The organism is Sinorhizobium psoraleae, assembly GCF_013283645.1.
GTDB lineage: Bacteria > Pseudomonadota > Alphaproteobacteria > Rhizobiales > Rhizobiaceae > Sinorhizobium > Sinorhizobium psoraleae.
In genome coordinates this window covers 687135-800863 of sequence record NZ_JABEKV010000002.1, presented here as the reverse complement: position 1 = coordinate 800863, position 113729 = coordinate 687135, and the positions used below count along the sequence as shown (strand labels likewise).

Below are 113729 nucleotides of genomic sequence, written 5' to 3'. Positions count from 1 at the left end.
TCGTGCTCGACCACGCCAAGGCGCCCGGCGAGAAGATCCGCATCTCCGGCGGCGGGCGCTGCAACTTCACCAACATCCATGCCGCTCCGAAGAACTTCCTTTCCGACAATCCGCATTTTTGCAAGTCGGCGCTCGCGCGCTATCGGCCGCAGGACTTCGTCGCACTCGTCGAGCGGCATGGCATTGCTTGGCACGAGAAGACGCTCGGCCAGCTCTTCTGCGATCACTCGGCGAAGGACATCATCCGCATGCTGCTCGCCGAAATGCGGGAGGCAGTCGTGGCGCTCCGGCTTGCAACGGCGGTTTCGACTGTCGAGAAGATTGCATCCGGTTTCCGCGTGATGACCAATGATGGTGCCGTCGAGGCTGCGTCACTGGTGGTGGCGAGCGGCGGCAAGTCGATCCCGAAAATGGGCGCGACGGGCTTTGCCTACAGGATCGCGGAACAGTTCGGTCTGCCGATCGTCGAAACGCGGCCGGCATTGGTTCCCTTGACCCTCGATCCGGTACAGCTCGAAAAGATCGGCGAACTGGCCGGCGTCGCGGCCGATGCCGAGGCGCGCTGCGGCAAGGCCGCTTTTCGCGAAGCGGTGTTGCTCACTCACCGCGGCTTGAGCGGACCCGCCATCCTGCAGATATCCTCCTATTGGCGCGAAGGCGCGGAGATCGTCCTGCGCCTGATGCCGGACATTGACATTGCCTCCATTCTCAAGGGGATGCGTCGAACGAACGGTCGCCAGGCGACGCACACGGCCTTGGCCGACATCCTGCCGCGGCGGCTGGCGCAGTTTTTCACGGAGGAAGCAAAATTGACGGGACGGATGCTTGCCGACCTTTCCGACAAGGCCATCGATACATTGTCGGCATCCATCCAGAGCTGGGCGCTGAAGCCCGCCGGATCGGAGGGCTACAGGACCGCGGAGGTTACGCTCGGCGGCGTCGACACCCGTGCGCTGGACTCCCGGACGATGCAGGCGAGGGAGGTTCCCGGGCTTTATTTCATCGGGGAATGCGTTGACGTCACCGGGTGGCTCGGCGGCTACAATTTCCAATGGGCCTGGGCTTCCGGTTTTGCCGCCGGTCAAGAGGTGTGACCATCCGGAAAAATTGGTGATTTGCCTTTTCAGCCATTGTTAACGGAAATGGTTGAACCTGATTTTTGTGGCTGCACTGCCCGCGGAGGACCGGGGTGGTCCCTAAACGGAAACCACACTGTTTCCATTTCATGGACTTTCCTTGGCCGCAGGATGAAGGCACCATGATCAGCATGGTAGCCGGGTTGGCTGCCGGAAACTCAGACGGTTACAGCGGCCTTTGCAGGTCTGAAAAGATGCGTGGCGCTGTAGGACAAGGACAGGATGCCATGACCCACTTACGCCGCCGTCCCCGCGCTGTTGCGGTTGCCCGCAGGGAGCAGAGCCACTTGCCCCATGAACTGATTGCCTTCGGTGCGGTTATCGCGCTCTTTCTCGTCGTGACCTTCACGGCATTCGCGTCCCTCTGAGTCTGGATTCGAGACAGGGAGGCGGTCAGCGCCCTCCCAAGTGAAGCCGAGTTCGCGTTGCTCAATTCGCGGTGGCTCTGATCGAAGCTAATGGCCGTTCGCAAAATCGTCCTGGCCGCCATCGCCGCTCCAAAACCGCCGGCCGCTTATACAAATTTTAATCGTTCAAATCGACTATGGCGTCCAAGTGAGTTCCGTCAGGGCCTCGCTGCCTTAAGAGGTGGCGCGGGTCCCGCAATGATTGCCGGCGGACTGGCGGCGTGCGCCGCATGATTTCCCAAAAAACATCAGCCTGTTTGCGCATCGGGTGGCTTCCGGGCGTCCTCCGCAAGTGATCACTTGGCGCGGGTACGTCCAGCCATCGGGGGAAGCGAAACGCGAGCTGCGAGCCAAGGTGTTTTCCATGTTCATTGATAGGATTCTCGCCCGCTTCAAGATTCAGACGAAGGTTCTGTTCTTTATCCTGCCGTTTGTCGTCAGCATCTCGGCTGTCGGCATCACCGGCCTCTACGCGTCGGGCCTGCTGCAGGGCCGCATGGAGATTTCAAACAGCGTCCTGCAGACGCTGAGCGGCTTCAAGGACGTCTATGCGGGCATGAACAATTTCCTGTACAAGACGACCGAGGAGAACCGCGACGCGGTTCGCGGCACGATCGCTGCGCAGAAGGATATCCTCACGCAGACCGCCGCACAGGTCACCGGGCAGAACGGACAGGAAGAACTGACCGCCGCGATCGCTGCGACCAGCGACATCGAAGCACGCATCGAGGGCCTTTGGACGCTGCATGTCGGCGAGAAGGAGCTGCGTGCGGCCATGACGGCCAATCTGGAGCGCCTGGTCTCCGAGCAGGCGAAGATCAACGAGGAGACGAACCGCCTGCAATACGCGGTGCGAAAGGACGAGAACGCGGCGAAGACGATGCTGAGAAACGCCGAAAAGCTCTTGCGCGCAAGCCGCTTCTTTGCGGAATTCGGCACCGAGGTCAGCAAGGCGACAACGGTCGAAGAGAAGATGAAACAGGTGCAGGACCGCTTCCCGAAAATCGGCCGCACGCAGCGCGAGATCTTCACTTTGCTGCCGAAGGGCGAAAAGTCTCTCGCCGATACCGTCAATTCCGCGTCAAGCGAGATCGGTGCCTTGATCAAGGCTCCCGTCGGACCTGAAACGCTTGCCGGCATTTCGAAATATGTCGATCGCTTCCGCACCGCGAGCTTCCGTCTGGAAGCCGCCTCCGTCGGGAAGATGCGCGAAGCCACGCAGATCTTCAGTGAGCTCGATGAAAAGATCGCAAGCACCGAATCCGTGCTGACTGCGACACGCAGGCTTTCCACATCGATCACCGACATTCAGATCGCCGCGGCCGCCTTCCTGGGCAGTACGACCGAGGAAAATCGCAAGCGGCTTCTGGACAAGTTCCTTGCCGTTCAGGCCAATTTGACAACGCTGCGCGGCGTCGCCACGGGAATGAGCTTCTTCGACACGACGGCGGATGCACTTCTGCCGATCATCAACGTGATGAAGAAGGATAGCGTGGCGCTGGTCGCGAGCTCCGAGAAGCGAACAGCCGAGTTCAATGCTGCCGGCGAAACGATCAATGAAATCTGGGGAGACCTGACCAAGTTCGCTGAGCAGCAGAAGGTTGCCGCCGGTACCGAGCGGGACGAGGCGAACCAGATCTCTGTCGCCGCGACCATCGCCGGCGTCATCATCGCGCTGCTTGCCGGCATCGCGCTGACGCTGACGCTGAAGAAGCCGATAGGCCAGATCACTGCTGCGATGCGGCGGCTCGCCGACGGCGTGCTCGACACGGCGATCGACGGTGGCGCGCGGCGCGACGAGATCGGCGACATGGCGCGTGCGCTCGGCGTGTTCAAGGAAAACGCCCTTTCCAAGGTGCGCATCGAGGCCGAAAGCGAAGAGCAACGCGCTCGCGCCGAGGCTGAACGCAGGCGCAACGATGCCGAGAAGCGCGAGCTGGACCGGCAAATCGATCTTGCGGTCAGCGAGCTTGCTGCCGGCCTCGGACGCTTGGCACAAGGCGATCTGTCACGCCAGATCGAGGTCCCCTTCCACGGTCGGCTCGAGCAACTGCGCACGGACTTCAACGGATCGCTCATCCGGCTTCAGGATACGCTGGCCCAGATCCGGATGAACGCCCAGGCAATCCAGCAGAGTGGCGCGGACATGCACCATTCCGCCGACTCGCTCTCCAAGCGAACGGAAGCCCAGGCGGCTTCGCTCGAGGAGACTGCGGCCGCTGTCGACCAGATCACGGCCACCGTGCGCTCCTCGGCAGAGCGTGCACACGAGGCAAACCTCGCCGTGTCGCAGACCAAGAAGAGCGCGGACAGCTCGGCTACGGTCGTCACCAATGCGATTGCCGCGATGGGGCGCATCGAGGAGGCTTCGCGCCAGATCGAGCAGATCATCGAGGTCATCGACGACATCGCCTTCCAGACCAACTTGCTGGCCTTGAACGCCGGCATCGAAGCGGCACGCGCCGGAGAGGCCGGTAAGGGCTTTGCCGTGGTCGCCCAGGAGGTCCGGGAGCTGGCGCAACGGTCGGCCGAGGCGGCTCGGGAAATTAAGGGGCTCATCAACAAGTCGACCGACGAGGTCAATTCCGGCTCGCATCTCGTCAAGGAAACGGGTGCGGTGCTCGCCTCGATCAGTGCCCAGATCGTTGCCATCAGCCAGCATGTCGAGATGATCGCGACGGCAAGCCGCGACCAGGCGGCGGCTCTGAACGAGGTCAACGGCTCCGTCAACCAGATGGATCAGATGACCCAGCAGAATGCATCGATGGTCGAGGAAGCCACGGCCACCAGCCGCGCGCTTGCAAGCCAGGCGGATACGCTGATGATGCTCGTCGAGCAATTCCGGCTGGAGCCGGAAGTGGCGACCGGCCAGACCTATCGCGCCGCCTGAGGCAACTACAGGAAACTCCACGCCGCGCGCTCAATGGCGCGCGGCGTCGTCGATTTGGCAGGGGGCGAAAGCTCAGACCGTGCCGCAATCTTCGCGGCATTTCTCCGGCGGCAACTTCCGTGTGATCGCGGAAATCAGGCGGCCCATCAGGGCCTTGCGCCGCGGCCGGCGCGGTTCGAAGGACTCCTCCCAGCGACGGTTCCTGGAAAGCATGTCGAATAGATAGGCCATTGCCATCATGTCCATGGTGATGCTCCTCAGTTCGGGCATCCCCTTTTTTATGCATTCAAAAATGTTTTACATACAGTCTATTTCCCCATATATTTTTCACCCATGAAAAATATGGATTGGGACATCTACCGTTGTTTCATGACGGTGGCCCGCGCCGGTGGCCTGACCGGTGCGGCTCAGGCAACCGGCTTGAGTCCGGCAACCATCGGCCGGCGGATGCTGGAGATCGAGGAACGCACCGGGCGTTCACTTTTCGTGCGCAGCCAGACCGGATATGTCCTCACCGCCGACGGACGCTTTCTCTTCGAGCAGTTGCAGGAGATGGAAGCGGCGGCGCGCAAGGTCGAGAGCTGGCAAAAGGAAGGCGAGGGCATGCCGGTCGTCCGCATTGCGGCCGGAACCTGGAATTCGTGGTTGATTGCCGAGAATTTTCCGGCGATCTGCACCGAGCGCGACGCCTTTGCCATTTCGCTTTCGATCGGTGAGGCGCGGGCGAATCTTGCTTATCGGGAGAGCGATATCGGCATTCGCGCCTTCGAGCCGGAAGAGACCTATCTGGCCTCACGGCTGGTCGGCGAAGTGGCCTATGCCGCCTATCGCCAGAAAAATGCGCCCGGCGGCGGGCCGGAGCGCTGGGTTGCGGTCGCGGAGGAGGAGGCGATCTCGGCCTATCTGCGCTGGCCGCACGATCAGGCGGCCGGGCGCATCGTTGCGACGGTCGGCCGCCCCCGGTCGTTACTCGATCTCGTGCGCGCCGGGGCGGGAAGGGCGGTTTTGCCCTGCTTCGTCGGCGACCTCGATCCGCTGCTGGAGCGGACGGGCGAGGAAATCGAGGCGCTGCGACATCGGCAATGGATCGTCATGAACAACGAGGACCGGCACAGGCGGGAAATCCGTACGGTTGTCGACCGGATGACGCGACTGCTGCGCAGCCACGTGGATCTGTTTGCCGGCAAGCGCCCACGGCGGACCTCCTCTGCATAGGACCGCGAACGGTCACCGGCCGATTTGCGGTCGGCCGGTGACCTTGTTCTCTGGATGGAAGGCTATCTCTTCAGCCCCTGTCGCGAGTGACGGCCACGGGAATCCACCGTCTGCGGGACAGGGCGTCGCGCCAGTACATGCCAGAGAGCGTCAGGACGAGCGCGACAGCCGCCAGCGCGAACATCACGACCGTCCTTGCGTGACGATGACCGGCATGAGGAGATCGCCCCAGTTCCCTTCGCCGCCATGATGGCGCGCCGAGCGCACGAGCTCGACCGATACGCCGGCGTCAACGGCCTTCATGACCGACTGGTTGAGGCGATGCAGGTCGTTTGCGACCATGCGAATTGCTGCCTGCTGGTCCGGGGTCATGGCCGACGACTGTTCCTCGGCCCGTTCCTTGACGCGTGTCTGTACTGTCATTGGCGTTGCTCCTTCGGAGGTTAGAGCCGGATGCGGGGGGCGTTTCGCATTCATCCCGCTCGGTTCGAGGTTCCATTGCTTCCGGGGCGCGCGGCGGGCAGGGATGCCGCGCGCCCGTACCCTTTATTCTGCGGCCGGGCGGAACTGGTCGTGCTCGGTCGATTCCTTCATGGCGGTGGTCGACGATTGGCCGCCGGTGATCGCCAGCGACACGGCATCGAAGTAGCCGGTGCCGACCTCGCGTTGGTGCTTTGTCGCTGTGTAGCCATTCGCTTCGGCGGCAAATTCCGCTTCCTGCAGCTCCGAATAGGCGGCCATCTGCCGGTCCTTGTAGCCGCGCGCCAGTTCGAACATGCCGAAGTTCAGCTGGTGGAAGCCGGCGAGCGTGATGAACTGGAATTTGTAGCCCATCGCACCGAGTTCACGCTGGAACTTGGCGATCGTTGCGTCGTCGAGGTTCTTTTTCCAGTTGAACGACGGCGAGCAATTATAGGCGAGCAGCTTGCCGGGATGCGCCTTGTGCACGCCTTCGGCGAATTTGCGTGCCTGCTCCAGATCCGGCTTCGAGGTCTCGCACCAGATGAGGTCGCAGTGCGGCGCATAGGCGACGGCGCGGGCGATGCAGGGCTCGATCCCGTTCTTCACCTGATAGAAACCTTCGACGGTGCGGCCGGCATCATAGTCGACGAAGGGCCGGTCGCGCTCGTCGATGTCGGAGGTCAGGAGTTTTGCTGCTTCCGCGTCGGTGCGTGCGATGACAAGGGTCGGCGTGCCCATGACGTCGGCGGCAAGCCGCGCGGCGTTCAGGTTGCGGACATGCGCGGCGGTCGGGATCAGCACCTTGCCGCCGAGATGACCGCATTTCTTTTCCGACGCGAGCTGATCCTCATAGTGAACACCAGCCGCACCCGCCTCGATGAAGGCCTTCATGATCTCGAAGGCGTTGAGCGGTCCGCCGAAGCCCGCTTCGGCGTCGGCAACGATCGGCGCGAACCAGGTCTCGACCGAAAGCCCCTTGCCTTCCGCGGTTTCGATCTGATCGGCGCGCTGCAGCGTGCGGTTGATGCGTTTCGCCAGCTCGGGCGCCGCATTGGCCGGATAGAGTGACTGGTCCGGATACATCGCGGAGGCCGTGTTGGCGTCGGCGGCGACTTGCCAGCCGGAAAGATAGATCGCCTTCAGGCCGGCACGAACCATCTGCATCGCCTGGTTTCCGGAAAGCGCCCCGAGCGCATTGACGAAATCCTCCTCGTGGATGAGTTTCCACAGACGGTTGGCGCCCATTTCAGCCAGCGAATACCGGATCTCGACCGAGCCCCTGAGCCGCTTCACGTCTTCGGCGGTATACGGCCGTTCGACGCCATCGAAACGTCCCTGGGGCGCACTCGGAACGAGATTGTAAAAATCAGTCATTCTGTTCTCCTTGCCAAATCTGATAGCTCTTCGACTTTTGGCCTATGCCGATTTCAAGCCGTAAGATCATGTGACAGTTTTTACATTGCACTGCATAAATCTGCCACGGAAATCAAAGTTCCGATCGAATCAAAAGGGTTATCTTGTCTTGTGTTTGACAAGGCGAAGCAGTAAAGTTGTAAATGTTGTTAATACCGTTCCGCGGGCTCCGGTTTGTAAAGGGAGTTACAAATGGCCGAAAACAAGATCTTTGCCGGGCCGCGCGTCAGACGTATCCGCAACGGTCTTCAACTGACGCAGACGGCGATGGCGGAGGCGCTCGGCATCTCTCCGTCCTATCTCAATCTGATCGAGCGCAACCAGCGGCCGCTGACGGTACAGCTTCTTCTCAAGCTCGCCTCCGTCTACAAGGTGGATCTTGACGAGTTGCAGGGCGAAAGCGGTAGCGGCCTGGCGCAGTTGCGCGAGGTTTTCGCCGATCCGCTCCTGGCCGGCGAGCTGCCCGGGGATCAGGAGCTGATCGAAATCACCGAAGCGGCGCCAAACGCCTCCGGAGGCATCGTCAAGCTCTACCGCGCCTATCGCGAGCAGGCATCGCGGCTGAAGGACCTTGCCGATCTCCTGGCGGGGCAGGGGCACATGGCGGCGCTTTCGGACACTCGACTGCCGATCGACGAGGTCCGCGAAGCGTTCGAGGCCCGGCCCAACCATTTCGCTCGGATCGAGGAGGCGATGGAGGCGTTTCACGCCGCGCTCTCGCCCGGTGACGACCTTGCCGGAGCGCTGAAGGCTTGGCTCAAGAAGGAGCATGGCCTCGTCGTCAGGACACTGCCGGTGCATGCCATGCCGAACCTGCGGCGCCGTTTCGACCGACACTCGATGCGGCTCTTTATTTCCGAACGCCTGTCGCCTTTCGACCAGGCGCGGGAAATCGCGATGGAAGTGGCCTCGATTGCCTGCCACGAAGCAATCGACGCCGAGTTGGAGCAATTCCGCTTCGCGACTGCCGAGGCGCGCCGTATCGGTCGCTTCGAACTCGCGCGCTATGCCGCTCATGCCGTCATGATGCCTTATCAAGCGTTCCTGGCCGCTGCGCAGCGCGCGAAATACGACCTCGACGTCTTGAGATCCCGCTTTCAGGTATCATTTGAACAGGCGGCCAATCGACTGACGATGTTGCAGCGTCCCGGCGCCGCGGGCATCCCGTTTTTCCTGATGGAGATCGACAATGCCGGCCACCGCCTGCGTCGAGCGGGCGCGCTCGGCTTTCCAAATGCGCGCTTCGGCGGCGCCTGTCCGAAGCTCAACATCCATGCCGCTTTCGCCGTGCCGGGCCAGATCCTCGTCGATCGCGTCGAAATGCCGGAGGGCAGCGAATTCCTGGTCGTTTCGCGGACGCTCGACGGACCGCAGGCGGGCTTTCAGGAAAGGGTGCGACGCACGGCGCTGCTCATCGGCTGTGACGTCGGCTTCGCGGAGGAGGTCGTCTACGGCGCTTCGAGGATGCCGGCGGTGCCGGTCGGTGCAGCCTGCCGCCTCTGCGAGCGGCAAGGCTGTCTGGCACGCGCCGAACCGCCCGTTACCCGCCCACTTGGCCTGGACGAGATGGCGACGGGCCTCAGCGTTTTCGATTTTCAGTAACTGGCCGGGTGCTGATTGGGCAACAGCGGCGCCTCGGGCGCGAAGCATTCCGCGGCAAGCCCCGTGCTGTAACCGCGGGTGATGTGGGCCTTGTCCGCATAGGCCTTGTTTCGCATCAGAATCGCATGGAGTTCCGGCAAATTGTAATAGGGCACGCCGGGATAGAGATGGTGCTCGAGGTGGTAGTTGATGTTGTGCGGCGCGAAAAAGAGCTTTTCCCACGCATGCGGGTAGACGGTCCGTGAGCTCGTCAGTTCGTCGCTGTAGTCCATGCTGCCGAAATGTTCGGCGACGCTGCGCACGTAGAGAAAGAGGCAGAAGAACGTGAAGAATGGCACGAGCCAGTAGAGCACGAATTCGCGCCAGATACCGAGCATCGTAAAAATGGCAGCGGCCGCCAGATAGAAACCGAGCCGCAGCGCCTTGTAGCCCCGCGTCGAACGGTCGCTTTTCGAGATCCTCCTGGCCATGTGAAGGAGGTCGCGGATCGAATTGACGGCGACGAGATAGCCGAGCAGCTGTGTGATGCCGCGAGCCAGTTTTTGCGGAAAGGTGAACTGTGCCAGATCGCGCTTTGCGATCCAATCCGGGTCGTCATCGGTATTGGCGTGCTGGTGGTGGGCAAGGTGGTTCTGGCGATAGCCGTCAACGGTCGCCAGCACCGGCCAGGCCAGCAGAATGTCGCTCATCCAGTCGCTGAGTTTGCGATTGCGGATGATGCGGTAATGGGCCGCCTCGTGAACCATGCAACCGAAGGCATGCATTCGCCCGGCGATCAGAGCGACGGCGATCAGGTAGATCGGCATATTGTCGGCATATTCGCTGACGGCGATCGCCGCCGCGATGATGGCCCAGTCGGTGGCGATTGCCGTTAGTGATTTTCTCGGCTGCAGAACCGAGAGGCGTTTCAGTTCCCTCGGGTCGATCCTGCGGTTTCGCTCGCTCATGACGTGGTCCGGACGCTGATACACAACCGCCGGCAAAGTCGCACTTCCACTAAGGTTAATCAATCGTAAACAAAGCTGCGAATCGGCATCTTGGCACTATGGTTAACGCGTGTGAGCGTCCCGCATCGGGACGGAGCAACCCGGAGCGCCGCGCCATAAGTGCCCGTTTTTGCTTGCGCTTGCCAAAATGCGTGCAATCCGAGATGGTGCCTTTATCCGGCGCGAAAGCGCTTGAGGTTGGCGAGAAAGATGCCTAACCTCGGCTGCGGACCGATCAAGATTGCGCTGGATCGCACGGATCAGCGGCTCTTGCCGAGAACCGATAATAATGAGGGAACTGATGTCCAAAATCATAATCGCAACACTGGCAGCCGCGACGCTCGCGGGATCGACCATGCTCGCGTCAGCACAGGAGCGGGTCGTCAACGTCTACAACTGGTCGGATTATATCGACAGCAGCATTCTCGAGGACTTCACCAAGGAGACCGGCATCAAGGTGGTCTACGACGTCTTCGACTCCAACGAAATATTGGAAACGAAGCTGCTCGCCGGCGGCTCCGGCTATGACGTCGTCGTGCCGACTGCCACCTTCCTCCAGCGTCAGATCGCCGCGGGCGTCTTCCAGAAGCTCGACAAGTCGAAGCTGCCGAACCTGCCCAACATGTGGGACGTGATCATGGAGCGTACGGCGAAGTACGATCCGGGCAACGAGTATGCCGTCGATTACATGTGGGGCACCACCGGCATCGGCTACAACGTCGACAAGATGAAGGAAATCCTGGGCACGGACGAAAAGCCGAACTGGGATGTCATCTTCAAGCCCGAACTGGCCGCGAAATTCAAGGACTGCGGTATCCACCTTCTCGATTCCCCGACCGATATCGTTCCCTCGGCGCTCGCCTATCTCGGCCTCAATCCCGACAGTCACGAGCAGGCGGACCTCGAAAAAGCCGGCGAACTGCTGACGAGCATCCGCCCCTATGTCCGCAAGTTCCACTCGTCTGAATACATCAATGCACTCGCAAACGGCGACATCTGCCTGGCCGTCGGCTTCTCCGGCGACGTCTTCCAGGCGCGTGACCGTGCGGCAGAGGCGAAAGCCGGCGTGACGGTCGATTATTCGATACCGGCACAAGGCGCGCAGATGTGGTTCGACATGCTGGCAGTCCCGGCTGATGCGCCGCATGCTGCCGAAGCGCATGAGTTCATCAACTACATGATGAAGCCGGAAGTCATTGCCAAGGCGTCGAATTACGTCTTCTACGCCAACGGCAACAAGGCCTCGCAGCAGTTCCTGGACAAGGAAGTCTTGGAAGACACGGCAATCTATCCGTCGGATGAGGTGATGCAGAAGCTGTTCACGGTCACGCCGTTCGAGGCCAAGGAGCAGCGGGTCTTGACCCGGCTCTGGACCAAGGTCGTCACCGGCCAGTAAGAGCGGAAGCGAATTGCCCGGCCTCAAATCCGAGCAATTTTTTTGGAGCGGGACGAGTGAAACGTGTCGTCGTTTTTCGCCCGTCTTCCGCTCGGGGTAAGATTGAATGGGCGCTACTGCATGTTTCCTTAAATCGTAGCCGACTTAAGGATAAAAACATGCAGCCATTCAACGTGCTACAGCGTCCTTTGCGTGTCTGATGAGACGCACGGCGCTGTAGAGTCAGGACGGCGCGCCCATCGGCTGTGTCATTCGGGGATAGATGATGAAGTCTCTCGGCAGTATCCGGCGGTCCTTCGCTCCATGGGCGGACCCGGCCTCCAAACCATTCATTTCCTTCAAGAACGTAACCAAGAAATTCGGGGACTTCACGGCGGTCGACGATCTCTCGCTGAACATCTATACCCGGGAATTCTTCGCTCTCCTGGGCGCCTCGGGCTGCGGGAAATCGACCTTGCTGCGCATGCTTGCCGGCTTCGAGCAGCCGACGTCGGGCGAGATCATTCTCGATGGCCAGAGCTTGGCCGGCATTCCGCCATATCGGCGGCCGGTCAACATGATGTTCCAGTCCTATGCGCTGTTTCCGCACATGACGGTCGAAAACAACATCGCCTTCGGCCTGAAACAGGATGGCATGCCGAAGACCGACATTGCCGAGCGCGTCGCGCAGATGCTGAAGCTCGTCAAGCTCGAGAAATTCGCCAAGCGCAAACCTCACCAGCTTTCCGGCGGCCAGCGCCAGCGCGTCGCGCTCGCCCGCTCGCTTGCCAAGCGCCCGAAGGTGCTGCTGCTCGACGAGCCGCTCGGCGCGCTCGACAAGAAGCTGCGCGAGGAAACCCAGTTCGAACTGATGGATCTGCAGCAGGAACTCGGCCTGACCTTCGTCGTCGTCACGCACGACCAGGAAGAGGCGATGACCATGGCCGACCGCATCGCCGTCATGAGCCACGGCAAGGTCATTCAGGTGGCGACGCCGGCGGAAATCTACGAGGCCCCGAATTCACGCTTTGTCGCGGACTTCATCGGCGATGTGAACATTTTCGATGGCACCGTCGCCGCTGCGGAAGACGGCCGCGTCCGGGTCGAGACGGCGAGTGGCGTGCCGATCCGCATGGCCTCGTCGGAGAAAGTCTCGACGGGAGCCAAGGCTGCGGTCGCCGTTCGGCCGGAAAAGATCCGGGTCAGCCGGCAGGCGCCCGCACATGCGCCGCTCAACGCGGCCGAAGGCGAGATCTGGGACATCGGCTATCTCGGCGACATGACCGTCTTCCATATTCGCCTGAAGGACGGCAAGGTCATCAAGGCGTCGTCGCTGAATGCCGTGCGCGCGGTCGAGGATCCGCTTGGCTATGACCAGCAGGTGTGGGTCTCGTTCGGTGAAGATGCTGGCGTGGTGTTGAAGGATTGAAGCCATGGCAAGAATCGCGTCAGCCTTCGTCAGCCGCCTGGTCATCATCATTCCTTATGCCTGGCTGCTTTTCTTCTTTCTGATCCCCTTCTTCATCGTCTTCCGCATCTCGCTCTCGCAGACCGCGGTTGCCATGCCGCCCTACACGCCGGTCTTCGATCTGGCCGGCGGCCTTTCGGGCATCCTCGAGAAAATGCGCGAGTTCTCCGCCGACAATTATGTCTGGCTGACCGAGGACGTACTCTATTTCAATGCTTATGTTTCGAGTGTCATCATCGCGGCCGTTTCCACTTTCCTGACGCTGTTGATCGGTTATCCGATCGCGTACGGAATGGCACAGGCGCCGCGTTCTCTCCGCCCGACGCTGTTGATGCTGGTGATCCTGCCCTTCTGGACAAGCTTCCTGATCCGTGTCTATGCCTGGATCGCCATCCTGAAACCCGAGGGCTTGCTCAATCAGTTCCTGATGTCGATACGTGTGATCGATCAGCCGCTGATCATCCTCAACACCAACTGGGCGATCTACATCGGCATCGTCTATTCCTATCTCCCTTTCATGGTGTTGCCGATCTATTCGGCGCTCGAGAAGATGGACCACACGCTGACGGAGGCTGCCCAGGACCTCGGCTGCACGCCGATCACGGCGTTCTGGCGGGTAACCTTTCCGCTATCCCTCGCGGGCGTCGTGGCCGGCTGCCTGCTGGTCTTCATTCCGGCGGTCGGCGAGTTCGTCATCCCGGACCTGCTCGGCGGTTCGGAAACGCTCATGATCGGCAAGACGTTGTGGAACGAATTCAATGCCAACCGCGACTGGCCGGTGTCCTCGGCGGTGGCAACGATCCTTTTGCTCATCCTGGTGCTCCCGATCGTCTATTTCCAGAATGTGCAGGCGAAAGCCGATGGTGAGGGGAGATAGACGATGGCAAAATGGTCGCGCTTCAACATTGTCTCCGTCGTCCTCGGCTTCGGCTTCCTCTATCTGCCGATCGTGCTGCTCGTGATCTTCTCGTTCAACGAGTCGAAGCTCGTGACCGTCTGGGCCGGCTTTTCGACGCGGTGGTACGGTCAGCTCTGGCACAATCAGGGGCTGCTTGATGCGGCCTGGGTCACCATTCGCGTCGCGCTGCTGTCGGCGACCTGCGCGACGGTGCTTGGTACGCTGGCGGCGCTTGCGCTCGTACGTTACACGCGCTTTCGCGGCCGCGTGCTCTTCTCCGGAATGGTCTACGCGCCGCTCGTGATGCCGGAGGTGATCACCGGCCTGTCGCTGCTGCTGCTCTTCGTTGCCATCGGGCTCGATCGCGGCTTCTGGACGATCACGCTGGCCCACATCACCTTCACCATGTGTTTCGTCGCCGTCGTGGTGCAGTCGCGTCTTCTGAGCCTCGACCAGTCGATCGAAGAGGCGGCGCTCGATCTCGGCGCGACGCCGGTCAGGACGTTCTTCGCAATTACCCTGCCGGTGATTGCGCCGGCAGTCTTTTCCGGCTGGGTGCTCGCCTTCACGCTGTCGCTCGACGATCTGGTGATTTCGAGCTTCACCACGGGGCCGGGGGCCACGACGCTGCCGATGAAGATCTACAGCCAGGTTCGTCTCGGCGTGACGCCCGAAATCAACGCGATCTGCACGATCCTGATCGGTGTCGTTGCACTCGGCGTGCTCGTCGCGTCAATCGTGACGAAGCGGCGGGAGGTCCAGCGGGAGAGAGACGAGCGCGCCGCATTTGCCGCGGTAGGCTGACTCCGCCGGGGGCAGGGGTCGCTCGCCGTCTATTGCGGCTCCACAAGGACGGAGAGCGGCGAGATAACCGCATTTGGCCAGGTCCCGCCGACAAAGAAGCGCAGCGGCTGGTTGACCGTCGTCGGATTTTCGAGTGTTCCGGCGAGCGCGAGGCTGCCCGTGCGGTAAGGGATGACGCCGGTGATCGCCATGCCGCCCGACGGCCCGGTAAAATTCGCCCGGTTCAGTCGCGCCACGCCGGCGCCGAAGATCGCCTCGATATCGGCTGCCTGGAAGTCGAACGCCCCGGCGCTCGCCTCGGAAAGAGAGAAGAATTCTCCTCGTCGGACGAGGTCGACGAAGGCGTTCGCATCGAATCCGGCGAGGCTGCCATTCGCCAGGGAAAATGTCACGCGACCTGAAAGATCGGACGCGCTGGTCGCCCAGACAGGATGATCGGTCGCAAGATCGAGATTGAGGGTGCCCCTGCCGCTTGGCGTCGGGCCCTTCAGGCCGAAACCGTCGAGTACGGCGGCAAAGTCGGCATCTTTCAGGCTCATCTGCAGCTTGCCGCCATGTTCCGGCCCCTTGTCGGATAGCACCGCTCGGCCGCTGAGAATGCCGTTTGCATAGGTGCTGTCACCGATGTCGAGCGACACCCGGTTGCCATTGATCATCACGCCGGCTGCCACCTCAGTGAGATGCAGCGGACCGACGAGCACTTCCTGCGATGAAAGCCGCACGTCTGCACGCCAGGTGCCGAAGAGGGATTCCGCCATTTGCCATTCGGGGTCGCTGGTGCCCGCAGACTTTGCATTCGGGGGAGTGATGCCGTTGAGATCGATGCGGTCGAAGGCGAGCGTTCCTTCGACACGCGGCGTGTCGCCGGCCGGAAACGCGATGTCCAGGACACCAGTCGCAGTGGCGCCGCCCATCACCAGTTGCAGATCGTCGAGTTTGAGCGTCTTTTCGCCAGTTGCCACCATGGCATCGATGCTGAAAGCACCTGCAGGAAGTGACCCCGACGAAGTGCCCTGATACCAGGCGAGAAGCGCGGACAGCGACGGTGCCGATGCCTGCAGATGGCCGGAGGCAAAGGGATACATCGAAAGATTGCCGATGCCTTCGAAGGAGAAGGTCAACGGGGCCGAGGTCAGCGATGTCCTGAGCGATGCATTGCGACCGGCAAAGAGGGCGAGCGGCTCGTCGCAGATCAATGCCCAGTCAATCGCCTGGCCGCCGATGGTCGTTGAAAGCTGGGCGCTCACGCGCTCAGCAAAGGATGGCCATTTGACGGTTCCGGAGATCGCCGGAACGTCGATGTCCAGGGCGCTGTCGGCCATTCGGTCGAGGATGCGGATCCGGCCGTTTTCGATCGTTATGTCGCCGAAGGGTGTATCCTCCTCGACCGTCGTCTCCTCAGGCAGGCTCAGCCAGTGCGGCCGTTTCCAGTTGACGGTTCCGTCGGCGGCGCGCTCGATGGTGACGACCGGATCGACGAAGCGGATATCGTCCAGCGCCGGTTCGCCGCGAAGCGCCGCAAGCAAGCTGAAGGATGCGGTGATGCGGCCGATATGCGCAAGCGGGCGCGGGGTTGGCTCGTCGGTTTCGATCGTCGCCGAGGACAGCGTCAGCTCAGGCTCCGGCCAGAAGCGGATTTCCGGTTCACCGCCAATCCTGCTCTTGCCGCCCGACCAGCCGTCGAGCATCCGTTCCATCGTCGCGCGCGCATCGGTCGTGGAAATGACCAGCGGCAGCGCGGCGTTGTACGCGATGGCGAGGCCGATGCCGATCCCGGCGGACCAGACGAGGTGACGCCGGCCGATCCGCGACCGAAGGCTGGAACTGCGCCATATATGCAGGATCTGTCTCGTCATTTCGGTCGGATTTTCGCTTGCTCTCGTGTCAAGCCGTCTGGATAGGCCTTCGGTTTTGATAAAGCAAATACGGCTGACAGGGAAATGTCGTCATCGCGATGCCGAACTTGCCGCATGCTGTTTATTTTGCATTGCAGCATGGTATAGAAACACGCAGAGGAGTGGAGGAAAGCATGCAAGCAGATCGACCTTTGTGGGTTCCTGGTGCCGAGATTCTCGAGCGAAGCCCAATGGCTCAATTCATGTCGTGGTGCGGGCAACGGTTCGGCCGGAATTTTGCCGACTATGACGCCTTCCATGCGTGGTCCGTGGCCGAGCGCGGCGACTTTTGGACCGCGGTCTGGGACTTTTGCGGGGTTGTCGGTGATCGCGGGGAGCGCGCGCTCATCAACGGCGATCGCATGCTTGACGCCCGCTTCTTTCCGGACGCCACGCTGAATTTCGCAGAAAATCTGCTGCGCAACAGCGGCGCCGGCGACGCGCTGGTCTTTCGTGGCGAGGACAAGGTTAGCTATCGCCTTTCCTGGGACGAATTGCGCGCCCTGGTATCGCGCCTCCAGCAGGCGATGAAAGCGCAGGGCATCGGTAAAGGCGACCGCGTTGCCGCGATGATGCCGAACATGCCCGAGACGATTGCGCTGATGCTTGCGACCGCGTCGATCGGCGCTATCTGGTCGTCCTGCTCGCCCGACTTCGGCGAACAGGGGGTTCTCGACCGCTTCGGCCAGATCGGCCCCAAACTGTTCATCGCCTGCGACGGCTATTGGTATAACGGCAAGCGGCAGGATGTCGCCGACAAGGTGGGCGCTGTAGCCTCCAGGCTGGCCGTGCCCACCGTCATTGTTCCCTATGCGGGGGACAGCGCCTCGCTGGCCGGCGCGGTCGAGGGCGGCGTGACGCTTGCCGATTTCATCGCGGGCTTCGAAGCCAAGCCGCTCGTTTTCGAGCGGCTGCCGTTCAGCCATCCGCTCTATGTCCTGTTTTCCTCCGGTACCACCGGCGTGCCGAAATGCATCGTGCATTCGGCCGGCGGTACGCTGTTGCAACACCTGAAGGAACAGCGCTTCCATTGTGGTCTGCAGGAGGGCGCGAAGCTCTTCTACTTCACCACCTGCGGCTGGATGATGTGGAATTGGCTGGTCTCCGGGCTAGCCTCGGGAGCGACCCTTTGTCTCTTCGACGGCTCGCCCTTCTATCCGAATGGCAACGTTCTCTTCGACTATGCGGCGGAGGAACGTTTCGCGATCTTCGGAACGTCGGCAAAATATATCGATGCGGTGCGCAAGGGTGGCTTCACGCCGGTAAGCACCCATGACCTGTCCGCCCTGCGGCTGTTGACGTCGACAGGTTCGCCGCTCTCTCCGGAGGGCTTTACGTTCGTCTACGAAGGGATCAAGTCGGACGTGCAACTCGCCTCGATCTCCGGCGGCACCGACATCGTGTCCTGCTTCGTGCTCGGCAATCCCCTGAAGCCGGTATGGCGCGGCGAAATCCAGGGACCCGGCCTGGGGCTCGCCATGGACGTCTGGAACGACGAAGGCCGACCCGTGCGCGGCGAGAAAGGCGAACTCGTTTGCACCAAGGCGTTTCCGTCGATGCCGGTCATGTTCTGGAACGACCCCGAGGGCACCAAGTACCGCGCAGCATATTTCGAGCGCTTCGACAATGTTTGGTGCCACGGTGATTTTGCCGAATGGACACCTCATGGCGGCATCATCATTCATGGCCGTTCCGATGCGACGCTCAACCCGGGCGGCGTGCGGATCGGCACGGCGGAGATCTACAACCAGGTCGAGCAGATGGAAGAGGTCGCCGAGGCCCTCTGCATCGGCCAGGACTGGGAGGATGATGTCCGGGTGATCCTCTTCGTTCGGCTGTCGCCGGGTGTCGAATTGACCGACGAACTGACGAGGGCCATCAAGAACCGCATCCGCACCGGCGCCTCGCCGCGTCACGTGCCGGCGAAGATCATTGCCGTCGCGGATATTCCGCGGACCAAATCGGGCAAGATCGTTGAGCTTGCGGTTCGCGACGTCGTGCATGGCCGACCGGTCAAGAACAAGGAAGCGCTGGCCAATCCCGAGGCGCTCGACCTCTTTGCCGGGCTCGACGCATTGAAAAGCTGATCCTTGGAGCGGGATTGCGGCTCCTGTGCTATCCCGCTGTTTTCCCGGCTGTTCCACCCCATAGATCATGTGCCCGCGCGTTAACCGGTCCACGTCCGGCGAATTAACCAAATCGTCGGAGTTGCGCGCGAATGCTTAAGATTGTTGGAGCAAAAAGTAAGATCCTGTTTACATTTGGCGGTGCATGGTCGAACCAACTTGAGGCCGACCAGTCAAGGGCCGGTGCCGCAGCAGCGATGTTGCCGCAGACATGATGTCACCTTTTCTCGAGCATTTGTTGGTTAGCATCGACTCCAGAGGCGGCTTTCGGCTGCCTCTTTTTTATTTTCGCGCAGCGGATCGGCGGTTACGGTCAGGGACGGCGTTCAAGTGATCTCGACACCAGAATGACCGGGATCATGCCCGCGATGACGATGATCATCGCCGCGACGGAGGCGTCCTCGACCTTTGCGCGCGAGGCATCCTCGTAGACCAGAGTGGCAAGGGTGTTGAAGTTGAAGGGCCTCAGCATGATGGTTGCCGAGAGTTCCTTCATCGTCTCGATGAAGACGAGCAGTGCCGCCGTCAGCACCGCGGGTCGCATCATCGGCAGAAGCACTGTCCGCAGTGTTTGGCTGCTCGTGCGTCCGAGCGCGCGCGCCGCCATGTCGAGATGCGGCGACAATTTCTGGAAGCCGGCCTCGAGCGTGCCTTCTGCCATGGTGAGGAAGCGGACTGTGCAGGCATAGATGATAGCAAAGCCGGTGCCGCTCATCAGGAGCCCGGTCGAAATTCCGAACAAATCTCTCGCCTGCGCATCGATGGCATTATCGAGTGCTGCAAGCGGAAAAAGCACGCCGATCGCGAGAACCGTACCCGGCACACCATAGCCAAAGGAGGCCAGGCGGCCGGCGGCATCCGTGATGCGGGAACGCCCGGTCCGTGCGGCGTAAGCTAGAACAAATCCCAGAAGCACGGCGACAAGCGCGGTCAGGCCGGAAACCAGGATGCTATGCAACAGCGCATTCAGAAGGCGTGGCGCCAGAAACTGATCGAGACGTTTCAGCGCGTAATTCCCCAGCACGAAGAACGGAATGGCAAAGCCCGACAGCATCGGGAGCAGGCAGACGATCGTCGCGGCCCATTTTTTCCAGCCCGACAGCGTAAGCCTGGCAAGATCGTGCACGGCGGCCGTCGTCTTTTGACTGGCGAAGCGCTGCCTGCGGCGGGCAGCACGCTCGACCATCATCAGTGCAACGACGAAGAGCAGCATGATGCACGCGATCTGCGCGGCGCCCGCCAGGCTGCCGCGGTTGAGCCAGGTGTCGAAAATCGAGAAGGTCAATGTCTGAACGCCCAGAAACTCGACCGCTCCGATGTCGTTCAGCGTTTCCATGGCGACAAGCGTCAGGCCGATCATGATGGCCGGCCGCGCCATCGGGATCTGGATCCGGAAAAAGACCTTGAGCGGCCCGGCGCCGAGGGTACGTGCCACGTCTGCGGCCGCGCGCCCCTGCATCAAGAACATCGAGCGGCAGGCGAGATAGATATAAGGATAGAGCACCGAACTCAGAACGAGCACCGCGCCGCCAAGCGAGCGCACATCCGGAAACCAGTAGTCCCGGCTCGTCTGGAAACCGAAGACGACCCGGATCAGCCCCTGGACAGGACCCGTGAAGGTGAGAAGTTCGCCGAAGGCGTAAGCCGCGAGATAGGCGGGTATCGCCAAAGGCAGAACGAGCGCGGCGGAAAGAAAACGGCGTAGCGGAAACTCGCAACTCGCCACCAGCCACGCGGTCAGAATGCCGATAAAGGCCGTCGCCGCACCCGTCAGCACCACGAGCAGCAGTGTTCGTCCCGTGGCGCGGGGGATGACGTTTTCAATGAGATGCGGCCAGTCCGCGCTGCCACCCGAAACAGCAAGCCAGGCAATGGAGATCATCGGCATCAGGACGACTGCCGAGGCGACTATAGCCCAGATCGCGAGCAACGGATGGCCAAGACCCGTTCCCGAGCGGGTATAGCGTTTTCTGAGGCTCCTGGATGTGGACTGCAAGCGATCGGTCCCGAGACGAAGCGGTAAGGTAAAGGCTGCCGGGGACCGGCAAACTGGTTCCCGCGAGTCAACATTTCCTTACAGCATTCGTCCTCAATTCGCCAAGACGCGTTGCGATGGGAAGGAAATTTCGACGAGCGTGCCCTCGTTCGGCGTGGAATTGATCGAGAACTGCGCGCGGTTCGCCTCGGTCATCGCTTTGGTCAGCGGCAGGCCGAGGCCGGTGCCGTCGCCACGCTTGCGGCCGCCTGTCGTTACCTGACGGAAGGGTTTCATGGCTTGATCGAGCTCGCTGCGTGTCATGCCGATCCCGGTATCGCGGATCCGCAGGATCACGCTTCCGTTTGCCTCGTAGGACGTCGACACGACGATCTGGCCGCCGGAGGGGGTGAAACGGATGGCGTTCGCCAGGATATTGAGCGCGATCTGCTTGATGGATCGGCCGTCTGCTACGACCGTCGGAACAGACGCCGAGAGCGAGGTGCGGATGATCACGCGCTGACTGTTTGCCTGCGGCTGCACCAGCGAGACCGCCTCGGAAACCGCGTCGTTGATATCCACGGCGCTGAAATCGAGGTCCATCTCACCGGCCTCGATCTTCGAGATGTCGAGCAGATCGTTGACGATGTCGAGCACGTGCCTGCCGGATCGGCCGATGTCTCCGGCATATTCGATGTAACGGGGATGGCCGACCGGGCCGAAATGCTCGCTCGCCATCATGTCGGAAAAACCGATGATGGCGTTCAGCGGCGTGCGGATCTCGTGGCTCACCCTCGCCAGGAACTCCGTCTTGTGGGCATTGGCCGTTTCGGCGGCGCGCTTCGCATTCCGCAATTCCTCCTCGGTCCGCTTCCACTGCGTGATGTCGCGGATGACGGCACAGTAGCCATTGGACGATGAAAGCCGTCCAATGGTCATGAACAACGGGATGAAGCCTCCGTTTGCCTCGCGGCCGATGACTTCGCGGCCGTCATTGAGCACGCTTGCGACGCCATGGCCGGAGAGACCCTGCAGATAGTCGAGCACCGCCCTCTGGCTCTCATGGGCGAAGAGTGCGGCAAAGGACTTCCCCCGGATCTCGTCTTCGTCGTAGTTGAAGAGCGCGCTCGCCGAGCGGTTCATCGTCCGCACGTCGCCTTCCTGCCCGAGGATAACGACGCCGTCGGTCGCGGTCTCCAGAATGGAACGAAGTTCCTCGATCTCCATCCGCAGGCGGCTTGCTTCGCTTGCCGCCACATCGTCTTCGCCTGTTGTTTGTGTGTCTTCGCTTCCGCTCACCGGCGCCAGCGCGAGCATGAGCGCGCTTTTGCCCTCCCATCGGATCGAATGAAGATGAGCATTGACCGATGCAAGCTGGCCGTTCCGGCGGATCAGCGTCATCGTCCCGTCCGGCTGCTTCTCCGGCTGCCCCTCCGGCTGCTTGTCGACCACGTCGTCGGCGTGGGCGAAGAGCGCGTCGATGCCGCCCTCCTGCGACAGGCTCGCGAGGTCATCGTATCCCGTCAGTTGCAGGAATTCCGGATTGGCATGCAGCAACTCGTCGCCATAGTGGACGAGAAGGCCGAGAGGCAGGCGGTCAAGAATCTCGCTGCTCATGCCGACGGGCGTTCGCGAGGTCGAAGGCGCTTCATCGTCGGCTGATGGCGCAGGCTCGTTCTGCTCGACGGTCGCTTCCGGCTCTTTCGCGTCGCCGGTATCGGATACGACGACGGGAGAGGGCGTTTCCTTGGCCGGTGCGGATGTGGAGGCCGGCTCCTCGATACCCTCGTCCTCGCCGCGCGCGCCGAAATGTTCGCCGAGTTGTCTCGCGATTTCGCGAAAGGCGGCCTGTTCGCCTCGCGTCAGCGTTCCGGCCGTTCCCGACCGGCGCTCATCGAGATCCACGATCTTGTTGGACGAGGGGCGCTCCGGTGCTTCGGCGACATGCAGTGCCGGACGCTCGCCGCGGAAGGGATCCTCCGGGCCTGGCGAAACCGTTGCTGCGGCGTCGGAGTCTGCCCATTTCTCATCGCGGCCGGACGGCTGGTCAGAGGCCGTGACGTCTGAACCGGATTCTGCCCCGGTCGCGATCCCCTCCTCGGCGGCCTCGCCCTCGCTCTCTCGGGGCAGGGTAGCCGTCGCCGGCCGAGGTTCGGCAGTGCGGCCGAGCGCCAACCCGCTGGCCTTGTCGTCGCTGACCGCGTCCGCGACCCTGACGATACCGAACCCGCGAAAGCCGTCGAATTCGCGGGACCGCGAATAGGTGGGGAGGGCGGCGAGGTCGACCGGCACCTTGAGGCTCGTTCCCTCGATCGGCCAGAGGATCGTCTTGCCCGACCAGGTGTCGCGCCGGCGCAGGAGTTCGCTGATCCGGTTGTCGGGGTCGAGACCGTAGCGCGCGGCGAGGTCGGTAAACGTCTCCCCTATGACATCGGCGGCGCTCGGGCCGACGGCCGACGCAAACTCCTCCGAGATCTCGCTGAAACGCCCCTGCGCGTCTATTTTCCACACGAAGCGAACGGCTCGGCCGCCGGGCGTGAATACGAACCCGGGAGCGTCAGCATCGCCGGCATTGTCTTGCTTCGCAGGTGCTGCGGCTGGCTCGCGCGCTGCGGGAGGCTCCTCTTGATCGGCAGGCTCGGCCGACGCCGATGTGGCTTCGTCGGACTCCAGGGCCAATAGGCCTTGTTCATCCGAAACGCTCGCGCCCTCGGGCGCATCTTGCTCTGCATCCGCCGGCGTCGATGCTGTGTCCGGGGCTTCCGGCAGAGATCGTTCCTGCATCGCCGGCAGATCACCGGCGTTCGGCTCGTTGACGCTTTCGATCGACGACGGCATATCGTCGTCCGCTACGTCCGGTGCCGCATCGGAGTCGATATCCTCGAGGACGGCTTCCACGGCAAACAGGAGATGCAGGGCCGGGTGGTCGGATACCTTGCCGATGGCAGCGGGCAGTTCGCCCTTGCTTGTCGTGACCGGGCGCTTGATCAGCCGGTCCCTGTCGCGCGCGACATCGGAAACGAGTGTGCGGCGAACCTCTTCCGACAAACCCAAATCATCGAACCCGGAAGATTGCGCAAGGATCGCGCCGTCACTGTCGAGCACGGCCATGTGCGTGTCAGGCCCGTCGAGCCCCGCAATCATCCGGGCGGCCCGCTCCTCGGTCGTCAGTGCCTTTCCGTTATGCGGTGTCGTGAAGAGGACCGCGTCTTCTCCCGGCCGGATGCGGATCAATTCCACGGACGCATTCAAAGGCAGGCGCCGGAAGCCGCTCGACATTCGGATCAGCAGTTGCCGCCGGTCGCCGATGGCTGAGAGCTGCGTTGCCGCTGCGCGCAACTGGCGAAGCGAGAGATCGTTTTGATCGAGGGCGGCATCGATGAAATCATAGACGGATGCCACGCCAAACAGGCTCGCACCCTGGTCATTGGCCCACAATACGCGGCCGAGATCCTTCGAAAACAAGACGGAGGCATCCCCTTTGGCAAAATGATCCCGCACCCGTGCATGCACGGCAATGTCGATGAAGGGATACTGTCTCTCGGGCATGGGGCAGGCCTATTGACGGATCGCTTGCGCGTTAACACTCTATTAATACCCGGCCCATCTGCGAGGGTCCAGCAAAGGCGCGGGGTCGACAACGCCTTTCGCCGCGCAAGGTTAATAGCAGTCGTATTGTGCGATGCACAATTATGTTGCAATGCACAATGAAATTGATTATATGGGGGGCAGTAACAAACCGGCGCCTCTTAAGAGGGCCACACCAAGGAGCGCTTACCATGGCTACCAAGAAGACCGACGACGCATTTTCCCTTTCCTCCTTCGATCCGGCCAAGCTGACCGACAGCTTCCGCGAGTTCGCCGAAAAGGGCGCCGCGCAGTCGAAGGAAGCTTATGCCAAGATGAAGACCGCTGCCGAAGAAGCGACGAAAACCGTCGAAGCGACGTTTGAAAGCGCTCAGACCGGCACCGTCGAACTCGGTCTCAAGGCCATCGATGCGCTCCGCACCAATGCGGAAAATTCCCTTTCGCACATGGAAGCGCTGCTCGGCGTGAAGTCGCTTTCGGAACTGGTCGAACTCCAGACAACCTTCATCCGCAAGCAGGCCGAACTCGCCGTAGAGCAGGCGAAGACCATGCAGGAAGCGACCAAGAAGGTCGCGGAAAACGTTGCGAAGCCGGGCAAGGACGCGGCCGAAAAGGCAATGTCGAGCTTCAAGAAGGCCTGATCCGGTAGATCTCGGCGCCTACAGCGCCGTGCGTCTCTTCAGGCGCGCAAAGGTCGCTGTCGCACTTTAGGTTGCTGCATGTTTTCATCCTTCAATCGGTTCCGATTTGAGGAAACATGCAGGAGCACCATCGGAAGACCGGATGGCTTGCCATCCGGTCTTTTTGCGGGATAATCACAAGTTAAGGCTTGCAAATCAGCGGGAGTGCCCGTATGTGAGCCGCCAAGCGACACATGTCGCATCCGCGTGCGGTTGTAGCTCAGTTGGTTAGAGCGCAGGTTTGTGGCACCTGAGGTCGGTGGTTCGAGACCACCCAACCGTACCATTCTCGCCCATCTCCATTTGTCACCTTCAGATTGCAAGGCCTCTGGACTGATCGCGAAACCGTCGATCCGCGCGAACGTCCGTTTCAGACGATAAAGAAATCGGCTGCGGTAAGCGCAAGGTTGGTTCCTATCGTCGCAAAATGAACGGATCCACCAGCCGCATTTCCGTTGCTGTCGTAGAGCAGCTTTCCGGTATCGCTCTCGTAGATGATGCGGTCGTTGGCGTCAGCGGCCAAACCCGTCGTGTTCTTGACGAACTGTGCCGCCGTCAGTGTGCCAGTACCGAGGATTGCGGAGAAGATCGCGTTTTCCAGCCGGATCGTGTCGTCCGCGACGATAAAGCTGTTGATCGTGTCGACATTCGTCGTGGCGTTGAGCGCAGTATTGAAGAAAAACGTGTCCAGGCCGGTAGAACCCGTCAGGCTATCGTTGCCGAGACCACCGTTGATGAGGTCGTTGCCGGCGGCGCCATTGAGACCATTGTTGCCTGAGTTCCCGCTCAAGATATTGTTCAAGCTGTTTCCGGTGCCGCTGATGTTGCTGGTGCCGAGCAGGGCGAGATGCTCGACGCTGCCACGGACGGCGGTGGCACTGCTGAGATTGAATGATATGAACGAGCGAACCGTGTCGGCGCCTGCGCCGCCATCGGCGCTTTCGTCAACGATGTCGCCGGTGCTGTTTACGAAGTAGGTGTCATTCCCTTGACCGCCTCGCATTTCATCGGAACCGCCGGCGCCGTTGATCGAGTCATTGCCAGCGCCGCCTCTGAGAAAGTTTGCAGCGGAACTACCGACGATCGTGTCGGCGAAAATGGTGCCGCGCACGTCCTCGATACTTGTCAGCGTGTCCTGGCTACCAAAGCCATCCTTTGCAACGCCAGTGGTGAGATTGACGTTCACGCCGGCATTTCCGCCGCGGTCAACGTCCCTGTCGTATCTCACGGCGTCGATGCCGCCGCCGCCGTTGATCGTGTCTCTTCCTCCAAGGCCCATGAACTCTTCGTCCACGGCCGAGCCCGTCAAAATGTCGGCAAACTGCGTGCCGCGAAACTGTTCGAAACTCGTGAAAGTTTCGGAGAAGCCGTAGGGGTCGCTCACGATCCCGGTGGTGGCGTTGAGATTGACGCCGCGAAACGCTTCTGGAGTGTAGTAAGCGTCCTGGAAGCTGAGCACGTCGAAGCCGGCGCCGCCGTTGTAAGTGTCGTCGCCTTCGCCTCCGGTAATGAAGTCGTCGCCGCCGTTGCCGTTCAGGATGTCATTGCCGCTGCGGCCTTCCATCGAGTCATCGCCGGCGGATCCGTTGAATGTATCTGCTCTGTTGAAAAGCCAATCCTCCAGGCCCCAGTTGTCGAACCCGATGGCCGCATCCTGAAACAGCTCGAGAGACACGCTCAGACCGCTTATTGCCTGGACCAACGTCGTTCCATTGTTTTGAAGAATCTGGATGGAGGAGACCGTCCCGCCAACAGCATGTCCATTGGCGTCGAACGCGAATCCGGTGCCGACCAGCTTCAATTTCAAGCCGTTGCCAAGTCCGAAGACGACCTGCGTCGTGCTCGTGCTCAAGCGCGTGGCCGTACTCATGTCGACCAGTTCGCCGAACGAGGCGTTGTAGTCGATGTCGACGAGCGGCGGGTTGTATTGGTTGGGATATACTCCCCCAGGGAAGCTGTAGGTAACAGTGGCCATGTGTGCCCCCATGCCGGGGGCGCTCCCCGGCTCAACGTTGTGTTTGCGGGTTAAGGACGGAATTTCTCATATGTGGCTTGTCAATTTTAGGTTGTTCTAAATAGCAGATCGGGATTGTTCTGTCACATCGCCCATTTGGGTAACGCACCCGCGTGCACCAGCTGCATCTACACGAAGATCTGATGCTCCGCCGTCACAAGCTCCTGAAGAAAAGAAACAACCGTGCGCACGCGCACGAGATCACGCGCGCTTTCGTGATAAGTCGTCCAATAGGCGCGCCGGATGGTCGTTTCCGGCAGGATGCGTTCGAGCTCGGGCACCTGGCGGGCAATGTAGTTGTGCAGAATGCCGACGCCGGCGCTGGAGCGGACCGCCTCCGTCTGCCCGGTCGCGCTGGAGATTTCGAAAGAAGCGTCCCAGCTACGCATGATTTCGGCTGAGAAATTAAGCGAAGGCGTGAAGATCAGGTCTTCGACATAGCCGATCCGGCGATGGTCCTTGAGATCGTCGATCGTTCGCGGCGTACCATGGCGAGCAAGATAATCTGCCGATGCGTAGAGCCCGAGTGTATAATCGGTCAGCTTGGATGAAACGAGACGCCCCTGTTCCGGTCGCTCGATGGTGATCGCGATGTCGGCCTCGCGCTGTGACAACGAAAAGGAACGCGGGACCGGAACGAGCTGGAGTTTCAGTTCCGGATAGCGCGCGGTCAGTGCCCCGAGCCGCGGCGCAAGAAAGGAGACGCCGAAACCGTCCGGGGCGCCGATGCGAACCGTGCCGGCGATCGCCGTGTCGATCCGGCCGATCTGCGATTGCGCCGCGAGCATTTCGGTTTCCATGCGCTCGGCGGCGGCAAGGAAGACTTCCCCCTCGGCGGTCAGCTCGCAGCCATTGGGGCGCCGGACGAGAAGTCTCGTTTTCAGTGTTTCCTCAAGCGCCGTTACCCGGCGGCTGAGGGTGGCGTGATTGATGCCGAGCCTCTTCGAGGCAGCGAGGATCTGGCCTGTTCGCGCAACCGCGAGAAATACTCTGACATCGTCCCAGTCCATGCTGTAGCTCCATGGGCTTTAATTTTCGCACAACGGTTCCTGAATATCGGAAATTGAATTGTTGAAATCGTAGTGCGATCATGGAGGCACAATCAAGATCAGGAGGAGCACCCAATGTACGAAATCGGACATTTCATCGATGGCAAGCGCGTCGCCGGCAAAAGCGGCCGCACGAGCAACATCTTCAATCCTGCGACAGGTGAGGTTCAGGGGACCGTGGCGCTCGCAAGCGAGGCGGAACTCGCCGCAGCGGTCGAAAGCGCAAAGGCCGCACAGCCGAAGTGGGCGGCCACCAATCCCCAGCGCCGCGCTCGCGTTTTCATGAAATTCGTCCAGCTTCTCAACGAACATATGAACGAGCTGGCGGAGATCCTTTCGCGTGAGCACGGCAAGACGATAGAAGACGCCAAGGGCGACATCGTTCGCGGTCTCGAGGTTTGCGAATTCGTTATCGGCGTTCCGCACCTGCAGAAGAGCGAATTCACCGAAGGCGCCGGCCCGGGCATCGACATGTACTCGATCCGTCAGGCCGTCGGCGTCGGCGCCGGCATCACCCCGTTCAATTTCCCGGCGATGATCCCGATGTGGATGTTCGCCCCGGCGATCGCCTGCGGCAACGCCTTCATCCTGAAGCCGTCGGAGCGTGACCCGTCCGTGCCGATTCGCCTGGCTGAACTGATGATCGAGGCCGGTCTGCCGGCCGGTGTGCTCAATGTCGTCAACGGCGACAAGGGCGCGGTCGACGCAATCCTGACGCACCCGGATATTTCCGCCGTTTCCTTCGTAGGTTCGACGCCGATCGCCCGCTACGTCTATGGCACCGCGGCGATGAACGGTAAGCGCGCCCAGTGCTTCGGCGGCGCCAAGAACCACATGGTCATCATGCCGGACGCCGATCTCGACCAGGCTGCCAATGCGCTGATCGGCGCGGGCTATGGCTCCGCCGGCGAGCGCTGCATGGCGATCTCGGTCGCCGTTCCGGTCGGCGAGGAAACTGCAAACCGGCTGATCGACAAGCTCGTGCCGATGGTCGAAAGCCTGCGCATCGGTCCCTATACCGACGAGAAGGCCGACATGGGCCCGGTCGTCACCAAGGAGGCCGAACAGCGTATCAGGAGTCTGATCGACAGCGGCATCGAGCAGGGCGCGAAGCTCGTCGTCGACGGCCGCGACTTCAAGCTGCAGGGGTATGAGAACGGCCATTTCATCGGCGGTTGCCTGTTCGACCACGTGACGCCGGACATGGACATCTACAAGACGGAAATCTTCGGACCGGTTCTCTCGGTCGTCCGCGCGAAGAACTACGAAGAGGCGCTGTCCCTGCCGATGAAGCATGAATACGGCAACGGTGTCGCGATCTACACCCGCGACGGCGATGCGGCGCGCGACTTCGCCTCCCGCATCAACATCGGCATGGTCGGCGTCAACGTGCCGATCCCGGTTCCGCTCGCCTATCACTCCTTCGGCGGCTGGAAGTCCTCTTCCTTCGGCGATCTCAACCAGCACGGAACGGATTCGTTCAAGTTCTGGACCAAGACCAAGACCATCACCTCTCGTTGGCCGTCCGGCATCAAGGATGGTGCCGAGTTCTCCATCCCGACGATGAAGTGAGGAAACAAGAAAGATCCTCCCGTCTGGGCCTCCTTCGGGAGGCCCTTTTTTGTTGCATCTCCCGCGGTGGTACAACTAACGTGCGATACGCATCGGTCGGAGATTCGCTGCTCGGGAACTATCGGGGGATAGCGGGCCGCTCCCTGACTTATGCATTCTGTTGTGCAGGCGCTGCCAATGTCTCTGCACTGGCGTTTCGAGCTTGATACGGGGGGAAGATCATGGCTTTGAGCGAGCCACCAACGGTGCCGGCATTTCGTGACGGCCGCAACAATTTCGGGCGTTCGGCCGCTGGCGATTTCCAGCGCCTGTCCTTTCGCGGCAGCGCCAGCGAATATTTCGGGATCTGGATCGTCAATATCCTGCTGACGATTGTCACGCTTGGCATTTATTCGGCCTGGGCGAAGGTTCGCCGCAACCGTTATTTCTACGGCAACACCGTCCTGCTCGGCCGTGGCTTCGAGTATCACGCAAAGGGCGGCCAAATCCTCATTGGCCGCTTGATCGTGCTTGCGTATCTCGCTTTTTACAACGTGATGCTGACTGTCATGCCGCTCGTCGGCATCGTGCTCGGCCTGTTGTTCTTCCTTTTCGTGCCGTGGCTTCTTGCCCGCGGTTTGCGTTTCAGCGCCCGGGTCACGAGCTACCGCAACGTGCGCTTCGACTTCGCAGGACGGGCCGGCGGGGCGTTTGTGGCCTTCGTTGTCGGGCCGGTGCTTGCGGCGCTGACGCTCGGCCTCCTTGCGCCACTAGCCAGCCGCTGGTCCTACCGATACATCGGCAACAACCTGCGCTATGGAGGGAAAGCCTTTGCGACCGATCCATCCGTAAGTGCGATCTACAAGACGTGGCTGCTCTCGGCGGCGATGATACTGCTGGGATTGTTGATCATCGGAGTTATCTTCGCCATCAACGTTACCGCAATGGCGCCCTTGATCGACGACCCCGACTCGATTTCGGGTGAGCTTCAGGCCTCGATCGGTATGCTGGCGGTGTTCATCTACGTTTTTATGTTTGCCGTCTTCGGGACAGCGGCGCTCTTCTACCGTGCCGGGGTGCGCAATGTCGCCTGGTCCGCCACGACCTTCGATGGCAAGCATCGCTTGATGAGCGATCTCTCGCGGGTTCGCTATACTTGGATTGCGGTCTCGAATTTCCTCATCACGCTGGTAACTCTCGGATTGATGCGGCCATGGGCCGCGGTTCGTATGGCCACCTACGTCAACGAGCACACGGCTATCCGTTTCGAGGGCGACGTCGGCGAGATTTTCTCGGCCATCCAGCAGGAGGGATCAGCGGTCGGCGCGCAGTTCATGGATATAGAAGGTTTCGACTTTGGCTTCTGACAATCCGGCAATTGCGCTTGGCGAGTGGCACCCGGCCAGTTCGAGCCGTTCGGTGCCTTCGAGCTTCGCCGAGGCTGGGGAGCGCTTGGTCGTGCACGACGAAACAGGCGCGGAACTCAGCAGCGGCAAATCGTCGGCCGTCGAGATTTCGCCGCGGGTCGGCGCTGTCCCGCGTCGGATCATCTTTCCCGATGGATCGCTTTTCGAGACGAGCGACAACGACGCGATCGATCGGTTCCTCGCGCGAAGGGGCCGGGGCAGGGAAGGGATCATCCACCGGATGGAGCGGTTTCATCCGCGGCTGATCGCCTTCGTCGCGGCAGCCATCCTGCTTGGGGCGTTGATCTATCGTTTCGCCTTGCCCGCCCTCGTGGAAGTCGCCGTGGCCGTGACCCCGCCCGTCGTGCCGCGTATCATGTCGGCGAGCACGCTGGAGGCTCTGGATAGGACAGTGCTCGACGACTCGGAGCTGGACGAGGCACGGCGCGGCAAGATTCTCGAGGGCTTCCGGGCTATAGCGGCGCTCTCCGGCGGAGGGGAGGAGGAGTACACGCTCAATTTCCGCAAGGGCGGCGCAATCGGCCCCAACGCCTTTGCGTTGCCGGACGGTACGCTGATCCTCACGGACGAACTGGTCGAACTCGCCGAAAACGACACGGAGATGATCGTCGGTGTGCTCGCCCATGAAATCGGGCATGTCGAACTGAAGCACAGTCTCCGGCAGATCTATCGCGCCGCGGGCGTTGCCGCGCTCATCATGCTGATCGCCGGCGATATTGGCTCCGGCGCCGAGGACGTGCTCGTGCAAGGCGGCGGCCTCCTGTCACTTTCCTACTCGCGCTCAGCGGAGGCTGCGGCCGACCGGCATTCGGTCGAGCTGATGATGAAGGCTGGCCGCGATCCGGCGGCGATCGCTCGTTTCTTCCAATTGCTTGAAACGAAGCTCGAAGATCACTCGGAAACCAGCATGTTTTCAACGCATCCCGGCACGCCGGAGCGGCGCGAGGCGATCCTGGATCTGATAGCCGAATTGCGGACGCAGCCGCGATAGAGCAATTCCAGGAAAAGTGTATAGCGGTTTTCCGTCCGGAATTGCGTAGTTTGAAAGAGTCAGATCATTTCACTGTTTCAAGGAAACCGTGAAATGATCTAGTCGCGCAAACGAAAACAGCGGGCGTTCAGGCCCGCTGTTGTCACCGTCCACTGCATGTTTCCTTAATTCGCAGCCGATTTAAGGAAAAAATGCAGCAATTCAAAGTGCTACAGCGCCGCGCATCTGATAAGACGCGCGGCGCTGTAGAGTTTCCTCCGCTTAATCCTGCGGGCCGTCGTTGTAACCGACCTTGTCGACCAGTTCCGACGCTTTCTTGCGGTTGGCTGCGATGTCGGCGAGCGGCAGTGTATCCGGCTTGATCGTTCCGAAGGACTTGACGATTTCGGATGGCTCGGCGCCGGCGAGCACCGGGTATTCGAACACCTGCTCGGCATAGATCGTCTGCGCTTCGCCTTCGGACAGGAACTCCATCAGCTTGATGGCGTTGTCCTTGTTCGGCGAGTTCTTGGCGAGCGCCATGCCGGAGATGTTGACATGGGTGCCGCGGTCCTTGCTGTTCGGGAACAGGACCTTGATGGCCGCTGCCCATTCCTTCTGCTCCGGCTCCTTTTCGTTGGTCATCATGAGACCGACGTAGTAGCTGTTGCCGAGGGCGAGGTCGCATTCGCCCGCGAGAATGGCCTTCGCCTGGTCACGGTCGCCGCCGTCCGGCTTCTTGGCGAGGTTGTTCCTGAGACCCGTCAGCCATTTCTCCGCCTCGGCTTCGCCGTGATGAGCGACCATCGAGGCGAAGAGGCCGACATTGTAGGAATGCTGGCCGTCTCGCGTGCAGATCTTGCCCTTCCACTTCGGATCGGCGAGCTCTTCGTAAGTGATGTCGTTCTCGGCGACGCGCTCCTTCGAGGCGTAGACGACGCGGCCGCGCGTCGTGAGGCCGAACCAGTTGCCGTCGGGATCGCGGAAATGTGCCGGAATGTCCTTGTTGATCGTCTCGTTGGTGACCGGCTGCGTAACGCCGGCGTCCTTCGCCTCGGTGAGGCGGCTGATATCGACAGTCAGGATGACGTCGGCAGGGGAGTTTGCCCCTTCCGCCTGGATGCGCTCGACGAGACCCTTGTCAAGGAAGAGCACGTTGGTGGTGATGCCGGTTTCCTTGGTGAAGGCATCCAGCAGGGGCTGGATGAGATCCGGCTGGCGATAGGAATAGATGTTGACCTCGCCGTCTGCCCAGACGGGTGCCGTCGAAGCAAATAGTGTCGCCGTTACCGACAGCGCCCCGATCATCAATCTTGACATGCGCATGTTGCCCTCCGCTTTCGCTTTGCATGTAACTTAACAAAATCGCTCATCTTTCTGACGCTGCGCGCGCGGACAGTCAACAGCGAAACGGTGGCCGTCAACCAGAAGTGATTTTTTGCTGTTTTTTGGAATTGTTCCAAACTGTGATCCGTCCTATATGATGAAAAGATGAATTTCTCGATCCCGGAGTGAATTATGCGTCTGACGAAGCAAACGAACTACGCTGTTCGCATGCTGATGTACTGTGCAGCGAACGGCGAGAAGCTCAGCCGCATCCCTGAGATCGCCAAGGCCTATGGCGTCTCCGAGTTGTTCCTGTTCAAGATTTTGCAGCCCTTGACCAAAGCGGGTCTGGTGGAAACGGTCCGCGGCCGCAATGGCGGTGTACGACTGCCGAAGCCGGCATCGGAAATCAGCCTCTTCGACGTCGTAAAGGTCACCGAGGACAGCTTTGCCATGGCGGAATGCTTCGAGGCGGGTGAAATCGACTGCCCGTTGGTGGATAGTTGCGGCCTCAATTCGGCTCTGCGCAAGGCATTGAATGCTTTTTTCGAAGTGCTTCAGGGCTATTCAATCGACGATCTGGTCAAGGCCAGACCGCAGATCAACTTCCTTCTGGGCCTTGACGAAACGGCACAGGTGCGGACCACGGCGGCCTGATTGGCGCGCCGTCATGGCGGCCGTGCCTTGCGGCCGCGATTAGTCCGGCAAGTATTCCCTTAGAATGAACTCGATAGCCGTCGCATCGATTTCCGATTTGTCGATGCGGAAGTCGGCGCCGTATTCTTCCAGGCTCTGGAAGTAAGGGTCGCCCGGCGACGACGATATGACGCCGATCGGGCCAATGAAGCCCTGATGCCTCAGCGCGGGAACGGTCTCGCGGAAGTCGCCCCGAGGATGCACGAGATTGTCGAGCAGCACCATCGAGACCGGTTCGCCGGAGAGAAGAAATGCGATCGCGCTGTCCATCGTCCGGCAGTAGTGCAATTCGATGTCGATGCTGTCCACTTTCCTGATCAGTCCGCTGAGGATCAGGTTCTCCGCCGGGTTGTCGTCGATGAGCAAGATGTGCGCTTTTCGCGTCATGACCGTCCACATCCCTGATTGATCGGCTGCGCATGCGGGAAGCATGCGCGCCTGGCTCTACCGGCGGCGCGCCGGCAACTTCACTGGATAATTTGTTCTCGTATCGCTTTCGCGACCATTTGTGTCCGATTGACCACGTCGAGCTTCTTGAGGATCGTCGCGGTATGGGAATTCACGGTGTGTTCCGAGACCGAGACGATCAAGGCGATCTCACTGGCCGTCTTTCCGTGGGAAATCCACTTGAGGATCTCGGTCTCCCTGGGGGTCAGGCCCATGCCGGCCTTGTTGGCGAGCGTTGCCCGATGGAAATAGTCGAAGGCCGACGCCGCGCTGTAGCACAGCTCGTAGTGCGCGGCCTGCCCGGGGTCCCCGCCATACCCGAGGAAGAGCACGGCGTAGCGCGCTCCGGTCGTTGCGGCGCTGACAGGCACGCAAAGCAAAAGCTCGAAACCGAGTTGGGCTGGCAGATTCTGGCCGGATACCAGGACCGGATCATCCGCCCGCCATACCGACGAGATATTCGAGGCATGCAAGGCCTTGTAGACGATGGAATCGCCGAAACGGTAACGTTTGTCGTATTCCTCTGCGAGGCCGGAGGGAAGGTCGTGGAGGACCAGTCGAGCGGACAGCATGCAGGCATCGTTCTCGTTGCCGAGTTGCAGGACGCCGAAGTGCCCGAAGCCGAAACGCAGCGCCAATGTGTGGAAAATGCGGAAGAAATCCACACGGTTGAGAGCCGTTTCCAGCTCCTCGTAAAGGTCATACCGCCGGTGATTTTCCTGCAAGACCGCCACGCTCCGGCTATCTCCCCATAGCCGCGCGGCAGTTTGCCGGCCAAGCTGACATGGACACTCGCTCCACGTCGCCGGCCAAATCCCCTACATGGACGTCACCCACGCCGAATGTTCCCCGAAATCCGTATGCATTCTATTGCACGACAGAAGCGGCATTTCCACTGCACTATTTTGGGGTGACCGCCCGGCACCGCGAAGCGCTATCGCCAGTGCGAGATTGCCCTAAAAAGGCGGTGCGTCTATCTGGCGCGCCACGCGGAAATTGCTGTCAATTCGCTTATGCAGGCGGTAAACGCGCCGTTAATGGTCGCGGTGCATCGACGTCGTCTTCGAAAATCGTGGATAGGCGCGCAAGCTCTACTTAAGGAAGAATTTTTCGCATAGACAAATTTCTGCAGTGACTTATTGCATTGCGACGCCAAATGTCGTTCCATCCGCCCTTGACCGGGTGTAAAACGCACACCGCGTCAGGCAAATACGAGAACAAAAAACAAATCTGGGAAGCAAGCTCATGAAAAAGCTCACTACTCTCTTCGCAGCGACGGCGCTTGCCACGCTGATGGCCGGCTCCGCCTGGTCGAAGACGTTCGTTTACTGCTCTGAAGGTTCACCGGAAGGCTTTGATCCCGGCCTCTACACGGCCGGTACGACATTCGATGCTGCCGCGCATACCGTTTACAACCGCCTTCTCGAATTCAAGAAGGGCACGACGGAGACCGAGCCGGGGCTTGCTGAGAGCTGGACGATTTCCGACGATGGCCTCGAATACACCTTCAAGCTCCGTCCGGGTGTCAAATTCCAGACGACCGAGTTCTTCACCCCGAGCCGTGAACTGAACGCCGACGACGTGATCTTCTCGCTCGAGCGTCAGTGGAAGTCCGACCATCCGTGGCATGGCTACGTGACCGGTGGTTCCTGGGAATATTTCGCGGGCATGGGTCTGCCGGATGTGCTCGAGTCGATCGAGAAGGTCGACGACATGACCGTGAAGGTCAAGCTGAAGCGCAAGGAAGCACCGTTCCTCGCCAACCTGGCCATGCCCTTCGCTTCGATCATCTCGAAGGAATATGCCGACAAGCTGCAGGCTGAAGGCAAGATGAACCAGCTTAACCAGATGCCGCTCGGCACCGGTCCGTTCGCCTTCGTCGGCTATCAGCAGGATGCGGTCATTCGTTACAAGGCCCATCCGGATTATTGGGGTGGAAAACAGAAGATCGACGATCTGGTATTCGCGATCACCACGGATGCAGCCGTTCGCTTCCAGAAGCTCCAGGCCGGCGAATGCCACCTGATGCCCTATCCGAACGCGGCCGATGTCGAAGCCATGAAGGCCGATCCGAACCTCAAGGTGATGGAGCAGGCCGGCCTCAACGTCGCCTATCTCGCCTACAACACGACGCAGCCCCCCTTCGACAAGGTTGAAGTCCGCAAGGCGCTGAATAAAGCGATCAACAAGCAGGCGATCGTCGACGCCGTCTTCCAGGGTCAGGCTACCCCGGCGACGAACCCGATCCCGCCGACGATGTGGTCCTATGACGACACCGTCGAAGACGATACCTACGAGCCGGAAGTCGCCAAGAAGATGCTTGAGGATGCCGGCGTCAAGGATCTCTCGATGAAGGTCTGGGCGATGCCGGTTGCGCGGCCGTACATGCTGAACGCTCGCCGCGCTGCGGAACTGATGCAGGCCGACTTCGCCAAGGTCGGCGTCAAGGTCGAGATTGTCTCCTATGAGTGGGCCGAATATCTCGAAAAGTCCAAGGCAAAGGATCGCGACGGTGCGGTGATCCTCGGCTGGACGGGTGACAATGGTGATCCGGACAACTTCCTCGACACTCTGCTTGGCTGCGACGCTGTGGGCGGCAACAACCGCGCCCAGTGGTGCAACAAGGAGTTCGATGACCTGGTGACCAAGGCCAAGGAAGCAACTGACGTTGCGGAGCGCACCAAGCTCTACGAACAGGCTCAGGCCGTCTTCAAGAAGGAAGCGCCCTGGGCAACGCTCGACCACTCGCTCTCCATCGTCCCGATGCGCAAGAACGTCGAAGGCTTCGTGCAGAGCCCGCTCGGCGACTTTGCTTTCGACGGCGTTGATATTGTAGAGTAATCTTACCGACTGACCCGAAGGGGGCGTTTGCCGTTGGGCGAGCGCCCCTCTTCCTTTTTGCCAGTGCCGCCGCTTAAGCGAGTCCGCGGCACGATTGGCATGAGGTTTGACTATGTTCCGATTCCTCCTGGGGCGCTTGGCAGTGCTGATTCCGACATTCATCGGGGTCTCCATCATCGCCTTTTCCTTCATTCGTCTGCTTCCTGGCGATCCGGTTGCGCTGCTTTCCGGCGAACGGGTGATGTCGCCGGAGCGACACGCCGAAATCTCTCACCAATTGGGCTTCGATCGCCCCATCGTCGTGCAGTACCTGGATTATCTCTGGGGCGTTCTTCGCGGTGATTTCGGACTGTCGATTGTCACCAAGAAACCAGTGATCGATCAGTTCCTGGAACTCTTCCCGGCGACGGTCGAGCTCTCGCTCTGCGCCATCATCTTCGCCGTCGTCGTCGGCATCCCGGCGGGTGTCATTGCGGCGATCAAGCGCGGGTCCATCTTCGACCAGATGATCATGGGCACTGCGCTCGTCGGCTTCTCGATGCCGATTTTCTGGTGGGGCCTGCTTTTGATCATCGTCGTCTCCGGCATGTTGCAGTGGACTCCGGTGTCCGGACGTATCTCGCTGATGTTCTTCTTTCCCTCGGTGACCGGCTTCATGCTGATCGATTCGCTGTTGTCGGGGCAGGAGGGAGCGTTCCAGTCGGCCTTCAATCACCTCATTCTGCCGACGATTGTGCTCGGCACCATTCCGCTCGCCGTGATCGCGCGCCAGACCCGCTCGGCGATGCTCGAGGTGCTTTCCGAGGACTATGTGCGCACGGCGCGCGCCAAGGGACTTTCCACGTTCCGGGTGGTCGGCATCCACGCCTTGCGCAACGCGATGATCCCGGTGGTGACTACCATCGGCCTGCAGATCGGTGTGATGCTGGCGGGCGCGATCCTGACGGAGACGATCTTCTCCTGGCCCGGTATCGGCAAATGGATGGTCGACTCGGTGTTCCGGCGCGACTATGCCGTCATCCAGGGCGGCCTCCTGATCATCGCCGGCGTCATCATGCTGGTAAACCTTGCCGTGGATCTGCTCTACGGCCTGATCAACCCTCGTATCCGGCATTGAGGAGGGCGATATGACCGAAGTTACCGTAACAACCGCTATATCGACCGATCCGTCCCGCCGGGCGAGGCTCGCCGAATTCTGGTACTATTTTTCCGAAAACCGCGGGGCCGTCATCGGCCTGGTGTTCTTCGTGTTCCTCGTGCTGCTTGCGCTATGTGCTCCGCTAATCGCACCGCATGATCCAACCATTCAGTACCGCGAGTCCGTCCTGCTTCCGCCCTTCTGGGAGGAGGGCGGTCGCGCTGCTTTCCTTCTCGGAACCGACGCGGTCGGCCGAGACATGCTCTCCCGCCTCATCTACGGCACGCGCTTTTCGCTGTTCGTCGGCGTTATCGTGACGACATTGTCCCTTGTCGGCGGCATCCTAGTCGGCGTCATTGCCGGCTACTTCCGCGGTTGGGTCGACACCGTGATCATGCGCATCATGGACATCATCCTGGCCTTCCCGTCTCTGCTGCTTGCGCTCGTTCTGGTGGCGGTGCTCGGGCCGGGTCTCACCAATGCGATGATAGCGATTGCCCTTGTCTTCCAGCCTCACTTCGTTCGCCTGACGCGAGCAGCCGTGATGACGGAGAAGACCCGGGATTACGTGGTGGCGGCGAAGGTCGCCGGCGCGGGCCACTTGAGACTGATGTTCAAGACCATTCTGCCGAACTGCATGGCGCCGCTCATCGTCCAGGCGACGCTCTCCTTTTCGAGTGCGATCCTCGACGCGGCGGCCCTCGGCTTTCTTGGCATGGGTGCGCAGCCGCCGACGCCGGAATGGGGAACGATGCTCGCGGAAGCGCGCGAATTCATTCTGCGTGCCTGGTGGGTCGTCACGCTCCCCGGTCTCGCTATCCTCGTGACCGTGCTCGCAATCAATCTGATGGGCGATGGCCTGCGTGATGCTCTCGACCCCAAGCTGAAGAGGTCCTGACATGGCGCTTCTCGAAATTGAAAATCTCGTCGTTGAATTCCAGACGGCCACCGGCCCGTTCAGGGCCGTCGACGGCGTTTCGCTCAAGGTTCATGAGAGCGAAGTCCTGGCGATCGTCGGAGAATCGGGCTCGGGCAAATCCGTGTCCATGCTTGCCGCGATGGGGCTTCTGCCCTGGACCGCGAAGGTCACGGCGGACAAACTTGCCTTCAATGGACGGGATCTCCTGAAAATGTCGGCGGCGGACCGTCGCAGGATCGTCGGCAAGGACATCGCAATGATCTTCCAGGAGCCGATCGCCAGCCTCAATCCGTGCTTCACGGTCGGCTTCCAGATCGAGGAGGTTCTGCGCATCCATATGGGACTCGACCGTAAGGCTCGACGCAAGCGCGCGATCGAGCTCTTCGAGTCTGTCGGTATTCCCGAGCCGGCCGAACGCCTCGGCCATTTTCCGCATCAGATGTCGGGCGGGCAGTGCCAGCGCGTCATGATCGCCATAGCCCTTGCCTGCAATCCGAAGCTCCTCATCGCGGATGAGCCGACGACCGCACTGGATGTCACGATCCAGAAGCAGATCCTCGACCTTCTGATGAGACTGCAGCAGGAATACCGCATGGGCCTCATCATGATCACCCATAACATGGGCGTGGTCGCGGAAACGGCGGATCGCGTCGTCGTTCAGTACAAGGGCCGCAAGATCGAGGAGGCGGATGTGCTGTCGCTGTTCGAATCGCCGAAGAGCAACTACACGCGTGCGCTGCTTGCTGCCCTGCCGGAGAACGCGACGGGAGACCGGTTGCCGACGATCTCGGAACTCTTCAACGAACAGCAGATGCTGGAGGGAGCCACTCGATGACCCATGTTCTCGAAGCCCGCAACCTGGTGCGCGACTATCACATTCCCGGCAACCTGTTCCGCAAGGCGCGCACCGTTCATGCACTGAAAGGCGTAAGCTTCACGGTGGACGAAGGAAAGACGCTGGCGATCGTTGGCGAAAGCGGCTGCGGCAAGTCGACGCTTGGCCGCATCATCACGCTGATCGATCCAGCGACCGCGGGCGAGTTGCTGATCGACGGAAAGAAGGTCGATATCGCCAGAGACGGCCTGACATCGGAAATGCGCCGCAAGGTGCAGATCGTTTTCCAGAATCCTTATGGTTCGCTTAACCCCCGGCAGAAGATCGGCGACATCCTCGCGGAGCCGCTGGTCATCAACACCAAGGCGCCGGCCGACGAGCGACGTGACCGCGCCATGACGATGCTGAAAAAGGTGGGTCTCGACGAGAAACACTACAACCGCTATCCGCACATGTTCTCGGGCGGCCAGCGTCAACGCATCGCCATTGCGCGCGCGTTGATGCTCAATCCCAGTCTCCTCGTGCTGGATGAGCCCGTCTCCGCGCTCGATCTGTCGGTCCAGGCCCAGGTGCTCAACCTGCTCGCGGACCTGCAGGACGAGTTCCATCTGACCTACGTCTTCATCAGCCATGATCTCTCGGTCGTGCGCTATATCGCCGACGACGTGATGGTGATGTATTACGGCGAGGCGGTGGAATACGGCAGTCGGGACGAGGTCTTTGCGGATCCCAAGCACAGCTATACCAAGACCCTGTTTGCCGCCACGCCGCGCGCAGACGTCGCGAGCATCCGAGCGCGCCTCGCACGCAAAGCCGCCTAGGATATTCGCCCTGTCCCGTACCCGGGGCAGGGCGCAGCCGCCCTTCAATTTTCCATATGTCGGGTCGACCGCGGCTTCTTGGTCTTCACTTCCCTTTCGTGTAGAGCTTCATCGCCGCCATCATCACTCACCTTCGGCGGCGGACGCCATCGGCCGGACGGAAGAGGTCCGGCCCAAACTTCAGGATGACGACAATGGAAATCAAGCGCTTTGAAACCGGCCCGCGGATGAGCCAGGCCGTGGTTTACAACAACACGGTTTATCTGGCCGGTCAGGTCGGCAACGCCGGCGACGACGTCGTCACCCAGACGAAGCAGGCCCTCGCCGAAGTCGATCGCCTTCTCGCCCTCGCAGGCACAGACAAAACGCGCATACTGTCGGCAACGATCTGGCTCGCGGACATGGCGGATTTCGCCAAGATGAACTCCGTCTGGGATGCCTGGGTTCCGCAGGGCCATACCCCCGCTCGTGCAACCGGCGAAGCCAAGCTCGCAACGCCGGAATACCTCGTCGAAGTCATTGTCACCGCAGCCGTCTAAGCTTCTTCCTTTTTTGAGCTTTTGTAGGCCACATTGAAGCGCGCCGTCGTGCCCTGTGCACGGCGGCGTTCTGCTTCGGCCTCTCGCGCTTCGGCCCGACTGCATGTTTCCTTAAATCAGAGCGATTTAGGGATAAAAACATGCAGCAATTCAAAGTCCTGCAGCGACCTTTGTGCGTCTGGAAAGACGCACGGCGCTTTAGGAACCAAGCACTCGCTCGGACGTTTATCGGTCGTTCCGCAGTTGGAAGGAATGACCAATGCTCTACTGGCTGCCGAGGCTTTGTGTGCTGGCGCTCGCCGGGATCCTTATCGGTTTCGGACTCATTCCGCAGACAACGGATGAAGTGGCGCGCACGCTGCTGATGATCGTTCTGGGGCTGGGCCTGCTGTCCCTGACGCTACACATATTTCCACCCGGGCAATATTGAGCGCACCATGGGCGGAAGGCTGGTTTGCCGGGTGCGCGGGGCGACGGCGTACGGTTCCGGATTTGCTGCACGGCATTGGCATCGTCCGGTCGATGGCCGTGGCGATGTTGCGAACCGGTAGCGAAAGCGAAGGACGCCGATGGAGACAGCGAGGCATGTCACGACCGACCGCAAACGGAAGCGTCGCGCGGAGGAAATCGTCCTGATCGCATCGCCAACGGCCGCCGCGCGAAAGCGCAACGGCCTAGAGCTGCTGGTCGCCTTGAGCACGATCGGTCTCTTCATCATCGCCTGTTCGGCCGCCGTCTATTCTATGGAAGCGATACTGATGCCGATCACGCTGGCGATTATCGTCGGCATCGTGCTCGGCAGGGCGGCCGACGAATTGGAGAGGTTCGGCCTGCCGCCGATCTTCGGCGGCCTGTTGCTGGCGCTTCTCTTCGTGCTCGGGCTGTCCTCGTTGGTGAATGCGCTTCTTGCCCCGATCACCGACGTCGCGCGTGAGGCGCCCCGGCTTGCCGAGGGCGTCATGGAGCGCATATTGCCGTTCATCGAGCGGTTCACCTGGTTGAGGATGGCCCTGCTGCGCAACGCCGACGAGGCGGCCCTTGCCGACACTTTCGTGAAGAACGCGGGGCCGTTGCTTGGAGCCGTTGCGGCGGGCTTGACGCCGGCACTCGTCCAGACACTGATTTTTCTGGCTGCCCTTGTTCTTTTCCTTCTCGGCCGCCTGCAACTGCGCAGCACAATCATCCTTGCCTTTGCCGCCAGAGAGCATCGCTTGAGCGCGATCCGGGTCATGAATGCGACCGAGGATGCCCTCGCTCAGTATTTTTCGACAGCGAGCCTCATCTATCTGGCGCTTGGCGTTATGACGATGGTGATCGCGCTTGTCGGCGGATTGACCATGGCGCCTTTGTGGGGGCTCTTTGCCTTCGTATCGAGCTTCATTCCCTATCTGGGCGTGACCTTCATGACGCTGTCGCTGCTCGTTGGCGGATTAATGACGCATGAAGCGCTGCTTCTGGGGATTGCGCCCGCTGCTGCCTTCTTCCTCGTGCATCTGGTCATGGAAAATCTTGTCGTGCCGGCGATCCTGGGACGCCGGTTCGAGGTCAATCCGTTTCTGATTTTCGTCGCGATCATCTTCTGGACATGGATGTGGGGCGCCGTCGGGGCGATTCTGGCGCTGCCCCTTTCGCTTATCGCGATGACCATTTTCGAGCAGGTACGCGAACTGCCGCCGGAGCGGCAATTGCCGGAGTGATTTCCGATCCGTACCCGATCGCCGATGATTGAAGCCTCGAGTCTACGAGCGCCCGGCCCGTGCCTGTTCTTCGAAGAACAGAGCCTGGCTGATCAATGCCTTCACCATTTCCGGATTGAAGGGCTTCGTTACCAGAAAAGCCGGCTCCGGCTTCTTGCCCGTCAGGAGCCGTTCGGGGAAGGCAGTAATGAAGATCACCGGAACGGCAGTTTCGGCCAGGATATCGTTGACGGCGTCGATACCGGAACTGCCGTCGGCGAGCTGGATGTCCGCAAGAACCATTTTTGGCGATGTCGTCCGATAGAGTTCGAGCGCCTCGCGATAGGTTCGGGCGATGCCGGTGACGCGATGTCCAAGGCTCGTCACCATGTCCTCGATATCCATGGCAATCAGCGGTTCGTCTTCGATGATCATGACGTCGGTCGCCACCTGCCGCGAGATCTCCTGCGACGCCCCGGCGAGGAGGGTGGCGAAGGCGCCTGTGTCGAGATTCATGATCTCGCATGCTTCGTTCGTCGAGAAGCCTTCGACGGCGATCAGGAGGAAAGCCTGGCGTGGTGCCGGCGCGATCAGCGACAGATTGGCGGCCGCATTTCGCTCCCAGGCGAAGGGCGACGTCAATTGCGTACGATCGATTTCGAGCTTCTCGAACAGGGAGCAGAACAGCTTGTAGAGGCCGATCCGGTCATTGGAAGCTGTTGGGAAGAGCCTGACGTCCTCGATCAGCGCTTCGAGAACGGCGGCGACATAAGCATCGCCCGCGGCTTGCGAGCCTGTCACGGCGCGAGCATAACGCCGCAGATAGGGAAGATGTGGCGCAATCCTTGTGGAAAGTGACATTTAGGCCTTCCTAAACTATTGTGCCGGTATAGTCCCGGTCTTGCGGACAACGGACGTGCAGCAGGATACGTCAATGTTTTGAGCACGTCTTTCGGATTATGGAAAGCCTTGAGCGAGCAGATGACGGCATATGGAACAGGAATGGCCGAAACAGGGGGATACGGCCTTCGGCGTGCGGAACCGGAAAATGAATGAGCCCTCCGGAAGGCACAAGGCGCCACGCGCCGCCGCCAATCTTCCCTCGATGACGGACCCCAGCGCACAGATCGCTTCGAGGCTGAAGGCGCTTTACCAGGCTCTGGAGAACGAGCCCGTTCCGCAGCAGTTCATCGAACTGCTCGAGCGTCTTGACGCGGCCGAGGTCGCCCAATCACGGGAATAAATTGCCGCGAGGTTAAGCCGCTTGGCATGAGAGTTGCGATGGCACGCGAGCTTGCAAGGTGCCATGGCACCCCGGCGGCACGTTTCGGCGCCGACCGGGGTTTCGCACCAAAGACAAAAACATGCACCAATTCGACTCTCGCACGTCTGAAAAGACGCAAGAAAGCGATTCCAGGAAGGGTGTTTCTGCCCGGAATCGCGTCGTTTCAAGGAGTTGGACCATCTCATTGCCTCGACAAGACAATGGAATGATCTAATGGCCTATCCCGATCAGCAACGCGCGGTGTAGCGGCGGCCGTATTGGTCGCGATAGTAACAATAGCCGGGCTCGTTCGCACGGCCGATAAGCGCGCCGGCTACGCCGCCGATGCCGGCGCCAACGGCCGCTCCGCGAACATTTCCAGTGGCTGCCCCGCCGATGATCGCGCCCGATGCGGCACCGATGCCGGCGCCCCTTTCCGTTGCCGTGCAGGCAGCCAGGGGAAGGATCAGGCTTGCTACGAGAAGTATCTTCTTCATGGTGCGTTCCTATCCGAGGTTTGGTTACTGAACTTTAAGAAAAAACAAGCCGCATCCGGTCCGGACACGGCGACCATCGTGAGGTAGACGTCATGAGAAAGGTTCGCGTCCCAACCTTCCGTGCTGCCGGCGACCATCGAGCGCTTCCGCTGTTGTGGGGCTAGTCGCACCGGGCGCTGTCGGCGCTCTCATTCCTAATCTCCTTGAATATTGCCGTTTGTTAATGCTGCGCAAACGCCGATCGCCGCCTTTTTGTTCCGCAGTTCGGCCGCCGACGCGCGCGAGGGTTGCTGCGCGCTCAACTTTGGTGCCGTGCAGCAGGCGAGCTGGCGCAGCCATGAACAGGCAGGTCGAGCGGTCCCGAAGCGATTGTTCACGCGACCGAGGAACCGGCGGCGGGTCTCTGCCGTTTGTTCTGGATGTTGCGTTGAAGGAGCGCGGAAATGGAACATGTTGCCGCCATCATGATTCTCGTCGGTTGCATGCAGGCGACGACAGCCTGCCGCGAGGTACCGTCGCCGGTCGTTGCATTCGAAACCGCGGAGGAATGCGAAACCTTGCTTCCTCCGGCGATGGAGGAGGTCGGCAAGGTCTTCAAGGCGGCATACGGAAAGTGCGCCGCGATCGACCCTGCGCTGCTCGTCGAGAGTGCCGTAATCGAATGGACGGTCACGCCCGCGAAGAAGCTTGAAGTGACGGTGACGCCAGATGAGGAGCCTTATGAGGTTGCAGGTGGTATCCGTCCTCCGTCCGGCAAGGAGTGATTTCCGCATCACCGATTGAAAAGGAGCGTTTTCATGAACTGGGACATGATTGAAGGCCGTTGGACCGAATTCAAGGGCATGGCACAGGTGCAGTGGGGAAAGCTCACCAAGGATGATCTCGACGTCATCAACGGCAACCGGAAGGAGCTCGCCGGGCGCATTCAGGCGCGCTACGGAATTGCCAAGGAAGAGGCGGAGCGCCAGATCGACGAATGGGCATCTCGTCATTGACGGGACGGCGAACTCGTTAGACGTGGGCATGCATCTTTGCGATGCATGCCCTTCTTTCATTGTCAGTGGGTGTCGCGTTCGGCTCTTTCCAGAGCTTCAAGCAGGGTTTTGAGCCGTTTGTTGCGCTTCTCTTCCGTGTGCACGTGAAGGTCGCGCATGGTTCTGCCGATATGCAGATTATGGTTGCGCAAGGCCGCATTGTGCCGGGCGAGCTCGGTCACTGATTTCCATATATGTCGCGACGGAATCTTCATTGCATTCCCAAGAGCTTTCGTTACCGGAACAACGCCAAGCCCTATCGAAGGTTCCTGGCAAATTTTGTCCAGGTGTGCCGATCTTGGACTGTTTCCCGTTCTTTGGTTAACGAAAGGTTTTCATTGGTCTCAAAAGTCTTTCGAGGTGGCGCGTACAGAAAACACCGAAATGGGAACAAAGGCGACAAGCTAGGCGTTTTCAGTTTCACTAACGCAGACATGGAGATAATAGATGCTCTACTATGCTCTCGTCTTTCTGATCGTTGCCATCATCGCCGGGATTCTCGGATTTGGTGGTATTGCCGGCGCTTCGGCGGGCATTGCCCAGGTCTTGTTCTTCCTGTTCCTCGTATTCTTGGTGATTTCGCTTATTGCCGGACTGATGCGTAGGACCTGACAAAACAAGTCTGCGGGCTCGTGGGTGAGATAGGGGCGAAGCATGATGCTTCGCCCTTTCCGTGTGCCCAATGTTCTGTCGCTTGCTCTGACCAATGCGCTTGGCTATTCATGCGGGTATCCGCCATTGGTCAGGAACAACACGGTCCCATGAAGTCCCTGGAACTTATCGTTGAGCGCATCATTCTCTCGAGCCGATGGCTACTGGTCGTCTTTTATCTGGGGCTGGTTGCAGCGCTTGCTCTCTACGGCGTTTCCTTCATCTACAAGTTCCTGAAGGTTGCAGGCCTGGTCTTCTCCTACGACGATGCCGAGATGATTCTCGCAATGCTCGGCCTGATCGACGCGGCACTTGTCGCAAGCCTGATCGTCATGGTGATGATTTCCGGATACGAGAACTTCGTCAGCCGCTTCGACGAGGGGGAGGGCGAGGTCTCTTTCCTGGGCAAGCTCGATGCCGGCAGCCTGAAGATCAAGGTCGCCTCCTCCATCGTGGCGATCTCGTCGATCCACCTGCTGCAGATCTTCCTCAATGCCCAGCAGTTCACGAGCGACAAGCTGATGTGGGCGACGATCATGCATCTGGCCTTTGTCGTTTCGGCTCTGCTCCTTGGTTCCCTGGAGCAGATTATGAGCAAGTTGAAAAAGTAGCGGCGCAGATGCCGTGGCCGGCGGCCGCGGCGGATTCCGAGTGAGTAAGCGGGGCATCGGCATATGAAGACTGACGTAGTGGTACTGGGCGCCGGCATCGTCGGCATTTCCGCGGCCATCCATCTGGCGCGACGTGGGAAATCCGTGGTGCTCCTCGATCGCCGTGGCCCTGGAGAAGAGACGTCCTACGGCAATGCCGGCCTGATCCAGCGCGAAGGCGTTTTTCCCTACGGCTTTCCGCATGATTTCGGTGCGCTCTTCCGCTACGCGCTGAACAACACCATCGACGCGAGCTATCATTTCCGTGCGCTGCCGGGGCTGGTGCCTTTTCTGGCGCGCTATTGGTGGCACTCCGGCTTCACCCAGCACCAGAGGATCGCGCATCTCTATGCGCCGCTGATCGAGAACTCGATTGCCGAACACAAGGACCTGATCGACGCCTCCGGTGCCGGCGACCTCATCCGCAAGGACGGCTGGATGAAGGTGTTTCGCACGGAAAAGGAGCGCGATGCCGCCTACAAGGACGCGGAGAAGCTCTCCGCCGGTTTTGGCGTCAACCATCAGAAGCTTTCGACGAGCGAGCTCAAGACGATTGAGCCCTCCATCCGCGTCGAACTCGCCGGCGGCCTGCGCTGGACAGACCCCTGGTCAATCCGCGATCCGCATAGTCTGAACAAGGCCTATCTCGGCTATTTCCAGTCGCTTGGTGGCCGGCTCGTCTCGGGCGATGCCGCGACGCTGGAACACATCCTCGAGGGTGCCGGCTGGCGGGTCGCCACGCCGGAAGGTCCGCTGGAAGCCCGCGAGGTCGTGGTGGCGCTCGGGCCTTGGGCCGATACGGTGACGCGAAAGCTCGGCTATCATTTTCCGCTCGCGGTCAAGCGCGGCTACCATATGCATTATGGCGCCCAGGAAGGGGCGGCGCTCAACAACTGGGTGCTCGACGCCGAAATGGGCTATTTCCTGGCGCCGATGCTGCGCGGCATTCGCTTGACGACTGGTGCCGAATTCGCGCTTCGCGATGCGCCGAAAACGCCGGTGCAGTTGACCCGGGCCGAGAGGGTTGCACGCGAGTTCTTCCCGCTGGCCGAGCGGCGCGACGAGGAGCCGTGGCTGGGCGCGCGGCCCTGCACGCCGGATATGATGCCGATCATCGGCAAGGCCCCCCGGCACGAAGGTCTTTGGTTCGCCTTCGGTCATGCGCATCACGGTATGACCCTCGGCCCGGTCACCGGCCGTGCGCTGGCGGAGGCCATGACGGGCGAGAAGACTGTGATCGACATCGCGCCCTATCGGCCAGAGCGCTTTCTGGCATAGACCCCTTTCATCGTTTCACCTGAAGCGGTCATAACGCTTTGAAATTACGCCTTTATTGGGCGTAGTCAGCGCGTGCGAGGTTCGTCCCTCCTGGAGCTGTCTTTGCGCCTGGAAGCTGCGTGATGGTTTCTCCCGCCGCGGATAGCGCGCTGCCGTTTTTGTTGTCCTTTGTGGAACCAAACACCCGCTCGTGTGTTTCGCTGGTGGCTGAAGGCGAGGGTTCGGTCCGCTGGCGCGTGCCGGCGAAGAATGCCCGTCGCTCCGCGACCCGCCTGGAGGGAGTTTCACACCTATGAGCAAGCAGACGATAGAATTCGCAGGCGAGGCGGTCGGCGCACTGATGCCTGACAACGGGCAATTGCGTTTTGTCGCTGTTAAATACAGCGTCTGGCCGCTCGACGGCCGGGTATTCGAAACGCCTGAAGATGCTCGCAGGGCAGTCGCCATGCTGCAGGCACTTCGACAGACAGGGCCGGCCGTGCGGAGGGATTCGCGTGCGGGCCCAACATCCTTCGCAGGTCGTTCTGAAGCAAAAAATTCGTCCGTTGTCTCCAGCAGTTAACGTTCTTTCGAAACGGCCGCGGCTTCGTGCGGGACGGCGGCGTGTTCATTGCCGCCCTCGCTTTCGGACGGCTCCGGCGGCTTCCATTGGAGAGCGACCTCCAACCGCCAGAGGATGAAAAGCACGGCAAGGCTGGCGCAGGCGGCGAAGGCGGCGATAAACCAGAAACCGAAGCCGACAGAAAGGCCCACCGCACCGGCGAGCCACATGCCGGCCCCGGTCGTCAGTCCTTTGACCTCTCCCTTCGAAAACACGATCATGCCGGCGGCGAGAAAGGCGACGCCGGCGGTGACGGCTTCCACGACGCGAATCGGATCGATGCGCACTTCAGGTCCCGAAAGGCTGATCATGTGCACGCTTTCGACAGCGATCACGGCGAAAATCGACGAGGCGAGACTGACGAGAATGTGCGTCCTAAGCCCCGCCGGCCGCTGCCGCTTTTCCCGCTCGATACCGATCAGCGCACCGAACAGGATAGCGCCGCAGAACCGGGCGAAGATCACCGGATAGGGGATCTGCGTTGCGACAAGAATGTCGGCGAGAATCTGTTCCATGAGCAGCAAAGCCTAAGCGAGATTTCGGTCATCGCCAAAAAACGGGGAGAGTTGGCTCTCCCCGTATTTGATAGCACCTCGGCCAAGCTTATTGCGCTGGTTGCGCCGGCGTGGTCTGCGGCTGCGGGGCCGGGGTTGCCGGTGGCGTAGCCGGGGCTGCGGGAGTTTCCGGTGCGGGTGGCGTCCCGGGGGTCGCTTCTCCGGCCGGAGGCGTTGCCTGGTCGGTCGGTGCCGGCTGCGTCGTTGACTGGTCGGAGGTTGCCGGTGGCGGCGTCGCGTCCTCCGTATCTCTGGTCAATTCCGCAGGCAACCAGGCAATCAACGCCAGCACCAGGCCCGCGAGCAGAATGATCAGCAACGGCCAACTGCTGCGGCCCGACCATCTGCCACGCGTCTCAGGTTCCCGGGTTACCTCCGGGTCCCGGGGTGTCGGCTGGCCCGTCACGGGATCGATGAGCGGCTTGTCCTTCAATTCTTCACGCTGATTCATCGCATTCACATCCTTTCTGGACGTCATCCATCGCCGATCGATAAGAAATCGCCGGCATATGGCTCCCTAAATCAGCGGTGACTTAAGGAGGGACTCCGTACCATCGCAAGTATAGTTGCGACCCTGCCGCGGCCGGGTGGACCGACGGCAAATATTAAACGCTCCAGATCTTGCCAGGTTCCGTTGCGCGCCGGCCAAGCTACAATTTGCCTCGCAAAGGTGCTTTACAGATACGTATCGTAACTGCAAAAAAGCTCGTCTGGATGCGGCGAAGATGCTGCATGCATCGGGAATGGGGAAATGACTGCTGCATATGAAACGGGAACCTTCGTCGGCCGGGTTTGGCACCCGGACATCGGAAGGGCCAAGTCTTGTGACCCTCAGAGAGGGACAACTCGTCGACATCACTTCGAAGGCCGTGCCGACGATGCGCGATCTCCTCTATTTCGATGATCCCGCGGCCCATGTCCGCTCCGCGCAGGGGTGGGTGATATGAACGCTCTCGTCAGAACGGCTCTTGCCGGAGCGCTTCTCCTTTCCGCAACGGATCAGGTCCGGGCGGAACCACTGAATTCCGTGGAAGACCTGGGCGCAGCACTCAGCAAATGCTGGACGCCACCGGCCGGTATCAAGAATTCCTTCGTCACGCTGAGGTTCGGCTTCAGGGGCAACGGAACGCTGATGGGCCCCCCGCAACCGACCGCCATCAACGTCACCGGCGACGCAGCCCAACGAAAGGCCTTCGTCGCCGCGGCGACCGATGCGCTGCAAGGCTGCACGCCGCTGGAGTTTTCCAAGACACTCGCCGACGAGATCGCCGGAAATGTGTTCACGCTGCAATACAGGTCTGCCGAGTAGTGGCGTACGGCAATCCGCATTGCTGCCCCGTCGTCTGTCACGTTTGAACATTGCTTGACTTTGGGGGGCGAAGGGCTGGAGAGCCTATTTTCCGCCCCTCGCAATGTTCGCAGTGTTTCTGCAATCCATGCCTTCTATCTCGCGCGCCAAATCGGGCGCGGCCGAAGCCGCGCCCCACTCTTAGACAATGAAGAAATCCGCAGCGGTGAGCGCAAGATTTGTTCCTACAGTCGCGAAATGAAGAGATCCTCCGGCGGCATTTCCGTTGCTGTCGTAGAACAGCCTACCGGTATCGCTTTCGTAGACAATTCGGTCGTTGGCGTCGGCGGCCAGCCCGGTCGTGTTCTTGACGAACTGCGCCGCGGTCAACGTTCCTGTGCCCATAACCGCAGTGAAGACAGCGTTCTCCAGTCGAATCGTATCATTGACGACGCTGAAGTCCGTAATAGTATCGACGTTGGTAGAAGCATTCGGCGTGGAGTTGAAGAAGAACGTATCGTTTCCAAGGCCGCCCGTCAGCTTATCTTTTCCGGTGCCGCCATTCAGAATGTTGTTTGCGCTGTTGCCGATCAGCATGTTTGCAAGAGCGTTGCCTACGGCATTCGTGTTTCCAGTCCCAACCAGCGTCAGGTTCTCGACCGCTCCCACGAGCCTTGCGCCAGAGACGAGACTGAAAGAAATAGAAGATCGAACGGTGTCGATGCCGCTTCCTCCCTGCGCGATTTCATCGATCACATCTCCTGTTTCATTCACCACGTATGTGTCATTGCCGCTGCCGCCATTCATGGTGTCGGCGCCGAGGCCGCCATCAATATAGTCATTGCCGGCTTCAGCCCGGAAGAAGTTGTTGCCGGCGTTCCCGGTCAGTTTGTCGGCGAAGCTTGTGCTGTGAACTGCTTCGATGTTTGCAAACTTGTCGGTCTTTCCGAACCCGTCGATGGCGACGCCGGTCGCAAGATTGACGGTGACACCGAGCGCGCCGCCATTATCGGCGTCGCGATGGAAACGGATCACGTCAAAACCGCCCCGACCGTCGATATAGTCTCGGCCCCCGATCCCGTCGAACTGTTCATCCGCGGCTGAACCCCGCATCGTGTCCGCGAACTGTGTTCCACGGAACGATTCCATGCTCGTGAATGTCTCGGCATTCCCGTAAGGGTCGGTGACGGTTCCAGCCGCTGCGTCGAGAACAATGCCCTGGAATGCGGCGGGGTCGCCATTGGCATCGCTGAAGCTCAAGTAGTCGTAACCCGCACCCCCGTTATAGGTGTCTTTTCCTTGTCCTCCGACCATATAGTCGTCGCCCGAGCCTCCGGAGAACGTGTCGTTCCCACCCCAACCAAAAATGTCGTCGTCGCCGGCGGAACCAACAAGCGTATCGCTTCGGTTCATCAGCCATTGTTCCAGTTGGTACGGGTTGTAGGTCGCAGCCGCGTTTTCGAAGGAGATCAGAGACAAATTCAGGCTTTCGAGCCTCTGGACGAGCGTCGTGCCGTTGTTCTGGAGTAGGTCGATTCTGGCAATCGTGCCACCCGTGGCTCCATCCGAATCGAATGAGAAGCCCGTGCCCACGATCCGAAGTTTGAGCCCGTTGTCGAGCTGAAAGGTAATCGTGGTCGAACTCGGTGTCCCGACCAGTGTGGCGGTTTCGAGATTGATTAAGTCCGCAAACATCGGGTTGAAATCGAAGCCGTCAACGGATGGCGTGTAGTCCATCGGATATTGACCGCCCGGAAAGAAATACGTCAGCTTGGCCATGGTCCCCTCAATTGCGCCCCACGCGACTCGCCTATAACGAGTGCGGCTAGAAGTTGTGCACCTGCTGCATTAGACCAGATCCGGAGGCGAGTCATTCACCCAAGCGAGGTATCGCGTGGTGAAGAGGAGTTTTCAACACGAGCGCTTCTTCCTGGCTTAGTGGCGACTGCAAGCGGGAAGCTACGGCTCCGCTCAGGGGCTGCGGCAGCGGCGAACATCGCTATCGCAAAAAACTCCCAGGGCGAACGAGACCGGCGAGATGAAGTGGATGAGTTTTGGGAGCGACCACTACTACTGGTCTGCTTCGCACCAACAGCGGAATCCGAAGGCGCAACAGAGTCCCGAACGCTTCACGGATTAAAAGGGGCCAGTTCGAGTCCCGACGGCAGGGCCCGCCCGTTAACTGCCCATTCAGAACCCCGCAGCCTCTGCACGACCGTCTCGCTGGAATCGGCGCCGCCTGTCATTCCCGACCCATCTGAAAGCGCGATGGCGCCACTCCCGTCCAGCGTTTGAACGCGCGCGTGAAATGCGCGGAATCGCTGTAGCCCACCTTAAAGGCGATGTCGGTCATGCTGTGAACGCCTTCGCAGATCAATCGGATGGCCTCACTGCGGCGCGTCTCGTCGAGCAACTCCTCGAAATCGACACCGCAAAACTTCAGGCGCCGCTGCAGGGTCCGAGCCGACATGCCAAGGCTTCTCGCTACGGCCTCCAATCCAAGCTCATGACCGTCGGACAGCCTTTCGCTGAGTATCTTCGCAGCCTCTATCGCCGCAGCCAGTGCCTCTGTCACCTTCGAGGGCCGATTTCCGGGGGTTTTCAGAGGAAGGTCGAGCAACTCCCGATCGAACTCGATCACATCGTAGTCGCACCCCGTTTCGATGTTGGACCCCAAGCACTCCTCCAGCGCCTCGCTCCCACGCGTCCTCGAAGCCGTCAGCCGAACCCTTATCGCGGAGGGTTCACCCGCCAAAAGCGGCACCTTCCGCAGTACAGCGAGGCTGCCGAAGATGAAATGCCGGGGATCGAACTCGAAACGATCAGCGAAGCGGAAGATGATGCGAGCGGTGCCGCCTTCCACCAGGAAGCGTACATCCGATCCGTGATGGATCGATGACACGTTGGCTGCCGCGAGCCCGCATGCATCGGCCACGTTCTCCGCTGCGAGAACCGATCGTCCCCATGGGCCGAGATCTCGCAGTTCGGTCAAGCGTCCGACATGCGCGCCGGCGAATGGGTCTCCCAGGAGGGCTGCCACCTCGTTGGCCATGTGAAAGCATTGGGCGCGCGGAAGCCAGCCGTCCGCGTTTTGAAACACGTTCGGTGAGATGCCGAGGCGCGCGCAGAATTCGATCGCCGAGATATCGTGCTTGGCCAGATAGGGCGCCATCGGCAGGAAGGCCCTAACCTTGATCGAGGGTGCAGAATGTAACATCCGAGCAGCAAAGTTGGCGTGAAAAGGCAAGACGTAAGTTGAGCACTATAGCAGTATGCAACCGACTGTGAAGGGTTTTGCGGGAAGTTGATCGGAGCGGGCCGGAACTGTCCTCCGTCTTTGGGCGGCGAGCGAAGTCAGAAAGAAACGAGTCCTCTAGGTGAGCAAATGAATCGACGCATGATGAGATGGCCTCGCGCGGCATGGCGCTCGTGCACACTGATATCGATGCTCGCAGCCAGCGCGGTCGCATGGCCCGTCTCGGCACGAGATGGGATCGACCCGGAGGCCGATCGAATCCTCGCTGCGGCCAGCGAAAATCTCAAGTCGATGCGCACTCTTAGTGTCGACTACGACGCGGATCAGGAAATCCTCACTCTGGATGGCCAGAAGATCCAGTACAGCGCATCCGGCTCCATTGCACTCGATCGTGCGAAGGGTTTCCGGATGAAGCGTATGGGGCCCTTTGCCCGGGCGGAGGTGATATTCGACGGCAACACGATATCGCTTCACGACCGGATCACAAACGCTTACGCACAACTGCAAAGTCCTGGCCGCAGCATTGAAGATGCGACAGAGGAGCTTCGCGCCACAACCGAACTTGACGCTCCGGGAGCGGACTTGTTGGCAAGCGACCCTTATGCCGTCCTCACCGACGGCGTCACCGAGGGGACTCTTGTCGGATCGGCGTTCGTCAATGGTGTCGAATGCGATCATCTTGCCTTCAGGACCGATGTCGTCGACTGGCAAATCTGGATTAGCAAAGGCAGCAAGCCATTGCCGCTTAAATACGTCATCACGACCAAATGGATGACCGGCGCGCCGCAATACACGCTTCGGCTGAGTAACTGGAACTCCGACACGATCGAAGCAGCGCAGTTTAAATTCACGCCGCCAGCGGACGCGAACAAAGTTGAGCACGTCCATGCCGACGTCACCGGTGAGCTTTCAATGGAGGCGGGGCAATGAAGAGGCGCAAGTTGAAAGTCGTTTCAGTCGCCATCGCCGGTCTAGCCATGCTTGCGGCGGACAATCTCGGTCTCATGCCGTTCGGCTCGTTCGTATCCGAGGCGCACGCAGTCATAGGGCGACCGATAACCCCGGGAAGTGTGGCCGGCGTCGCCCGCCGTACCACGCGTAGAGTGATCCGCCGCTCCACGATATATGCCGCCACGCTGCCAGCCGGCTGCGTCAGGACCAGCGTCAACGGTGCCGTGGTGTGGCGTTGCGGCGGGGTCTACTACCAACCGTACGATGGGCGCTACGTCGTCGTTTACGTCGATTGAACTCAGTGCATTGCGTCGCAACTCAATTTTTCGCTGGAGGATGAAATGGATATTACGCGTCGTGACTTGACGGCGGCCGGTCTTGGGGCACTGGCGGCTGGGGCTCTCGGTACGCCGGCGATGGCCGCAGAAGGACTAGTGGCAGATTTGCCGGAAGGACTCGATGAGTTCGCGCGGGCTGTCGAGGCCTATATTTATGCATATCCTCTCGTGACAATGGAAATGACAAGGCGGGTAATTACCAACGTCGCCGAGGCGGAGGGAAGCCGTGGCCCCATGGGGCATCTGATCAAGTTGCGCCAGTATCCTGACGCCGAATTCCGAGATGTGACGGCGCCCAACGCCGACACCCTCTACACGACCGCGTTCTTCGATGTCGGGGATGAGCCTTGGGTCGTCAGTCTGCCCGACATGAAAGACCGCTATGCCCTGTTTCCGATGCTGGATGGCTGGACGACAGTGTTCGACGTCCCCGGAAAGCGCACCACGGGCACGGACGCTCAGACGTTCGTGGTCACCGGCCCCGGTTGGGAGGGGACGCTCCCGGAGGGCGTAACCCAATATAAGTCTCCGACGAGCATCGTTTGGCTGCTTGGACGCATCTACTGCACAGGCACCCAGGAGGACTACGCTGAAGTTCATAAGCTGCAGGATGAAGTGAAGCTCTACCCTCTGAGCGCATGGGGGAAGGACTGGACTCCACCGAAGGGCAAGGTCGATCCGGCGATCGACATGAAGACTGCCGTTCGCGAGCAGGTCAACAATATGGACGCCATCGAGTACTTCACGCTCTTCGCCGAGCTCCTGAAAAGAAATCCGCCGACCGATGCGGATGCGCCCATGGTCGTCAAGCTCGCCGAACTTGGCATCGTTCCTGGCCAGGATTTCGACAAGACCAAGTTCGATCCGGCGTTCGTAAAACGCGTGCCGCAGCTCGGTTTCGCGCGCATCATGACGCATTTCAAATTCAGCGGCGGCGACGTGCAGGATATTGATGGCTGGGGCTTCACGACGAAGACCGGCATCTACGGCACCAACTATATCCAGCGTGCCCTGATCACCGCGATCGGTCTCGGGGCAAACCGGCCTCAGGATGCGATCTACCCAACGTCGCTGAAGTCCGACAGCGGAGTGATCAAGCGGGCATATAACGGGTCCGAGAAGTACGTTCTGACGTTCAAGAAAGGCCTCACGCCGCCCGTTTCGGGCTTCTGGTCATTGACCATGTATGATGCGGACTACTTCTTTGTCGACAATCCGCTGAATCGCTACTCGATCAGTGCACGGCAGCCACTCAAGGCAAATCCGGATGGCTCGATCGACCTGTTTATCCAGCACGAATCGCCGGGGGCGGACAAGGAATCGAATTGGCTCCCGGCGCCCAAAGGAAAATTCATCCTCATGATGCGCCTCTATTGGCCCAACGAGAGCAATCCGTCCATCATTGACGGTTCTTGGACGATACCGCCCGTGAAGAAGGTGAGTTGATATCTGAATTGACGCGCATGCAGCCGCGGCGGCTCGGTCCGTGGCGGCTGCAAAAACCAATCATCGATTTCTCACGTCTCAACTGGAAGCATGGTGCGATTGAGGTACAGCGATAATGATCCCTGTGGCACAGCGGGCTTTGTGAACACCTACGCCGCTCGCCTTGCGAGGTCACCGAGACCATCGCTCGTTGCATTCTTGTTTGAATTGCTTGTCGCCCGGGCGGGACTTGTTGCGGCAGATCCGAACGGGCAGCCGCAGAACAAGACTGACTGATCTCCCCGCTATCGAGATCGCCGAAACTACAGCGTTTCGGGCGACTCTCACTGGTACCCGTCGAGACTACTTGAACAGGCCGTTTCTGCCCGCAGTTGGCATCAAATGGCAAGCGCCGCGCTTGCGCGTATTGTAACGCTGTGACCAAGCGTTGCGAACGCGTTGTCGCCACGGGCAAGGGGGAAGCGTGACCTTGGAAGCGGCTCACCGAACCGGCGTTGCTGGGTGCGCGCGCGCCGGCATGATCTTCATCGAGGGTGGAACCTTCTCGATGGGGTCCGACGCACACTATCCCGAAGAGAGGCCGGTGCATCGCGTTCGTGTCGATGGTTTTCAAATCGATGAAACGCCTGTGACGAATGTCGAGTTTTCGGAGTTTGTCGAGGCGACCGGTTACCGTACCTTTTCTGAATCTCCTCCTGATCCACGGGACTACCCCGGTATTTTGCCGGAGATGCTGTATGCCGGTTCATTGGTATTTCATCAGCCGAACGGGGCCGTTGACCTGCAAGACTGGACTCGATGGTGGTCCTTTCTGGAAGGGGCCTGCTGGCGTCACCCATACGGCCCCGGAAGCAACATCAACGGGTTGGATGACCATCCGGTCGTTCATGTTTCCTACCACGACGCGCTCGCCTACGCGCGGTGGAGGGGCAAGGATCTTCCAACGGAGGCTGAGTGGGAGTTTGCTGCCAGGGGCGGCCTCGATGGCGCCGAATATGCCTGGGGCTCGGAATTTAGCCCCGCCGGACGTCATCTGGCCAATACCTGGCAGGGAGCCTTCCCGACTGTCAATGACGTCGAGGACGGCTATTCGCGCACCTCTCCAGTCAAAGCCTTCCCGCCGAACGGATACGGCCTCTACGACATGATCGGGAACGTTTGGGAGTGGACGTCCGACTGGTTTTCGCCGCGGCACGAGGCAGACCCCTCGAAGGCGTGCTGTATTCCCAGAAACCCGCGCGGCGGGCGCGAAGCCGACAGCCATGATCCCTGCCAGCCCGAGATAAGAATTCCGCGCAAGGTGTTGAAGGGCGGGTCGCATCTATGTGCGCCCAACTACTGCCGCCGCTATCGTCCCGCGGCGCGGCATGCCGAGCCTATAGACACCTCGACATGTCACGTAGGTTTCAGATGCGTTATCAGACCAGGAGGGTCGCATGAAGTCACCTAAGCACGCGAGAACACGTTGGTTGGGAGTGAGCACTGCACTCCTGCTTTTGAGCGCTCCCGCAGTGGCCCAGGAATCGCTGCCTTTTCCGCCGAAGCCCTCAGGGAGCAAAGCCGGCCCGACAATAGCCCAGTCCACCTACAGCCCGTTGCCTGCGCAGCCGCGCCTTCCCGCGAACGCCCCAAACATCGTCGTCATCATGCTCGATGACGTCGGCCCGGCGTTGCCGGACACCTTCGGCGGAGTGATCGAAACGCCGACGTTGAGCCGTCTTGCGGAAGACGGAGTGTCCTACAATCGCTTCCACAATGCCGCCATGTGCTCCCCCTCGCGGGCGGCATTGCTGACGGGGCGCAACCATCATCGCGTCGGGAATGGCCAGATCGCCGAGTTGGCAAACGATTGGGACGGATATACCGGGAGGATACCACGCACCTCCGCAACCGCCGCGAAAGTCCTTGGCTATTACGGCTACGCGACCGCAGCCTTCGGCAAATGGCACAATACCCCGGCCAACGAAACGACGGCGGTCGGCCCGTACACGGACTGGCCAGCGGGCGAAGGGATCGGGTTCGATTATTTCTATGGTTTTCTTGCCGGGGAATCCTCGCAGTGGGAACCTGCCGTCGTCGAAAACACAGTTCGCGTCGATCCGTCTCACGGGAAGGAAGGCTACCACTTCACCGAGGACATGACCGACAAGGCGGTGTCCTGGATGAAGCAGGTGCGCGCGCTGACGCCGGACCGGCCCTTCTTCATGTACTGGGCGCCCGGAGCCGCACATGGTCCGCATCACATCTTCAACGAATGGGCGGACAAGTACAAAGGCAAATTCGATGACGGCTGGGATGCCATGCGAGAGCGCATCTATGCCCGCCAAAAAGAACGCGGCTGGATTCCGGGGGACACGGAGCTAACGCCCCGTCCTGATACGCTTGCGGGATGGAAGGATATTCCAGAAGACGAGAAGCCGTTCCAGCGCCGGCTGATGGAGGTTTTCGCCGGGTATACCGAACATGCGGACACTCAGGCCGGGCGGCTGCTCGAGGCCCTCGATGAACTGGGAATTCGCGACAATACCCTCATCTTCTATGTCTGGGGCGACAACGGGTCCAGCGCGGAAGGCCAGAACGGCACGATCAGCGAGCTCCTGGCGCAGAACGGCATCGCTACGGAAATCAAGGATCACATCCGCACGATGAATGAATTGGGTGGAATGGATGTTCTCGGGTCACCCAAGGCCGACAATATGTATCATGCCGGCTGGGCCTGGGCCGGTTCGACGCCGCATCGATCGACCAAGCTGGTCGCTGCCCATTTCGGCGGAACGCGGACGCCGCTCGTGGTCTCCTGGCCGAGCAGAATCAAGCCGGACAAGAAACCGCGCTCCCAGTTTCATCATCTCAACGACATCGTGCCCACAATCTATGACGTTCTGGACATCCAGCCGCCGAAGCTCGTGGACGGCATCACCCAGGACCCCCTCGATGGCGTCAGCATGACCTACACCTTCGACTCTCCCGAGGCTCAGGGGCAGAAGAAGGAGCAGTACTTCGAGATCATGGGCAGCCGTGCCATCTATCAGGAAGAGTGGATCGCATCCGTCTTCGGGCCCCGTACACCATGGACTCCCGGCCTTGATCCCGCCATCTTCAAATGGTCGCCGGACAATGACGTATGGGAACTTCACGATCTCAGCAAGGACTACTCCCAGGCGAAGGACGTCGCGGCCGATCATCCTGAAAAAGTCGAGGAACTGAAAAAGGCGTTTGGCGTGCAGGCCGAAGCCAACAAGGTGTTCCCCGTCGGGGGAGGGCTATGGTCTGCCGTCTTCCATCCGGAAGATGCACCGTCTAATCCCGCGACCGAGTTCCAGTTCACGCAGGACGTCGTCGGTGTTCCCGAATTCACGGCGCCGAAGGTTGGAGCCCGCAGCAACCTTGTAACCATCGAGGCGGAATTGAAGCCGGACTCGGAGGGCGTGCTCTACGCATTGGGTGCCTTTTCGGGTGGTGTCGCTTTGTGGGTCGAGAACGGCAAGCTCACCTACGAGTACAATCTGTTCGAGATCGAGCGGACACGTCTTGAATCCTCCGAACCGTTGCCGAGCGGCAAGGTCAACATAGAGGTCGAAACACGCAGGGCCGGCAGCAATCGCGACGCACCGCTGGACGTCGTTATTCGCATCGATGGCAAAGAGGTGGCAAAAGGGCGCGTGCCGCGCTCCGCTCCGCTCGCTTTTACCGCCAATGACGCCTTCGACGTGGGCAGAGACAGCTACTCTCCAGTTTCCCTCGCATACTTTGACCGCAAGCCGTTCGCTTTCAACAGCAAGATCGAACGCCTGAAGGTCGAATACTTGAAGTGAGCACCGGTTTCGGTCGAAGGTGATGCTGAAGCCTTGGAGCGGCAAACTCTTCGTTTGCCGCTCCTGTTTCCGCCGGCGGTGTTGAACAGGAGTAATTGAATTGACGCGGCACTTCTCCCGGAACGCCAGAGGCGGAGAACCACCATTATGGCCGCCGCTGCTGTGCGTCGTAGCCTTGAGCGTCACGGTGCTCTCCGCATGTGCGGGCCGCCCGACAGGGGTCCTCGAGCCGGTAGCGGCCAATCCGTCAGCCGCTCAAGTCGAGATGCTGGTCACGACGACCCGAAGCCGGGCGGAAAAGCCGGGCGAGATGTTCAGCGGAGAGCGCGCGCTCAGCCCGACATTCGCGGAAATTACAGTGTCGATTCCGCCTGAGGCCGCACGCAAGGCGGGTGAAGTCGCTTGGCCGCGCAAGCTCCCGCCGGATCCGGGGACTGATTTCGCAACGCTGAAGGCCGCGGAAGTCGATCGCGGTGCGGCCGAGAAATGGCTGAACAGTCATGTGCGCAAGAGTCCGGACGGCAGCGTCCTCGTCTTTATCCATGGGTTCAACAACCACTTCGAGGATGCAGTCTTCCGCTTCGCGCAGATCATCCACGACTCGGGCGCGCGCAGCGTGCCGGTGCTCGCGACGTGGCCGTCACGCGGAAGTCTGCTGGCCTATGGCTACGATCGCGAAAGCACCAACTATACCCGCAACGCCGTGGAGCGCTTGTTCCAGTATCTGGCGCGTGATCCCGAGGTTAAGGAAGTATCGATCCTGGCCCATTCGATGGGCAATTGGCTGGCGTTGGAATCCTTGCGCCAGATGGCCATTCGCAACGATGGGTTGCCGGCCAAGTTCAAAAACGTCATGCTGGCGGCGCCAGATGTAGACGTAGACGTCTTCGGCTCGCAGATCGCCGACATGGGCAAGCAACGACCGCGCTTCACCCTCTTCGTCTCGCGCGATGACCGTGCACTCGCCGTTTCTCGTCGCGTCTGGGGAAATGTCTCCCGGTTGGGAGCGATCGATCCGGAGCAGTCGCCCTACAAGGAAGAGCTGGCCGCGAATGGAATCACCGTCGTCGACCTCACCAAAATCAAGGCGGGCGACAATCTGCACCACACCAAGTTCGCGGAGTCGCCTGAAATCGTACAACTGATTGGCAGCCGCCTGTCCAGCGGCCAAGCCTTGACCGACAGCCGCCTGGGGTTTGGCGACCATATCGTGGCGGCGACCGCCGGTGCCGCGCACACCGTCGGAACCGCCGCAGGCCTGGTCGTTGCTGCTCCGGCAGCAATCGTCGATCAGAACACGCGGCAGAATTACGTCCACCACGTCGAGACACTCGTCGGACCATCCGGCGGGGCAAGCTCGAATACGGCCGATAGCGCGTGCGGGAAGGAAAGTCAGACGATGTCCGGAAACTGCAATCGATAGGCCGGCAGAAACGGCATTCGGAAGACACTTCATCAAGCTGCGGTCTCCAGCCGGAGCACTAGCAGAAAGGTTGCTCGCAATAGCGATCGTCACAGGGAGATATCATGAAGATTTGCATCGTTCGCACTCTAGCGGCAATCGGAACTTGCCTCGCTGCAGGCACTGTCAAGGCCGCGGACATTTATTCGCCGATGACGCCGGAGCTTCAGCAGACGACCACCGAAAACGGATGGACCTTTTCCTTCGCCCCTTATTTCTGGGCGGCCGGATTGTCGGGCGACGTTGCACAGTTCGGGCTGCCGGCGGTGGACGTCGATGCCAGTTTTAGCGACATCTTCGACCATCTCGAGTTCGGCGCGATGGCGATTGGCGAAGCCCGCAACGGTCCGTACAGCATCTTCGCCGACGTCATGTATACGAAGATTTCGGGGCAGGCTGGCACACCAAGAGGTATTCTTGCGACGGACGTCGAGCTCACATCGGAAACCTTCGCCGGGCTGCTCGGTGCGGGATACTCCGTCTTCGAGAGCGGGGCAGCGCGGTTGGACGTGGTCGGCGGCCTGCGCGTATGGTCCGTCGAAAGCGAGCTTTCCTTCCACGGAGGGCTTCTCGATGGGCGCACCAGAAGCGATGACGCTACCTGGGTAGACGGTCTGGCCGGCTTTCGCGGTACCTATTCGCTGACACCTGAAATCTACCTGACGGGATGGGGGCTCATCGGTGCCGGTGCGGCCGATCTCGACTGGGACGTCGCCGCGGCGATCGGCTACCGGTTCAGTGACACGATTTCGGCGGTCGCCGGCTATCGCGCACTGGGGGTGGACTATAGCAACGACGGCTTCGTGTTCGACGCTGTTCAGCAGGGGCCAATTCTGGGGCTCGTACTGCGGTTTTAGGGACGCTCGTGCGCCTACGGAGAGCATTGTCTGTGTGCTCGCCGGCAGGAATTTAGATCCCGGCACGCGGGCGGGCATGATTCGAAGTCGGCAAACACAACGTGCGCCAGTCGTACCCTTGACAGATAAAATCCAGGTCGCATCGACGTCAGCGACGAGTTCGCTCGCGAGCGCCCCTTGCCCGGCCCTTGGCAGCCTGCTGCTGCGAAAGGGTGCATCGCCTGTGGGCATCAGTTCTGGGCATTAGGGCGCCAATGATCCCAAAACGGGATCCGGCACGACTGGAAAATCAAGGAATTAAGGGGATTTAGCGAGAATTGGCTGGGAACCTGGATTCTCACATGATTTCAAAGGCTTAGCGAAATTGCCTTTGAATTCCCTATATTTTCCCGCCGCGAGCGACCGTGGATGCCACCTTTGTGCCCTGGCTTTGGGCCTCAGTCAACACATGCGTAGAGCGGCAATAATTTCCGCTTCTAGGCCCTAAGCGCGCCCTTCGCTTGCGGGTCAGCACGAGCAGTAATGGGTGGCAAGCGGTCGTCGCCAAGCTGATCGCCGAATGACGTGTTCGTGCCGCATTCTGGCCCGGCAGATTCTTGCTTGGCGATGAGGATCTCAGACGTTCGACTGCGATCGGGTGGTAAACTGACCGAAGCTGGAACTGATTACCCCGCTACATTGTATATCTCGGCAAGGTCGCATAGATCCCAGTTCCCGCCAGACAACACCGCACACACTTTTTCATCGGGCTTGACGTCTATGGTGCCCGCCAACAGTGCTCCGATGCCAATCGAGGCGGCTGGTTCAGCGATCAATTTCGCATCCTTGGCAAGAGCACGCATCCCGGCGATGATGTGCTCGTCTTCAACAAGAACAATCTCGTCTACATATTTTTCGATAATCGGATACGGGTTTTGACCCGGAACGCTTATCCTCAAGCCATCCGCAATAGTGTTCTTCAAGGGAAGCGATGTGCGCTCCTTGTTTATCCGGCTGTGAAAATACTTCGGTGTCAAGGCAGGCTCTGCCCCGATAACGCGCACCGATGGTTTCGTTTCTTTTATGGCGGTAGCGATTCCCGAGATTAGGCCTCCGCCACCTACGGGAACGATGACCGTATCTACATCGTCCAGGTCCTGCAGGATTTCACACCCGATCGTTCCCTGGCCGGCCATCACGATGGGGTCTTCAAACGCGTGAACAGCCGCGTATTTGTTTTCTTCAGCGATTTCATACACCCTTTTCCATCTGGCGGCGGTGTCGCCATCGAAAAGAATGACCTCTGCCCCGAGGGCTTTTGTGTTTTCGATCTTGATTTTGGGCGTGGTGACCGGAACGACCAATATCGCTTTTACGCCCAGCATCCTGGCAGCATAAGCAAGCCCTTGGGCATGATTGCCTGACGACGTCGCGATAATGCCGTTTGCGATCTCTTCTATCGAGAGCGAGAGAGCCTTGTTCAGGGCGCCGCGGATCTTGAAGGCGCCAGTAATCTGCAGGGTTTCGGGTTTGAGATATAGCTGACAACCAGCGGCTTTCTCAATTTTGTCCGCGCGCAATAGCGGCGTGTGTCTGACATGCGGTTTCAGCCTTTCCTGAGCTTCACGGATGTCCTGAATGGTGGGGTAGTTGCGCATGGTCATTACTCAAAGAACTGAAAGAACGTCCCGACGTTATTGGCTATGGCGTTCTGATAGATTTTGCTGGCTGTCGTATTGTCTTGTATGGCCATCCCCGTGGAATCGAAAATCGTGATTTCGTCATCACCTTCTCGTCCCGGCTTCCATCCCAACAATACCTCGCCGATTTCGCCATGGATGTCGTCTTTGGCGATGATGTTTTTATTCAGCGGGTGCCAGGTCTCGCCCTTTTCGGCGCACTGCGCAATCGAGTCGACGACTACTTTTGCGTTCCTGAAGAGCTCCGGATCCAGCTCCTGTTTGCCGCGTTGATCTGTTCCGATTGCAACGATGTGTGTACCGGGCTTCACCCAATCCGCTTCCACAAGCTCCCCTTTTCCCCGGGTCGTCGTAATCACAATATCGGCCTGCTCAACGGCTTCCTTCTTGGAGCTTGCGGCGATGACGGGAATGCCGAATTCGCGTTCGATGTCCGCCTTGTATTTGGAAAGCGTTTCCGGGGTGCGGCTCCAGGCGTGGATCTCTTCGATCTTCATGATCTCGTTGATCGCCCGGATTTGCATTCTCGCCTGATTACCTGAACCGATCGACGCGATCGTCCGGGCGCTCTTTCTCGCCAGTGCTTTGACGGAGACGGCTCCAGACGCCCCCGTTCTGAGGCCAGTGATCAAGCTGCCATCCATGATGCAAATCAACGCACAGTTCCTGGCATCAAACAGGAGAATTGTGCCCATGCTATTCGGCACGCCATGTTCTGCCGGGTTGTTAGTGAACCCTCCAGAGTGCGCTTTCATGGAGATGATTTCATTGACCTTGTAATAGCCAAGCTTGAAGTCGATTTCTCCGCGGAGAGAGGGGAGATGTATCCCGATATAGTCAGGTTGTTCCACCTGATCGCTGCTGAAGGCCTTGTAAGCTTCTTCCACCGCGCCGATGACTTCCGTCATACCGATTAGCCGTCTTACTTCATCCTTCTTAAGCAGCAGCGTTTTCATGCATGACCTCTTTATTTTCGGATTCATCGGCACAACACGCCCTATACCGCAATCACCATAGTGGCCGAGCGGGGAGACTAATGGCCGCATTCGCCGCGACCTGAAGCAGATTGCTTTGTATCGCATAGAGGTTTTGGCAGAGAGTTGCGGCAGGCGTCTTTCCGAGCTTAGGCGAAAATGTTGGAAGGGGCGCTTTCCCAGATTGGTCCCCATGCGGGGACCTCATCTAAAAGTCAGCGACTTTACCCCAGGCGGATTTTCGGAAGCGGTCCGGATGGTAGGGGCGGGGATCGACGATCGGCTCGTTACCGGTCACGATGTCTGCGATCAAGTGGCCGGCGCCCGGACCGATACCGAAGCCGTGCCCGCTGAAGCCGGCGGCGAGGATAAAACCCGGTACGTCGGCGATTTCGCCGATGCCCGGGACCCCGTCCGGCGTGCTGTCAATATAGCCCGCCCATGCGGCGGCGATGCTGGTGTTCTTCAGGGGAGGCAGGAGGTCGAGTGCGCGCGAATGGGTGAGGCGAATGGTGGCCATATCGACCGCGGGATCAAGGATGCGCGTGCGCTCCATCGGCGTGGGGGCGTCCAGTCGCCAGCGGGCCAAGGTCTCATGGCCGGAGCGGAAGCCCTCAAGCCTGCCTGGCGCCAGGCTGCGCCAGCGTTTGACGAACATCGGCAGAAATTGCGGCGAGAACCTGAGTTGCTGCGGCGTCGGGTCGACGCGGCCGCGGCCGCTGATGGCGAGTGTATAGCCGCCGTCGGCGCGGCGAGTCACCGAAACAGCGGCCGTATGCAGCGCATCCGGAAGGCCGATGGCGCCCGGCGAGACGGCAAGGATCGACGAGCGGATAGCGGCCTGCGGAAAGCGGATACCTAGCTGGCGGCAGAAGGAGGAGGCCCAGGCGCCGCCGGCGAGGACGGCGGTTTTCGTGCGGATGGTGCCATGCTCGGTGACGACACCGGATAGGCGACCGCCTTCTGTCTCTATGCCACGGGCGGCGCAGGACTGGTGCACGGTGCCGCCAAGCTTCAGGATCGCACGCGCGACCGCGGGTGCCGCGCTTGCCGGATCGGCGGTGCCGTCGGTCGGCGAAAAGACGCCCCCCTTCCACGGCTTTCCGGTGGCGCGGCCGCGTTCGGTCGCCTCGGCACTGTTGAGCATATGGGTGGTGACGCCGACGGTCCGGGCAAAGTCGCGCCACCGGGCCCAGCCGGCCAGTTCCTCTTCGCTATTGCTGAGGTAGAACAACCCGCAGCGTCTGAAGCCGGGGTCCTCGCCGCTCTCGGCGGCGAAACGTTCCCAAAGATCGAGGCTCTTCGTCGCCATCGGCAATTCGCGGGCGTCACGGTTCTGCTGGCGGCACCAGCCCCAGTTGCGGCTCGACTGCTCCGCGCCGATCCGGCCCTTCTCGACGACGGCTACCTTCAATCCGCGGCGGGCAAGATAGTAGGCCGCAAACACGCCGACAATGCCGCCGCCGATTACCACGGCATCGGCGTCTTCGGGCAACTGCGGCGTTGTGTCGATGAGTTTCAGCGGTGCTGGCATGGCGTGACCTCCGTTACCACTACAGTCTAGCGGCTTTGGCGCAACGGCGTTGCCGGACTGCGACTGCGCGCAGCACAAGATTCCGTCTTGCGGGAGCAATGCCGCCCTTTCTGCTTCGGCCCATTGTGCCAAACGAAATCGACACGTCTCTCCAGTGTGTTAAGGTCATAGCTGGGAAAGTCGCAGCACAATCTGCTGTCCCGTTGGCCACGTAGCAAGGGGGAAGGCGCGCCATGAAACTCGACCGGATCGACATCAAGATTCTGTACGAACTGCAGAAGAATGGCCGCATCACCAATGTGGAACTCGCCGAGTTGGTTAACCTGTCGCCGAGCCCCTGTCTGATGCGGGTCAAGAAGCTGCAGTCGGAGGGTTACATTGAGGGCTACTCGGCGCAGATCAACGTCAGCAAGCTCGGGCAAACCCTTACGGTCTTCACCGAGATCACGCTGAAGAACCACCGGCAGATCGACTTTGCCCGGTTCCTGGCAGCGATAGACAAAGTTGACCAGGTGATGGAATGCCATCTGGTGTCCGGCGGCTACGACTATCTTCTGAAATTCGTCACGGCCGGGATCGGCGAATACCAGACGATCATGGAGCGCCTCACCGACATGGACGTGGGCATCGACAAATATTTCAGTTTCGTCGTCTTGAAGTCGCCGATCGTCAAGGTGCACATGCCACTGACCAGCCTGTTTCGGATGTAGAATCTTCGGATCGGTTTGCGCAGCGGGCGCTTGCGATTTGGCTCGCTCCCGGAGCCTCACCCGACGCGGCATGATGTCGTTCGCGTTTCCTTCGGTCCTTCTTCGGGCTGAGGCGATGGCCACCAGGTTGGGATGAGCCGGCGCCTCAGCGCCGGCGATAGGCTCGCACGAGCTCCGGATCCTGTTCGAGCCCATCGAGCCACGTGGGGTCGAGCCTCGGCACCGACGAGAAGAGCAACTGCGAATAGGGATGCTCAGGTGTCTTGATCTTCTCCGGCGAGATTTCCTCTACCTTTCTGCCGCCATACATCACGACGATCTCGTCGCAGATCGCCTCCACCACTGAGAGGTCATGGCTGATGAAGATGTAGGAAAGACCGAGCTCGCGCTGCAATTCCTTGAGAAGATCGATGACGGCGGCGGCGACCACCGTATCGAGCGCCGAGGTGATTTCGTCGCACAGGATCAGCTTCGGGTCGGCGGCAAGCGCGCGGGCGAAGTTGACGCGCTGCTTCTGGCCGCCGGAAAGCTCGCCCGGGCGGCGATGACGCAGGTTGCGCGGCAGACGCACCATGTCGAGCAGCTCGTCGATGCGTGCGCTGCGCGCCTTGGCATTCATCCCGTGATAGAAGGTAAGTGGCCGGGCTAAGATGTCCTCGACGGATTTCGCCGGATTAAGCGCCGTATCGGCATATTGGAAGACGATCTGCATTTCGCGTAGTTCATCGCGCGAGCGCTCGCGGGCGCTGCGACCGAGTTCCTTGCCGTCGAAGACGATCTTGCCGATAGCGGCCGGCAATATGCCGGCGATGGCGCGAGCGAGCGTCGACTTGCCGCAACCGGACTCGCCGATGATACCGAGGTTGCGCCCCTTCTCTACCTTGAGACTGACATGCTCGACTGCGCGCACGAGCGGCAGGCCGTCGGCCTGGGCCTGGCCGTAGCCAGCGATGAGATTTTCGATTTCGAGCAACGGGGCCGGACCACTCTCGGCCGCGCCCGCAGCGCCACGGGGTTTCGGCTCGAAGGCGGCGAGCAGCTCCCGCGTGTACGGGTGCTTCGCGCCATTGAGGATCTCTTCGGTCGTGCCGATCTCCTTGGTCTCGCCGCCCTTCAAAACGACGATCCGATCGGCGATCTGGGCGACCACGGCGAGGTCGTGCGAGACGTAAACGCCGGCGATGCCGCCGTTCTTCATGACCGACTTGAAGGCGCGCAGCACCTCGATCTGCGTCGTCACGTCAAGCGCCGTCGTCGGCTCGTCGAAGATGACGAGCTTCGGGTCCCCGATCAGCGCCATCGCCGCTGAAAGCCGCTGCAACTGGCCGCCGGAGACCTGGTGCGGATAGCGGCTACCAATCGTTTCGGGCTCTGGTAGCGACAGCGCCCTGAAAAGCTCGACGGCGCGGGCGCGCGCCTCGTCGGACGACATGATCCCATGGATGCGGGTGACCTCGATCACCTGGTCCATGATTGTGGTGGCCGGGTTGAATGCGGCGGCGGCTGATTGCGGAACATAGGTGACCTCGGTGCCGCGCACCCTGGCGCGCTGCTTTTCGCTCAGCGTCACCATATCCTTTCCGGCGACTGAGACGCTGCCGCCGGAGATGCGACAGCCGGGACGGGCATGGCCCATCAGCGTGAGTGCGATCGTCGTCTTGCCGGAGCCGCTTTCGCCGATCAGCGCCACGATCTCGCCCTTAGCGATGTCGAAGCTGACGCCGTTGATGATCTCGACGCGGCGGCCGGAATCGGTGGTGGCTTCGACCTTCAGGTCGCGGATTTCTACGAGATTTACCATCATTCGCTCCGATCGCGGATCTTCTTGGGCAGGTTGTCGATCAGCAGGTTGACGCTGATGGTCAGGCTGGCGATCGCAAAGGAGGGAGCCATCACCGCCGGTGCGCCAAAGGGCAGGCCGCCGATATTCTCACGCACGAGAGCCCCCCAGTCTGCGTAAGGCGGCTGGACGCCAAGGCCGAGGAAGGAGAGGCCGGAGAGCAGGAGAACGATGAAGACGAAGCGGATGCCAAGGTCGGCAAGTACAGGTCCGACGATGTTCGGCAGGATTTCCGAGCGGATGAGATAGAGGGTGCTTTCGCCACGGATTCGGGCGACGGTGATGAAATCCATCGCGTTGATGTTGACGGCAAGCGCGCGGGCGAAGCGGTAGGCGCCGGGGATATAGATCACCGACAGCGTCAGGATCAGTACGGGAATGGAGGAGCCGACGGCAGCGACGACCACAAGGCCGAACAGCTTGCTCGGGATCGAGTTGAGGGCGTCGAGGAAGCGGCTCAGGACCGTGTCGAGCCAGCCGCCGGCGACCGCTGCGAACATGCCGAGCATCACGCCGCTGAAGCAGGCGATCGTAACTGCCGCAAGCGAGATACCGACCGTATAGCGGGCGCCCATCAGGATTCGCGAGAGCATGTCGCGGCCGAGATAATCCGAGCCGAGCCAGAAGTCGCGGCTCATCGGGCCGAAGTAATCGAGGTCGACGATCTCGCCGACAGGGTAGGGGATGATCAGCGGCGCGAAGATCGCGATCAACGCCCAAAAAAGGATGACCGAGAGACCGACCATGCCGATGATGTTGAAGCGATAGCCGAGCCGGGTTCCGGAAATCCGGTCAGCCTTGGTCTCAGAATTGGTCATTGTCATCGGAGCCTCGGATTGGAAAGGATGGCTATGATATCGGCGGCCGTGATCAGGAGCAGGTAGCCGAGGCAGAAGATCATCGCGCAGCTCTGGATCAGCGGCAGGTCGCGAGTGGCGACGGCATCGACCATCAGCTTGGCAATACCTGGATAGTTGAAGATCGTCTCGACAATGATGACGCCGCCGAGCAGGTATGAGAGCGAAAGCGCGACCGCGTTGACAATCGGTCCCAAAGCGTTCGGCAGCGCATGCCGAAACACGATGCGCGGCCGCGAGGCACCCTTGAGCAACGCCATCTCCACATAGGGCGTGTTGAGCGTCTCGATCACCGCTGCCCGGGTCATGCGGATCATTTGTGCCGAGATGACGAAGGTAAGGGTGATCACCGGCATGGCATAGATGCGCAGGAGCTCCGTCAGCGACGTGACTTCGTTCGCGAAGGAGAGCGCCGGCAGCCATTTCAGGTAGACGGCGAAGATCAACACCGCGGAGGTCGCTATCATGAATTCCGGCACGGAGATGACCCCTATCGTCAGCACGGTGACGGCGCGGTCGTACAGCGAGCCACGTAGCATCGCCGCCGTGATGCCGAGCGTCAGCGCGATTGGCACGGAAAAGAGCGCGGTGACGCCCGCGAGCTGCAGCGTGTTGATGAAGCGCCCGCCGATCAGATCCGCGACAGGCATCTCATTGGCATAGGAGGTGCCAAGGTCGCCCTTCAGCAAACCAACGATCCAGCGCAGGAAACGGAAGATCGCCGGGTCGTCGAGATGCATGGCCTTGCGCAGACCTTCGACTGCCTCCGGCGTGGCGGCCTGTCCAAGCAGGATCGTCGCTGTGTCTCCCGGCAAGAGCGTCGTGGCGAAGAACACAGCGAAGGAGACGATCACCAGCGTGATCAAGGCGATGAGCAATCTGCTCAACACGAGCGATAGGACATGATTGTTCACACGCGTTCCCTTTCGGCATTCGAGATTTCAAACCAAAAGGATCAGGGCTGCAGCGCTGCGGCTGCAACCCCGACCGTTCGCTTCATCAGGCTTCGAGCCAGACATACTCCGCGAAAGCATAACCCATCTGGCCGCCAAGCGGGTTGGCTTCCAAGCCCTTGAGCTTGGCGGTGATCGCGTCGACATTGGAGATATAGGCCGGAATGATGGTGCCGGCTTCGTTTGCGACCATCACCTGCATCTCGTTGTAGATCGCCTTGCGCTTCTCCTGATCAAGTGAGCCGCGCGCCTCGATCAGCATCTTGTCGAATTTCTCCGACTTGTACTGGCTTTCGTTCCACGGCGCTTCCGTAGTGTAGAGCAGCGAGAACAGGATGTCCGGTGTCGGACGCGGGTTGATGTTGCCGAAATGGACCGGCGCCTTGAGCCAATAATTGTCCCAATAGCCGTCGGCCGGAACGCGCTGGACATCGAGCTTCAAGCCGATCTCGGCAGCGGAAGCCTGTATGATCATCGCCATGTCGATCGAGGAGTTTGCGGCCTCCGAAGCGATAACAGGGATCGACTGGCCAAGGACACCGGCCTTCTCGAAATGGAATTTCGCCTTTTCCGGATCGAACGCCCGCGGCTTCAGGTCGCCATTATGGTAGAAATTTGCCGGCGAAACCGGCTGGTCGTTGCCGACTTCTCCGAGGCCGCGGAGCGCTGACTTGACGATCTGCTCGCGGTTGACGAGGTACTTCATTCCCTCGACGAAGTCCCGCTTGCTGCCGGGCTCCAAGTCCATGCGTATGTTGAGATTGGTGTAGTTGCCCGAGGTGGTTTTCGAGAGCACGAAGCCGTCGCCTTGGGCCTCGACCAGGCGCATGGAGCGCGGATTGATGGTAGCGGCGAGATGGATGTCGCCCGAGAGCAGTGCGTTGACGCGCGAGCTATCGTCGCTGATCGCGAAGTACTCGAAGGAATCGACGTTCGGGCCGGACTTCCAATAGTTCTTGTTCTTGATGCCGACCGAGCGCACGCCGGGCTCGAAGACTTCTCTCACGAATGCGCCGGTGCCGTTGCCTTTGGAAAAATCGGTCGTGCCATCGGCGACGATCATGAAGTGGTGCATCGACAGGATGGTCGGCAGGTCGGCGTTCGGATTTGCGAGCGTGATCTCGACCGTCTGCTTGTCCACGGCCTTGAAGCCTGTCATCTGCGCTGCGATCTTCGCGACCTTCGAGCCGACGGATGGATCGAGATGGCGTTTCAACGAGAAGACCACGTCGTCGGCGGTCAATGGCTTGCCGTCGTGGAAAGTGACGCCGCTCCTCAGTTTGACCGTCCAGGTCTTCGCATCCTTGGACTCGATCGCCTCGGCGAGCTCCATCTGCGGGGTGCCGCTCTTATCGAGGAAGGTGAGACGGTTGTAGAAGGAGCAGCAGCGCACATAGTCGGTGGAGAGCGATGCCTTGGCCGGGTCGAGCGTGTCGGCGGTCGAGGACGACCAGCCGGCCGCCTTGAGCGCGCCGCCGGAGACCGGCGTTGCAGCAACCGCGTTGGAGGCGCGGCCGAGCGCGAGACTGCCGGCGGAGAGAGCAACGCCGCCCGCGAGCATCATCTGCAGCAGTTCACGGCGTGTAGCGCCGCGGCGGACGGCGTTTTCGACCATGGCGTCGTCGGATCTGGTCCAATTAATGATCTTGTCGTTCATGTCATTCCCCTTTTCGTCTGTTGGCGGGCTGCCCGTCTTCCGTGGGCTTGGACCCAATCCGGTGAACTGCTCAGCTACGTGCGACGGCCACGGCATCGGCGAGGCCGGCCATGGAGGTGAAGTGGTAGTCGGGCTCGGTGAACTCGGCCGGCTCTATGGTGCCGCCGTAACCTTTCTGCGCGTGGCGCCGCTCGATCCAGCAGTTGGTCAGCCCAAGCTTCCGCGAAATGCCAATGTCGTGGTACTGGCTCTGGGCGACATGGAGGACATCATCCTTCGAATCGCCTTCCGAGCCGATGAAGTCGAAAACCTTCTGAAAGAAGGCGGGGTCAGGCTTTTCGGTGCCGGTATCGTCGGCGGTGAAGGCGGCGTAGAAGGGATTGCCCAGTTCCTTGGCGAACAAATCGAAGGCCCAGCGGCGCGCATTGGTCGTAGCGACAAGCCGGTAATTCTTCGCAAGGCGCGCCAGCGCTTCGGCGCTGTCTGCGAAGGCCCTCCAGTTCCCGGCGGAGTCCCTGAGACGCTCGCCATATTTCCGCTCAGTCGGAAGGCCGAGCTTCGGCGCGATTTGAAGATAGACGCGCACCAGATCGTCCGGGAAGAGGTCGGCGTCCTTGGAGTAGCGCGCCGCGCGGTAGAGGCCGAGCGCCTCCTCGCCATCGATGGCGACACTGGTCTCGGCGGCGATGCCGGCAAGGCAATCCTTGAGTCCGCCCTCGAAGTCGATCAGCGTGCCGACGACGTCGAAGGTCATGTATTTGAATTCGGGAAGGCTCTTGTGCACATCGATTCCCCAGTTTTTTCGCGTCCCACGTCGGAGCGCCGACTTCATGAAGAAGAATATTCTGTTCCCGTCGGCGAGATGTTTTCTCCCGCTCTTGCTGGAAAGGCCGCATATGCTGGGATCCGGCCGCTTCCTTGATTTGAGTTTGGCAGTTGTGCCGCGCCGGAGTCTCTGAAAGGGCGCCGTAGCGCGGCACAAAATTTCGAATATGGCGGTTCCGCGATATATCGCGTCAGTCGTCCATCAGGCCCTCAAAGCCTGGCGAACATCCAGGTCTTCCAAGGTCTCGTCCAACGTTTGGCGGGTGCGCTCGACGATTTCGTCGATCTCCGCTTCGGTGCAGCAGAGCGGCGGCGCGTAGCCCAGCACACCATTGGCGAAGGCACGGATGACAAGGCCGTTTTCCCAGGCACGGTCGAAGATGCGCCGCGCCGGCTCCGCGGCTGCCGGCAAAGGGGTCTTCCTCACTTTGTCGACGACGAGCTCGACGGCGGCCAGCATGCCACGGCCGCGCACGTCGCCGACGAGCGGGTGGTCTCTTAGGCTTTCAAGGCCCTGCATCAGACGGGCACCGGCCTTCCGCCCGTTTTCCAGCAGGCCGCCTTCGTAAAGCTTCAGCACTTCCAGGCCGACCGCCGCGCTGACCGGATGAGCCGAATAGGTATAGCCGTGGCCGACGGCGGCAGCGCCGGCACCGTCGGCGATCGTCTGATAAACATGGTCGGCCATGAAGACCGCGCCCATCGGCACGTAGCCGGAAGTGAGACCTTTGGCCGTGGTGATGAAATCCGGCACGATCTCGTCCTCCTCGCAGGCGAAGAGCGGGCCTGTGCGGCCGAAGCCGGTGATCACCTCGTCTGCAACGAAGAGGATGCCGAGCTCGCGGCAGAGTTCGCGCATCGCCTTCATCCAGCCCCTGGGCGGCACCAGCACGCCGCCCGAGCCCTGGATAGGCTCGGCATAGAAGGCGGCGACGCGCTCGGGACCAATATCCTCGACCTTGCGACGGAGTGCCGCCAGCGATGCGTCAATGATTGCCTGCGGATCCTCACCCACCGGATTGCGGTAGGCATAATGCGACGCGATCTTGTGCTGCCAGTCGAAGGGAATGCCGAAGCCGGCATGGAAGGCCGGCAGCGCGGTGAGGCCGGCGCCGACGGTCGAGGAGCCGTGATAGCCCTGTTCGACCGAGATGAACTGATCGCGCTGTGGCTCGCCACGGGCAATCCAATAGTAGCGGATGAAGCGGATCGTACTGTCGACGGCATCGGAGCCGCCCAGCGTAAAGTAGACATGGTTGAGATCGCCTGGTGCGCGTTCGGCGAGTTCAGAAGCGAGGCGGATGGCTGGCTCCGAACCGAGGCCGAAATAGGCCGTCGCGTAAGGGAGTTCGCGCATCTGCTTTGCTGCCGCCTCGACGATACTTTCATGTCCGTAGCCCGCATTGACGCACCAGAGTCCGGCAAAACCGTCGATCATTTGCCTGCCCGAGGCGTCGGTAACCGTTGCACCTTTGGCCGAGGCGAGCACGCGCACGCCGAGCTTTTCGTGGCTGCGATAGGAGGCGACCGGATGGATGAGGTGGGCGCGATCGAGTTCGATGAGGGAGTTGCTGTACATCAAAAATCTCCGGTCAGCCGAGCGCCTGGTTGGCGAGGGCAAAGGTGTTAGCGATGGGATCGGCGGATCGGCGGATCGGCGGGTTCATCATGGTGATGCCGCCGCCGACATGGGCCATTCCTTGTTCGGCAAGCCAAGACGCGAGGCCGGTGTCGGCCGTGGTGTCCACTCTGATGAACCGGCCGGGCCGGGCGGCAATGAAGTGCGCGACAAGCGCCTTGGCATCAGCAAGATCGGCGGCAACGACCGGCCCGATGACCGCGCCGCGGCCAAAGGGGCGTATCGCCGCGAACCCCGAAACGTGGCTTTCGCTGCGGCGGACGGCAAGTTCACCGGCTTTGGCGAGATAAGCGATCAATCCTTTGCGGTCGGCGCCGAATGCGCGCCGGTCGAGCGCGGCAATAGCGTCGATGTCGGCAGCGGTTGCGCTCTCGATCCCCCGCGGCGCGGCGACGGCGCCGACCACGCCCTGGTGCTGCAGCACGCGCCCGGTCTCCTGAAAGCCAAGTTTCTCATAGAGCGCCAATCCCTCGGCGGTCGCCACGAGCCGCAGCGGCCGATCACCGGCGATCCGCAGCGCGGCGGCCATGAGCGTCCGGCCGAGACCGCGGCCGCGCATTGCCTCGTCGACGATGACCATGTTGATCGTCGCGCAGTTCGCCTCATAGGGCGTGACGAGCACAGTGCCGACGACTCGGGCATCGTCGATGGCTACGACGCCTTCGCTCAAGGCGAGCGCCATCTGCCAATCCTCAAGACGATGTGGCCAGCCGGCCTGCCGCGAGAGCCTGACCGCGGCTTCCAGATGCTCAGGACCGAAGGCGGTGATGTCGATCTGATTTGTCTGCATGGGATTTCCTTCATTTCCTGTCCTGAAGTCTGAAGGAGTGGCGGCCGGCAGATCGGCTGAAGGCTGCGGCCCACGCGATATCTTATAGCTTTGCTCTCACCGGCTGCCGCATCTTATGCTGGCGGGCAGGAGCGGAAGCGAAATGTGGCCGGCAAAAAGCCAGGGCGGCAGGCAAAGCTCGCAACCTTCTGCCAAAGCCGACTTTGGATACGATAGATTCTGCTTCGATCGTTGAGAAATCAGGTGAACCGAGGAATGAGCTGGCGCCTATGATCTTACACGTAAACCCTGATCCGGCTCTTTCGAGGATAGTTCACATGTCGACCTTCCGTCCGAAATACATCACATTCGATTGCTATGGCACGCTGACCAACTTCCAGATGGCGGAAGCGGCGCGCGACCTCTACGGCGAACAACTCGACGAGCCGCGCATGGCGGAATTCATCAAGAATTTCGCTGCCTATCGCCTCGACGAGATCCTCGGCGACTGGAAGCCCTATGCAGAGGTGGTGCACAATTCGCTCGAACGGACCTGCAAGCGCAATGGGATAAAATTCCGCGAGGAAGCGGCGCGCATGGTCTATGAGCGCGTCCCAACCTGGGGTCCGCATGCCGACGTGCCTGCTGGTCTCGCCAAAGTCGCCAAGGAGATCCCTCTGGTCATTCTGTCGAATGCGATGAACTCGCAGATCATGTCGAATGTCGAAAAGCTGGGCGCTCCCTTCCACGCCGTCTACACCGCCGAACAGGCACAAGCTTACAAGCCGCGTTTCAAGGCGTTCGAATACATGCTCGATATGCTCGGCTGCGGCCCGGAGGACATTCTCCACTGCTCGTCCTCGTTCCGCTATGACCTCATGTCGGCGCATGACCTCGGCATCAAGAACAAGGTCTGGGTCAATCGCGGCCACGAGCCGGCCAATCCCTATTACGGCTACGTGGAGATTGCCGGTATCTCCGGCCTGCCGGACGTCGTCGGGCTCTAAGAGAAGGCGCGTTCGCCATGAAATTCCTGTCCTACTGGCACGACACCGCCCCGGCCTTTGCCGGGGCCGCCCAGGGTCCGGTCGAGGGCCATTACGACGTCGCAGTGATCGGCGGCGGCTTCACCGGCCTTGCTGCTGCACGGCAGCTCGCCAAGGCTGGCGCCAAAGTCGTCGTGCTGGAGGCGGAGAGGGTTGGCTGGGGTGCCTCCGGCCGCAATGGCGGGCACCTCAACAACGGACTTGCGCATAGCTATCCGGCGGCCAAGGCGGAGCTCGGCAAGGAACGGGCTATCGCCCTTTACAGGGCGCTCGACGACTCGATCGACACGATTGAGGCCTTGATCGCCGAGGAGGGAATCGACTGCAGTTTCCGCCGCGCTGGCAAGCTGAAGCTCGCCTCCAAGCCTCAGCATTTCGAAGCGATCGCACGCAACTTCGAATCCGTGCACGCGGAGGTCGATCCCGATACGGCGCTTCTCAGAGCAGACGATCTTAAGCAGGAAGTCGGCTCACCCTTCTTCGGGGCGATGCTCTCGAAGAAGAGTGCCATGATGCATATGGGCCGCTATGTCGTCGGCCTCGCGGAGGCGGCCAAGCGCCATGGCGCCACGATTTTCGAGGGCGCGGCGGTCACGGAGCAGCGGCAGGGGGGCGGTCGGCACGCGTTGAAGACCATGCGCGGCAGCGTCACTGCAGATGCGGTGCTTGTCGCCACCGGCGCCTATACGCCTTCGGCCTTCGGCTATTTCCGTCGCCGGATCATCGCCGTCGGCAGTTTCATCATCGCCACCCGGCCGCTGACGGCGGCGGAGATCGCAGCGGCGATGCCGGGCAACCGCACCTGCGTCACGTCGATGAACATCGGCAACTATTTCAGGCTCTCACCCGACAACCGGCTGATCTTCGGCGGCCGCGCTCGCTTCTCGGCAAGCTCCGACCAGCGCTCGGACGCGAAAAGTGGCGCCATCCTCAAAACGAGCCTGGCCGAGATCTTTCCACAGCTCGCCAATGTGGAGATCGACTATTGCTGGGGCGGCCTCGTCGACATGACCAAGGACCGCTTTCCCCGCGCCGGCTTTCACGATGGGGTCTGGTACGCGATGGGCTATTCCGGCCACGGAGCGCAGCTTTCGACGCATCTCGGGGTGATCATTGCGGATGCCATTCTCGACCGGCCGGACCGAAATCCGCTGAAGGGTCTCGAATGGCCGGCTGTGCCGGGCCATTTCGGCAAGCCCTGGTTCCTGCCGATCGTCGGCATGTATTACAAGATGCTGGACAGGATCCAGTAGGCTGGCCGCGATGGCCATAGCCGCATGCGCTTTCCCGGCGCATGCTCAAGTCTTCCGAATTGCCCCTGAAGGATACGCATCCAGATCGCGAAGACTCCGCAGTCGAGTTTAAACCATCACCTTGCTTTAACGTACCCATACGGGCGCTACGCCTGGTCTCGAGGCGCGGGCGGATAAACGAAGGCCGGGCGGTGAGGGACCGCCCGGCAAAATCATCATGCTGACACTTATAGATGCCGGCGGACGGGTGGGCGATGCGCCGAGAACCGACGGGCTATCCCAGCCCGCCAATGTGGAAACTCTTCATTTCGAGATATTCCTCGATACCGGCCTGCGCTCCTTCGCGTCCGAGCCCCGACTGCTTGACGCCGCCGAACGGCGCGACCTCGGTGGAGATGGCGCCGGTATTGAGGCCGATCATGCCGAACTCGAGTGCTTCACCCACGCGCCAGGAGCGCTTCAGGCTTTCCGTGTAGAAATAGGCGGCGAGGCCGAACGGCGTGCCGTTGGCGATCGCGATCGCCTCTTCTTCCGTCTCGAAACGAAAGAGCGGAGCAACGGGGCCGAACGTCTCTTCGCTGGCGAGCAGCATTTCGGTCGTGGCACCGGTCAGTACGATCGGGGCGGCGTATTGCGGACCCTCCGGTGACCTGCCTTTCGCCGCAACCTTCGCCCCCTTGGCAAGCGCGTCCTCGACATGGCGGTTTATCTTTTCGATAGCCGCTTCGTTGATCATCGGACCGATCGCCATGCCGAGCTCGGTGCCTGGACCGACCTTCATGGCGTTCACGCGGGCGCCAAGCTTCTCCGCGAAGGCGTCGTAGACGCCGGCCTGCACAAGGATGCGGTTGGCGCAGACGCAGGTCTGGCCGCCATTGCGGAACTTAGAGGCAATCGCGCCTTCGACCGCGAGATCGAGATCGGCGTCGTCGAAGACGATAAAGGGGGCATTGCCGCCGAGTTCGAGAGAGAGCCGCTTGACGCTGTCCGCGGCTCCGCGCATCAGGAGCGAGCCGACACGCGTCGAGCCGGTGAAGGAGATCTTGCGCACCGTCTCGTTCGCCATGAACTCGTTACCGATCGCCGTTGGCATGCCGGTGACGATGTTGATGACGCCAGCCGGAATGCCGGCGCGCTCGGCAAGCACACCGAGGGCGAGCGCCGAAAAGGGCGTGAATTCCGAAGGCTTGATGACAACCGTGCAGCCTGCGGCGAGGGCAGGTGCCACCTTGCGGGTGATCATCGCGTTCGGGAAGTTCCATGGCGTCACAATGGCGCAGACGCCGACCGCTTCCTTCAGCACGACAATGCGGCGGTCCGCCGTCGGCGAGGGTATGGTGTGGCCGCCGATGCGTCGAGCTTCCTCGGCGAACCACTTGACGAAGGAGGCGCCGTAGCGGATCTCGATGCGCGCCTCGTCGAGCGGCTTGCCCTGTTCCATCGTCAGCAGTAGCGCGAGATCCTCGAGATTTTCGATCATCAGCGCATGCCAGCGTTCGAGCAACGCGGCGCGTTCGGCATGCGTCTTCTTCTTCCAGGGCCCGAAGGCGGCATTCGCCGCTTCGATCGCGGCGCGGGTTTCGTCCGTTCCCATGTCCGGGACGGTGCCGAGGACCGCCTGGCTGGCCGGCTCGATCACCTCTACGACCAAACCAGAGCCGGCATCGATCCACTCCCCGCCGATCAGCCCGGATGGCCGGAAAAGTTCGTTGTCCTTCAATTTCATGTGCTGTCCCTCCTGGAATCAGTCGAGCGCGGCGACAACCGCCGCTGTAATGGTTTCGGTTCTGTCTTTTCCCGGCACCGTGCCGATGCCGCGGGTGGTCGTTCTTTCGAGCGCCTCCATGACCCTCCGCCCTGCCTCTCTTTCCCCGAGATGCTCGAGCATCATGGCGCCGGACCAGATGGCGGCGATGGGATTGGCGATGCCGAGATGGGCGATGTCCGGCGCCGAACCGTGCACCGGCTCGAACATCGAAGGTGCGCTCCTGTCCGGATTGATGTTGGCGGAGGCGGCAAAACCGAGCCCGCCCTGAATGGCCGCGCCGAGATCGGTGAGTATGTCGCCGAAGAGGTTGGAGGCGACGACCACGTCGAGGCTTTCAGGCGCCATCACCATGCGCGCGGCCATGGCATCGATGTGGTAGCTCGTCACCTCGACGTCCGGGTATTCGGCAGCGAGCTCTCGCGTGATCTCGTCCCAGAACACCATCGAGTATTTCTGGGCGTTCGATTTGGTCACCGAGGCAAGCTTGCCGCGACGCTGACGTGCCTGCTCGAAGCCGAAGCGCAGGATCCGTTCGACGCCTGTGCGGGTGAAGATCGAGGTCTCGACCGCTACCTCGTCCACCGTCCCCTGATGGACGCGGCCGCCGGCTCCGGAATATTCGCCCTCGGTATTCTCGCGAATGCAGAGAATGTCGAAGACTTCAGCCTTCAACGGCCCCTGCACACCCGGCAGAAGCCGGTGCGGGCGAATATTGGCATATTGCACGAAGGCCTTGCGGATCGGCAGAAGCAGGCCATGCAGCGAAACGGAATCCGGCACCTCCGCCGGCCAGCCGACGGCGCCCAGAAGAATGGCATCGAACCGACGCAGGGTCTCGATGCCGTCTGCCGGCATCATCGCGCCGGTTTCCTTGTAGAAGGCGCAGGACCATGGGAACGGCGTACCGGTGAGCGTAAAGCCCGAATGCCTGGCGATGGTCGAAAGAACTTGCCAAGCGGCGTCGGTTACGTCCTGGCCGATGCCGTCGCCCGGAATCAGTGCGATCGAATAGGATTTCATTGAAGCTCCCTAGAGGCTGATGAGCACGCTCTTGCTCTTGCGGTTGGCGTGGTACGCCTCGCGGCCGAGATCCTTACCGATGCCGGAACGCTTGTAGCCGCCGGTCGGCAGGATGTGGTCGCGCGAGCGGCTGTAGCGGTTGACCCAGACGGTGCCGGCTTGGAGCCTGCGCGTCAGCCGCAGTGCGCGCGACAGGTCGCGGGTGAAGAGGCCGGCAGCAAGGCCGTAGGTCGGGTGGTCGGCGAGAGCCAATGCTTCCTCTTCGTCGGCGAAAGTCTGCATCGTCAGGACCGGACCGAAGATCTCTTCGGCAATCGCTGGCGAGGAGCTGTCGCGCACGGCCATCAATGTCGGTTGATAGAAATAGCCGGGCGCATCCATTGGGGCGCCCCCGACCAGGCATTCGCCGCCCGCCGAAACGGCCGCCTCGACGATGCCGTGGATGCGGTCCAACTGGCGCTTGGAGATGATGGGCGAGTATTCGGTTTCCTCGTCCCATGTCGGCCCGGCCTTCGCGGCCTTCATGCGCGTGACGATCGCCTCGGCGAGCGGGGCGGCGATGCTTTCCTCCACGATCAGGCGGGAGCCCGCGACGCAGGCCTGGCCGGCGTTCGAAAGCATGCTCTGCGCGATCGCCGCCGCCGCCTTTTCGAGATCGGCGTCGGCGAAGACCAGTTGCGGGCTCTTTCCGCCGAGCTCCAGCGTCATCGGCTTGATGCCGGTGCGCGCAATGTTGGCCATGATGGCAGAGCCCGCGCCGGTCGAGCCGGTGAAGCTCACCTTGGCGATGTCCGGGTGACCGGTGATGGCATTGCCGGTGACTGCTCCGTCGCCGAGTACGATATTGATGAGGCCGGCCGGCAGGCCGGCGCGAATCGCGAGTTCGGCGAGATAGACGGTCGAAAACGGCGTCATTTCCGAGGGTTTCAGCACCACCGCATTGCCGGCCGCAAGCGCAGGCCCAAGTTTCCACGCGGCCATCGAAACGGGGAAGTTCCACGGCGTGATGGCGCCGACGACGCCATAGGGCTCGGTCATGATCATGCCGAGACTGGCGTCGTCGGTCGGCACGAGATTGCTTCCTTCTTTGTCGGCGAATTCCGCGAAGAAGCGGATCTGCTCGGCGCTGACGGCAATGTCACCGGCGACGAGTTGACCAACGGGCCGGGTTGAGGAAAGCGCCTCGAGCTTGGCGAGGGTTTCCGCCTGGCTTTCGATCAGGTCTGCCCAGCGCTGCAGCACGACTGTGCGCTCGCGCGGCCGCACGCCGCCCCAGTTGCTCGCCTTGAGCGCCCTCTTGGCAGTTTCGACGGCGCGGTCGACGAGCACCTCATCCGCAAGCGGGCAGCCTGCATAAGGCTTGCCATCGGAGGGGCGGTACATGTCGATGACACCTTCGGCCGGCACCAGCCGACTGCCGATGAAGTGCCCGATGGGCAGGAAGAGACTGTCCGGATCAAAGCTGAGTGTCATCGCGCGTCCTCGGCATGGGCTTGAACACAAAGCTAGTGGAGGAACGCGAGCAGCATGCATCGACTGGCGATGCCGGGGCGGCGGAAAATTATGTTTTTGGCAGCATGACAGCCAAATCTTCGGCGGTCACACGGATGCCTGAGATACGTCGGTAAAGGCGGAGGCGATCCGAGGAGGGCGCGAGGAACAGAAAGCTCCGCCGCGATGGCCGGCAGCGGAAACACGTCTTATATAGCCAAGCGGAGCGGCGCAGTCGGTGATGACACGCCCCAAGAGCGTGCCATCTTCAGCATAAATGTACTGAGAATAGCTCGTGCGCGACCTGGAAAACGATCGGGTCGCGCGGCATCGGCGTCACATCACGGTCACGTAGATCTTGCGCACGGTCTCGATAGTCTTCCAGACGCCGACGAAGCCCGGCTTCATGACGAAGCTGTCGCCGCTCTTGTAGACGACGGGCTCCCCGTTTTCCGGCGTGAGTTCGACGACGCCCGAAAGGATATGGCAGAACTCGAAGGTCTCGCCCTTGATCGAGCGCGTCTCGCCCGGCGTCGCTTCCCAGACTCCGGTATGGATCATCTCGCCGCGGGCGACGTCTTGCGCCCAGGTCTTGAAGGCGGGATTGCCGGAGATCAGACGTTCGGGGAGCGGGCTGGACTCGCGCGGCGCGAAAGAGGGGTCGGTCTCGATGGTTTTCAAGAGCGACATGGTTTTCCTTTCCTGGGTTTAGAACTTGATGCCTTGTCGCCCGAAGGTGTGCTGCGGTTTCGGGGACAACGACATGCATGAAAACAAAGACGTGAAGCGTAACGCATGGCTCCGATTGGGTGCGCTTTAGTAGCCGCGACCGCGGTCGACCAGCCCGAACGGCTCGAGACCTGACCGATGCCGTTTGATGTTCTCGATCACGGCTTTGGCGGCGGTTTCCGGCTGGGTGACGCTCGCGATGTGCGGCGTCAGCAGGATCTTCGGGTGGCGCCAGAAAGAATGACCCGCCGGCAGCGGTTCGGGGTCGGTGACATCGATCACGGCCCCGGAGAGATGGCCGCTGTCGAGCGCTTGGAGCAGTGCCTGGTGGTCGAGTTGCGGTCCGCGCCCGACATGGACGAGTGCCGCACCGGCCGGGAGCCTGGCGAAGAGTTGGGCATTTAGCAGGCCACGCGTCTCGTCGGTCAGCGGCAGCAGGCAGATGAGAATGTCGGTCGAGCCCAGCAAAGCATCAAGACCGTTCCGGCCGTTCAAGCATTTCACGCCTTCGATTTCGTGCGGGCTGCGGCTCCAGCCGGAGAGCGGAAAGCCGAAAGGCATCAGCCGATCGAGTACCGCAGTTCCGAGCATGCCGAGGCCGAGCACGCCGACGCGGCGTTCGGCCGCCTGGACCGGCGCAATGGCCTGCCAATTCTCATCTCGCTGCCGCTCGAGATAGGCTGGCAGGTTGCGGTGAAGCGCAAGCACGGCGAGCGTCACATATTCCTGCATCATCCGGATGATGCCATCCTCGACCATGCGCACCACCTGCACATGCGGCGGCACGGCATCGATGCGGAACTGGTCGACGCCGGCGCCAATCGAGAAAAGGATTTCAAGATTGCTGTAGCGCGAGAGATCTTCGGGCACTGTCCAGGTGATCAGGTAGCGCACTGCTTCCGGATCGACCGCCGCCGGATCCGTGGCGAAAGGAATGTCCGGCAGTTCACGCGAAAACGCCTTGGCGAAGATTGCGCCACGTTCAGCGTCGGAATTGAAGAGGAAGGTCATGGTGCGTCTCCTTCGCGAAGCCTCAAGCGCGGCAATTTTCGCCGAGCCGCTCGATCATCGCCTGACAGGCCAGGAGCTCATCGACGTGAATGAATTCGTCGGGCTTGTGGGCGCGGCCGATCTCGCCGGGGCCGCAGATGATGGCGTCGATGCCGGCGCGCTGGAAAAGTCCGGCTTCGGTGCCGTAGCTGACGGCTGGGAGAGGCTGGAGACCAGTCAATTTCTCAAGCAGGCGCGCAAGCGGTGCATCGGGACCGAGCGAAAGCGCCGGATAGGAGCTAAGCTCCTGCCATTCCACTTCGAAGCCTCCTGTCAACAATGCCTCGGCGGCCTGCCGCACCGGCGCGAGCAAGTCCGCCGGATCGATACAGGAAATAGCCCGTGCCTCGAACTCGGCCTCGCAGGTGTCCGGAATGATGTTGACCGTCTGGCCGCCCTTCACCGTGCCGATCTGCAGTGAGGAGTAGGGCGGCTCGAAGACATGCTCGAAGGGACCACGGGTCAGTCGGTCGGCTTCTGCGACCGCGCGGGCAAGGACACTCGTAACAGCATGGATGGCGTTCAGCCCCTGGTCGGGACGTGACGAATGGCCCGAACGACCTTTGACGGTCAGTCTGGCGGCAGCTTTGCCCTTGTGGGCACGGATTGCGCGCAAGCCGCTCGGCTCGCCGACGATCGCACCGATCGGTCTGGTGCAGAGTTCCGGCAAGCGCGCGATCATGTGCGGCACACCGCGGCAGCCCGCCTCCTCGTCATACGAAAAGGCGAGGTGCAGCGGCTCGCGAAGCGGCTTGGCCGCGAGCCTGGGAACGGCGGCGAGAACGGCGGCGAGGAAGCCCTTCATGTCGGTAGCACCGCGCCCATGGAGCCGGCCCGCTTCCGCGCGCAGGCGGAAAGGATCACTCGTCCAGCCGGTTTCAGCCGCCGGAACGACGTCCATGTGACCCGATAGAATATAGCCAGGCGCCTCTTTCGGCCCGATGGTGGCGAAGATGTTCGACCGATCGCCCTCTGGACCAGGAAGGACAGTGACTGCGATGCCGTGGCTTTCCAGATACCCGCGGATCCAAGCCACGATGCCTTCATTGGGCAGGCCGACGACAGAGCGAAAGCCAACGAGCGTCTCCAGGATTTCCGTTGCTTGCATCGGTGCCCTCACAACATGTCCGGCTTGTCCAAATCGATGCCGTCGATCATGCGTTCATAACGAAAGGTTTGATATCGGCGGGCCGCCGCATGAGGCGCAGGCAAGCGACCGGAGGTTAGCTTTTCGCTCGGTACCTTAGAAGCCTGTGAACGATTTACATGCTGAAAGCGCGTTGAATTCGGAGGATTGTTGTGCGCGCAATGCGCTCTCAAGCGAATCGTATCGTGGGTCAGGTCCTATTGTGAGGAAGAAAACTTTCGCCACCGCTTGGCTGTATTGGCGAAGACGAGACGAAAGCAAAAACAATGGCGGGGAGGCAAGGGTTGGACGCTCCGGCAGCCGAAACTAAAGTGATCGACAGCTTCAAAATGCACGTGGCCACAATCGAGAGCGCCAATCTCGAGCAGTTGCATGCCTTGTCCGTTTCCGTCGGTTGGCCTCTCCGCTCCGAGGATTTACAGTTTTTGCGCGAGTGCGGCCACGGCTATGTCGCACGCGATGACATTGGCAGGCTAACAGGCTCGGCCATGTGGTTCCCGCGTGGCGACGATTTCGCGACCATAGGCATGGTGATCACTTCCCCGCGGTTGCAGACAAACGGCACCGCACGCTGGCTCATGGATCACGTGCTTTCGGATTGCCGGGGATGCAATCTCAGGCTCAATGCGACGAGGGCCGCCCGCCGTCTTTATCATTCGCTCGGTTTCCAGCCCCTGCGGACCATATATCAATGCCAGGGCATTGTCCGCCGCCCGGCCGACGCGACCACTACGACGGAGCAGCCATCGGTCCGGCGACTGGAACGCGAGGACCTTGCTGCCGTCGCTGACCTGGATGCAGAGGCATTCGGCGTTTCGCGGGGGGCACTGATTGGCAAACTCTTCGGCCAATCAGTGGGCTACGGCTTGCTTCGTGCGGGTCGGCTCAGCGCTTTTGCGCTTTGTCGCCCCTTTGGCAGGGGCCATGTTATTGGCCCGGTCGTTGCGGACTCTGATGCTGACGCCATCGCAGTTATCCGACAGCATGTGGCCGCCCATGAAAATCAATTTCTGAGGCTCGACACACCGGTCGAAACCGGCCCTTTCGCCACATTCCTCTCACAATCCGGCCTGACCGTCTTCGACACGGTGCTCGCAATGTCCCGTCGAGGCAAAGGCCTGGCGGACGTGATACCGGGAACAAACCTCTACGGCCTGGCAAGCCACGCTCTTGGCTGAGCCTTTACTGCCCTGCAACGGCAAGATCATACCCGCGAGCCTCACAGCAACTTTAATCCTCGAACGGAACCGGGTCCCCAGCTAATTCTTGTGCGATCGTAGATTGTAGTTCCCCCCTGACACAAAATGGGGCCACCTGCCAGAAAGAAGTGGAAGTAACTGCAAAATCGGGGGAATCCGAAAGACGTCGTGATCCAGAAAATCGAACGCTACAAGCCCAAATTGTGCCTGCCTGGGGACCTTGGATTCTCACATGATTTCAAAGGCTTAGCGGAAAAGCCTTGAAATTCCCTACGTTTTCCCATCGCGAGCGACCGTGGATGCCATCTTTGTGCCCTGGCTTTGGGCCTCAGTCAACAGGGCGGGCGAGCGGCAATAATTTCCGCTTCTGGGGCCTAAGCGCGAGCTTGGACAGCCAACTGCTGAGTGACGGCAATGCGCGCGGAAGCGGACATTGCGGTCGAGCCCGAAACGGGCGCATTTGCGCGCCGCACAGCCCGCGATTTCTGCTCAGTCTCAACACACTGGCTGGCGTTTGAGAACGTCGCAGTCCAGTATCGCCCGGTCGGCAACCAGGGCGCTCCGAAGGCGACGCAGCCTCTTGGATCAGGGTGTGCCGGATTGCTACCAGAAATCCCGCAGGTGTTCACCGCCGGCATGGCCTGATTCTTAGCGTATCTTTCGAGTACTGTACTCACGTCGGTGCAAGGCCTTGCGGGAAAGCCACTCTTTGATGGTCTCGAAAACTCTTCGTGGCTGTTCGAAGGGAAGCAGATGACCAGCATCTTCTATGATCACGGATTCGGCGTCCTGCAGCATCCCTGCGATGGCATCGTGCGCGACGGCTGTCGACAAACGATCTTCTGAACCGGTAATCAGCAACACCGGAAACTCGAACGTGCCTAAGTATGTAGTAGCATCGGGTCTCACGAGCAGTGCACGGTTCTGCCGCTCGTGCACCTCAGGCGGACAATCTTCGACCACCTCTTGAATACGAGACACCAAGTCCGCGTTCCGCATACTTGCAGCCGAGATCACTTTCGGAATCCAACCACGCGCGTAGGCAATCATGTCGGCATTCGCTTCTGCGATGCGGGCCTCGCGCTGAGGGGCTTCATGTACATCTGGGCCTTCGGCATTCGTACTGGCGAGAACCATGGCCCGGATACGTTTTGGTGCTTGGCGGCCCATTTCCATGGCTACGCGACCACCCATCGAATGTGCAAGGACAATCAACTCGCCGTGTGCTTCAGACAGCGCGCGTGCTGCCATCCCTTCCAACGTCATATCGCTGCTTGTATCGGCCACATGCACGGTTGTTCCCTCGCATTTCAACGCATCCGCGATGGTGCTCCAGGTGCGAGCATCAGACATGATGCCCGGAATGGTTACGATTGTTGTCATGGTTTGATCTCCGCCTTGGGAAGCAATTGTGAGTGAACCTTCGCGCGCGAGGGTGTGCCAAGATCGAAACAACGCTGAAACGGAGTGGCTGGATACTTATGGAGCATCAGTCGCTTGCAATGCTTTGCTTCCCGACATGTACATGGGCCCGCCGCGATGGCGGGGAAAGCCATAGCCTGAGACCATCACAACATCGATATCGGCGGCGCTTTCGGCAATTCCTTCGGCAAGAAGCGCCTCGCCCTCCTGCTGCATCACTCTGATGACCCGCCGAATGATCTCCCCGTCCGAAAATCTCCGGACGGTCGAAGCTGTCCTTACCCTCTCGTCCTCGATGATGCGCGTGACTGCCGGATCGGTTTGGGGCTCGCCTGTACTGTAATCGTACCAGCCTTTCGTCGCCTTACGTCCCAATCGTCCAAGCTCGCACAGCCTGTCTGATATGTGGCAGTACGGCTGCGACCTGTCTCGCGTCGCGCGAGCGGCCCTGCGCTGCGCCCAGGCAATATCAAGTCCGCTCAGGTCCTGGACCGCGAAGATGCCCATGGGGAAACCGAACGCTGTCATGGCGCTATCGATCTGTGCCGGTAAAGCCCCCTCGAGAAGCATGAACTCGCAGTCCCGCCGATAGGCGGCCAGGATCCGGTTGCCGATGAAGCCATGGCAGACGCCCGACACCACCGCAATTTTTTTCAGCCGCTTGGCAAGAGCCGAGCCGGTCGCCAGGGCGCGATCATTCGTGCGCTTGCCGCGGACGATTTCCAACAGCTTCATGACGTGGGCGGGTGCGAAAAAGTGCAGACCAAGCACCCTGGCTGGGTTGGCCGTCGTTTCTGCCAAGGCGTCGACGTCGAGGTAGGACGTGTTGGTCGCCAGAACTGCCTCGAGCGGCATGACCGCATCAAGTTGAGCGAAGACCTGTTTCTTGACGTCGACATCCTCAAACACCGCCTCGATCACGAGGGGGCAGGCGGACAGCGAGACGTAATCGTGTGTCGCCGTCAGCCGTTCGAGAGCGTCGTCTGCCTGCGTCAGCGTGATCGCGCCCCGCGCAGCGCTTGCCTGCAGGGTCTCCAGAACCCGCTGCCGCGCCGCCGCAACTGTAGCCTCGTCCCGCTCGAGCAAGCTTACGGCGGTGCCTGACAGGAGCAGCGCGACCGCGATGCCGGCGCCCATGGTGCCGCCGCCAACGACACCCACGTGAGAAAGATCCGCTGGTTCGGCCTTGATGGCTGCAAGGCTCTTGCCCGCATTCCGTTCCGAGAAGAAGGCGTAGCGAAGAGCCGCGGCCTCTTCGGAAATAACGAGCCTCCGGAAACGCTCCCTTTCCTTCCTCAAGGCGTCGCGGCCCGAGAGGGAAATACTCTCGCGAACGGCCTCCAAGGCTTCCAGTGGCGCCTGCGCACCTCTCGCCTTTCGGGCGAGCGCCGTCGCGGTCGAATTCCAATCGACCGTCTCCGCATCCGGGCAGGGCCGATCGACCAACGGTGCAGGCATGGGGTGGGTCAGCAGCTCGCGCGCGAGCGCTTCTGCAGCTTCCAGCAGATCACCTTCGGCGATGCGATCGACGAGCCCGATCTTCAGGGCCCGATCGGCATCAATTGGCTTGCCGCTCGTCACGAGTTCGACGGCATCAGCGATCGGCACCAGTCTCGATAGGCGCACGGTACCGCCAGCGCCGGGGATCGTGCCCAAGCTCACCTCGGGCAAACCGAGCTTCGTTCCTGGGTCGGCGATCCTTGCGTGGCAGCCGAGCGCCAACTCCAATCCTCCGCCGAGGGCCGTTCCATGAATTGCTGCAATCCACGGCACGCGCGCGCCTTCGATCGCCTCTATCACTTCCGGCAGGATCGGCGCCTGCGGCGGCTGCCCCAGTTCGCGAATGTCGGCGCCGGCCACGAAGGTTCGACCGGCGCATCGCAGAACCACGGCTCTGACGGCCGCATCCTCTTCCACTGCGTGCACCGCATCGATGAGACCCGCCCTGACGACGTGGCTCAACGCGTTGACCGGCGGATTGTCGATGGTGACGATCGCGAGCCCGTCGCGGCATTCGTAGCTGACAAAGGATGTCATAAGTCCTCCACTTCCAATCACGGATGGCGCTGCCGCTCTCTAGGGCGGTGTACCGCCACAACCGCGGAGCCGCGGGACCGGCAAATTTCGGGCGCACTTTTGCGGCCCGACAGCATGCGCCTGTGAACTGCGTCTATAGCGAGGAATGAATGGGCAGTAACATAACCAATTGTTTGATCTGGACTTGCCAATAGGCAGGTGCAACTCCGCCGCTTCAGCCGGTAAGTTCTCGGCTGGAGCGGGGAAACATCGGCACTCTATGAAACTCTATTTTGAAGCTGATCCTGACCGCGGGCAACCGCCGCTGCTGCTGGTTCACGGCCTGTTGTCGAGCCGGAACCATTGGATTCCGAATCTGCAACTCGCCAAGCATTTCCGGCGCGTCCGAATTGATTTGCCCGCTCATGGGCTTTCACCCACTCCAGGCGAGCCGAGCGCCGCAACCCCGGAGGCGGTCGTGAAGGCGATCGATGCGGTTCGCGAGCGTCTGCAGATCGACAAGTGGCATATCTGCGGTCAGAGTTTCGGTGCGGCACTGACGTTGCGCTATGCCCTGACGTACCCCAAGCGCGTCCTCGCGCAGATCTTCACGAATGCAAACGGCGCCTTGCGTGCCGACTGGACGCAAACGGACGACCAGCGCAATCGGGCATCTATCGAAGACATCCGCAGGAATGGGCATGCCGCCATGCGCCGGATGACCTATCACCCATGCCATGCCAAGCGGTTTCCGCCGGACGTTCGCGACCTGCTCAGCAAGGATGCAGACGCGACGGATGCTACAGGAATTGCCCTGCTTCTCGAACAGGCGACACCGGTGCTTTCGGTACGCGCACGACTCGGCGATCTGCGCACCCCGACGCTTCTCATTAACGGCCGCTGGGAAAACCAATTCCAGCCTGCCCGGAATTGGTTGTCGGAGGCGCATCCCCACATCGCCATCATCGACATCGAAGGCGGACATTCGATCAATATCGAACGTCCACAAGAGTTCGACGCCGCGGTAGTCGACTTCCTGTCCGCGCGAGAACGAGGCCCCGCGTGGCAATTCGGTACGCAATGGCAGGCGAAATGACGTCATCTCGATGCCTATGCTGCGCGGTGCGGAACAGCGAAGACCTGTCGAGCGGGGGCCACGCGCGTGCCGCCATCGGGTGAAACCGCCGACCGCCAGCTTCTGGCGCGCCTTGTCGCTGTGTACCTGTTCGGTGCTGGCGCTGGGGCGTTTGCGGCATGGATCGGTTCGCCGCTGCCATGGATGATCGGATCGCTGCTTGCCACGGCATCGCTCTACCTGACGGGCGTGGTCGACATCACCATACCTGTCAAGACACGGCCGATCGGCCAGATCGTCATTGCGTCGCAGGTGGGCGTGTATTTCTCACCCGCCGCATTCGCCATGCTCCTGGCTTTCGCACCGCTCCTGATCGGGATGGCACTCGCCACGGCATGTTGTGCGCTCGTGGTCGCGCTCTTGCTCGCGCGTGTGGCCAATCTGAATCTGACCGCAGCCTTTCTCTCCTCTTTGCCGACGAGTCCGGTGGAGGCAGCCGTGATGGCCGAACGCTACAAATGCAATCCGGGACCGGTCATACTCTCGCAGACCGTGCGGATCGCGTCCGTTGTGGTCCTGGTTCCCGTCGCCATCTACATAATCGATGGATGGCCAACTCGCGACATGGTGCGGACAACGCCCGAGCTCGAGGCAATTGGTGTCGTCCTTCTCGCCGGTATAGGAATGGCCGGGGCGTTGCTGGCCCGAACATGTCGCGTGCCCAATCCCTTCTTCCTTGGTCCCTTGGCTGCCTCTTCGGCGATTTCGGCGCTTGGCGTTGCCCCGTCCTTCTATCCGTCAGTCGTTCTTTCCGGCGCGCAGATCATTCTTGGCGTCTGGCTTGGCTCGACCTTCCGCAGATCACTCTTCGCTGCGGCCGGGCGACTCGTCACGGCTTCCATCGTCACGACGCTTCTCATGCTCGCCCTTACGTCGATGATCGCCGTCATCGTCTCCTGGATGGCCGGACTGAGCTGGGAGCTGATTGTGCTGGGCACTGCACCGGGCGGCATCACCGAGATGGCGCTGACAGCGAAGTTTCTGGGCCAGGATGTCGCGCTGATCACAGCCTTTCATTTGACCCGCATCTTCATCCTGATGCCGAACATTCCCTGGATCATCCGGATGATCCACAGATTTGAGCGTCGCCGAAATTGCCGCGACGGCCGCAACGGTTCGGATCGGCCGTGACGTTCGCCTTCGCGTGCGTGGCCAGCTTGACCAAAGCGAATGAACATTCTGCCCAATATATACTCAGTTCAATTCACTGCTCTCATTGCCCATAACGAAGATCGAGGCCGTGCCGCAGGGCGTGCCTCTTTGCGCCGTCATCTCACAACACATCGAACGGCGCTGGAGGAAATGGCTGCCGCGCGGCACTTGCCGAAAGACGGCAGCAAGGAGGAGACCAATGGAGAATGAGGCTCTCAACAAGGGCGAGGAGCCCGTGCAGGGCTATGTCCGCATACCTTTGTCGATACTAGAAATCGCGACCGGCCTGATCGTGCTCGCGATTCTCTCCTGGTACGTCGTCGAAGCGTACCACTTGCCGAAGCCGTTCAATTCAACGGATGTCGGCGCAGGCGGCTTCCCGCTTCTCGTTGCCTTCGGGACTGGTATTGCAACCGTATCGATGATCGGTCTCGCGGTCGCGCGGCATATGGGCAAGATGGGGAAAGCCGACAGCCGTTGGAGGCGACCGCTTTTTGTTCTGACCGTCGCTCTACTCCTTGTCGGTCAGGCCGTGACCTTTGAAACGCTGGGTGTCTATCTCTGCACCGCGCTCTTCTCCGCTGCGATCATGGTGGCGGCTGGCGAGCGCCGCATCCTGCATGTGCTGGGCGTGTCCATCGGCTTGGTCGCATTCATCTATGTTGTGTTCGCGCTTGCGTTGAACGTTGTCTTTCCTTGAGGGGCTGCCATGATTGAAAACCTTCTCTCAGGCTTCTCGGCGTTCGGCGATCCGCTGGTGTGGCTGAGCCTCATCTTCGGCTCGCTCGTCGGTTATCTCATCGGGGCGATTCCTGGTCTCGGCCCCAGTCTCGGCGTCGCATTGCTCATCCCATTCACCTACGGGCTTGACCCCGTCGTCTCGATCGTTGGCCTGGTGGCCTTGTATGCCGCGGCAGAATATGGCGGCGCGATCACCGCCATTCTCATCAACTCGCCCGGCACGTCGGCCGCAGTCGCGACGGCTTGGGACGGCTATCCGCTGAGCCAGCAGGGAAAGGCGGGCGAAGCCCTCCTGGTGTCGATCGTCACATCCGGCATCGGTATCTTCATCAGTGCCCTGTTCCTGCTGTTTACCGCCGTTCCGCTCTCGGAATTCGCATTGCGGTTCGGACCCGGTGAATACTTCGCTCTGGCGCTTGTCGGGCTCAGCCTGGTGGTCGGCCTTGCGGAGGGCTCGGTTGTCAAGGGCGCGGTCGCGATGGGCATCGGTCTCGCGCTCGCGACGGTCGGGCTGGATACGCAGACCGGCACGCCACGTTTTGCCGCGTCGGTAGAGCTCTTCGAGGGACTGCCCCTCGTGCCGGTGCTGCTGGGGCTTTATGCGCTTTCGGAGGTCCTCTTCCTCGTCGAAGAGGGCGTGACAGCCAAGATCAAGAGCGCGCCGCTTGGCGGCTGGCGCACCTGGAACTGGAAGGGCCTATGGTCGCTCAACGGCGTCGTCTTTAGAAGCTCGGTGCTCGGCTACATCATCGGCATCATTCCCGGTGCGGGCGCGTCCATTGCCTCCTTTATTGCCTATGCGGTGGCCAAGAAAACTTCCAAGACTCCGGAGCGATTTGGCAAGGGATCTATCGAGGGTGTCGCGGCCTCGGAAGCGGCGAACAACGCTGCCGTCTCCGGTGCGATGGCACCTTTGCTTGCGCTCGGCATTCCCGGTTCCCCGACGACGGCGGTGATGATCGGCGCCCTGATGATCCAGGGCATTCAGCCGGGGCCTCTGCTGTTCAGCCGCAACCCCGAGATTCCCTACACTATCTTCGCGTCGCTCTGGATCGGCGTGCCGGTCATGGTGTTCATCGGGCTTGCCGGTGCGCGTGCCTGGGCTCATGTGGCAAACATTCCCGGTCCCGCTATCGCGGCGATCGTCGCGGGAATTTGCCTTGTGGGGGCCTACGCCTCCGAGGGCACCATGTTTCCGGTCTACGTGATGACTGCCTTCGGTATCCTCGGTTACCTACTTAGAAAGGTGCAGGTTCCGCTGGCACCGATAATTCTTGCTCTGGTGCTTGGCGAGATGATGGAAACCAATTTCCGGCGGGCGCTGATTACGTCCCATGGCTCTCTTGAGATCTTCTACACCTCGCCTCTGACGGTCGCGTTGCTTTTGACAGCCATCCTCGCATTCGCGCTTCCGGCCGTTGGCTTCATTCGGAAGCGCCGGCGTGCCGCCATGGCCGCCGATCCTTCGGTGTAAGGCTGACAATGCTCGGACAGTCGGTTCATCCATTCGCTGTCCGAGCATGATGACCAAGAATTGCGGTCATCTGACCTGACTAAATCTCAGTTCATTCCGCGGGTCCGAGATACCACACTGGTCACATCGTGGAGGACCCTGTCTCTTTCATTCAAACTTGGGAGGAGTTTCATGTCATTCAATCTGTTCAAGGCAGCGCGCGCGTTCACGGCGGTTGCGTCTTTCTCAGTCGTTGCCTCTCTGGGCAGTCCCGTCGTCGCGGAGACGGCTTGGAAGCCATCAGGCCCTGTAAACGTCGTCATGCATACCAAACCGGGCGGAACGGCGGACATCTTCATCCGCACTTTGGCGCAATCCCTGGAGCCTATGATCGGTCAGCCGATTGTCGTGGTGAACGCGCCGGGTGCCGGAGGGGCGACCCAGATGGCTCATGTCAGCCAAGCCAAGCCCGATGGCGTGACGATTGGCATCAACACGATGAGCCATTTCACGAGCATGTTGACCAATCTCAAGGGAACATTCTCGGTCGACGACTTCTCCTGGATAGCCTCCACGCAGGAAGACCCGATCATCTATTTCGTTCGCACGGATTCCGAAATCAAATCACTGTCGGACCTCGTCGCAAAGGCGAAAGCCAGCTCCGGCACAATCAATATCGGCGGGTTCGGGCCCGTGGGCTCAATGCAGCATCTTGGCACGGCCATGCTCGAGAGCGCAGCAGGCGTAAAGTTCAATTGGGTCGGTTTCGACTCGACTCCCGACATCATGACGGCCTTGCTTGGTGGGCACGTGGATGTGGGCGTTTCGAATCTCGGGCCGACCGCACCCTTCTTCGAATCCAAGCGGATCATCGGTCTCGGTGTTCTGGGTGAAAAGCGGCTCAATGGCCTGCCGGACGTTCCGACCTTCGGCGAGCAAGGCTACAAGGTCGATACGAGCTGGGTGCAGGTGCGCGGCGTCTTCGGTCCGAAGGACATGCCGCTTGAACTCCAGCAGCAGATTGCCGACGCCATCCACGAGGCGATGAAGGCGAAGACCTACCAGGACTACGCCCGCAGCACTGGTGTCATCGATTCCTGGATGGGGCCGAAGGAATATGACGCCTTCGTACGCGACGTCAGCAAGATCGCGACCAAACAGCTCGAGGCAGCCGGGCTTCTGCAGTAGTCGGATGCCTCTGCGTGAGATGCTCCGGCGGAACCGCATCCGCCTGAGTAAATGAAGGAAGAATGGATAAGGAAAGACCATGACGAGGGCCCTTGCCGGTTTCCGTGTCATAGACACCACCCACGTGCTGGCGGGACCGTTCGCCAGCTATCAGATGGCCGTGCTCGGCGCCGACGTGATCAAGGTCGAGGATCCGTCCGATCCGGACCAGGCGCGCCTTCAGGGCTCAGATCGCGATCTCAGCAGTGCCGGCATGGGGACTGCCTTCATGGCACAGGCGTCGAACAAGAAGGCGGTTGCACTGAACCTGAGGACCGAATCCGGCCGTGACGCCTTGAAGCGGCTCATCGAAACGGCGGACGTCTTCGTCGAGAACTACCGGCCCGGTGCATTTGAAGCCTTGGGGCTTGGCTACGAAGAACTACGCGAACGTAATCCCAGCCTGATCTACTGCTCGATCTCTGCTTTCGGCTCGACCGGACCGCGCCGGGAGCAGACGGGCTATGATTCCGTTCTGCAGGCGTTCTCGGGCATGATGGCTATGACCGGCAGCGACGATGGCGATCCTCTGAAATGCGGCGCTCCCGTCGTTGACTATGCAACAGGTACAACGGCCGCCTATGCCATCACGGCGGCCCTCCTGCAGCGTGAACGCAACGGCGTCAGCGGGCAGTTCGTCGACGTCTCCATGCTGGACGTGGCGCTCGTCCTGTGTAGCCCCTACGTCACGGGATATCTGTGGAATGGCAGTCATCCGAAGCCGAAGGGCAATCGATTTCCCTTCGCCACGATCGGCCAGTACCGCGCCTCTGACGCGGAACTGATGATAGCGGCGTCGAACCTCGAGCAGCAGCGCCGCCTGTGGATCGCCCTCGGGCGCGAGGATCTTATAAAGCAGAACAACAATCAGCGGCTGGACAGCCATGCCGAGGAGGAGGCTGCGCTCAGCAGCATCATCGTCACCATGCCTGCCGACTACTGGGAGCATTTCTTCCGGGAAAGGCGGATACCAGCGGCGCGAGTGCGCCAGCTCAAAGAGGCGCTTGCGGATCCGCAAATTGCATCGCGGCCGCTTCTGCACAAACACTCGGCGCCCGGTACGTCGACGGATGGCTTGGTGGTTCCCGTCGCGGGCTTCACCATGTCGAAGAGCGCGCCCGGCCTGAGTTTCCCGCCGCAGCCCCTCGGTGCGCAAACTGAGGAGATCCTGCGGGGGATCGGTTTCGACAGTGCGGACCTCGAGAGGCTTCGTGCTGAAGGCGCGATCAACTGAAAGGCGGAGAACATGAGACGCCGACATGTTTTGATGATGCTTACACCGCAGCGGGTCTCACCCTCTCGGGAGGATAGGCTGGGAGCGACCTTACGATGAGCAATCCGCTTTCGGCTTTGGCCCAGGCGGCTTGCGATTGGCGCCGAAGGCCGATTGACGGCGCCGTTGAGTGGGCGGTGCGCCGCGCGATTCTGGACTGGTTTGCAACGACGTTGCCCGGCTGCGTGCGCGCGCCGGCGATAATGCTGGCCAAGGCGGTGCCGGAGACGGATGGCAGCGGCGGCGCATGGTCCTACGTCGATAGCCGCTCCTCTACGCCGCGCCGCGCGGCTCTTCTCAACGCCACTGCTAGCCATACCGTCGAATTCGACGATATTTTCAAGGATGGCGGCTATCATCCGGGCAGCCCGACCATTGCGGCCGCTCTCGCTCTCGCGCAGCATCTCGGGTCAAGCCTTGATGAGTTGCACCGCGCGATAGTCGCCGGCTACGAAGTGGGTTGCCGGATTTCGCTGGCCATTCAGCCCAGCCACTACACCTTCTGGCACACCACATCGACCGTCGGCACCATCGGCGCGGCGGTCGCGGGGGCGATGCTTCTCGGCGCGGATGATAGGAGTCTCGGCAATGCCATCGCGCTGTCGTCAAGTTTCGCGGGCGGGCACCAGCAGAACCTCCAGGGAAAGGGCCTCGCAAAGGCCCTGCATCCGGGGCATGCGGCAGATGCAGGCTTGCTGGCTGCGATGGCAGCCGCGGTGGGAATTGCCGGCTCGTCGGATAGTCTCGACGCAGAGAACGGTTTTGCGGCTGCGACAAGCGATACGACCGGCAATTGGGAAGCGGCGCTTGCGGGCCTTGGAGAGTGGACACCGATCACCCGCATGACAGTCAAGGCGCACGGATGTTGCGGCCATATCTTTCCTGCGCTCGATGCCATTGCAGTTATGAGCGAGCGTCACTCCTTCCGCGAAAAAGACATCGCGCGGATCGAAGTGCACGGTTATCGCGCCACCGAAGCGATGTGCAATCGGCCAGATCCCGCGTCGGCGCAGGATGCGCGTTTCAGCCTGCAATATTGCCTTGCCGCACGACTGATCCTCGGAGCGGTCCGCCTCGCCGCCTTTGAGGAGGAGACCCTGGCGCGCGCGGACATTCGCGAACTGATGACGAGAATTTCCGTGACCGAGGATCCAGACCTTACCGTTGAATATCCACGCCGTCGACAGGCCCGTCTGAGGGTGATCTTGCGCGATGGCCGTGTGCTTGAACATCTTCAACAGACGCGGCGAGGCGATCCCGAGAATCCTCTGAACGACGCGGAGATAGTCGCGAAGTTCCACGAACTGGCGTCCGGAATTCTCTCGGACACCGATGCGGCTTCGCTTCGCGATGCGATCCTGTACGGCGCCGAGCTGCCGCGAAAACTGCTGGTCGCCCCGGCAGGAGGGAGTCTCCCCTAATCCGATGGTTGGGCTAACGAGGCCAGATGATCAGTTGTCCAGACGACAGTCCGAAGACATGGATGCCTTAGCCAAGTGAAAGATCGCGCCAGTGCCACTAGATCGGCGCTCGAAGAGGAAGGAACAAAAGGAATGACCGTTAATGTTCGTGAACATGAGTTCATAGCGGTTTCCCACAAGAACGGCATCGCGACGGTAACATTGAACCGACCTGATGTCCGCAACGCCATCAACGATCAGATGCGGTCTGAACTGATCGAAGCCTTCGAGAAGGTTGGTGCCGACCGATCGGTTCGTGCGGTCGTTCTGACGGGCGCCGGCAAGGGCTTCTGCTCCGGTGGCGATGTATCGGGCATGCGCGCGCGTCTGGAGGTCCCTGCGGGAGAAGTCGCCTTCAACGGCTGGACTCGCCAGCGCAGCACGCACAAGGGAGTGGCCGTCATCCATGGCCTCTCTAAGCCGGTCATTGCCGCGGTTAATGGCGCAGCTTTCGGGCTCGGTCTCGATATGGCACTCGCCTGCGATTTCATTGTCGCAGCAGAGGGCGCGAAAATGTCGATGAGCTTCATCAAGCGTGGCCTCGTATCGGATGGCGGCGGGATGTATTTCCTGCCGCGTCGCGTGGGCCTCGCCCGCGCCAAGGAGCTCATTCTGACGGGGAGGGTGGTCGAGCCTGAGGAGGCGCTGCGGATCGGCATGATCGACAGAATTTCGCCGGTGGATACCCTGATTGATGACGCTCAGCTCTGGGCGGAACAGGTGAGCGCCGGCTCGCCGGCCGCCATTGCCCTGACAAAGGCCATTCTCGACAAGACCTTCGAGAGCAGCGATGAGGCGATTTTCGCTCTCGGCCGCGAGGCGCAGGCAATCTGCTACACCACGGCCGAACATCGTGCGTCCGTCGAAGCATTCCTCAACAAGACCAGCGCGTGAGGCAGGCCAAGATGACTTTCATTGATGCGCTTCTGAACCCCTCCAGCGTAGCCGTCGTTGGCGCCTCTTCTGATGCTGCGAAGCTTACGGGACGGCCGATCGCTTATCTGCAACAGCACGGCTACAAGGGTCGGATCTACCCCATCAACCCGCGCTATGAAACGATCGGCGACCTGACATGCTATGCGGATGCGCAGGCACTGCCCGAGGCGCCGGATCTCGGGCTCGTGCTCGTCGGCGCCAATCGGGTGATCGAATCCGTTCGCCAGCTTGCCGCTGTGGGCACCAAAGCGGCGATCGTTCTCGCAAGCGGCTTCGGCGAGGCCGGCCAGGAGGGGCTTCGTCTCCAGGCCGAGCTGCGCGCGGCCGCGGGTTCGATGCGGATTCTGGGCCCCAATACGATAGGACTGGTCAACCTGACGGACCGCATCATGCTGACGGCAAGCGGCGCCATGGAGATGACGGACTTCCGTGCCGGCGGAATTGCCCTTTTGTCGCAGAGCGGGGGGATTCTCGGATCTCTGCTCTCGCGCGGGGTCGGACGCGGGGTCGGTTTTTCCAAGCTGATTGCAACGGGAAATGAATCCGACATCGAAGTTGCCGACCTTCTCGATGCCATGGCGGACGATCCGGCAACCAGGATTGTTGCCCTTTATCTCGAAACCGTGCGTAACGTGGAGAAATTCCGCAATGCCGCCGCGCGGGTTATTGCGGCCGGCAAACCCATCGTCGCCTACAAGGTCGGTCGGTCGGAGTCCGGCGCGCAGTCCGCCATCTCCCACACCGGCGCGCTGGCCGGCGCGGACAAGGTGTATGACGCCTTGTTCAAGCAACTCGGTATCATCCGGGCGCAGACGTTCGCAGACCTCCTAGACATCCCTGCCGGCCTGTCCCAGGGGCGTCTTCTTTCAGGCAAGCGCATTGCAATCGTGACGTCGACAGGCGGCGCGGCGACGATCGTCGCCGACAATGTCGGACTTGCCGGCCTCGAAATGCCGAGCCCCGATCCCGACACTGCGGAAAAGCTGCTGGCGCTCGATCTCAAGGAGGCGGTTCTCGACCGCAATCCGATCGACGTCACGTTGGCCGGCCTGCGTCCGGATCTCTTCCGATCCATCCTGAAAATCCTGTCGGAAAGCCCCACCTACGACGCCATCGTCGTTGTCGTGGGGTCGTCCTCGATCGGGCAGCCGGATGTCGTCGCCCGGCCGCTCCTCGAGTCGATGAACATCAGTAACAAGCCCATCATCGCTTATGTCAGTCCCGAAGCGCCGGGCATCGTGCAACACTTGAATACCAACGGGATCCCGGCCTATGCGGCTCCCGAAAGCTGCGCAGCGGCCCTATGCGCGCTGCGGCCGCGAGGCGAAGCCGACTCGTCCGAGCGGCGGCCGGCCCCTGCCGTGGCCGGTGCGGACCTGCCGCAAGGTTCGTTGAACGAGGCCGACGCCAAGCGCTTCTATGAGCGCTTCGGATTTCCGGTCACACGCGAAATCGAGGCGGCAACGCCGGCAGACGCAGCGGCCAAGGCGACCGCATTCGAAGGACCCGTCGTGATCAAGATCCTCTCGAAGGAGATCCTGCACAAATCGGAGGTTGGAGGTGTTGAAGTCGGCGTCGCCACAGCAAACGTCGAAGCGGTCTGCGAGCAGATGCTGTCGCGCGTCGAGGTGGCTGCAAATGGCGCGAAGGTTGATGGCTTCCTGATCCAGGAGCTGGTCAGGGGCGGCGTTGAGTTCATCCTCGGCTACAACCGTGATCCGCAGCTCGGGCCGTGCGTTCTGTTGGGCGCGGGGGGCTTCACCACTGAGTTGTACCAGGACGTCGCAATGCGGCTCTTGCCGGTGACGCGGCGACAGGTACGCGACATGATCGGCGAACTAAAGTGTTCGGCCCTTCTGGAGGGCTTCCGCGGTCGGCCGGTCGCCGATACGGAGGCTTTGATCGACGCCGTCCTGGTATTCGCGGACATGGCGGTGGCGCTGGACGATCGGTTGGAAGAGGCGGAGATCAATCCGGTCTTCGTGCTGCCCAAGGGCTCCGGCGTGCGCGCCGGCGACGCGCTGCTTGTGCTTCGCTGATTTCGGCGACCCGGTCACCAGTGGCTCGCCCCGCGTCGGGCCTTGGATGCGTGCGGCCGGCGTGGCCCCATTAGTTACCTATCCTCGGAGCCTGCACCTATGTCTGACGTCTACATTTGCGACTACATCCGCACCCCGATCGGCCGCTTCGGCGGGACGCTTGCGTCGGTGAGGCCGGATGATCTCGGCGCCATCGTGCTGAAAGCATTGATGATCCGTCAGTCGTCCCTGGATTGGGCAGCGGTTGACGAGGTGATCTTTGGCTGCGCAAATCAGGCGGGCGAGGACAACCGCAACGTGGCCCGCATGTCGTCGCTTCTTGCCGGATTGCCGGTGGAGGTTCCCGGAACGACGATCAACAGGCTCTGCGGTTCCGGAATGGATGCGATCATCACTGGGTTTCGTGCCATCCGATCCGGCGAGGCCGAACTGATAGTCGCTGGCGGCGTGGAAAGCATGAGCCGCGCCCCTTTCGTGGTGCCGAAGGCCGAGACGGCCTTCAGCAGGGAGTCGTCGATACAGGACACGACGATCGGGTGGCGTTTCATCAATCCGGTCATGAAGGCTCAATACGGAGTCGATTCGATGCCTGAAACTGCCGAGAATGTCGCGGAGGAGTTCGGGATATCGCGAGCGGACCAGGATGCGTTCGCCTTCCGCTCGCAGCAGAAGGCCGCTGCCGCCCAGGCACGCGGGAGGCTGGCCGAAGAGATCTTCCCGGTGAAAATCCCCCAGCGCAAGGGCGACGCGGTTCTGTTCGACCGTGATGAACATCCGCGCGAGACGACGCTGGAAGGACTGGCAGGTCTCAAGGCGCCCTTCCGTCAAGGTGGGTCGGTCACGGCAGGCAACGCGAGCGGTGTGAACGATGGAGCGGCCGCCCTGATCCTTGCCAATGAGACTGCCGCAAAGCGTCACCGCCTGATGCCCATCGCGCGAATCCTTGGCGGGGCAACGGCTGGCGTTCCTCCACGGATCATGGGCTTCGGGCCGGCACCGGCCTGTCGGAAGTTGATGGCGCGGCTAGAATTGGAGCCGGAGGCGTTCGATGTCATCGAGCTGAACGAGGCATTCGCAAGTCAGGGCCTAGCCTGTCTGCGCGACCTCGGCATTGCCGATGACGATCCCCGCGTCAATCCCAACGGTGGTGCGATCGCTCTCGGCCACCCGCTCGGCATGTCCGGCGCGCGTATTACCGGGACAGCGGCACTGGAACTTGCGAGGATCAACGGCCGCTATGGCGTTGCCACCATGTGCATCGGCGTGGGGCAGGGGATTGCCATTGCCCTGGAACGGGTGTGAGCACCGGGCTCGCAAACCCGGTTCAGACGCGCGGACAGACCGGTAAACCAAGGTCTAGCGGGACGCCTCGCCCGAAGCGCCGAAATATGTTTGGGCACGATCGGACATGACGTATGACTAACGAATGAGCAATATGATACCCCCTCTAAACCCGCTAAGGACCTTCGAAGCTGCTGCCCGCCTGTCCAGTCTGACGCAGGCCGCAGAAGAGCTGAACGTGTCTCAGGTGGCGGTCAGTCGCCAGGTGAAAGTGCTGGAGGAATATCTCGGCGTTGTGCTGTTCAAGCGGCTGCATCGCGGCATCGAGCTGACCGACGAGGGACGGCAACTCTATGAAGGCGTCACTCGAGCCTTCGTCGAAATCGGGAATGCGGCAAGGCGTGTGTCCCGGCGAGGTAGGCGGGATATTCTCGCCATCCAGTCTTACACGACCTTTTCCCAGCGCTGGCTTATTCCACGGCTGACGCAGTTTCATGAAGCATTCCCACGAATCGAGGTGCGTCTGAGTTCGTCTACCGCCCCGGTCGATTTCGAGACTCAGAACCTGGATGCTGCCATTCGCGCCGGAAAAGGAAATTGGCCCGATCTCCACAGCGAAAAGCTTGTCGACGTTGAACTGATTCCGATTTGTTCACCAGCCTTCCAGGAGGCCCACAAGCTCAGGTCCCCTGATGACTTGAGCCGTGTGCGGCTGCTGCATTCCATGGCACGTCCCACCGATTGGGCTGCCTGGCTCAAACGCGTCGGATCGACCGTCGACCCCGGCCCTGGCATCCGTTTCGAAAGTTCGGCACTCGCCTATGAGGCCGCTTCTCTGGATATCGGTGTCGCGATCGCAACCAAGGTCTTCGTGAAGAGACACCTTCAGGCCGGTAGCTTCGTCGCTCCGTTTGATATGACGTGTTACAGCGGCGAGGGTTATTATCTCACGTGGCCTAAGAACGTCACTCCGTCATTGCCTCTTCAGAAGTTTCTCTCTTGGATGCGCGAGCAAATCGATAGAGACGAGCTATTGATTTCTGATCCGCGGAGATAAGTGCCAGCAGGCATCTGCTTGGAATGAGTGAAACATGCGATCGCCCGGTTCGGCAAGCAGCAACGCGTGGACGGCCTAGCTCAACTCAGCTTTGGACCGTTGCCCTGCCGAGGCTCCTTGCGCGAATGCCACGTCCTCGACGATGAAGCCATTGTATCGAGCCAGGCGAAATGCTGCGGTCGTAGATGACGGCTCCGATTCATTCTAATAGCCGAGCCAACGCCCCCTAACTCCGCCCGGAGCGGTCGTCCACCAGAAAATGGCTGGACGACCGCTTAGGGTCGAAACGGGCCTGCGCCGACCGGCCTGCGGATGATAGCTCTTGGCGCGCAAAGCGGAAGGATTTACCTCTGGCATATTGGGTCCCCAGCCAATTTTTGTGCGATCGTAGATTGCAAAATCGGAGTGGCGCGAAGCTGCGGCTGCCGGCGCGGAAAAGGTGGCATGTAGCTGTAAAACCTGCAGGATTTCTGGAGGCGATCATAGGATCAGAATGAGGCGGTACAGGCGTAAATTGTGCCTGCCTGGGGACCTCGGATTCTCACATGATTTCAAAGACTTAGCAAAATCGCCTTTGAATTCCCTCTATTTTTCCGTCGCGAGCGACCGTGGATGCCACCTTTGTGCCCTGGCTTTGGACCCCAGTCAACACGTGCGTAGAGCGGCAATAATTTCCGCTTCTGGACCCGAAGCGGGCCTTCGCCGGCTGGTCACCTTGAGCAGAAATGGTGGCAGGCGGAAGTCCAGCGTGAACGCGCGGAATGGCTGCTTTGCGGACTTGAGCCGGCGCTCACACGCAGGGCCCGCGCTTGAAGCCTCTGGCCAAGGGGCTCTATGCCAATTCCACAATGACCGGAACCGCAGGGCAACCGCTGACCAAACCCTGCTAACCCTCGCCAGCGGAGCAATCATCTTTACGATTCTACCAGGATCACTAAGGACTCTGGCACCACTCAGTCGGACAACAACTGCAGAGGCCCGCGTGGCAGATATCGTGAACCGGCGCGAGGGTCGGAAAGGGCGGTTGCGGGGGCAGGGCTGCCGTTCATGATCCGGTGGGCCAAGGTCGGCCTTGGGTCGAAAAGCGAGGCAGCTTCCGCCGGTGACATTGATCTTCTTCTTATCGAGTGGTTGGCGTCCCGCGCCCGGACGATTGCCTATCTATGAGGACGGGTTTTCATCGCATAAGTTGGAGGCTTGCACAGAGGCCTTTCGGGACTTGTAAGCCGCGCTTCCAGCGCCGCGGCCATCGACAACACGTGCTCGTCGGCAAAACGCCGTCCGACGATCTGGAGTCCCACCGGCAGACCGTTCGACGCAAGGCCTACGGGAAGCGAGAGAGCCGGTAACTGCGGCAGCATGTTGAAGGGACAGGTCATGTCGAGACCGATGAAGCGGCCGTCCGGGCCGGTTGCGACGTAGTCGTCGTCGCATTCGCCGATGAGCGGCGCCGTGACGGCGCAGGTCGGGCAGAGCAGGGCATCATAGTTCTTGAAGAGAGCGGCCATGTCCTGCCACATACGGGTGCGTAACAGTTCGACGCGCTTGTAGGCGGTGGCGCTCATCGCAAGTCCGCGCTCGATCATCGAGACGACGGCCGGATCCATCTGTTCGCGACAATGCTCGACCGTCCCGCCGAAGAAGCCCGACATGAAGACGCACCAGAGATCGAACCACTCGTCGTTGACGGCCCGGGTCCATTCCATCGGAACATCGTCCACCGTAGCGCCGGCGCGGCGCAGCTCTTCGGCGGCGTTGCGGACCAAGCGTTCAACCTCGGGCTCGATCTGATAGTAGCCGAGGTCGACCGAGAGCGCGAAGCGTTTGCCCTCAAGGCTACCGGTCTTTGCAATATGCGAGTCAAAGCCGACAGGCAGAGAGGAGATGTCCTCGTCGCTCGGTCCGCAGGTTGCCTCCATGAAGGAGACTGCGTCCGAGACTGTGCGCGCGAGCGGACCGAAATGAGAAATATTGTCGAAGACGCTCGGCAGGATCGTCATTGGAATGCGGCCAATGCTGGGCTTGAGGCCGACTGTGCCGCTGAGCGCGGCCGGTATGCGCACCGAGCCACCCATGTCGGTTCCCTCAGCAAAAGGCACGACGCCGGTTGCGACTGCCACAGCCGAACCGCCCGAGGAGCCGCCAGACGTGCGCTCAGGATTCCAGGGATTGCGCGTGACGCCCCAGCGCGGGCTATGCGTGAAGCTCGCATAGGCAAATTCCGGCGTCGTCGTCTTTCCCATCAGGATGCCGCCGGCACCCTGCAAACGGCGGACGACGAGCGCGGTCTGGTCCGGCACCCAGTCGGCCGTGGTCCAGGAGCCGAACGTCGTCAGATCGCCGCCCGTCGGCGTCAGGTCCTTTGCCGCGAAGGGAACGCCGTGCAGGGCGCCGGTCGCCTCTCCACGCGCGGCAGCGCGGTCGGCAGCGCGGGCGGCTTCCAGAGCCTGTTCTTCGCGAATGATGACAAAGGGGTTCAGCGCTGCACTGACCGCCTTTGCGCGGCGGATCGATTCTGAGACCACGCTCTCGGCGGTGAAGCGTCGGTCGCGGATACCGCGGGCGATCTCCCTCGCGGGCAGATCCAGCGGATGTTCGACAACAGGTTTCACGGTTTGCATCATGGTCATGAAGGCGGCCCATAGATCATTGCATTTTGGTCTGAAAACGTGCTTCTTGCCCTGATACCCCCGGTCCTGGATTCGCTTATCAGGGACAATTCATGAATTCGGTGCCCAGTCCATTTGGACCGTTGCCAACGTTCAAGGTTTGGAACGCACTTATTGCGGAGGCGGTAAGCTGCGTCGGCTCGCGGGGATTCCCGGATGCGCTTGCCGCCGCCTTGAGACTGCTCTCGCCGTTCCAGATGATGAATGGCTTCATCTACTCGTCGGACGGTCATGCTTTCGATCTCTATAACGACAAGATCGTCGCCGAGCGGGCGCTGATCGTCGATCGCTACCTGGCGGGCGCCTTCGTGCTCGATCCTTTCTACGACGCGATCCGCGCCGATGGCAGCGAGCGCATGATCGTGATGCGCGAGATCGCGCCGGACGATTTTGCTCAGACGGAATATTTCCGCCTTCACTATGCAGCGACCGAGATCGTCGATGAGATCGGCTTCGTTCTCAGACTGGAGAGCGGCTATATCGCCGTGCTTTCCCTGTCGCGGACCGGCAGTGCGGCTCCGTTTTCCGAAGAGGACCTGCAGCGGTTGCGGTCGGCAGCGCCTCTGGTCTGCGCCTTGGGCAGCCGTCACTGGTTCCATGTTTCCGGCCTGTCGCTGGAGATCAAGAATGCAGCCCCTGCGGCCAGGATTGAACATCCGCTGCTCACCAAACGCGAACTCGAGATCGTGACGCTGATTCTCAAGGGGCATTCCAACCTCTCGCTTGCCGCCGTGCTTGCGCTTTCGCCCAATACCGTGAAAGTGCACCGCCGGCAGATCTACTCAAAACTCAATATTTCCAGCCAGGGCGAGCTCTTCCGCTTGTTCCTGGCATAGCCCAGCCGATTGCCGGCCGGGCCGATGATTTGGTGTGATTACTCCGCGAAGTTCATTTCGGGAGGCGCTGCCTGGAAGAAGCGCGTGAGATAGGCCAGATAGGCGCCGCCGATCACCAGCCAGATCAGACCTAGAAGTTTTGCGTGCCCATCGAGGTTCCAGAGCAGGAAGAGGTCGCAGACGGAAGCCATTGTCGGGATGATAAGGCCGATCAGCGCGCCGAGCGGCTTCACCTGTGCGTCGCCCTTCATGTAGAGCGCGATGACCGAGATGTTGACGGCCGTGAAGGCGAGGAATGCACCGAAGTTGATGAAGGAGGTCGAGGTGGTGACGTCCATGGTCAGCGCCAGTAGGCCGACGATGCCGACGAGGACCAGGTTCAGGACCGGCGTGTGCCACTTCGGATGCAGGCTGCCAAAGACCGACGACGGCAGGACGGTGTCGCGGCCCATGGCGAAGAGCAGGCGGCCGACGCTTGCCTGGGCGGCGAGGCCCGAGGTGAACTGCGCGACGACAAGCGTAGCAAGGAAGATGGTTACGAAGACGTCGCCACCGATCATCTTGGCGATTTCGCTTGCTGCGGCGTCGACCGAGACGAAGTCCATGCCTGGATGCGCAAGCTGTGTGACATAGGCAGCGATGACGAAGATCAGGCCGCCAGCAAGCGCGGTGATGAGGATCGCCCGCGGCATGGTGCGTTTCGCATCCTTGGTCTCCTCGGTCAGCGTCGAAACCGCGTCGAAGCCGAGGAAGGAGTAAGCGGCGATCGCGGCGCCCGCGATTGATGCGGAGAAGGGGACGTCAGCCTTGAAAAACGGCGCTGCCGAAACGAGGCCGCCCGTGCCGCTGACCGCCATGACGTAGCGGGCCGCTAGGAAGACAAAGGCGACGAGCACCGCAAGCTGCACCACCATCAGGATGAAGTTCACCCGATTTGCGAAGGCGATGCCGACAACGTTGACGACCGTGGTTAGCACGATGAAGCCGACAATCCAAACATAGGCCGGGATCGATGGAAAGGCGGATGTCAGATAGGCCGCGCCGATCAGCCAGATGACCATGGGAAGAAAGAAATAGTCGAGCAGCACGGCCCAGCCGACGAGAAAGCCGACGCTCGGATTGATCGACTTGCGGGCATAGGTATAGGCCGAACCGGCAACCGGATAGACGCGGGCCATAACGCCATAGCTGATGGCCGTCAGAAGAATGGCTGCCGCAGCGACGAGATAGGCCATCGCCGTGGTGCCCTGGCTTGCAGCAGCCAGCGCCCCGAAAGTGCCGAAGACGATCATCGGCGTCATATAGGCAAGACCGAAAAGCACAACAGACCATAGGCCGAGTGCGCGGTCGAGTTTTACTGTGTCATTCATGTTCCGCCTCCGCGAGGAGTTGTTGTTGATCTTGCCGGGACCTGCGGAGGGGCAATTTCGATCGCTGTTCCGCGCAGGTCTCCGCCCGCATTTTTTAGTTATGAAGAAATGATGACCGAGCGGCGGTGGATCGAACATAACCCCAAAGTACTATGCTCGGCGGCCGAACGTGGTGGCTTTGCATCACCATAAACAAGAACGGCTCGAAGCATCCGATCCTGAGAACGGCGGCACTTCCTGGTTATGCCGGTCCATCGTCCAGCGCTGCACCGCTTATCCGCGACCATCCCCTATGCCGTCATCGCGCTTGTCGTCGCCGGCGTACAGGAACACTCGGCCAACGAAAGCAGTCCGAACGCCTGCTACCCGCACCCAATTGAGCCATTCGTTGCGCCAGACGGGTCGAAACGAGCCACCGCCGAAGGGGCTGCAGATGACAGCTCCTGGGCGCAAAGCGGAAGAATTTGCCCCCTGACAAATTGGGTCCCCAGCCAATTTTCGTGGGATCGTAGATTGCGACATCGGAGTAGCGCCAAGCTGCGGCTACCGGTGCCGAAAAGGTAGCATGTAGCTGTAAAACCTGCAGAATTTTGGAGACGACCATCAGATCAGAATGAGGCGCTACAGGCGTAAATTGTGCCTGCCTGGGGACCTTGGATTCTCACATGATTTCAATAACTTAGCGAAATCGCCTTTGAATTCTCTATATTTTCCCATCGCGAGCGACCGTGGATGCCACCTTTGTGCCCTGGCTTTGGGCATCAGTCAACTGGGCGGGCGAGCGGCAATAATTTCCGCTGTCTAATTTCGGATTGGCTGCCGGTCCGCCATAACTCGCCCCGCGATAGCACGTCCACCTGTCGGTCATACAGGACGCTGCAACGGTCCGGATTAGGTATCGTCTTGGGCACGGCCCCGTCCACAGCGCGCCATGAAGCGGACGGAGCTACGCCTGGGTGCAGCGAGGTGGGAAGCGGACATCTGGTGGTCGGTGGGCACCCATGCCTACGATCACAAACCAGCAAGTCTAGCTAAGCTCGCTTATGCGGATACCACAAAGGGCGTCGCGCTTTCCCCCGTCCTGTAGGTCCATTCGACACCGTCTTGCCCGGTCCCCAGCAGATTGAGGACGGCGCAAGGCAGGTTTCGAGATGTCATCTTCCGCCGCAGAAACTCTGCCTGAGCGCGGTCGTGAGTTGATAAGAGCACCTGATATCCGCGGCTGGCCACAAGATTGCAGACGAAATCCGCGAAAGCGGCAGCGTGGATAGTGTCGTTGTGCTGAAGCGGGTCATCCAGGACCAACCCCCGCCAGCGGGACCATGGGTAGGTTAGGCTGGCGGCACACAGCATACTGACAGACAAGGCTGCCATTTGGCCTTCGCTGTGTATCAACCGTGCATCTATGGACGCGATCTCAGGAGGGAGGGCCTGCCCCTCTTTTGTTGGCCGCTGTTCGACGCGGCGGTTCTTAACGTATGACTCCAAGCCCACCCTTGGATCGCCCATGATTGCCATGTTTATGGCCTTCATGAGGGTGTCGAGAGGCTGCATGTAGCTGGTGTTGAAATCCGCCAGTTCGTCGAGAATGTCTGAGCTCGCGGCCTGGGCGATGTCTTTTGTCTCTCGGGTTGCCTGCGTGAGTCTGACCTTGGCAGACACGCGATCCTGCGCCTCCTTACGAAGCTGCAGTCTCTCGCTGTTCGGGGCGCCACTTACCGCGACCCGCAGCCGCTCCAGCGCTGCCAGATGATTATCTACGAGAGCCTTGGCAGATCGACCGTCCCGCAGCCGCTTCATTAAATCATCGGCTTCTCTCAACCTCTCTCGCAGTCGGCCGATGGTCGTTGTCCACGGAGTGATCGCGTGCTTGTCGGGTACTTCCGATTGAGCGAAAGCAAGTCTCTGCCAAGTTTCCTCGGCGTAGACTTTTCGTCGCGTCACAGCGGCGACCTGATCAATAGCCTGTTGTTGACGCGTCCTTGCGGCCGGGAGTGCAACGTCAAGCGATGCCAGCCGCTGTTCAATCGACTGCCGCGCCTGCGTTGCTTGTCGGCTCTTCTCCTCAGCCGCAGAAAGTTCGCTCTGAGTTCCACGGATTGCTTCCGCCAACTGGGCCTCGCCGAGATCACCAACGATTTCCACGAGCTCTCGAACGGAGGACGCCGCGGCGTCGAATTCGGCTGCAGTAGTCGACTGTGTTTGGGTTGCGGCGTTCAGTTGAAGCTGAGCTTGGTCACGCCTCCTGATGGCAGCGGCCTGCTCGCCTCCGGGCGTGAAGAAATCGCCGTTCAAGCGGTTCCGCCAATACCACTTCCGCTGCCTCAACCTCAATATTTCTTCGGCGCTCGTCGCCAGTTGTCGATGACGCTCTTCAGCGACCACACGGTCAACTACAGCGTCGCCGAACACACCAATACCCACGTCAGTCCTTGCGCGTTCCTCGGATTGGAGTTCTTCAGTGAGCGTGGTCAGCTCTTGCTTGGCGGTCTTCAGTCGGTCGAGGCGGTTGGTGGCTGTCTCGGAGCGCTGCGACGCAGATTGAACGCGCTCCTCTTGCGCAAGAACCAGGGGAGCCAGCCTTGCTGCTGCACTTGCTGCCCGTTGTTGTAGTTCACCCTTAACCTCGAAGTGGGTCGCGCAAACAGGACAGTCGCATGCATCATGCGGAAGGTTGGCGGCAACGCTAGCGACCGCGCTCGACATTTCCGAGACCGTCTTCCTCAACTCGATAAGGACGGCGTTCTGCTCATCAAGGAGTGTCTTCGCTTCTCGAGCCGAGACGTCCGCCTGCTCGATGTCCAAGTCTAGCGTGGGGAAGCGCAGTTGGGACGACTGTATCGACGCCTGCAGCTCCGCAACCTTCGCATCGCGAGCAAGCCACAGATCCACATTATGCCTCTCGGTCTGGTCTAATCGGCTCCTTTCATCGAGCCGGCCAACATCACTTTCAATTCGACGCACGATCTGCAGCCGACGTTCCAAGGCCTTCACGGTTAGGTTTTCGTCAGCGACTGCCTCGTAAGCCCCGACGAGGGCAGCGTCCGCCTCCTCCTTCCGAGTCTGCGCAACCGCCTGGGCAGTCTTTGCGTCCCGCAGGCCGGTCAGCAGACTGAAGACGGCTCGGTGCGCTTCTGCCAAGCTGGTCGCGCTGACCTCCTCGGCCTTGGCCTTCTCCAATGAGGCGGCGGTCTCCGCGTGTTGTGACGTCATAGTCACTACCTGCCCGTCAGCGATCGCCTTTGCAGCCTCATGCTCGAGCGCTTGCCGCGTCGCGCTCTCCCATTCCTCAAGTACAGACGTCGCCTCGGCCAGACCTTTTTCAAGGCTCCGCAGTCGTATCCGCTGCTCATTGAGACGCTCGTCCAACGCCGAGATCGTGTTCTGATCGAAGCCAGCTACTGGCGTCTGAGACTTGTTGCCCGCCGCATCATCCAGTAGCCGCGAAATTGTATGGGTTGCCTCGGTGGCGGCAACGTCATCCAAGGCGCCAACTCCGGTCAGCCCGGACCAAAGATTCGCCTCTGTGTCGAGAATACCTTGGAGAGCGTCGACCTCGTCACTCAGCAGTTTGATCCGGCCGTTATAGGCTCGGGCGGCTTTCGTATTGCCCTTGCCATGAAGCGCATTCGCGACGTCTTCGATCTCTTTGCTTTCGGCTGCCTCCTTCAGGATATCGAACCGCTCACCCGGATCTCGGTTCGTGAGCCGGGACATCGTGGACTGTCCAAGGAAGTGGGTGAGTAGCAAATACCTCGACAGTCCGGAAATACTCCGGCCCCAGTTCTCGTCTTTTAAGAATTCCGTAATGTCGTCGATATTGCCGCCCGTGACCGACCTGGTAGCCTCGGAGGAAGACAGGGTGCGAGAAACACTTTTCTCCCCAGTGAAGTCCATGGTCACGGACGTGGGGCCAGGCGTTCCTTCGCGCCACCGGCAAAGATAGCTGCCAACCTTTTTGACCCCGTCGGCATCACGGAAGTGGTCAATCCTGTCTGTCAGCGCCCATTCGAGTCCATCGAATAGTGAGGACTTACCGATACCGTTGCTACCCTGAACGATCAGCACGCCGGGACCGTCACGGAGGCGAATATCCAACTGCCTGAAGGTTCGGTACTGCTCTAGCCGGACGCGGGTAAGGTAAACCCTGCTCATTTCGACGCCTCCCTTGTCAGGACAAGTTCTGTCACAAGGCTCTCTGGGTCGTCTATCAACTGCTGTGAGAGCGAAACCCACTGCTGAGCTACATCCTGATTGAGCCCGTGTTTCTCGAGAAGGCGCTGAGCCAATTCGTGTGTCTGATCGAGCGGTGCGTCACTCACCGCCGTCACATGCTCCCACGGCATCGACAGAAAAGTTCTCGCCAAGAAAACGTCGAACGACTCCTGCATCGCCGTCTGTTTCGGGATCC

General features: G+C 60.8%; 97 protein-coding genes and 1 tRNA gene (2 of these 98 cut by a window edge). 57 read left to right on the top strand and 41 right to left on the bottom strand.

What is annotated here, in order from left to right; translation table 11 throughout:
* The 3 genes from ILFOPFJJ_RS12505 to ILFOPFJJ_RS12495 all read left to right on the top strand — a co-directional run.
* Positions 1-1094 carry the 3' portion of a BaiN/RdsA family NAD(P)/FAD-dependent oxidoreductase gene (locus tag ILFOPFJJ_RS12505; protein ID WP_173510861.1) on the top strand. 91 nt of this gene lie to the left of the window's left edge, so only the last 1094 of its 1185 coding nucleotides appear in the window; its start codon lies beyond the left edge, outside the window; its stop codon occupies positions 1092-1094.
* A gap of 269 nt (positions 1095-1363) precedes the next feature.
* The gene (locus ILFOPFJJ_RS12500; RefSeq protein WP_173510860.1) at positions 1364-1504 is read left to right on the top strand and encodes a hypothetical protein; all 141 of its coding nucleotides are present in this window, start codon (positions 1364-1366) and stop codon (positions 1502-1504) included.
* Between the two features lie 403 nt (positions 1505-1907).
* Positions 1908-4433 carry a methyl-accepting chemotaxis protein gene (locus tag ILFOPFJJ_RS12495; RefSeq protein ID WP_173510859.1) on the top strand — a complete coding sequence of 842 codons (2526 nt, stop codon included), beginning with the start codon at positions 1908-1910 and terminating at the stop codon, positions 4431-4433.
* 72 nt (positions 4434-4505) lie between these two features.
* Here the strand turns inward: ILFOPFJJ_RS12495 and ILFOPFJJ_RS12490 are convergent, their stop codons facing one another.
* Positions 4506-4679 carry a hypothetical protein gene (locus ILFOPFJJ_RS12490; RefSeq protein WP_173510858.1) on the bottom strand — a complete coding sequence of 58 codons (174 nt, stop codon included), beginning with the start codon at positions 4677-4679 and terminating at the stop codon, positions 4506-4508.
* Between the two features lie 87 nt (positions 4680-4766).
* Here ILFOPFJJ_RS12490 and ILFOPFJJ_RS12485 point away from each other — a divergent pair, with 87 nt between their 5' ends.
* Positions 4767-5648, top strand: coding sequence for a LysR family transcriptional regulator (locus ILFOPFJJ_RS12485; RefSeq protein ID WP_173510857.1), 882 nt, complete (start codon positions 4767-4769; stop codon positions 5646-5648).
* A 183-nt stretch (positions 5649-5831) separates the two neighbouring features.
* Here ILFOPFJJ_RS12485 and ILFOPFJJ_RS12480 read toward each other — a convergent pair whose 3' ends face one another.
* A complete protein-coding gene (locus ILFOPFJJ_RS12480) occupies positions 5832-6071 on the bottom strand; it encodes an SMc00767 family acetate metabolism repressor (RefSeq protein WP_173510856.1) in 240 nt (79 codons plus the stop codon).
* A gap of 123 nt (positions 6072-6194) precedes the next feature.
* On the bottom strand, positions 6195-7484 hold the full coding sequence (aceA, locus tag ILFOPFJJ_RS12475; protein ID WP_173510855.1) for an isocitrate lyase: 1290 nt from the start codon (positions 7482-7484) through the stop codon (positions 6195-6197).
* A gap of 231 nt (positions 7485-7715) precedes the next feature.
* On the opposite strand from aceA, the gene ILFOPFJJ_RS12470 reads away from it, so the two are divergent.
* On the top strand, positions 7716-9125 hold the full coding sequence (locus ILFOPFJJ_RS12470; protein WP_173510854.1) for a helix-turn-helix domain-containing protein: 1410 nt from the start codon (positions 7716-7718) through the stop codon (positions 9123-9125).
* On the opposite strand, the gene ILFOPFJJ_RS12465 is transcribed toward ILFOPFJJ_RS12470, so the two are convergent.
* Complete coding sequence (locus tag ILFOPFJJ_RS12465) at positions 9119-10072, bottom strand: fatty acid desaturase family protein (RefSeq protein WP_173510853.1); 954 nt, start codon at positions 10070-10072, stop codon at positions 9119-9121. The two genes, ILFOPFJJ_RS12470 and ILFOPFJJ_RS12465, sit on opposite strands and share 7 nt — an antisense overlap.
* 340 nt (positions 10073-10412) lie before the next feature.
* Between ILFOPFJJ_RS12465 and ILFOPFJJ_RS12460 the strand changes: the two genes are divergently transcribed.
* From ILFOPFJJ_RS12460 to ILFOPFJJ_RS12445, 4 genes are all read left to right on the top strand, one after another.
* Positions 10413-11507 (top strand): polyamine ABC transporter substrate-binding protein, encoded by a 1095-nt coding sequence (locus ILFOPFJJ_RS12460; protein WP_173510852.1) that lies wholly within the window; start codon positions 10413-10415, stop codon positions 11505-11507.
* Between the two features lie 262 nt (positions 11508-11769).
* Entirely contained in the window at positions 11770-12915 is a 1146-nt protein-coding gene (locus ILFOPFJJ_RS12455) for an ABC transporter ATP-binding protein (RefSeq protein WP_376741411.1), read from the top strand.
* A gap of 4 nt (positions 12916-12919) precedes the next feature.
* Positions 12920-13831: an ABC transporter permease subunit gene (locus ILFOPFJJ_RS12450; RefSeq protein WP_173510850.1), complete on the top strand. Its 912-nt coding sequence runs from the start codon at positions 12920-12922 to the stop codon at positions 13829-13831.
* Between the two features lie 3 nt (positions 13832-13834).
* Entirely contained in the window at positions 13835-14656 is an 822-nt protein-coding gene (locus tag ILFOPFJJ_RS12445) for an ABC transporter permease subunit (RefSeq protein WP_173510849.1), read from the top strand.
* Positions 14657-14685: 29 nt separating this feature from the next.
* Here ILFOPFJJ_RS12445 and ILFOPFJJ_RS12440 read toward each other — a convergent pair whose 3' ends face one another.
* Entirely contained in the window at positions 14686-16512 is a 1827-nt protein-coding gene (locus ILFOPFJJ_RS12440; protein ID WP_173510848.1) for an AsmA family protein, read from the bottom strand.
* Between the two features lie 173 nt (positions 16513-16685).
* On the opposite strand from ILFOPFJJ_RS12440, the gene ILFOPFJJ_RS12435 reads away from it, so the two are divergent.
* On the top strand, positions 16686-18638 hold the full coding sequence (locus ILFOPFJJ_RS12435) for an acetoacetate--CoA ligase (RefSeq protein ID WP_173510847.1): 1953 nt from the start codon (positions 16686-16688) through the stop codon (positions 18636-18638).
* Positions 18639-18990: 352 nt separating this feature from the next.
* Here the strand turns inward: ILFOPFJJ_RS12435 and ILFOPFJJ_RS12430 are convergent, their stop codons facing one another.
* Positions 18991-20673, bottom strand: coding sequence for an ABC transporter permease (locus ILFOPFJJ_RS12430; RefSeq protein WP_173510846.1), 1683 nt, complete (start codon positions 20671-20673; stop codon positions 18991-18993).
* 93 nt (positions 20674-20766) lie between these two features.
* The gene (locus tag ILFOPFJJ_RS12425) at positions 20767-24201 is read right to left on the bottom strand and encodes a PAS domain S-box protein (RefSeq protein ID WP_173510845.1); all 3435 of its coding nucleotides are present in this window, start codon (positions 24199-24201) and stop codon (positions 20767-20769) included.
* 230 nt (positions 24202-24431) lie between these two features.
* Between ILFOPFJJ_RS12425 and ILFOPFJJ_RS12420 the strand changes: the two genes are divergently transcribed.
* Positions 24432-24881 carry a phasin gene (locus ILFOPFJJ_RS12420; protein WP_173510844.1) on the top strand — a complete coding sequence of 150 codons (450 nt, stop codon included), beginning with the start codon at positions 24432-24434 and terminating at the stop codon, positions 24879-24881.
* A 248-nt stretch (positions 24882-25129) separates the two neighbouring features.
* Positions 25130-25206 (top strand) — tRNA-His (locus tag ILFOPFJJ_RS12415).
* 84 nt (positions 25207-25290) lie between these two features.
* Here ILFOPFJJ_RS12415 and ILFOPFJJ_RS12410 read toward each other — a convergent pair.
* Positions 25291-26895: a calcium-binding protein gene (locus ILFOPFJJ_RS12410; protein WP_173510843.1), complete on the bottom strand. Its 1605-nt coding sequence runs from the start codon at positions 26893-26895 to the stop codon at positions 25291-25293.
* A gap of 167 nt (positions 26896-27062) precedes the next feature.
* Entirely contained in the window at positions 27063-27944 is an 882-nt protein-coding gene (locus ILFOPFJJ_RS12405) for a LysR family transcriptional regulator (protein ID WP_173510842.1), read from the bottom strand.
* Between the two features lie 114 nt (positions 27945-28058).
* Between ILFOPFJJ_RS12405 and ILFOPFJJ_RS12400 the strand changes: the two genes are divergently transcribed.
* The 3 genes from ILFOPFJJ_RS12400 to ILFOPFJJ_RS12390 all read left to right on the top strand — a co-directional run bounded on the left by ILFOPFJJ_RS12400 (position 28059) and on the right by ILFOPFJJ_RS12390 (position 31952).
* A complete protein-coding gene (locus ILFOPFJJ_RS12400; protein ID WP_173510841.1) occupies positions 28059-29555 on the top strand; it encodes a CoA-acylating methylmalonate-semialdehyde dehydrogenase in 1497 nt (498 codons plus the stop codon).
* Positions 29556-29776: 221 nt separating this feature from the next.
* Complete coding sequence (locus ILFOPFJJ_RS12395) at positions 29777-30901, top strand: YjgN family protein (protein WP_173510840.1); 1125 nt, start codon at positions 29777-29779, stop codon at positions 30899-30901.
* Positions 30891-31952 carry a M48 family metallopeptidase gene (locus ILFOPFJJ_RS12390; RefSeq protein WP_173510839.1) on the top strand — a complete coding sequence of 354 codons (1062 nt, stop codon included), beginning with the start codon at positions 30891-30893 and terminating at the stop codon, positions 31950-31952. The genes ILFOPFJJ_RS12395 and ILFOPFJJ_RS12390 overlap by 11 nt, the downstream gene beginning before the upstream one ends.
* Before the next feature lie 261 nt (positions 31953-32213).
* Here the strand turns inward: ILFOPFJJ_RS12390 and ILFOPFJJ_RS12385 are convergent, their stop codons facing one another.
* Positions 32214-33239: a Fe(3+) ABC transporter substrate-binding protein gene (locus ILFOPFJJ_RS12385; protein WP_376741420.1), complete on the bottom strand. Its 1026-nt coding sequence runs from the start codon at positions 33237-33239 to the stop codon at positions 32214-32216.
* Between the two features lie 210 nt (positions 33240-33449).
* Here ILFOPFJJ_RS12385 and rirA point away from each other — a divergent pair, with 210 nt between their 5' ends.
* Positions 33450-33914 carry an iron-responsive transcriptional regulator RirA gene (gene rirA / locus ILFOPFJJ_RS12380; protein WP_173510837.1) on the top strand — a complete coding sequence of 155 codons (465 nt, stop codon included), beginning with the start codon at positions 33450-33452 and terminating at the stop codon, positions 33912-33914.
* Positions 33915-33953: 39 nt separating this feature from the next.
* Here the strand turns inward: rirA and ILFOPFJJ_RS12375 are convergent, their stop codons facing one another.
* Both ILFOPFJJ_RS12375 and ILFOPFJJ_RS12370 read right to left on the bottom strand, forming a co-directional pair.
* On the bottom strand, positions 33954-34340 hold the full coding sequence (locus ILFOPFJJ_RS12375; RefSeq protein WP_173510836.1) for a response regulator: 387 nt from the start codon (positions 34338-34340) through the stop codon (positions 33954-33956).
* A gap of 80 nt (positions 34341-34420) precedes the next feature.
* Positions 34421-35134 (bottom strand): helix-turn-helix domain-containing protein, encoded by a 714-nt coding sequence (locus ILFOPFJJ_RS12370; RefSeq protein ID WP_173510835.1) that lies wholly within the window; start codon positions 35132-35134, stop codon positions 34421-34423.
* Between the two features lie 511 nt (positions 35135-35645).
* Here ILFOPFJJ_RS12370 and ILFOPFJJ_RS12365 point away from each other — a divergent pair.
* The 8 genes from ILFOPFJJ_RS12365 (at position 35646) to ILFOPFJJ_RS12330 (ending at position 43190) form a co-directional block, all read left to right on the top strand.
* A complete protein-coding gene (locus ILFOPFJJ_RS12365; protein WP_173510834.1) occupies positions 35646-37241 on the top strand; it encodes an ABC transporter substrate-binding protein in 1596 nt (531 codons plus the stop codon).
* Positions 37242-37353: 112 nt separating this feature from the next.
* On the top strand, positions 37354-38358 hold the full coding sequence (locus ILFOPFJJ_RS12360; protein WP_173510833.1) for an ABC transporter permease subunit: 1005 nt from the start codon (positions 37354-37356) through the stop codon (positions 38356-38358).
* A gap of 10 nt (positions 38359-38368) precedes the next feature.
* Entirely contained in the window at positions 38369-39277 is a 909-nt protein-coding gene (locus ILFOPFJJ_RS12355) for an ABC transporter permease subunit (protein WP_173510832.1), read from the top strand.
* 1 nt (position 39278) lies between these two features.
* Positions 39279-40133, top strand: coding sequence for an ABC transporter ATP-binding protein (locus ILFOPFJJ_RS12350; RefSeq protein WP_173510831.1), 855 nt, complete (start codon positions 39279-39281; stop codon positions 40131-40133).
* Positions 40130-40954: an ABC transporter ATP-binding protein gene (locus ILFOPFJJ_RS12345; RefSeq protein ID WP_173510830.1), complete on the top strand. Its 825-nt coding sequence runs from the start codon at positions 40130-40132 to the stop codon at positions 40952-40954. Before ILFOPFJJ_RS12350 ends, ILFOPFJJ_RS12345 begins: the two co-directional genes overlap by 4 nt.
* A 194-nt stretch (positions 40955-41148) precedes the next feature.
* The gene (locus ILFOPFJJ_RS12340) at positions 41149-41493 is read left to right on the top strand and encodes a RidA family protein (protein ID WP_026613150.1); all 345 of its coding nucleotides are present in this window, start codon (positions 41149-41151) and stop codon (positions 41491-41493) included.
* Positions 41494-41752: 259 nt separating this feature from the next.
* Positions 41753-41923 (top strand): hypothetical protein, encoded by a 171-nt coding sequence (locus tag ILFOPFJJ_RS12335; protein WP_173510829.1) that lies wholly within the window; start codon positions 41753-41755, stop codon positions 41921-41923.
* A gap of 139 nt (positions 41924-42062) precedes the next feature.
* Positions 42063-43190, top strand: coding sequence for an AI-2E family transporter (locus tag ILFOPFJJ_RS12330; RefSeq protein WP_173510828.1), 1128 nt, complete (start codon positions 42063-42065; stop codon positions 43188-43190).
* A 42-nt stretch (positions 43191-43232) separates the two neighbouring features.
* Here ILFOPFJJ_RS12330 and ILFOPFJJ_RS12325 read toward each other — a convergent pair whose 3' ends face one another.
* A complete protein-coding gene (locus ILFOPFJJ_RS12325; RefSeq protein WP_173510827.1) occupies positions 43233-44030 on the bottom strand; it encodes a response regulator in 798 nt (265 codons plus the stop codon).
* A gap of 244 nt (positions 44031-44274) precedes the next feature.
* Here ILFOPFJJ_RS12325 and ILFOPFJJ_RS12320 point away from each other — a divergent pair, with 244 nt between their 5' ends.
* The gene (locus ILFOPFJJ_RS12320; protein ID WP_173511503.1) at positions 44275-44412 is read left to right on the top strand and encodes a NepR family anti-sigma factor; all 138 of its coding nucleotides are present in this window, start codon (positions 44275-44277) and stop codon (positions 44410-44412) included.
* A gap of 269 nt (positions 44413-44681) precedes the next feature.
* Here ILFOPFJJ_RS12320 and ILFOPFJJ_RS12315 read toward each other — a convergent pair whose 3' ends face one another.
* Positions 44682-44930, bottom strand: coding sequence for a YMGG-like glycine zipper-containing protein (locus ILFOPFJJ_RS12315; RefSeq protein ID WP_153438302.1), 249 nt, complete (start codon positions 44928-44930; stop codon positions 44682-44684).
* Positions 44931-45373: 443 nt separating this feature from the next.
* Here ILFOPFJJ_RS12315 and ILFOPFJJ_RS12310 point away from each other — a divergent pair, with 443 nt between their 5' ends.
* Positions 45374-45694: a hypothetical protein gene (locus ILFOPFJJ_RS12310; RefSeq protein ID WP_173510826.1), complete on the top strand. Its 321-nt coding sequence runs from the start codon at positions 45374-45376 to the stop codon at positions 45692-45694.
* Positions 45695-45727: 33 nt separating this feature from the next.
* Entirely contained in the window at positions 45728-45925 is a 198-nt protein-coding gene (locus tag ILFOPFJJ_RS12305) for a CsbD family protein (RefSeq protein ID WP_173510825.1), read from the top strand.
* A gap of 62 nt (positions 45926-45987) precedes the next feature.
* Here ILFOPFJJ_RS12305 and ILFOPFJJ_RS12300 read toward each other — a convergent pair whose 3' ends face one another.
* Complete coding sequence (locus ILFOPFJJ_RS12300) at positions 45988-46146, bottom strand: hypothetical protein (protein WP_312032696.1); 159 nt, start codon at positions 46144-46146, stop codon at positions 45988-45990.
* 265 nt (positions 46147-46411) lie between these two features.
* On the opposite strand from ILFOPFJJ_RS12300, the gene ILFOPFJJ_RS12295 reads away from it, so the two are divergent.
* From ILFOPFJJ_RS12295 to ILFOPFJJ_RS12280, 4 genes are all read left to right on the top strand, one after another.
* The gene (locus tag ILFOPFJJ_RS12295) at positions 46412-46576 is read left to right on the top strand and encodes a DUF1328 domain-containing protein (protein ID WP_153438296.1); all 165 of its coding nucleotides are present in this window, start codon (positions 46412-46414) and stop codon (positions 46574-46576) included.
* Positions 46577-46725: 149 nt separating this feature from the next.
* A complete protein-coding gene (locus ILFOPFJJ_RS12290; protein WP_173510823.1) occupies positions 46726-47226 on the top strand; it encodes a TIGR00645 family protein in 501 nt (166 codons plus the stop codon).
* A gap of 63 nt (positions 47227-47289) precedes the next feature.
* Positions 47290-48543: an NAD(P)/FAD-dependent oxidoreductase gene (locus ILFOPFJJ_RS12285; protein WP_173510822.1), complete on the top strand. Its 1254-nt coding sequence runs from the start codon at positions 47290-47292 to the stop codon at positions 48541-48543.
* 292 nt (positions 48544-48835) lie between these two features.
* Positions 48836-49105 carry a hypothetical protein gene (locus ILFOPFJJ_RS12280; RefSeq protein WP_173510211.1) on the top strand — a complete coding sequence of 90 codons (270 nt, stop codon included), beginning with the start codon at positions 48836-48838 and terminating at the stop codon, positions 49103-49105.
* Here ILFOPFJJ_RS12280 and ILFOPFJJ_RS12275 read toward each other — a convergent pair.
* Both ILFOPFJJ_RS12275 and ILFOPFJJ_RS12270 read right to left on the bottom strand, forming a co-directional pair.
* Positions 49102-49659 (bottom strand): MgtC/SapB family protein, encoded by a 558-nt coding sequence (locus ILFOPFJJ_RS12275; RefSeq protein WP_173510821.1) that lies wholly within the window; start codon positions 49657-49659, stop codon positions 49102-49104. The two genes, ILFOPFJJ_RS12280 and ILFOPFJJ_RS12275, sit on opposite strands and share 4 nt — an antisense overlap.
* A gap of 88 nt (positions 49660-49747) precedes the next feature.
* Positions 49748-50149: a hypothetical protein gene (locus ILFOPFJJ_RS12270; protein ID WP_173510820.1), complete on the bottom strand. Its 402-nt coding sequence runs from the start codon at positions 50147-50149 to the stop codon at positions 49748-49750.
* A 313-nt stretch (positions 50150-50462) separates the two neighbouring features.
* Here ILFOPFJJ_RS12270 and ILFOPFJJ_RS12265 point away from each other — a divergent pair, with 313 nt between their 5' ends.
* Complete coding sequence (locus tag ILFOPFJJ_RS12265) at positions 50463-50645, top strand: hypothetical protein (RefSeq protein WP_376741410.1); 183 nt, start codon at positions 50463-50465, stop codon at positions 50643-50645.
* Positions 50642-51007: a UCP034077 family protein gene (locus ILFOPFJJ_RS12260; protein WP_173510819.1), complete on the top strand. Its 366-nt coding sequence runs from the start codon at positions 50642-50644 to the stop codon at positions 51005-51007. Before ILFOPFJJ_RS12265 ends, ILFOPFJJ_RS12260 begins: the two co-directional genes overlap by 4 nt.
* 180 nt (positions 51008-51187) lie before the next feature.
* Here ILFOPFJJ_RS12260 and ILFOPFJJ_RS12255 read toward each other — a convergent pair whose 3' ends face one another.
* Both ILFOPFJJ_RS12255 and ILFOPFJJ_RS12250 read right to left on the bottom strand, forming a co-directional pair.
* On the bottom strand, positions 51188-52765 hold the full coding sequence (locus ILFOPFJJ_RS12255; RefSeq protein WP_173510818.1) for a calcium-binding protein: 1578 nt from the start codon (positions 52763-52765) through the stop codon (positions 51188-51190).
* Between the two features lie 463 nt (positions 52766-53228).
* Entirely contained in the window at positions 53229-54158 is a 930-nt protein-coding gene (locus tag ILFOPFJJ_RS12250; RefSeq protein WP_173511502.1) for an AraC family transcriptional regulator, read from the bottom strand.
* Between the two features lie 165 nt (positions 54159-54323).
* Here ILFOPFJJ_RS12250 and ILFOPFJJ_RS12245 point away from each other — a divergent pair, with 165 nt between their 5' ends.
* From ILFOPFJJ_RS12245 to ILFOPFJJ_RS12215, 7 genes are all read left to right on the top strand, one after another.
* Complete coding sequence (locus ILFOPFJJ_RS12245; RefSeq protein ID WP_246299593.1) at positions 54324-55172, top strand: DUF2092 domain-containing protein; 849 nt, start codon at positions 54324-54326, stop codon at positions 55170-55172.
* Between the two features lie 47 nt (positions 55173-55219).
* Positions 55220-55489 (top strand): hypothetical protein, encoded by a 270-nt coding sequence (locus ILFOPFJJ_RS12240; RefSeq protein WP_246299639.1) that lies wholly within the window; start codon positions 55220-55222, stop codon positions 55487-55489.
* Positions 55490-55534: 45 nt separating this feature from the next.
* Positions 55535-56977 (top strand): DUF1254 domain-containing protein, encoded by a 1443-nt coding sequence (locus ILFOPFJJ_RS12235; protein ID WP_173510816.1) that lies wholly within the window; start codon positions 55535-55537, stop codon positions 56975-56977.
* 517 nt (positions 56978-57494) lie between these two features.
* Positions 57495-58427, top strand: coding sequence for a formylglycine-generating enzyme family protein (locus ILFOPFJJ_RS12230; protein ID WP_173510815.1), 933 nt, complete (start codon positions 57495-57497; stop codon positions 58425-58427).
* Positions 58414-60792 (top strand): arylsulfatase, encoded by a 2379-nt coding sequence (locus ILFOPFJJ_RS12225; RefSeq protein WP_173510814.1) that lies wholly within the window; start codon positions 58414-58416, stop codon positions 60790-60792. The genes ILFOPFJJ_RS12230 and ILFOPFJJ_RS12225 overlap by 14 nt, the downstream gene beginning before the upstream one ends.
* A gap of 100 nt (positions 60793-60892) precedes the next feature.
* A complete protein-coding gene (locus tag ILFOPFJJ_RS12220; RefSeq protein WP_173510813.1) occupies positions 60893-62215 on the top strand; it encodes an alpha/beta hydrolase in 1323 nt (440 codons plus the stop codon).
* Between the two features lie 104 nt (positions 62216-62319).
* Positions 62320-63111 (top strand): hypothetical protein, encoded by a 792-nt coding sequence (locus tag ILFOPFJJ_RS12215; RefSeq protein WP_173510812.1) that lies wholly within the window; start codon positions 62320-62322, stop codon positions 63109-63111.
* Positions 63112-63776: 665 nt separating this feature from the next.
* Here the strand turns inward: ILFOPFJJ_RS12215 and ILFOPFJJ_RS12210 are convergent.
* From ILFOPFJJ_RS12210 to ILFOPFJJ_RS12200, 3 genes are all read right to left on the bottom strand, one after another.
* Entirely contained in the window at positions 63777-64754 is a 978-nt protein-coding gene (locus ILFOPFJJ_RS12210) for a threonine/serine dehydratase family protein (RefSeq protein WP_173510811.1), read from the bottom strand.
* Positions 64754-65746 (bottom strand): ornithine cyclodeaminase family protein, encoded by a 993-nt coding sequence (locus ILFOPFJJ_RS12205; protein ID WP_173510810.1) that lies wholly within the window; start codon positions 65744-65746, stop codon positions 64754-64756. The genes ILFOPFJJ_RS12210 and ILFOPFJJ_RS12205 overlap by 1 nt, the downstream gene beginning before the upstream one ends.
* Before the next feature lie 226 nt (positions 65747-65972).
* On the bottom strand, positions 65973-67298 hold the full coding sequence (locus tag ILFOPFJJ_RS12200; RefSeq protein ID WP_173510809.1) for an NAD(P)/FAD-dependent oxidoreductase: 1326 nt from the start codon (positions 67296-67298) through the stop codon (positions 65973-65975).
* Between the two features lie 233 nt (positions 67299-67531).
* Between ILFOPFJJ_RS12200 and ILFOPFJJ_RS12195 the strand changes: the two genes are divergently transcribed.
* Positions 67532-68008, top strand: a complete 477-nt coding sequence (locus ILFOPFJJ_RS12195; protein ID WP_173510808.1) for an Lrp/AsnC family transcriptional regulator — start codon at positions 67532-67534, stop codon at positions 68006-68008.
* A gap of 145 nt (positions 68009-68153) precedes the next feature.
* Here the strand turns inward: ILFOPFJJ_RS12195 and ILFOPFJJ_RS12190 are convergent, their stop codons facing one another.
* The 7 genes from ILFOPFJJ_RS12190 to ILFOPFJJ_RS12160 form a co-directional block, all read right to left on the bottom strand.
* Positions 68154-69809, bottom strand: a complete 1656-nt coding sequence (locus ILFOPFJJ_RS12190) for an ABC transporter ATP-binding protein (protein ID WP_173510807.1) — start codon at positions 69807-69809, stop codon at positions 68154-68156.
* Positions 69809-70672 carry an ABC transporter permease gene (locus tag ILFOPFJJ_RS12185; RefSeq protein WP_173510806.1) on the bottom strand — a complete coding sequence of 288 codons (864 nt, stop codon included), beginning with the start codon at positions 70670-70672 and terminating at the stop codon, positions 69809-69811. Before ILFOPFJJ_RS12185 ends, ILFOPFJJ_RS12190 begins: the two co-directional genes overlap by 1 nt.
* Entirely contained in the window at positions 70669-71619 is a 951-nt protein-coding gene (locus tag ILFOPFJJ_RS12180) for an ABC transporter permease (protein ID WP_173510805.1), read from the bottom strand. The genes ILFOPFJJ_RS12185 and ILFOPFJJ_RS12180 overlap by 4 nt, the downstream gene beginning before the upstream one ends.
* A gap of 85 nt (positions 71620-71704) precedes the next feature.
* Positions 71705-73315 (bottom strand): ABC transporter substrate-binding protein, encoded by a 1611-nt coding sequence (locus ILFOPFJJ_RS12175; RefSeq protein ID WP_173510804.1) that lies wholly within the window; start codon positions 73313-73315, stop codon positions 71705-71707.
* A gap of 70 nt (positions 73316-73385) precedes the next feature.
* Positions 73386-74099, bottom strand: coding sequence for an HAD-IA family hydrolase (locus tag ILFOPFJJ_RS12170; RefSeq protein ID WP_173510803.1), 714 nt, complete (start codon positions 74097-74099; stop codon positions 73386-73388).
* Positions 74100-74342: 243 nt separating this feature from the next.
* Positions 74343-75719, bottom strand: a complete 1377-nt coding sequence (locus tag ILFOPFJJ_RS12165; protein ID WP_173510802.1) for an aspartate aminotransferase family protein — start codon at positions 75717-75719, stop codon at positions 74343-74345.
* Positions 75720-75732: 13 nt separating this feature from the next.
* Positions 75733-76569: a GNAT family N-acetyltransferase gene (locus tag ILFOPFJJ_RS12160; protein ID WP_173510801.1), complete on the bottom strand. Its 837-nt coding sequence runs from the start codon at positions 76567-76569 to the stop codon at positions 75733-75735.
* A gap of 317 nt (positions 76570-76886) precedes the next feature.
* Between ILFOPFJJ_RS12160 and ILFOPFJJ_RS12155 the strand changes: the two genes are divergently transcribed.
* Both ILFOPFJJ_RS12155 and ILFOPFJJ_RS12150 read left to right on the top strand, forming a co-directional pair.
* The gene (locus ILFOPFJJ_RS12155) at positions 76887-77555 is read left to right on the top strand and encodes a haloacid dehalogenase type II (RefSeq protein ID WP_173510800.1); all 669 of its coding nucleotides are present in this window, start codon (positions 76887-76889) and stop codon (positions 77553-77555) included.
* A gap of 17 nt (positions 77556-77572) precedes the next feature.
* Positions 77573-78847 (top strand): NAD(P)/FAD-dependent oxidoreductase, encoded by a 1275-nt coding sequence (locus ILFOPFJJ_RS12150; protein ID WP_173510799.1) that lies wholly within the window; start codon positions 77573-77575, stop codon positions 78845-78847.
* 274 nt (positions 78848-79121) lie between these two features.
* On the opposite strand, the gene ILFOPFJJ_RS12145 is transcribed toward ILFOPFJJ_RS12150, so the two are convergent.
* The 6 genes from ILFOPFJJ_RS12145 to argE form a co-directional block, all read right to left on the bottom strand.
* Positions 79122-80573 (bottom strand): NAD-dependent succinate-semialdehyde dehydrogenase, encoded by a 1452-nt coding sequence (locus ILFOPFJJ_RS12145; protein ID WP_173510798.1) that lies wholly within the window; start codon positions 80571-80573, stop codon positions 79122-79124.
* Positions 80574-80591: 18 nt separating this feature from the next.
* A complete protein-coding gene (locus tag ILFOPFJJ_RS12140; protein WP_173510797.1) occupies positions 80592-81635 on the bottom strand; it encodes a tartrate dehydrogenase in 1044 nt (347 codons plus the stop codon).
* A 9-nt stretch (positions 81636-81644) separates the two neighbouring features.
* Complete coding sequence (locus ILFOPFJJ_RS12135; protein ID WP_173510796.1) at positions 81645-83108, bottom strand: aldehyde dehydrogenase family protein; 1464 nt, start codon at positions 83106-83108, stop codon at positions 81645-81647.
* A 354-nt stretch (positions 83109-83462) separates the two neighbouring features.
* Entirely contained in the window at positions 83463-83816 is a 354-nt protein-coding gene (locus ILFOPFJJ_RS12130; protein WP_173510795.1) for a cupin domain-containing protein, read from the bottom strand.
* Positions 83817-83942: 126 nt separating this feature from the next.
* A complete protein-coding gene (locus tag ILFOPFJJ_RS12125) occupies positions 83943-84866 on the bottom strand; it encodes a 2-hydroxyacid dehydrogenase (RefSeq protein ID WP_173510794.1) in 924 nt (307 codons plus the stop codon).
* A 22-nt stretch (positions 84867-84888) separates the two neighbouring features.
* Positions 84889-86013 carry an acetylornithine deacetylase gene (argE, locus tag ILFOPFJJ_RS12120; protein ID WP_173510793.1) on the bottom strand — a complete coding sequence of 375 codons (1125 nt, stop codon included), beginning with the start codon at positions 86011-86013 and terminating at the stop codon, positions 84889-84891.
* Between the two features lie 323 nt (positions 86014-86336).
* On the opposite strand from argE, the gene ILFOPFJJ_RS12115 reads away from it, so the two are divergent.
* Entirely contained in the window at positions 86337-87230 is an 894-nt protein-coding gene (locus tag ILFOPFJJ_RS12115; protein ID WP_173510792.1) for a GNAT family N-acetyltransferase, read from the top strand.
* 435 nt (positions 87231-87665) lie between these two features.
* Positions 87666-87896: a hypothetical protein gene (locus tag ILFOPFJJ_RS12110; RefSeq protein ID WP_173510791.1), complete on the top strand. Its 231-nt coding sequence runs from the start codon at positions 87666-87668 to the stop codon at positions 87894-87896.
* 3 nt (positions 87897-87899) lie between these two features.
* Here ILFOPFJJ_RS12110 and ILFOPFJJ_RS12105 read toward each other — a convergent pair whose 3' ends face one another.
* Positions 87900-88634 (bottom strand): alpha/beta fold hydrolase, encoded by a 735-nt coding sequence (locus ILFOPFJJ_RS12105; RefSeq protein ID WP_173510790.1) that lies wholly within the window; start codon positions 88632-88634, stop codon positions 87900-87902.
* Positions 88635-88730: 96 nt separating this feature from the next.
* A complete protein-coding gene (locus ILFOPFJJ_RS12100; protein ID WP_173510789.1) occupies positions 88731-90710 on the bottom strand; it encodes a 3-hydroxyacyl-CoA dehydrogenase NAD-binding domain-containing protein in 1980 nt (659 codons plus the stop codon).
* 259 nt (positions 90711-90969) lie between these two features.
* On the opposite strand from ILFOPFJJ_RS12100, the gene ILFOPFJJ_RS12095 reads away from it, so the two are divergent.
* The 11 genes from ILFOPFJJ_RS12095 (at position 90970) to gcvA (ending at position 104443) form a co-directional block, all read left to right on the top strand.
* Entirely contained in the window at positions 90970-91785 is an 816-nt protein-coding gene (locus ILFOPFJJ_RS12095) for an alpha/beta fold hydrolase (RefSeq protein WP_173510788.1), read from the top strand.
* Between the two features lie 66 nt (positions 91786-91851).
* The gene (locus tag ILFOPFJJ_RS36210; RefSeq protein ID WP_210267404.1) at positions 91852-92955 is read left to right on the top strand and encodes an AbrB family protein; all 1104 of its coding nucleotides are present in this window, start codon (positions 91852-91854) and stop codon (positions 92953-92955) included.
* Positions 92956-93175: 220 nt separating this feature from the next.
* Complete coding sequence (locus ILFOPFJJ_RS12085) at positions 93176-93676, top strand: tripartite tricarboxylate transporter TctB family protein (protein ID WP_173510787.1); 501 nt, start codon at positions 93176-93178, stop codon at positions 93674-93676.
* 9 nt (positions 93677-93685) lie between these two features.
* Positions 93686-95191, top strand: coding sequence for a tripartite tricarboxylate transporter permease (locus tag ILFOPFJJ_RS12080; RefSeq protein WP_173510786.1), 1506 nt, complete (start codon positions 93686-93688; stop codon positions 95189-95191).
* Positions 95192-95362: 171 nt separating this feature from the next.
* A complete protein-coding gene (locus ILFOPFJJ_RS12075) occupies positions 95363-96358 on the top strand; it encodes a Bug family tripartite tricarboxylate transporter substrate binding protein (protein ID WP_066870905.1) in 996 nt (331 codons plus the stop codon).
* Between the two features lie 79 nt (positions 96359-96437).
* A complete protein-coding gene (locus tag ILFOPFJJ_RS12070) occupies positions 96438-97631 on the top strand; it encodes a CaiB/BaiF CoA transferase family protein (protein WP_173510785.1) in 1194 nt (397 codons plus the stop codon).
* Positions 97632-97726: 95 nt separating this feature from the next.
* Entirely contained in the window at positions 97727-99091 is a 1365-nt protein-coding gene (locus tag ILFOPFJJ_RS12065) for an MmgE/PrpD family protein (protein WP_173510784.1), read from the top strand.
* A 132-nt stretch (positions 99092-99223) separates the two neighbouring features.
* Entirely contained in the window at positions 99224-100024 is an 801-nt protein-coding gene (locus ILFOPFJJ_RS12060) for an enoyl-CoA hydratase/isomerase family protein (RefSeq protein ID WP_173510783.1), read from the top strand.
* Positions 100025-100035: 11 nt separating this feature from the next.
* Positions 100036-102105 carry an acetate--CoA ligase family protein gene (locus ILFOPFJJ_RS12055; protein ID WP_173510782.1) on the top strand — a complete coding sequence of 690 codons (2070 nt, stop codon included), beginning with the start codon at positions 100036-100038 and terminating at the stop codon, positions 102103-102105.
* A gap of 99 nt (positions 102106-102204) precedes the next feature.
* On the top strand, positions 102205-103407 hold the full coding sequence (pcaF, locus tag ILFOPFJJ_RS12050) for a 3-oxoadipyl-CoA thiolase (RefSeq protein WP_173510781.1): 1203 nt from the start codon (positions 102205-102207) through the stop codon (positions 103405-103407).
* Between the two features lie 124 nt (positions 103408-103531).
* Positions 103532-104443 carry a transcriptional regulator GcvA gene (gene gcvA / locus ILFOPFJJ_RS12045; RefSeq protein WP_173510780.1) on the top strand — a complete coding sequence of 304 codons (912 nt, stop codon included), beginning with the start codon at positions 103532-103534 and terminating at the stop codon, positions 104441-104443.
* A 1157-nt stretch (positions 104444-105600) separates the two neighbouring features.
* Here the strand turns inward: gcvA and ILFOPFJJ_RS12040 are convergent.
* Positions 105601-107073 (bottom strand): amidase, encoded by a 1473-nt coding sequence (locus ILFOPFJJ_RS12040; RefSeq protein ID WP_246299592.1) that lies wholly within the window; start codon positions 107071-107073, stop codon positions 105601-105603.
* A gap of 92 nt (positions 107074-107165) precedes the next feature.
* On the opposite strand from ILFOPFJJ_RS12040, the gene ILFOPFJJ_RS12035 reads away from it, so the two are divergent.
* Positions 107166-107948 carry a helix-turn-helix transcriptional regulator gene (locus ILFOPFJJ_RS12035; protein ID WP_173510779.1) on the top strand — a complete coding sequence of 261 codons (783 nt, stop codon included), beginning with the start codon at positions 107166-107168 and terminating at the stop codon, positions 107946-107948.
* Between the two features lie 38 nt (positions 107949-107986).
* Here ILFOPFJJ_RS12035 and ILFOPFJJ_RS12030 read toward each other — a convergent pair whose 3' ends face one another.
* From ILFOPFJJ_RS12030 to ILFOPFJJ_RS12020, 3 genes are all read right to left on the bottom strand, one after another.
* Positions 107987-109318 carry an APC family permease gene (locus ILFOPFJJ_RS12030; RefSeq protein ID WP_173510778.1) on the bottom strand — a complete coding sequence of 444 codons (1332 nt, stop codon included), beginning with the start codon at positions 109316-109318 and terminating at the stop codon, positions 107987-107989.
* Positions 109319-110359: 1041 nt separating this feature from the next.
* On the bottom strand, positions 110360-113473 hold the full coding sequence (locus tag ILFOPFJJ_RS12025; RefSeq protein ID WP_173510777.1) for an AAA family ATPase: 3114 nt from the start codon (positions 113471-113473) through the stop codon (positions 110360-110362).
* On the bottom strand, positions 113470-113729 hold the 3' portion of the coding sequence (locus tag ILFOPFJJ_RS12020) for an ABC-three component system middle component 1 (protein ID WP_173510776.1). 388 nt of this gene lie beyond the right edge of the window; the window shows 260 of its 648 coding nt (coding positions 389-648); its start codon lies off the right edge, out of view — the gene reads right to left on this strand; the stop codon is at positions 113470-113472. The genes ILFOPFJJ_RS12025 and ILFOPFJJ_RS12020 overlap by 4 nt, the downstream gene beginning before the upstream one ends.

Excerpts from the sequence above, each read along its gene's own strand:
- ILFOPFJJ_RS12305 (WP_173510825.1), top strand. The coding sequence starts at position 45,728 with ATGAACTGGGACATGATTGAAGGCCGTTGGACCGAATTCAAGGGCATG.
- ILFOPFJJ_RS12040 (WP_246299592.1), bottom strand. The coding sequence starts at position 107,073 with ATGACCATGATGCAAACCGTGAAACCTGTTGTCGAACATCCGCTGGAT.
- ILFOPFJJ_RS12070 (WP_173510785.1), top strand. The coding sequence starts at position 96,438 with ATGACGAGGGCCCTTGCCGGTTTCCGTGTCATAGACACCACCCACGTG.
- ILFOPFJJ_RS12205 (WP_173510810.1), bottom strand. The coding sequence starts at position 65,746 with ATGAAAACGCTGCTGCTTAAGAAGGATGAAGTAAGACGGCTAATCGGT.
- ILFOPFJJ_RS12285 (WP_173510822.1), top strand. The coding sequence starts at position 47,290 with ATGAAGACTGACGTAGTGGTACTGGGCGCCGGCATCGTCGGCATTTCC.
- gcvA (WP_173510780.1), top strand. The coding sequence starts at position 103,532 with ATGAGCAATATGATACCCCCTCTAAACCCGCTAAGGACCTTCGAAGCT.
- ILFOPFJJ_RS12175 (WP_173510804.1), bottom strand. The coding sequence starts at position 73,315 with ATGAACGACAAGATCATTAATTGGACCAGATCCGACGACGCCATGGTC.
- ILFOPFJJ_RS12235 (WP_173510816.1), top strand. The coding sequence starts at position 55,535 with ATGGATATTACGCGTCGTGACTTGACGGCGGCCGGTCTTGGGGCACTG.
- ILFOPFJJ_RS12435 (WP_173510847.1), top strand. The coding sequence starts at position 16,686 with ATGCAAGCAGATCGACCTTTGTGGGTTCCTGGTGCCGAGATTCTCGAG.
- ILFOPFJJ_RS12155 (WP_173510800.1), top strand. The coding sequence starts at position 76,887 with ATGTCGACCTTCCGTCCGAAATACATCACATTCGATTGCTATGGCACG.
- ILFOPFJJ_RS12450 (WP_173510850.1), top strand. The coding sequence starts at position 12,920 with ATGGCAAGAATCGCGTCAGCCTTCGTCAGCCGCCTGGTCATCATCATT.
- ILFOPFJJ_RS12190 (WP_173510807.1), bottom strand. The coding sequence starts at position 69,809 with ATGGTAAATCTCGTAGAAATCCGCGACCTGAAGGTCGAAGCCACCACC.
- ILFOPFJJ_RS12400 (WP_173510841.1), top strand. The coding sequence starts at position 28,059 with ATGTACGAAATCGGACATTTCATCGATGGCAAGCGCGTCGCCGGCAAA.
- ILFOPFJJ_RS12035 (WP_173510779.1), top strand. The coding sequence starts at position 107,166 with ATGAATTCGGTGCCCAGTCCATTTGGACCGTTGCCAACGTTCAAGGTT.
- ILFOPFJJ_RS12250 (WP_173511502.1), bottom strand. The coding sequence starts at position 54,158 with ATGGCGCCCTATCTGGCCAAGCACGATATCTCGGCGATCGAATTCTGC.
- ILFOPFJJ_RS12480 (WP_173510856.1), bottom strand. The coding sequence starts at position 6,071 with ATGACAGTACAGACACGCGTCAAGGAACGGGCCGAGGAACAGTCGTCG.
- ILFOPFJJ_RS12335 (WP_173510829.1), top strand. The coding sequence starts at position 41,753 with ATGCTCTACTGGCTGCCGAGGCTTTGTGTGCTGGCGCTCGCCGGGATC.
- ILFOPFJJ_RS12185 (WP_173510806.1), bottom strand. The coding sequence starts at position 70,672 with ATGACAATGACCAATTCTGAGACCAAGGCTGACCGGATTTCCGGAACC.
- ILFOPFJJ_RS12460 (WP_173510852.1), top strand. The coding sequence starts at position 10,413 with ATGTCCAAAATCATAATCGCAACACTGGCAGCCGCGACGCTCGCGGGA.
- ILFOPFJJ_RS12160 (WP_173510801.1), bottom strand. The coding sequence starts at position 76,569 with ATGCAGACAAATCAGATCGACATCACCGCCTTCGGTCCTGAGCATCTG.
- ILFOPFJJ_RS12485 (WP_173510857.1), top strand. The coding sequence starts at position 4,767 with ATGAAAAATATGGATTGGGACATCTACCGTTGTTTCATGACGGTGGCC.
- ILFOPFJJ_RS12360 (WP_173510833.1), top strand. The coding sequence starts at position 37,354 with ATGTTCCGATTCCTCCTGGGGCGCTTGGCAGTGCTGATTCCGACATTC.
- ILFOPFJJ_RS12280 (WP_173510211.1), top strand. The coding sequence starts at position 48,836 with ATGAGCAAGCAGACGATAGAATTCGCAGGCGAGGCGGTCGGCGCACTG.
- ILFOPFJJ_RS12295 (WP_153438296.1), top strand. The coding sequence starts at position 46,412 with ATGCTCTACTATGCTCTCGTCTTTCTGATCGTTGCCATCATCGCCGGG.
- ILFOPFJJ_RS12345 (WP_173510830.1), top strand. The coding sequence starts at position 40,130 with ATGACCCATGTTCTCGAAGCCCGCAACCTGGTGCGCGACTATCACATT.
- ILFOPFJJ_RS12325 (WP_173510827.1), bottom strand. The coding sequence starts at position 44,030 with ATGTCACTTTCCACAAGGATTGCGCCACATCTTCCCTATCTGCGGCGT.
- ILFOPFJJ_RS12195 (WP_173510808.1), top strand. The coding sequence starts at position 67,532 with ATGAAACTCGACCGGATCGACATCAAGATTCTGTACGAACTGCAGAAG.
- ILFOPFJJ_RS12260 (WP_173510819.1), top strand. The coding sequence starts at position 50,642 with ATGAACGCTCTCGTCAGAACGGCTCTTGCCGGAGCGCTTCTCCTTTCC.
- ILFOPFJJ_RS12490 (WP_173510858.1), bottom strand. The coding sequence starts at position 4,679 with ATGGACATGATGGCAATGGCCTATCTATTCGACATGCTTTCCAGGAAC.
- ILFOPFJJ_RS12075 (WP_066870905.1), top strand. The coding sequence starts at position 95,363 with ATGTCATTCAATCTGTTCAAGGCAGCGCGCGCGTTCACGGCGGTTGCG.
- ILFOPFJJ_RS12395 (WP_173510840.1), top strand. The coding sequence starts at position 29,777 with ATGGCTTTGAGCGAGCCACCAACGGTGCCGGCATTTCGTGACGGCCGC.
- ILFOPFJJ_RS12055 (WP_173510782.1), top strand. The coding sequence starts at position 100,036 with ATGACTTTCATTGATGCGCTTCTGAACCCCTCCAGCGTAGCCGTCGTT.
- ILFOPFJJ_RS12145 (WP_173510798.1), bottom strand. The coding sequence starts at position 80,573 with ATGAAATTGAAGGACAACGAACTTTTCCGGCCATCCGGGCTGATCGGC.
- ILFOPFJJ_RS12060 (WP_173510783.1), top strand. The coding sequence starts at position 99,224 with ATGACCGTTAATGTTCGTGAACATGAGTTCATAGCGGTTTCCCACAAG.
- ILFOPFJJ_RS12465 (WP_173510853.1), bottom strand. The coding sequence starts at position 10,072 with ATGAGCGAGCGAAACCGCAGGATCGACCCGAGGGAACTGAAACGCCTC.
- ILFOPFJJ_RS12470 (WP_173510854.1), top strand. The coding sequence starts at position 7,716 with ATGGCCGAAAACAAGATCTTTGCCGGGCCGCGCGTCAGACGTATCCGC.
- ILFOPFJJ_RS12030 (WP_173510778.1), bottom strand. The coding sequence starts at position 109,318 with ATGAATGACACAGTAAAACTCGACCGCGCACTCGGCCTATGGTCTGTT.
- ILFOPFJJ_RS12455 (WP_376741411.1), top strand. The coding sequence starts at position 11,770 with ATGATGAAGTCTCTCGGCAGTATCCGGCGGTCCTTCGCTCCATGGGCG.
- ILFOPFJJ_RS12085 (WP_173510787.1), top strand. The coding sequence starts at position 93,176 with ATGGAGAATGAGGCTCTCAACAAGGGCGAGGAGCCCGTGCAGGGCTAT.
- ILFOPFJJ_RS12200 (WP_173510809.1), bottom strand. The coding sequence starts at position 67,298 with ATGCCAGCACCGCTGAAACTCATCGACACAACGCCGCAGTTGCCCGAA.
- ILFOPFJJ_RS12140 (WP_173510797.1), bottom strand. The coding sequence starts at position 81,635 with ATGAAATCCTATTCGATCGCACTGATTCCGGGCGACGGCATCGGCCAG.
- ILFOPFJJ_RS12255 (WP_173510818.1), bottom strand. The coding sequence starts at position 52,765 with ATGGCCAAGCTGACGTATTTCTTTCCGGGCGGTCAATATCCGATGGAC.
- ILFOPFJJ_RS12425 (WP_173510845.1), bottom strand. The coding sequence starts at position 24,201 with ATGCCCGAGAGACAGTATCCCTTCATCGACATTGCCGTGCATGCACGG.
- ILFOPFJJ_RS12310 (WP_173510826.1), top strand. The coding sequence starts at position 45,374 with ATGGAACATGTTGCCGCCATCATGATTCTCGTCGGTTGCATGCAGGCG.
- ILFOPFJJ_RS12225 (WP_173510814.1), top strand. The coding sequence starts at position 58,414 with ATGAAGTCACCTAAGCACGCGAGAACACGTTGGTTGGGAGTGAGCACT.
- ILFOPFJJ_RS12110 (WP_173510791.1), top strand. The coding sequence starts at position 87,666 with ATGCGCGCGGAAGCGGACATTGCGGTCGAGCCCGAAACGGGCGCATTT.
- argE (WP_173510793.1), bottom strand. The coding sequence starts at position 86,013 with ATGCAAGCAACGGAAATCCTGGAGACGCTCGTTGGCTTTCGCTCTGTC.
- ILFOPFJJ_RS12440 (WP_173510848.1), bottom strand. The coding sequence starts at position 16,512 with ATGACGAGACAGATCCTGCATATATGGCGCAGTTCCAGCCTTCGGTCG.
- ILFOPFJJ_RS12375 (WP_173510836.1), bottom strand. The coding sequence starts at position 34,340 with ATGACGCGAAAAGCGCACATCTTGCTCATCGACGACAACCCGGCGGAG.
- pcaF (WP_173510781.1), top strand. The coding sequence starts at position 102,205 with ATGTCTGACGTCTACATTTGCGACTACATCCGCACCCCGATCGGCCGC.
- ILFOPFJJ_RS12405 (WP_173510842.1), bottom strand. The coding sequence starts at position 27,944 with ATGGACTGGGACGATGTCAGAGTATTTCTCGCGGTTGCGCGAACAGGC.
- ILFOPFJJ_RS12270 (WP_173510820.1), bottom strand. The coding sequence starts at position 50,149 with ATGAATCAGCGTGAAGAATTGAAGGACAAGCCGCTCATCGATCCCGTG.
- ILFOPFJJ_RS12385 (WP_376741420.1), bottom strand. The coding sequence starts at position 33,239 with ATGATCGGGGCGCTGTCGGTAACGGCGACACTATTTGCTTCGACGGCA.
- ILFOPFJJ_RS12135 (WP_173510796.1), bottom strand. The coding sequence starts at position 83,108 with ATGACACTCAGCTTTGATCCGGACAGTCTCTTCCTGCCCATCGGGCAC.
- ILFOPFJJ_RS12275 (WP_173510821.1), bottom strand. The coding sequence starts at position 49,659 with ATGGAACAGATTCTCGCCGACATTCTTGTCGCAACGCAGATCCCCTAT.
- ILFOPFJJ_RS12315 (WP_153438302.1), bottom strand. The coding sequence starts at position 44,930 with ATGAAGAAGATACTTCTCGTAGCAAGCCTGATCCTTCCCCTGGCTGCC.
- ILFOPFJJ_RS12065 (WP_173510784.1), top strand. The coding sequence starts at position 97,727 with ATGAGCAATCCGCTTTCGGCTTTGGCCCAGGCGGCTTGCGATTGGCGC.
- ILFOPFJJ_RS12340 (WP_026613150.1), top strand. The coding sequence starts at position 41,149 with ATGGAAATCAAGCGCTTTGAAACCGGCCCGCGGATGAGCCAGGCCGTG.
- ILFOPFJJ_RS12080 (WP_173510786.1), top strand. The coding sequence starts at position 93,686 with ATGATTGAAAACCTTCTCTCAGGCTTCTCGGCGTTCGGCGATCCGCTG.
- ILFOPFJJ_RS12230 (WP_173510815.1), top strand. The coding sequence starts at position 57,495 with ATGATCTTCATCGAGGGTGGAACCTTCTCGATGGGGTCCGACGCACAC.
- ILFOPFJJ_RS12095 (WP_173510788.1), top strand. The coding sequence starts at position 90,970 with ATGAAACTCTATTTTGAAGCTGATCCTGACCGCGGGCAACCGCCGCTG.
- ILFOPFJJ_RS12320 (WP_173511503.1), top strand. The coding sequence starts at position 44,275 with ATGACGGACCCCAGCGCACAGATCGCTTCGAGGCTGAAGGCGCTTTAC.
- ILFOPFJJ_RS12445 (WP_173510849.1), top strand. The coding sequence starts at position 13,835 with ATGGCAAAATGGTCGCGCTTCAACATTGTCTCCGTCGTCCTCGGCTTC.
- ILFOPFJJ_RS12350 (WP_173510831.1), top strand. The coding sequence starts at position 39,279 with ATGGCGCTTCTCGAAATTGAAAATCTCGTCGTTGAATTCCAGACGGCC.
- ILFOPFJJ_RS12150 (WP_173510799.1), top strand. The coding sequence starts at position 77,573 with ATGAAATTCCTGTCCTACTGGCACGACACCGCCCCGGCCTTTGCCGGG.
- ILFOPFJJ_RS12025 (WP_173510777.1), bottom strand. The coding sequence starts at position 113,473 with ATGAGCAGGGTTTACCTTACCCGCGTCCGGCTAGAGCAGTACCGAACC.
- ILFOPFJJ_RS12125 (WP_173510794.1), bottom strand. The coding sequence starts at position 84,866 with ATGACCTTCCTCTTCAATTCCGACGCTGAACGTGGCGCAATCTTCGCC.
- ILFOPFJJ_RS12365 (WP_173510834.1), top strand. The coding sequence starts at position 35,646 with ATGAAAAAGCTCACTACTCTCTTCGCAGCGACGGCGCTTGCCACGCTG.
- rirA (WP_173510837.1), top strand. The coding sequence starts at position 33,450 with ATGCGTCTGACGAAGCAAACGAACTACGCTGTTCGCATGCTGATGTAC.
- ILFOPFJJ_RS12355 (WP_173510832.1), top strand. The coding sequence starts at position 38,369 with ATGACCGAAGTTACCGTAACAACCGCTATATCGACCGATCCGTCCCGC.
- ILFOPFJJ_RS12130 (WP_173510795.1), bottom strand. The coding sequence starts at position 83,816 with ATGTCGCTCTTGAAAACCATCGAGACCGACCCCTCTTTCGCGCCGCGC.
- ILFOPFJJ_RS12210 (WP_173510811.1), bottom strand. The coding sequence starts at position 64,754 with ATGACCATGCGCAACTACCCCACCATTCAGGACATCCGTGAAGCTCAG.
- ILFOPFJJ_RS12105 (WP_173510790.1), bottom strand. The coding sequence starts at position 88,634 with ATGACAACAATCGTAACCATTCCGGGCATCATGTCTGATGCTCGCACC.
- ILFOPFJJ_RS12500 (WP_173510860.1), top strand. The coding sequence starts at position 1,364 with ATGACCCACTTACGCCGCCGTCCCCGCGCTGTTGCGGTTGCCCGCAGG.
- ILFOPFJJ_RS12240 (WP_246299639.1), top strand. The coding sequence starts at position 55,220 with ATGCTTGCGGCGGACAATCTCGGTCTCATGCCGTTCGGCTCGTTCGTA.
- ILFOPFJJ_RS12265 (WP_376741410.1), top strand. The coding sequence starts at position 50,463 with ATGAAACGGGAACCTTCGTCGGCCGGGTTTGGCACCCGGACATCGGAA.
- aceA (WP_173510855.1), bottom strand. The coding sequence starts at position 7,484 with ATGACTGATTTTTACAATCTCGTTCCGAGTGCGCCCCAGGGACGTTTC.
- ILFOPFJJ_RS12165 (WP_173510802.1), bottom strand. The coding sequence starts at position 75,719 with ATGTACAGCAACTCCCTCATCGAACTCGATCGCGCCCACCTCATCCAT.
- ILFOPFJJ_RS12215 (WP_173510812.1), top strand. The coding sequence starts at position 62,320 with ATGAAGATTTGCATCGTTCGCACTCTAGCGGCAATCGGAACTTGCCTC.
- ILFOPFJJ_RS12410 (WP_173510843.1), bottom strand. The coding sequence starts at position 26,895 with ATGGCCACTGTTACCTACAGCTTCCCTGGGGGAGTATATCCCAACCAA.
- ILFOPFJJ_RS12100 (WP_173510789.1), bottom strand. The coding sequence starts at position 90,710 with ATGACATCCTTTGTCAGCTACGAATGCCGCGACGGGCTCGCGATCGTC.
- ILFOPFJJ_RS12420 (WP_173510844.1), top strand. The coding sequence starts at position 24,432 with ATGGCTACCAAGAAGACCGACGACGCATTTTCCCTTTCCTCCTTCGAT.
- ILFOPFJJ_RS12495 (WP_173510859.1), top strand. The coding sequence starts at position 1,908 with ATGTTCATTGATAGGATTCTCGCCCGCTTCAAGATTCAGACGAAGGTT.
- ILFOPFJJ_RS12290 (WP_173510823.1), top strand. The coding sequence starts at position 46,726 with ATGAAGTCCCTGGAACTTATCGTTGAGCGCATCATTCTCTCGAGCCGA.
- ILFOPFJJ_RS12330 (WP_173510828.1), top strand. The coding sequence starts at position 42,063 with ATGGAGACAGCGAGGCATGTCACGACCGACCGCAAACGGAAGCGTCGC.